The organism is Pseudomonas fluorescens, from assembly GCF_001902145.1.
Classification (GTDB): Bacteria; Pseudomonadota; Gammaproteobacteria; order Pseudomonadales; family Pseudomonadaceae; genus Aquipseudomonas; species Aquipseudomonas fluorescens_BV.
The window spans coordinates 1-114,010 of sequence record NZ_MRST01000023.1 but is presented as its reverse complement, the minus strand read 5'-3'; the positions used below and the strand labels follow the sequence as shown (position 1 = coordinate 114,010).

Annotated in this window: 109 protein-coding genes, 6 tRNA genes and 2 pseudogenes (1 of these 117 cut by a window edge); 57 read left to right on the top strand and 60 right to left on the bottom strand. The window is 60.2% G+C overall.

Features of this window, described 5'->3' with window-relative positions:
• On the top strand, positions 1-1,022 hold the 3' portion of the coding sequence (locus BUE92_RS12340; protein ID WP_014716868.1) for an NAD(P)/FAD-dependent oxidoreductase. Its footprint begins 277 nt before the window's first position; only the last 1,022 of its 1,299 coding nucleotides appear in the window; its start codon lies beyond the left edge, outside the window; its stop codon occupies positions 1,020-1,022.
• Positions 1,023-1,215: 193 nt separating this feature from the next.
• Here BUE92_RS12340 and BUE92_RS12335 read toward each other — a convergent pair.
• The 7 genes from BUE92_RS12335 to rluD all read right to left on the bottom strand — a co-directional run bounded on the left by BUE92_RS12335 (position 1,216) and on the right by rluD (position 6,309).
• A tRNA-Pro gene (locus BUE92_RS12335) sits at positions 1,216-1,292 on the bottom strand.
• A gap of 94 nt (positions 1,293-1,386) precedes the next feature.
• Positions 1,387-1,462, bottom strand: a tRNA-Lys gene (locus BUE92_RS12330).
• Between the two features lie 5 nt (positions 1,463-1,467).
• Positions 1,468-1,544: transfer RNA gene (locus BUE92_RS12325), tRNA-Pro, on the bottom strand.
• A 9-nt stretch (positions 1,545-1,553) separates the two neighbouring features.
• A tRNA-Asn gene (locus BUE92_RS12320) sits at positions 1,554-1,629 on the bottom strand.
• A gap of 295 nt (positions 1,630-1,924) precedes the next feature.
• Entirely contained in the window at positions 1,925-4,489 is a 2,565-nt protein-coding gene (gene clpB / locus BUE92_RS12315; RefSeq protein ID WP_073523947.1) for an ATP-dependent chaperone ClpB, read from the bottom strand.
• 135 nt (positions 4,490-4,624) lie between these two features.
• Positions 4,625-5,350 carry a peptidoglycan editing factor PgeF gene (gene pgeF / locus BUE92_RS12310; protein ID WP_073523944.1) on the bottom strand — a complete coding sequence of 242 codons (726 nt, stop codon included), beginning with the start codon at positions 5,348-5,350 and terminating at the stop codon, positions 4,625-4,627.
• Positions 5,347-6,309 (bottom strand): 23S rRNA pseudouridine(1911/1915/1917) synthase RluD, encoded by a 963-nt coding sequence (rluD, locus tag BUE92_RS12305; protein WP_003188422.1) that lies wholly within the window; start codon positions 6,307-6,309, stop codon positions 5,347-5,349. The genes pgeF and rluD overlap by 4 nt, the downstream gene beginning before the upstream one ends.
• A 149-nt stretch (positions 6,310-6,458) precedes the next feature.
• Between rluD and BUE92_RS12300 the strand changes: the two genes are divergently transcribed.
• Positions 6,459-7,484 carry an outer membrane protein assembly factor BamD gene (locus BUE92_RS12300; protein ID WP_034128050.1) on the top strand — a complete coding sequence of 342 codons (1,026 nt, stop codon included), beginning with the start codon at positions 6,459-6,461 and terminating at the stop codon, positions 7,482-7,484.
• 126 nt (positions 7,485-7,610) lie between these two features.
• Positions 7,611-7,844, top strand: a complete 234-nt coding sequence (locus BUE92_RS12295; protein ID WP_073523942.1) for a PP0621 family protein — start codon at positions 7,611-7,613, stop codon at positions 7,842-7,844.
• Here the strand turns inward: BUE92_RS12295 and thiO are convergent.
• The 5 genes from thiO to pilV are packed head-to-tail and all read right to left on the bottom strand — an operon-like array spanning position 7,831 to position 11,138.
• The gene (gene thiO / locus BUE92_RS12290) at positions 7,831-8,940 is read right to left on the bottom strand and encodes a glycine oxidase ThiO (RefSeq protein ID WP_073523939.1); all 1,110 of its coding nucleotides are present in this window, start codon (positions 8,938-8,940) and stop codon (positions 7,831-7,833) included. The two genes, BUE92_RS12295 and thiO, sit on opposite strands and share 14 nt — an antisense overlap.
• A 59-nt stretch (positions 8,941-8,999) precedes the next feature.
• Positions 9,000-9,404 carry a type IV pilin protein gene (locus BUE92_RS12285; protein WP_073523937.1) on the bottom strand — a complete coding sequence of 135 codons (405 nt, stop codon included), beginning with the start codon at positions 9,402-9,404 and terminating at the stop codon, positions 9,000-9,002.
• An 11-nt stretch (positions 9,405-9,415) separates the two neighbouring features.
• On the bottom strand, positions 9,416-9,946 hold the full coding sequence (locus tag BUE92_RS12280; protein WP_073523935.1) for a pilus assembly PilX family protein: 531 nt from the start codon (positions 9,944-9,946) through the stop codon (positions 9,416-9,418).
• Positions 9,947-9,951: 5 nt separating this feature from the next.
• Positions 9,952-10,659 (bottom strand): PilW family protein, encoded by a 708-nt coding sequence (locus BUE92_RS12275; RefSeq protein ID WP_073523934.1) that lies wholly within the window; start codon positions 10,657-10,659, stop codon positions 9,952-9,954.
• On the bottom strand, positions 10,659-11,138 hold the full coding sequence (gene pilV, locus BUE92_RS12270; RefSeq protein ID WP_073523933.1) for a type IV pilus modification protein PilV: 480 nt from the start codon (positions 11,136-11,138) through the stop codon (positions 10,659-10,661). The genes BUE92_RS12275 and pilV overlap by 1 nt, the downstream gene beginning before the upstream one ends.
• A gap of 197 nt (positions 11,139-11,335) precedes the next feature.
• On the opposite strand from pilV, the gene BUE92_RS12265 reads away from it, so the two are divergent.
• On the top strand, positions 11,336-11,917 hold the full coding sequence (locus tag BUE92_RS12265; RefSeq protein WP_073523932.1) for a GspH/FimT family pseudopilin: 582 nt from the start codon (positions 11,336-11,338) through the stop codon (positions 11,915-11,917).
• On the opposite strand, the gene ispH is transcribed toward BUE92_RS12265, so the two are convergent.
• From ispH to murJ, 6 genes are all read right to left on the bottom strand, one after another.
• Positions 11,871-12,818, bottom strand: a complete 948-nt coding sequence (gene ispH / locus BUE92_RS12260; protein ID WP_073523931.1) for a 4-hydroxy-3-methylbut-2-enyl diphosphate reductase — start codon at positions 12,816-12,818, stop codon at positions 11,871-11,873. The two genes, BUE92_RS12265 and ispH, sit on opposite strands and share 47 nt — an antisense overlap.
• Positions 12,819-12,997: 179 nt before the next feature.
• Positions 12,998-13,435 (bottom strand): FKBP-type peptidyl-prolyl cis-trans isomerase, encoded by a 438-nt coding sequence (locus tag BUE92_RS12255; protein ID WP_171905470.1) that lies wholly within the window; start codon positions 13,433-13,435, stop codon positions 12,998-13,000.
• 7 nt (positions 13,436-13,442) lie between these two features.
• Positions 13,443-13,955, bottom strand: coding sequence for a signal peptidase II (lspA, locus tag BUE92_RS12250; RefSeq protein WP_003188406.1), 513 nt, complete (start codon positions 13,953-13,955; stop codon positions 13,443-13,445).
• Complete coding sequence (gene ileS, locus BUE92_RS12245; protein WP_073523930.1) at positions 13,948-16,779, bottom strand: isoleucine--tRNA ligase; 2,832 nt, start codon at positions 16,777-16,779, stop codon at positions 13,948-13,950. The genes lspA and ileS overlap by 8 nt, the downstream gene beginning before the upstream one ends.
• A 14-nt stretch (positions 16,780-16,793) precedes the next feature.
• The gene (gene ribF / locus BUE92_RS12240; protein WP_003188404.1) at positions 16,794-17,732 is read right to left on the bottom strand and encodes a bifunctional riboflavin kinase/FAD synthetase; all 939 of its coding nucleotides are present in this window, start codon (positions 17,730-17,732) and stop codon (positions 16,794-16,796) included.
• A gap of 119 nt (positions 17,733-17,851) precedes the next feature.
• Positions 17,852-19,390: a murein biosynthesis integral membrane protein MurJ gene (gene murJ, locus BUE92_RS12235; protein ID WP_073523928.1), complete on the bottom strand. Its 1,539-nt coding sequence runs from the start codon at positions 19,388-19,390 to the stop codon at positions 17,852-17,854.
• 253 nt (positions 19,391-19,643) lie between these two features.
• Between murJ and rpsT the strand changes: the two genes are divergently transcribed.
• Positions 19,644-19,922, top strand: coding sequence for a 30S ribosomal protein S20 (gene rpsT, locus BUE92_RS12225; protein WP_003188401.1), 279 nt, complete (start codon positions 19,644-19,646; stop codon positions 19,920-19,922).
• A gap of 264 nt (positions 19,923-20,186) precedes the next feature.
• On the opposite strand, the gene BUE92_RS12215 is transcribed toward rpsT, so the two are convergent.
• Positions 20,187-20,672: an FKBP-type peptidyl-prolyl cis-trans isomerase gene (locus BUE92_RS12215; protein ID WP_073523924.1), complete on the bottom strand. Its 486-nt coding sequence runs from the start codon at positions 20,670-20,672 to the stop codon at positions 20,187-20,189.
• Between BUE92_RS12215 and BUE92_RS12210 the strand changes: the two genes are divergently transcribed.
• The 3 genes from BUE92_RS12210 (at position 20,671) to BUE92_RS12200 (ending at position 24,037) form a co-directional block, all read left to right on the top strand.
• Positions 20,671-20,958, top strand: a complete 288-nt coding sequence (locus BUE92_RS12210; protein WP_143169981.1) for a DUF3565 domain-containing protein — start codon at positions 20,671-20,673, stop codon at positions 20,956-20,958. The genes BUE92_RS12215 and BUE92_RS12210 overlap by 2 nt on opposite strands.
• A gap of 79 nt (positions 20,959-21,037) precedes the next feature.
• Positions 21,038-23,137: a phosphate acetyltransferase gene (pta, locus tag BUE92_RS12205; protein ID WP_003188396.1), complete on the top strand. Its 2,100-nt coding sequence runs from the start codon at positions 21,038-21,040 to the stop codon at positions 23,135-23,137.
• Complete coding sequence (locus BUE92_RS12200; protein ID WP_073523920.1) at positions 23,138-24,037, top strand: acyltransferase; 900 nt, start codon at positions 23,138-23,140, stop codon at positions 24,035-24,037.
• A 193-nt stretch (positions 24,038-24,230) separates the two neighbouring features.
• On the opposite strand, the gene cysN is transcribed toward BUE92_RS12200, so the two are convergent.
• The 3 genes from cysN to BUE92_RS12185 all read right to left on the bottom strand — a co-directional run bounded on the left by cysN (position 24,231) and on the right by BUE92_RS12185 (position 27,982).
• Positions 24,231-26,129 carry a sulfate adenylyltransferase subunit CysN gene (gene cysN, locus BUE92_RS12195; RefSeq protein WP_003188392.1) on the bottom strand — a complete coding sequence of 633 codons (1,899 nt, stop codon included), beginning with the start codon at positions 26,127-26,129 and terminating at the stop codon, positions 24,231-24,233.
• A gap of 9 nt (positions 26,130-26,138) precedes the next feature.
• Positions 26,139-27,056, bottom strand: coding sequence for a sulfate adenylyltransferase subunit CysD (cysD, locus tag BUE92_RS12190; RefSeq protein ID WP_016971196.1), 918 nt, complete (start codon positions 27,054-27,056; stop codon positions 26,139-26,141).
• A 167-nt stretch (positions 27,057-27,223) separates the two neighbouring features.
• Complete coding sequence (locus BUE92_RS12185; RefSeq protein WP_073523919.1) at positions 27,224-27,982, bottom strand: Nif3-like dinuclear metal center hexameric protein; 759 nt, start codon at positions 27,980-27,982, stop codon at positions 27,224-27,226.
• A 101-nt stretch (positions 27,983-28,083) separates the two neighbouring features.
• On the opposite strand from BUE92_RS12185, the gene algW reads away from it, so the two are divergent.
• Together algW and BUE92_RS12175 are read left to right on the top strand one after the other, a co-directional pair.
• Positions 28,084-29,244, top strand: a complete 1,161-nt coding sequence (gene algW, locus BUE92_RS12180; RefSeq protein ID WP_003188388.1) for a Do family serine endopeptidase AlgW — start codon at positions 28,084-28,086, stop codon at positions 29,242-29,244.
• A gap of 112 nt (positions 29,245-29,356) precedes the next feature.
• Positions 29,357-31,450, top strand: coding sequence for a TonB-dependent siderophore receptor (locus BUE92_RS12175; protein ID WP_073523918.1), 2,094 nt, complete (start codon positions 29,357-29,359; stop codon positions 31,448-31,450).
• 295 nt (positions 31,451-31,745) lie between these two features.
• Here the strand turns inward: BUE92_RS12175 and hemH are convergent, their stop codons facing one another.
• Positions 31,746-32,771 (bottom strand): ferrochelatase, encoded by a 1,026-nt coding sequence (gene hemH / locus BUE92_RS12170; RefSeq protein WP_073523917.1) that lies wholly within the window; start codon positions 32,769-32,771, stop codon positions 31,746-31,748.
• Positions 32,772-32,785: 14 nt separating this feature from the next.
• Positions 32,786-33,685, bottom strand: a complete 900-nt coding sequence (locus BUE92_RS12165; protein WP_073523916.1) for a TIGR01777 family oxidoreductase — start codon at positions 33,683-33,685, stop codon at positions 32,786-32,788.
• Positions 33,686-33,897: 212 nt separating this feature from the next.
• Between BUE92_RS12165 and BUE92_RS12160 the strand changes: the two genes are divergently transcribed.
• The 11 genes from BUE92_RS12160 to BUE92_RS12110 all read left to right on the top strand — a co-directional run bounded on the left by BUE92_RS12160 (position 33,898) and on the right by BUE92_RS12110 (position 43,435).
• The gene (locus BUE92_RS12160; protein WP_073523915.1) at positions 33,898-34,884 is read left to right on the top strand and encodes an NAD(P)/FAD-dependent oxidoreductase; all 987 of its coding nucleotides are present in this window, start codon (positions 33,898-33,900) and stop codon (positions 34,882-34,884) included.
• The gene (locus BUE92_RS12155; RefSeq protein WP_073523913.1) at positions 34,881-35,093 is read left to right on the top strand and encodes a TIGR02450 family Trp-rich protein; all 213 of its coding nucleotides are present in this window, start codon (positions 34,881-34,883) and stop codon (positions 35,091-35,093) included. The genes BUE92_RS12160 and BUE92_RS12155 overlap by 4 nt, the downstream gene beginning before the upstream one ends.
• A gap of 115 nt (positions 35,094-35,208) precedes the next feature.
• Positions 35,209-36,168: a YbgA family protein gene (locus tag BUE92_RS12150; RefSeq protein WP_073523911.1), complete on the top strand. Its 960-nt coding sequence runs from the start codon at positions 35,209-35,211 to the stop codon at positions 36,166-36,168.
• Between the two features lie 3 nt (positions 36,169-36,171).
• The gene (locus BUE92_RS12145; RefSeq protein ID WP_073523909.1) at positions 36,172-37,101 is read left to right on the top strand and encodes a MerR family transcriptional regulator; all 930 of its coding nucleotides are present in this window, start codon (positions 36,172-36,174) and stop codon (positions 37,099-37,101) included.
• Positions 37,102-38,544: a deoxyribodipyrimidine photo-lyase gene (phrB, locus tag BUE92_RS12140; RefSeq protein WP_073523907.1), complete on the top strand. Its 1,443-nt coding sequence runs from the start codon at positions 37,102-37,104 to the stop codon at positions 38,542-38,544.
• Positions 38,537-38,959: a nuclear transport factor 2 family protein gene (locus tag BUE92_RS12135; RefSeq protein ID WP_073523906.1), complete on the top strand. Its 423-nt coding sequence runs from the start codon at positions 38,537-38,539 to the stop codon at positions 38,957-38,959. Before phrB ends, BUE92_RS12135 begins: the two co-directional genes overlap by 8 nt.
• Positions 38,956-39,738, top strand: a complete 783-nt coding sequence (locus tag BUE92_RS12130; protein WP_073523905.1) for an SDR family NAD(P)-dependent oxidoreductase — start codon at positions 38,956-38,958, stop codon at positions 39,736-39,738. The genes BUE92_RS12135 and BUE92_RS12130 overlap by 4 nt, the downstream gene beginning before the upstream one ends.
• The gene (locus tag BUE92_RS12125; protein WP_073523904.1) at positions 39,735-40,982 is read left to right on the top strand and encodes an NAD(P)/FAD-dependent oxidoreductase; all 1,248 of its coding nucleotides are present in this window, start codon (positions 39,735-39,737) and stop codon (positions 40,980-40,982) included. The genes BUE92_RS12130 and BUE92_RS12125 overlap by 4 nt, the downstream gene beginning before the upstream one ends.
• Positions 40,979-41,788 carry a DUF1365 domain-containing protein gene (locus tag BUE92_RS12120; protein WP_073523903.1) on the top strand — a complete coding sequence of 270 codons (810 nt, stop codon included), beginning with the start codon at positions 40,979-40,981 and terminating at the stop codon, positions 41,786-41,788. The genes BUE92_RS12125 and BUE92_RS12120 overlap by 4 nt, the downstream gene beginning before the upstream one ends.
• Positions 41,775-43,046 carry an SAM-dependent methyltransferase gene (locus BUE92_RS12115; RefSeq protein ID WP_073523902.1) on the top strand — a complete coding sequence of 424 codons (1,272 nt, stop codon included), beginning with the start codon at positions 41,775-41,777 and terminating at the stop codon, positions 43,044-43,046. The genes BUE92_RS12120 and BUE92_RS12115 overlap by 14 nt, the downstream gene beginning before the upstream one ends.
• Positions 43,047-43,132: 86 nt before the next feature.
• Positions 43,133-43,435 carry a YkgJ family cysteine cluster protein gene (locus BUE92_RS12110; RefSeq protein WP_073523901.1) on the top strand — a complete coding sequence of 101 codons (303 nt, stop codon included), beginning with the start codon at positions 43,133-43,135 and terminating at the stop codon, positions 43,433-43,435.
• Positions 43,436-43,543: 108 nt separating this feature from the next.
• Here BUE92_RS12110 and BUE92_RS12105 read toward each other — a convergent pair whose 3' ends face one another.
• The 6 genes from BUE92_RS12105 to hemA form a co-directional block, all read right to left on the bottom strand.
• Positions 43,544-44,062, bottom strand: coding sequence for an acyloxyacyl hydrolase (locus BUE92_RS12105; protein WP_014716838.1), 519 nt, complete (start codon positions 44,060-44,062; stop codon positions 43,544-43,546).
• Between the two features lie 111 nt (positions 44,063-44,173).
• Positions 44,174-44,968, bottom strand: coding sequence for a glutamate racemase (gene murI / locus BUE92_RS12100; RefSeq protein ID WP_073523899.1), 795 nt, complete (start codon positions 44,966-44,968; stop codon positions 44,174-44,176).
• Complete coding sequence (locus BUE92_RS12095) at positions 44,961-45,716, bottom strand: molybdopterin-synthase adenylyltransferase MoeB (RefSeq protein WP_073523897.1); 756 nt, start codon at positions 45,714-45,716, stop codon at positions 44,961-44,963. Before BUE92_RS12095 ends, murI begins: the two co-directional genes overlap by 8 nt.
• Positions 45,710-46,540: a peptide chain release factor N(5)-glutamine methyltransferase gene (gene prmC, locus BUE92_RS12090; RefSeq protein WP_073523895.1), complete on the bottom strand. Its 831-nt coding sequence runs from the start codon at positions 46,538-46,540 to the stop codon at positions 45,710-45,712. The genes BUE92_RS12095 and prmC overlap by 7 nt, the downstream gene beginning before the upstream one ends.
• Complete coding sequence (prfA, locus tag BUE92_RS12085) at positions 46,541-47,623, bottom strand: peptide chain release factor 1 (protein ID WP_073523894.1); 1,083 nt, start codon at positions 47,621-47,623, stop codon at positions 46,541-46,543.
• The gene (gene hemA, locus BUE92_RS12080; protein WP_003188356.1) at positions 47,620-48,909 is read right to left on the bottom strand and encodes a glutamyl-tRNA reductase; all 1,290 of its coding nucleotides are present in this window, start codon (positions 48,907-48,909) and stop codon (positions 47,620-47,622) included. The genes prfA and hemA overlap by 4 nt, the downstream gene beginning before the upstream one ends.
• A gap of 320 nt (positions 48,910-49,229) precedes the next feature.
• Between hemA and BUE92_RS12075 the strand changes: the two genes are divergently transcribed.
• From BUE92_RS12075 to BUE92_RS11985, 19 genes are all read left to right on the top strand, one after another.
• Entirely contained in the window at positions 49,230-50,954 is a 1,725-nt protein-coding gene (locus BUE92_RS12075; RefSeq protein WP_073523893.1) for a tetratricopeptide repeat protein, read from the top strand.
• Positions 50,955-50,958: 4 nt separating this feature from the next.
• Positions 50,959-51,576 carry a lipoprotein insertase outer membrane protein LolB gene (gene lolB / locus BUE92_RS12070; protein WP_032893661.1) on the top strand — a complete coding sequence of 206 codons (618 nt, stop codon included), beginning with the start codon at positions 50,959-50,961 and terminating at the stop codon, positions 51,574-51,576.
• Positions 51,577-51,625: 49 nt separating this feature from the next.
• Entirely contained in the window at positions 51,626-52,429 is an 804-nt protein-coding gene (gene ispE / locus BUE92_RS12065) for a 4-(cytidine 5'-diphospho)-2-C-methyl-D-erythritol kinase (protein ID WP_256673960.1), read from the top strand.
• 37 nt (positions 52,430-52,466) lie between these two features.
• Positions 52,467-52,541, top strand: a tRNA-Gln gene (locus BUE92_RS12060).
• 46 nt (positions 52,542-52,587) lie between these two features.
• Positions 52,588-53,529 carry a ribose-phosphate pyrophosphokinase gene (locus BUE92_RS12055; RefSeq protein WP_003171603.1) on the top strand — a complete coding sequence of 314 codons (942 nt, stop codon included), beginning with the start codon at positions 52,588-52,590 and terminating at the stop codon, positions 53,527-53,529.
• Between the two features lie 137 nt (positions 53,530-53,666).
• Positions 53,667-54,266: a 50S ribosomal protein L25/general stress protein Ctc gene (locus tag BUE92_RS12050; RefSeq protein ID WP_003188351.1), complete on the top strand. Its 600-nt coding sequence runs from the start codon at positions 53,667-53,669 to the stop codon at positions 54,264-54,266.
• 167 nt (positions 54,267-54,433) lie between these two features.
• Entirely contained in the window at positions 54,434-55,018 is a 585-nt protein-coding gene (pth, locus tag BUE92_RS12045; protein WP_073523891.1) for an aminoacyl-tRNA hydrolase, read from the top strand.
• A gap of 22 nt (positions 55,019-55,040) precedes the next feature.
• Positions 55,041-56,141: a redox-regulated ATPase YchF gene (gene ychF, locus BUE92_RS12040; protein ID WP_073523890.1), complete on the top strand. Its 1,101-nt coding sequence runs from the start codon at positions 55,041-55,043 to the stop codon at positions 56,139-56,141.
• A 367-nt stretch (positions 56,142-56,508) separates the two neighbouring features.
• On the top strand, positions 56,509-57,426 hold the full coding sequence (locus BUE92_RS12035; RefSeq protein ID WP_073523888.1) for a sigma 54-interacting transcriptional regulator: 918 nt from the start codon (positions 56,509-56,511) through the stop codon (positions 57,424-57,426).
• A gap of 185 nt (positions 57,427-57,611) precedes the next feature.
• On the top strand, positions 57,612-57,779 hold the full coding sequence (locus tag BUE92_RS12030) for a type III secretion effector protein (RefSeq protein WP_073523887.1): 168 nt from the start codon (positions 57,612-57,614) through the stop codon (positions 57,777-57,779).
• Between the two features lie 53 nt (positions 57,780-57,832).
• Positions 57,833-58,195, top strand: coding sequence for a hypothetical protein (locus BUE92_RS28495; RefSeq protein WP_073523886.1), 363 nt, complete (start codon positions 57,833-57,835; stop codon positions 58,193-58,195).
• A 7-nt stretch (positions 58,196-58,202) separates the two neighbouring features.
• Positions 58,203-58,991 carry a type III secretion system inner membrane ring lipoprotein SctJ gene (sctJ, locus tag BUE92_RS12020; protein ID WP_073523885.1) on the top strand — a complete coding sequence of 263 codons (789 nt, stop codon included), beginning with the start codon at positions 58,203-58,205 and terminating at the stop codon, positions 58,989-58,991.
• Positions 58,984-59,526 (top strand): hypothetical protein, encoded by a 543-nt coding sequence (locus BUE92_RS12015; RefSeq protein ID WP_073523884.1) that lies wholly within the window; start codon positions 58,984-58,986, stop codon positions 59,524-59,526. Before sctJ ends, BUE92_RS12015 begins: the two co-directional genes overlap by 8 nt.
• A gap of 24 nt (positions 59,527-59,550) precedes the next feature.
• Positions 59,551-60,123 (top strand): type III secretion system stator protein SctL, encoded by a 573-nt coding sequence (gene sctL, locus BUE92_RS12010; RefSeq protein WP_073523882.1) that lies wholly within the window; start codon positions 59,551-59,553, stop codon positions 60,121-60,123.
• 105 nt (positions 60,124-60,228) lie between these two features.
• A complete protein-coding gene (locus BUE92_RS12005) occupies positions 60,229-60,447 on the top strand; it encodes a hypothetical protein (protein ID WP_073523878.1) in 219 nt (72 codons plus the stop codon).
• A 1-nt stretch (position 60,448) separates the two neighbouring features.
• Positions 60,449-60,838, top strand: coding sequence for a type III secretion system chaperone (locus tag BUE92_RS12000; RefSeq protein WP_073523874.1), 390 nt, complete (start codon positions 60,449-60,451; stop codon positions 60,836-60,838).
• A 14-nt stretch (positions 60,839-60,852) separates the two neighbouring features.
• Positions 60,853-62,991: a type III secretion system outer membrane ring subunit SctC gene (gene sctC, locus BUE92_RS11995; protein WP_073523873.1), complete on the top strand. Its 2,139-nt coding sequence runs from the start codon at positions 60,853-60,855 to the stop codon at positions 62,989-62,991.
• A complete protein-coding gene (gene hrpT, locus BUE92_RS11990) occupies positions 62,988-63,191 on the top strand; it encodes an HrpT family type III secretion system protein (RefSeq protein WP_054897139.1) in 204 nt (67 codons plus the stop codon). Before sctC ends, hrpT begins: the two co-directional genes overlap by 4 nt.
• The gene (locus tag BUE92_RS11985) at positions 63,188-63,553 is read left to right on the top strand and encodes a transcriptional regulator (RefSeq protein WP_073523872.1); all 366 of its coding nucleotides are present in this window, start codon (positions 63,188-63,190) and stop codon (positions 63,551-63,553) included. The genes hrpT and BUE92_RS11985 overlap by 4 nt, the downstream gene beginning before the upstream one ends.
• Here the strand turns inward: BUE92_RS11985 and sctU are convergent, their stop codons facing one another.
• Genes sctU through BUE92_RS11930 form a run of 11 tightly spaced genes read right to left on the bottom strand, consistent with a single transcriptional unit; the run spans position 63,554 to position 73,696 of the window.
• Complete coding sequence (gene sctU, locus BUE92_RS11980; protein ID WP_073523871.1) at positions 63,554-64,651, bottom strand: type III secretion system export apparatus subunit SctU; 1,098 nt, start codon at positions 64,649-64,651, stop codon at positions 63,554-63,556.
• The gene (sctT, locus tag BUE92_RS11975; protein ID WP_073523870.1) at positions 64,648-65,436 is read right to left on the bottom strand and encodes a type III secretion system export apparatus subunit SctT; all 789 of its coding nucleotides are present in this window, start codon (positions 65,434-65,436) and stop codon (positions 64,648-64,650) included. The genes sctU and sctT overlap by 4 nt, the downstream gene beginning before the upstream one ends.
• A 9-nt stretch (positions 65,437-65,445) precedes the next feature.
• Positions 65,446-65,709 (bottom strand): type III secretion system export apparatus subunit SctS, encoded by a 264-nt coding sequence (gene sctS / locus BUE92_RS11970; RefSeq protein ID WP_034128097.1) that lies wholly within the window; start codon positions 65,707-65,709, stop codon positions 65,446-65,448.
• Positions 65,710-65,716: 7 nt separating this feature from the next.
• Positions 65,717-66,373 (bottom strand): type III secretion system export apparatus subunit SctR, encoded by a 657-nt coding sequence (gene sctR, locus BUE92_RS11965; protein WP_034128098.1) that lies wholly within the window; start codon positions 66,371-66,373, stop codon positions 65,717-65,719.
• Positions 66,370-67,383: a FliM/FliN family flagellar motor switch protein gene (locus BUE92_RS11960; protein ID WP_073523868.1), complete on the bottom strand. Its 1,014-nt coding sequence runs from the start codon at positions 67,381-67,383 to the stop codon at positions 66,370-66,372. Before BUE92_RS11960 ends, sctR begins: the two co-directional genes overlap by 4 nt.
• Before the next feature lie 2 nt (positions 67,384-67,385).
• Positions 67,386-67,841, bottom strand: coding sequence for a type III secretion system HrpP C-terminal domain-containing protein (locus BUE92_RS11955; RefSeq protein ID WP_073523867.1), 456 nt, complete (start codon positions 67,839-67,841; stop codon positions 67,386-67,388).
• Positions 67,838-68,266 (bottom strand): type III secretion system stalk subunit SctO, encoded by a 429-nt coding sequence (gene sctO, locus BUE92_RS11950; RefSeq protein ID WP_073523866.1) that lies wholly within the window; start codon positions 68,264-68,266, stop codon positions 67,838-67,840. The genes BUE92_RS11955 and sctO overlap by 4 nt, the downstream gene beginning before the upstream one ends.
• Positions 68,253-69,611 (bottom strand): FliI/YscN family ATPase, encoded by a 1,359-nt coding sequence (locus BUE92_RS11945; RefSeq protein WP_073523865.1) that lies wholly within the window; start codon positions 69,609-69,611, stop codon positions 68,253-68,255. The genes sctO and BUE92_RS11945 overlap by 14 nt, the downstream gene beginning before the upstream one ends.
• Positions 69,608-70,513, bottom strand: a complete 906-nt coding sequence (locus tag BUE92_RS11940) for an FHA domain-containing protein (RefSeq protein WP_073523864.1) — start codon at positions 70,511-70,513, stop codon at positions 69,608-69,610. Before BUE92_RS11940 ends, BUE92_RS11945 begins: the two co-directional genes overlap by 4 nt.
• A gap of 37 nt (positions 70,514-70,550) precedes the next feature.
• On the bottom strand, positions 70,551-72,644 hold the full coding sequence (gene sctV / locus BUE92_RS11935) for a type III secretion system export apparatus subunit SctV (RefSeq protein ID WP_073523863.1): 2,094 nt from the start codon (positions 72,642-72,644) through the stop codon (positions 70,551-70,553).
• Entirely contained in the window at positions 72,641-73,696 is a 1,056-nt protein-coding gene (locus BUE92_RS11930) for a TyeA family type III secretion system gatekeeper subunit (RefSeq protein ID WP_073523861.1), read from the bottom strand. The genes sctV and BUE92_RS11930 overlap by 4 nt, the downstream gene beginning before the upstream one ends.
• Before the next feature lie 263 nt (positions 73,697-73,959).
• Between BUE92_RS11930 and BUE92_RS11925 the strand changes: the two genes are divergently transcribed.
• The 4 genes from BUE92_RS11925 to ggt all read left to right on the top strand — a co-directional run bounded on the left by BUE92_RS11925 (position 73,960) and on the right by ggt (position 77,599).
• Complete coding sequence (locus BUE92_RS11925; RefSeq protein ID WP_034128106.1) at positions 73,960-74,511, top strand: RNA polymerase sigma factor; 552 nt, start codon at positions 73,960-73,962, stop codon at positions 74,509-74,511.
• A 236-nt stretch (positions 74,512-74,747) separates the two neighbouring features.
• Positions 74,748-74,824: transfer RNA gene (locus tag BUE92_RS11920), tRNA-Met, on the top strand.
• A 129-nt stretch (positions 74,825-74,953) separates the two neighbouring features.
• Positions 74,954-75,733 (top strand): PhzF family phenazine biosynthesis protein, encoded by a 780-nt coding sequence (locus tag BUE92_RS11915; RefSeq protein WP_073523858.1) that lies wholly within the window; start codon positions 74,954-74,956, stop codon positions 75,731-75,733.
• A 54-nt stretch (positions 75,734-75,787) separates the two neighbouring features.
• Positions 75,788-77,599: a gamma-glutamyltransferase gene (gene ggt, locus BUE92_RS11910; RefSeq protein WP_073523856.1), complete on the top strand. Its 1,812-nt coding sequence runs from the start codon at positions 75,788-75,790 to the stop codon at positions 77,597-77,599.
• 93 nt (positions 77,600-77,692) lie between these two features.
• On the opposite strand, the gene ddlA is transcribed toward ggt, so the two are convergent.
• Positions 77,693-78,787 carry a D-alanine--D-alanine ligase gene (ddlA, locus tag BUE92_RS11905; protein ID WP_073523854.1) on the bottom strand — a complete coding sequence of 365 codons (1,095 nt, stop codon included), beginning with the start codon at positions 78,785-78,787 and terminating at the stop codon, positions 77,693-77,695.
• Positions 78,788-78,831: 44 nt separating this feature from the next.
• A complete protein-coding gene (locus BUE92_RS11900) occupies positions 78,832-79,470 on the bottom strand; it encodes a LysE family transporter (RefSeq protein ID WP_073523851.1) in 639 nt (212 codons plus the stop codon).
• 136 nt (positions 79,471-79,606) lie between these two features.
• Here BUE92_RS11900 and BUE92_RS11895 point away from each other — a divergent pair, with 136 nt between their 5' ends.
• A complete protein-coding gene (locus BUE92_RS11895) occupies positions 79,607-80,416 on the top strand; it encodes an AraC family transcriptional regulator (RefSeq protein WP_073523849.1) in 810 nt (269 codons plus the stop codon).
• Positions 80,417-80,555: 139 nt separating this feature from the next.
• Here BUE92_RS11895 and BUE92_RS11890 read toward each other — a convergent pair whose 3' ends face one another.
• The 4 genes and pseudogenes from BUE92_RS11890 to BUE92_RS11880 all read right to left on the bottom strand — a co-directional run bounded on the left by BUE92_RS11890 (position 80,556) and on the right by BUE92_RS11880 (position 82,937).
• Positions 80,556-81,131 (bottom strand): flavin reductase family protein, encoded by a 576-nt coding sequence (locus tag BUE92_RS11890; RefSeq protein WP_073523846.1) that lies wholly within the window; start codon positions 81,129-81,131, stop codon positions 80,556-80,558.
• 60 nt (positions 81,132-81,191) lie between these two features.
• Positions 81,192-81,623, bottom strand: a pseudogene (locus BUE92_RS29280) (methyl-accepting chemotaxis protein); the annotation flags it as partial.
• Between the two features lie 108 nt (positions 81,624-81,731).
• Positions 81,732-82,418 (bottom strand): annotated as a pseudogene (locus BUE92_RS29275) (PAS domain-containing protein); the annotation flags it as partial.
• Positions 82,419-82,604: 186 nt separating this feature from the next.
• A complete protein-coding gene (locus tag BUE92_RS11880) occupies positions 82,605-82,937 on the bottom strand; it encodes a DUF2790 domain-containing protein (protein WP_073523842.1) in 333 nt (110 codons plus the stop codon).
• Positions 82,938-83,162: 225 nt separating this feature from the next.
• Between BUE92_RS11880 and BUE92_RS11875 the strand changes: the two genes are divergently transcribed.
• The 3 genes from BUE92_RS11875 to BUE92_RS11865 all read left to right on the top strand — a co-directional run bounded on the left by BUE92_RS11875 (position 83,163) and on the right by BUE92_RS11865 (position 86,952).
• Positions 83,163-84,482 carry an OprD family porin gene (locus tag BUE92_RS11875; RefSeq protein WP_073523840.1) on the top strand — a complete coding sequence of 440 codons (1,320 nt, stop codon included), beginning with the start codon at positions 83,163-83,165 and terminating at the stop codon, positions 84,480-84,482.
• Between the two features lie 338 nt (positions 84,483-84,820).
• Complete coding sequence (locus BUE92_RS11870; protein WP_032893695.1) at positions 84,821-85,495, top strand: heavy metal response regulator transcription factor; 675 nt, start codon at positions 84,821-84,823, stop codon at positions 85,493-85,495.
• Positions 85,492-86,952, top strand: coding sequence for a heavy metal sensor histidine kinase (locus tag BUE92_RS11865; protein ID WP_073523839.1), 1,461 nt, complete (start codon positions 85,492-85,494; stop codon positions 86,950-86,952). The genes BUE92_RS11870 and BUE92_RS11865 overlap by 4 nt, the downstream gene beginning before the upstream one ends.
• A gap of 59 nt (positions 86,953-87,011) precedes the next feature.
• Here BUE92_RS11865 and BUE92_RS11860 read toward each other — a convergent pair whose 3' ends face one another.
• The 4 genes from BUE92_RS11860 to BUE92_RS11845 form a co-directional block, all read right to left on the bottom strand.
• On the bottom strand, positions 87,012-90,155 hold the full coding sequence (locus tag BUE92_RS11860; protein ID WP_073523838.1) for a CusA/CzcA family heavy metal efflux RND transporter: 3,144 nt from the start codon (positions 90,153-90,155) through the stop codon (positions 87,012-87,014).
• Between the two features lie 18 nt (positions 90,156-90,173).
• Entirely contained in the window at positions 90,174-91,280 is a 1,107-nt protein-coding gene (locus tag BUE92_RS11855) for an efflux RND transporter periplasmic adaptor subunit (protein WP_073523837.1), read from the bottom strand.
• 19 nt (positions 91,281-91,299) lie between these two features.
• A complete protein-coding gene (locus BUE92_RS11850; RefSeq protein WP_073523836.1) occupies positions 91,300-92,526 on the bottom strand; it encodes a TolC family protein in 1,227 nt (408 codons plus the stop codon).
• 109 nt (positions 92,527-92,635) lie between these two features.
• Complete coding sequence (locus BUE92_RS11845) at positions 92,636-93,541, bottom strand: cation diffusion facilitator family transporter (protein ID WP_073523835.1); 906 nt, start codon at positions 93,539-93,541, stop codon at positions 92,636-92,638.
• A 217-nt stretch (positions 93,542-93,758) separates the two neighbouring features.
• Here BUE92_RS11845 and BUE92_RS11840 point away from each other — a divergent pair, with 217 nt between their 5' ends.
• Positions 93,759-95,129 (top strand): GntT/GntP/DsdX family permease, encoded by a 1,371-nt coding sequence (locus tag BUE92_RS11840; RefSeq protein WP_073523834.1) that lies wholly within the window; start codon positions 93,759-93,761, stop codon positions 95,127-95,129.
• 3 nt (positions 95,130-95,132) lie between these two features.
• Here the strand turns inward: BUE92_RS11840 and BUE92_RS11835 are convergent, their stop codons facing one another.
• Positions 95,133-96,422, bottom strand: coding sequence for an MFS transporter (locus tag BUE92_RS11835; RefSeq protein ID WP_073523832.1), 1,290 nt, complete (start codon positions 96,420-96,422; stop codon positions 95,133-95,135).
• Positions 96,423-96,608: 186 nt separating this feature from the next.
• On the opposite strand from BUE92_RS11835, the gene BUE92_RS11830 reads away from it, so the two are divergent.
• Positions 96,609-98,027: a short-chain fatty acid transporter gene (locus BUE92_RS11830; protein WP_073523830.1), complete on the top strand. Its 1,419-nt coding sequence runs from the start codon at positions 96,609-96,611 to the stop codon at positions 98,025-98,027.
• Positions 98,028-98,065: 38 nt separating this feature from the next.
• Here BUE92_RS11830 and BUE92_RS11825 read toward each other — a convergent pair whose 3' ends face one another.
• Together BUE92_RS11825 and BUE92_RS11820 are read right to left on the bottom strand one after the other, a co-directional pair.
• Positions 98,066-98,407: a HepT-like ribonuclease domain-containing protein gene (locus BUE92_RS11825; RefSeq protein ID WP_073523829.1), complete on the bottom strand. Its 342-nt coding sequence runs from the start codon at positions 98,405-98,407 to the stop codon at positions 98,066-98,068.
• Entirely contained in the window at positions 98,404-98,694 is a 291-nt protein-coding gene (locus BUE92_RS11820; RefSeq protein WP_073523828.1) for a nucleotidyltransferase family protein, read from the bottom strand. Before BUE92_RS11820 ends, BUE92_RS11825 begins: the two co-directional genes overlap by 4 nt.
• A gap of 155 nt (positions 98,695-98,849) precedes the next feature.
• Here BUE92_RS11820 and acpA point away from each other — a divergent pair, with 155 nt between their 5' ends.
• From acpA to BUE92_RS11805, 3 genes are all read left to right on the top strand, one after another.
• Positions 98,850-100,550: an acid phosphatase gene (gene acpA / locus BUE92_RS11815; RefSeq protein ID WP_073523827.1), complete on the top strand. Its 1,701-nt coding sequence runs from the start codon at positions 98,850-98,852 to the stop codon at positions 100,548-100,550.
• A 119-nt stretch (positions 100,551-100,669) separates the two neighbouring features.
• Entirely contained in the window at positions 100,670-101,839 is a 1,170-nt protein-coding gene (locus tag BUE92_RS11810; RefSeq protein WP_073523826.1) for a hypothetical protein, read from the top strand.
• A 135-nt stretch (positions 101,840-101,974) separates the two neighbouring features.
• Entirely contained in the window at positions 101,975-102,499 is a 525-nt protein-coding gene (locus BUE92_RS11805) for an SET domain-containing protein-lysine N-methyltransferase (protein ID WP_073523825.1), read from the top strand.
• Here the strand turns inward: BUE92_RS11805 and can are convergent.
• The gene (gene can / locus BUE92_RS11800; protein WP_003188288.1) at positions 102,496-103,140 is read right to left on the bottom strand and encodes a carbonate dehydratase; all 645 of its coding nucleotides are present in this window, start codon (positions 103,138-103,140) and stop codon (positions 102,496-102,498) included. The two genes, BUE92_RS11805 and can, sit on opposite strands and share 4 nt — an antisense overlap.
• A gap of 138 nt (positions 103,141-103,278) precedes the next feature.
• Here can and BUE92_RS11795 point away from each other — a divergent pair, with 138 nt between their 5' ends.
• On the top strand, positions 103,279-103,683 hold the full coding sequence (locus BUE92_RS11795; RefSeq protein ID WP_073523823.1) for a serine kinase/phosphatase: 405 nt from the start codon (positions 103,279-103,281) through the stop codon (positions 103,681-103,683).
• A 127-nt stretch (positions 103,684-103,810) separates the two neighbouring features.
• Here BUE92_RS11795 and rimI read toward each other — a convergent pair whose 3' ends face one another.
• Together rimI and BUE92_RS11785 are read right to left on the bottom strand one after the other, a co-directional pair.
• Positions 103,811-104,263, bottom strand: coding sequence for a ribosomal protein S18-alanine N-acetyltransferase (rimI, locus tag BUE92_RS11790; RefSeq protein WP_003188286.1), 453 nt, complete (start codon positions 104,261-104,263; stop codon positions 103,811-103,813).
• A complete protein-coding gene (locus BUE92_RS11785) occupies positions 104,256-105,002 on the bottom strand; it encodes an energy transducer TonB (protein WP_073523820.1) in 747 nt (248 codons plus the stop codon). Before BUE92_RS11785 ends, rimI begins: the two co-directional genes overlap by 8 nt.
• 187 nt (positions 105,003-105,189) lie before the next feature.
• Here BUE92_RS11785 and mksB point away from each other — a divergent pair, with 187 nt between their 5' ends.
• Genes mksB through mksF form a run of 3 tightly spaced genes read left to right on the top strand, consistent with a single transcriptional unit; the run spans position 105,190 to position 110,001 of the window.
• A complete protein-coding gene (mksB, locus tag BUE92_RS11780) occupies positions 105,190-106,467 on the top strand; it encodes an Mks condensin complex protein MksB (protein WP_003188283.1) in 1,278 nt (425 codons plus the stop codon).
• Positions 106,457-107,164, top strand: coding sequence for an Mks condensin complex protein MksE (gene mksE, locus BUE92_RS11775; RefSeq protein WP_073523819.1), 708 nt, complete (start codon positions 106,457-106,459; stop codon positions 107,162-107,164). The genes mksB and mksE overlap by 11 nt, the downstream gene beginning before the upstream one ends.
• A complete protein-coding gene (gene mksF / locus BUE92_RS11770) occupies positions 107,161-110,001 on the top strand; it encodes an Mks condensin complex protein MksF (RefSeq protein ID WP_073523818.1) in 2,841 nt (946 codons plus the stop codon). The genes mksE and mksF overlap by 4 nt, the downstream gene beginning before the upstream one ends.
• A 184-nt stretch (positions 110,002-110,185) precedes the next feature.
• Here mksF and BUE92_RS11765 read toward each other — a convergent pair whose 3' ends face one another.
• From BUE92_RS11765 to BUE92_RS11755, 3 genes are read right to left on the bottom strand one after another with little or no spacing between them, the layout of a single operon-like run.
• Positions 110,186-112,489, bottom strand: a complete 2,304-nt coding sequence (locus tag BUE92_RS11765; protein WP_073523817.1) for a PqiB family protein — start codon at positions 112,487-112,489, stop codon at positions 110,186-110,188.
• Positions 112,482-113,105: a paraquat-inducible protein A gene (locus BUE92_RS11760; RefSeq protein ID WP_073523816.1), complete on the bottom strand. Its 624-nt coding sequence runs from the start codon at positions 113,103-113,105 to the stop codon at positions 112,482-112,484. Before BUE92_RS11760 ends, BUE92_RS11765 begins: the two co-directional genes overlap by 8 nt.
• Positions 113,092-113,751: a paraquat-inducible protein A gene (locus tag BUE92_RS11755; RefSeq protein WP_073523815.1), complete on the bottom strand. Its 660-nt coding sequence runs from the start codon at positions 113,749-113,751 to the stop codon at positions 113,092-113,094. Before BUE92_RS11755 ends, BUE92_RS11760 begins: the two co-directional genes overlap by 14 nt.
• Between the last annotated feature and the right edge of the window lie 259 nt (positions 113,752-114,010).

The window sequence follows — 114,010 nt, the reverse complement described above, 5'->3', positions numbered from 1 at the left end:
TGGCCGCCACCCTCGACGAAGAAGGCCGCGAACTGGTGCCTGCCCGCGTGCTGGGCTATGACAGCCTGGTGATTGCGGTAGGCAGCACTACCAACGACTTCGGCACTGAGGGCGCAGCGCAACATTGCCTATTCCTCGATACCCGCAAGCAGGCCGAGCGCTTCCACCAGCAACTGCTCAACCACTACCTGCGCGCCCATGCCGGGCAGACCGACGCCGTTGAACAGATCAGCGTCGCCATCGTGGGCGCCGGTGCCACCGGGGTCGAGTTGGCCGCCGAACTGCATAACGCCGCCCATGAGCTGGCCGCGTATGGCCTGGACCGCATCAAGCCAGAAAACATGCACATCACCCTGATTGAAGCCGGCCCGCGGGTATTGCCTGCACTGCCGGAGCGGATCGGTGGGCCGGTGCACAAGACCCTGGAAAAACTAGGGGTGACGGTACTGACCAACTCGGCGGTCAGTGAAGTAACTGCCGACGCCTTGATCACCAGCAGCGGCCAGGTGATTCCGGCCAGCCTCAAGGTCTGGGCGGCCGGTATCCGCGCACCCGGTTTCCTCAAGGACATCGACGGCCTGGAAACCAACCGCATCAACCAGTTGCAAGTCCTGCAAACACTGCAAACCACCCGCGACGAAAATATCTTCGCCTTTGGTGATTGCGCCGCCTGCCCGCAACCGGGCACCGACCGCAATGTGCCGCCACGGGCCCAAGCGGCTCACCAACAGGCGTCGTTGCTGGCCAAATCGCTCAAGCTGCGAATTGAAGGCAAGGAGCTGCCGACCTACAAGTACACCGACTACGGCTCGCTGATCTCGCTGTCGCGTTTTTCCGCGGTGGGTAACCTGATGGGCAATTTGACGGGCAGTGTGATGCTGGAAGGCTGGCTGGCGCGGATGTTCTACGTGTCGCTGTACCGCATGCACCAGATGGCGCTGTATGGGTTCTTCCGCACGGCGATGCTGATGCTGGGCAGCAAGATCGGCCGCGGCACCGAGCCACGCCTTAAACTCCACTAACAACGCATAACACCTGTGAGGGGCAAGTTAAGCGAATTTTGCCCCTTGTAGGAGCGAGCTTGCTCGCGAAAAACTCACAGGCGGCGCGTTCACTTAGAAAGCCCGCGTTATCGTTGACGTTTTTCGCGAGCAAGCTCGCTCCTACAACAGGCAAAAAAAATCCCCGTATCTTTCGATACGAGGATTTTTAATATGGTCGGGGTAGGGGGATTCGAACTCCCGACATCCTGCTCCCAAAGCAGGCGCGCTACCGGACTGCGCTATACCCCGGTAATAAAAAGGCGACCTTTCAGTCGCCTTCTTCGATCAGCGCTTTTGGCCTCTGATCTTAAGATTCGATTCCAGCGCTAACTGGTCTCAAAAATGGTGGGTCGTGTGGGATTCGAACCTACGACCAATTGGTTAAAAGCCAACTGCTCTACCAACTGAGCTAACGACCCAAATATGGTCGGGGTAGGGGGATTCGAACTCCCGACATCCTGCTCCCAAAGCAGGCGCGCTACCGGACTGCGCTATACCCCGGTTTGAAATTGGCTCCGTGACCAGGACTCGAACCTGGGACCCAATGATTAACAGTCATTTGCTCTACCGACTGAGCTATCACGGAACTACATATTTCAAAGTTACTGCTGTGTTGCTTCCTCTTCGACCCTGTCCGTATCGCTACGTTAGCGTCTCTGAGGCGCGCTATTCTACAATCTTAAAAACCCCTGTCAACCCTTTAAATTGCTTTTAAGACAATGATTTGCGCTTCTTTCTGATTTCTTCTTGGGGAGAAGAAACCCGTGGGCTGACGTTGCTGCGGGGCGCACTTTACAAGCCTTTGCCTTACAGTTCAACGCCCTATCGAAAAAAAAGGCCCCGCAATGCGGGGCCTTCTCTGGTTGCGCCAAGCGCAGGGCTTAATGGAAGACGATGTCGTCGTCTTTCACCGTCGCCGTGACACGGGTGCCAGGCATAAAGCTGCCCGACAGAATCAGCTGCGCCAGTGGGTTTTCGATCCAGCGCTGGATCGCACGCTTGAGTGGCCGTGCGCCATACACCGGGTCGTAACCGACCGCGATCAGCTTGTCCAACGCTTCGCCGCTCAGCTCAAGGTCCAGCTCGCGCTCAGCCAGGCGGCCACGCAGGCGGCCCAACTGAATCTCGGTGATGCCCGCGATCTGATCCCGCGCCAGAGGCTCGAAGATCACCACTTCATCGACCCGGTTGATGAATTCCGGACGGAAGTGCGTGGTCAACGCGTCCATCACCGCCGCACGCTGGGCTTCACGATCACCCACCAATTCCTGGATCTGTGCCGACCCCAGGTTGGAGGTCATCACGATCACCGTATTGCGGAAATCCACCGTACGCCCGTGGCTGTCCGTCAAGCGACCATCCTCCAGCACCTGCAGCAAGATGTTGAACACATCCGGGTGCGCCTTCTCGACCTCATCCAGCAGGATCACCGAGTAAGGCTTGCGCCGTACGGCTTCGGTCAGATAACCGCCCTCTTCATAGCCTACATAGCCTGGTGGTGCACCGATAAGGCGAGCCACCGAGTGTTTCTCCATGAATTCGGACATATCGATCCGCACCATGGCCTCTTCAGTATCAAAGAGGAACTCGGCCAGGGCCTTGCACAACTCGGTCTTACCCACACCGGTCGGGCCGAGGAACATGAACGAGCCGCTTGGACGGTTCGGGTCGGACAAACCGGCCCGCGAACGCCGTACCGCGTTGGACACCGCCACCACCGCCTCTTCCTGGCCGATAACGCGCTGGTGCAACAGGCTTTCCATCTTCAGCAGTTTGTCGCGCTCGCCTTCGAGCATCTTCGACACGGGAATACCGGTCCACTTGGAGACCACTTCGGCAATTTCTTCCTCGGTCACCTTGCTGCGCAGCAACTGGTTTTCAGGCTTGCCGTGCTGGTCGACCATCTGCAGGCTGCGTTCCAGGTCCGGGATCACCCCGTACTGCAACTCGGCCATGCGGTTCAGGTCGCCTTTACGGCGCGCCGCTTCCAGTTCCTGGCGGGACTGCTCGATCTTTTGCTGGATCTGCGCCGAACCCTGTACTTCGGCTTTTTCCGAGGTCCAGATTTCTTCGAGGTCCGAATACTCGCGTTCCAGGCGAGCAATTTCTTCCTGGAGTTTTTCCAGGCGCTTCTTGGCCGCTTCGTCTTCTTCTTTCTTCAACGCCTGGGATTCGACTTTCAGTTGAATCAGGCGCCGATCCAGGCGATCCAGCACTTCCGGCTTGGAGTCGATCTCCATACGGATGCGGCTGGCCGCTTCGTCGATCAGGTCGATAGCCTTGTCCGGCAACTGACGATCAGTGATATAGCGATGGCTCAATTTGGCCGCCGCAATGATCGCACCGTCAGTGATCGCCACCTTATGGTGGACCTCATAGCGCTCTTTCAGCCCACGCAGGATCGCGATGGTGTCTTCTTCGCTCGGCTCTTCCACCAGTACTTTCTGGAAGCGACGCTCAAGGGCTGCGTCCTTCTCGATGTACTGACGGTATTCGTTGAGCGTGGTCGCACCGACGCAGTGCAACTCACCCCGCGCCAAGGCGGGCTTGAGCATGTTGCCGGCGTCCATGGAGCCTTCGCCCTTACCGGCGCCGACCATGGTGTGCAATTCATCGATAAACAGAATGATCTGCCCTTCCTGCTTCGACAACTCGTTAAGCAAGGATTTCAGGCGTTCTTCGAACTCACCCCGGAATTTGGCTCCGGCAATCAGCGAGCCCATGTCCAGAGACAGCAGGCGCTTGCCTTTGAGGCCGTCTGGCACCTCACCATTAATGATGCGCTGGGCCAGGCCCTCGGCAATCGCGGTTTTACCCACGCCAGGCTCACCGATCAACACCGGGTTGTTCTTGGTGCGACGTTGCAACACCTGGATGGTGCGACGAATCTCGTCGTCACGGCCAATCACCGGGTCCAGCTTGCCTTCTTCGGCACGCTTGGTCAGGTCGACGGTGTATTTGTCCAGGGCCTGGCGCGACTCCTCATGGTTAGGGTCGTTCACCGCCTCGCCGCCACGCAGGTTGTTGATGGCGTTTTCCAGGGCTTTCTTGCTCACGCCCTGGCCCAGCAACAATTTGCCGAGCTTGCTGTTGTCGTCCATGGCGGCGAGCAGCACCAGTTCGCTGGAGATGAACTGGTCACCTTTCTGCTGGGCCAAGCGGTCGGCCTGGTTGAGCAGGCGCGCCAGATCCTGGGACATATTCACGTCGCCGGTGGGATTCTGGATTTTCGGCAGTTGGTCAAGCTCTTTGCTCAACTCCTTGCGCAGGCTGTTGACGTCAAAGCCCACCTGCATCAGCAAGGGTTTGATAGAACCACCTTGCTGTTCCAGGAGTGCCTGCATCAAGTGCGCAGGCTCAATGGCCGGGTGGTCGAGGCCCACCGCCAAGGATTGAGAGTCGGACAAGGCCAACTGTAATTTGCTGGTTAAACGATCAATACGCATTAGTCACCTTCCTTTTGAGCAGGCCGGAGCTATGAACAAACACATCCTGAATGAAGAAACCTGCCAGATACCCTTATAGATGGGGTGGATTCTGGGCGTTTCAAGCGGCGGATGGTTGATACAGGTCAGGACAGTCTAGCGTTCAAGCCAGATAAGGGAGGCGAATCGGCCCGTACGCGGGCTGCGGCGATAAGAAAAGAAACGCGGGTCGTTCACAGTGCACAAACCGCCACCATACACAGCGCAAACACCGCGCGCTGCCAGACGCAGGCGCGCCAGCTGGTAGATGTCGGCCATGAACTTGCCAGCGTTGTGGCTGGGAACAAAGGCTTCAGCAGTGGCCGGCAGTTGCTGCATGAACACTTCACGCACTTCCGGGCCGACCTCGAAGGCTTGCGGGCCAATGGCAGGGCCGAGCCAGACCAGAACGTCTGCGGGAGCACTATCCAGGCTTTCGAACGCGGCCTCCAGCACCCCAGCCGCCAAGCCACGCCAACCCGCATGGGCTGCGGCAACCCGAGTGCCCGCCCGATTACAGAACAGCGCCGGCAGGCAATCGGCGGTCATGGACGTGCAGGCGATACCAGCGGTGCTGGTCCAACTGCCATCTGCCTCGACAGTACGGCCCGGATCGGCCTCAACCACCTGAGTACCGTGGACTTGGCGCAACCAGGCCGGCTGGATATCGAAGGCGTCACTCAGGCGACGGCGATTTTCAAGGACAGCCTCAAGACTGTCCTCGACATGATCGCCCAGGTTGAGGCTGTCGAACGGCGCCAGGCTGACGCCGCCCGCACGGGTGGTGACGCAGGCTTTTACCCGAGCCGGCGCGGGCCAGTCAGGTATCAGCCAGTCATTCATCCGACAAACGCCTCGCGATCCTGCTTGAGCAGCGACAGCAGCCAGACCAGATCGTCCGGCAGTGGCGATTCCCAGCTCATGCGCTTACCGCTCGTCGGATGATCCAGTTCCAGGAAGCGTGCATGCAGTGCCTGGCGCGGGAACGTCTTGAGCGACTCAACCATGGTCTGGCTGGCCGCCGGCGGAATACGGAAGCGGCCACCGTAGGCCGGGTCGCCGACCAACGGGAAGTTGATGTGCGCCATGTGCACGCGAATCTGGTGGGTACGCCCGGTTTCCAGCTTGACCCGCACATGGGTGTGGGAGCGGAAACGCTCCAGCACACGGTAATGGCTGACGGCCTGCTTGCCGCCCTCCATTACCGCCATACGCTGGCGCTGCTGGCCGTGACGACCAATGGGTGCGTTGATCTTGCCACCGGCCACAACGACGCCGATCACAATGCACTCGTAGATACGGCTGACGCTACGGCTCTGCAATTGCGTAACCAGTTGCGTCTGCGCCTGAATGGTCTTGGCCACCACCATAAGGCCGGTGGTGTCCTTGTCCAGACGGTGCACGATGCCGCAGCGCGGCACATTGATGATGTCCGGCACGTGGTGCAACAGGGCATTGAGCAAAGTGCCATCAGCGTGCCCGGCGGCCGGGTGAACCACCAGGCCAGCGGGTTTGTTGATGACCAGGATGTCGTCGTCTTCATAGACGATATCCAGCTCGATGTCCTGGGCGACCCATTCTCCCTGGGCTTCCTGCTCGGCAGTCAGCTCAAGAATCGCACCGCCATGGACTATGTCTCGCGGGCGGATAACCGCTCCATCCACAGTCAGGCGGCCGTCTTTGATCCAGGCGGAAAGGCGCGAGCGCGAGTGCTCAGCGAATAATTGTGCGGCGACTTGATCGAGGCGTTGGCCGCCCAATTCGGACGGCACCTCTGCGCGAAGTTCAATTTTATCGGACATGCTCAGACTAGGCGTGGCGTAGCCTTTGGTTTCGGCTGCGCGCTTGTGGTTAAATACGGCGTCTTTTGCCCCGAGGCTTTCAACGGGGCGCTCATCATAACAGGACGGCCCCGCCCAAGACAGCGGCCGTCATAGGGACGCAAGCCGCCATGCAAGTGAAACACCTGCTGCTGATCGCCATCCTCGCCATGACTGCTGCTTGCTCGTCAACAAAGGACGTCGTCGACGAAAACCTGAGCGAAGTCGAGCTGTACCAGCAAGCTCAGACAGACTTGGACAATAATAGCTTCACCAGCGCCACAGCGAAGCTGAAGGCCTTGGAGTCGCGTTACCCGTTCGGCCGCTATGCCGACCAGGCCCAGTTGGAGCTGATCTACGCCAACTACAAGAACGCCGAGCCGGAAGCTGCCAAGTCCGCTGCCGAGCGTTTCATCCGCCTGCACCCGCAGCACCCGAACGTGGACTACGCCTACTACATGAAGGGCCTGACCTCGTTCGACCAGGATGTTGGCCTGCTGGCGCGCTTCCTGCCGCTGGACATGACCAAGCGCGACCCGGGTGCTGCCCGCGACTCCTATAACGAGTTCGCCCAGCTGACCAGCCGCTACCCCAATAGCCGCTATGCGCCGGACGCCAAGCAGCGCATGATCTACCTGCGCAACCTGCTGGCTTCGTACGAGATCCACGTGGCCCACTACTACCTGACCCGTCAGGCTTATGTGGCCGCTGCCAACCGCGGCCGCTACGTGGTGGAAAACTTCCAGGAAACCCCGTCCGTGGGTGACGGCCTGGCCGTGATGACCGAGGCTTACCAGCGTCTGCACCTGGACACCCTGGCGACTACCAGCCTGGAAACCCTGAAGCTCAACTACCCTGACCACCCTAGCCTGAAAGACGGCCAGTTCGTGCCTCAGGTTGACGAAGCGGACAACCGTTCGTGGCTGAGCAAGTACACCCTGGGCCTGATCGAGTCCCGTCCACCGCTGCCGCCGGGTGAAACTCGCGCCAACCAGGACGTGATCAAGCAGTACCAGGACGCCAAGGACGCCATTCCTTCGGAGCTCAAGCCGCACGACGAGAACGGCGATGTGATCGAAGAAGAAGAGCCGCAAGCCCTGGGTGACAACCAGGACCGTTCGTGGTTCAGCTACATGACCTTCGGTGTGTTCGACTGATTGTTCGACGCAACGCAAAAGGGAGCTCTCATGAGCTCCCTTTTTTATGAGCGAGTATTTATTGCCCTGTGCGCCCGTGACCACCTTGGCTAAACTGGCGCATTCCTTGTCGAGAAACTGCCCATCATGCTTCGTCTACTGTTCTGGATTGCCGTCATTGCTGCCGCGGTATGGTTCTGGCGCAAATTCAAAAACCCTGCCTCCCGTCAGCAACGGCCTGCCGAGCCGGATGCAGCCCTGATGGTTCGTTGCGCTCACTGTGGCGTGCACCTGCCGCAGGACCGCGCACTGAGTTCACGCCAGGACTGGTACTGCACCCAGGCGCACCTGGAACAAGGGCCAAAGGCTATCCAGCGTTGAGGCGACCTGCGGGGGCGTAAGGCGCTGGATCAATGATCGGAGCGCGCGCCAGCAACAAGTCGGCGAACAACTGGCAAGATGCTGGTGCGAGTACCAGACCATTGCGGTAATGCCCGCAATTGAGCCACAGCCCCTTGAAGCCAGGGACCTCACCGATAAACGGTATACCTTCGGGTGAGCCAGGCCGCAAACCGGCCCAATGCCCGACCACCTCGGCGTCCGCCAAGGCGGGAATCAGTTCCACGGCAGACGTTTTAAGGCTTTCCAGCGCGGTTTCGGTCGGCGTCTTGTCGAATCCTTCATGCTCCAACGTGCTGCCGATCAGAATGTGCCCATCACGCCGCGGGATCGCATAGCGCCCCTTGGCCAGGACCATGCTGGATAAAAAATCGGACGCGCATTTGTACAGGATCATTTGGCCTTTGACCGGCTCCACGGGTAGCCCCAAGCCCAGCGTACCCAGCAATTGCCCGCTCCAGGCGCCGGCCGCGAGCACGACCTGCCCCCCCAGAACCTGGCCCATAGCGGTATTCACACCCACCACCCTGCCGCCGCCGAGCACAAAGCCCGACACATCGCATTGCTCGCGAATCGTCACGTTCGGCAACGCCAGCAGCGCCGCCTTCAATGATTTGACCAGGCGAGGGTTGCGAACATTGGCCACGTTGGCCATGTAGATCGCCTGGGAGTAGCCGCCCCCCAGCACCGGCACCGCGTCATGGGCCGCCGACACATCCACCTTGCTCAACGGCCGCCCTTCACGGGCAGCCCAGGCCAGTGCTTGCGTCTCGTCATCCAGGTCGAGCCAATACAAACCCGTGGTATGTACCTCTGGATCGATGCCGGTAGCAGCAAATAGCCGTTGCGCCAGTTGCGGGTAAAAATCCTGGGACCAATGGGCCAAGGCAGTGACCGCCTGGCTATAGCGCCACGGGTACAACGGCGAGACAATCCCACCGCCCGCCCAGGAAGACTCTTGCCCAAGCCCACCGCGCTCCAGCAGCGTGACCGCCTGGCCCTCACTGGCGAGGTTGTACGCCGTCAACAGCCCGATTACTCCGCCGCCGACAATCACCACTTGCTGTTGCTTAGCCATCATTTGATCCAGCCGATAAACAGGGAAAGGCGCGCCCGGCGCCCACGCTTCAAGTACGCTCATCCTTGCCCCCAGCAGACCTTGGGCGACATTTCAGGCCCCGCTCCCGGGTTGCCGCGCATACCGGTGCTGGTCAAGCTGAATGCTGCACACGCGTCGTTCGCCATGACCGAGTCCGCAGCGGGTGTGGCGAGCAGGTCAAAATCCTGAGGGTTGAGGACGGCACTGATTCTATAATGATCATTGCCCGCGCTGACGTCGCCTGCATCAATAAAAGTGCCATTCCTCGTATAGGAACGCTCCAGGTGCTGGGCCTGTTCGCTCAACAACGCGACGATCTGCGCCCGATACACCGTCTTCACCTGGCTGAGGTACCCGGGATACGCAATCCCGGCCAGCAACGCGATGATCGCCACGACGCTTAGTAACTCAATCAGGGTAAAACCCTGGCTCTCCTTGCCCATCCGATTGCTCCTTATTGAAGTTGCCGCCATAAGACCCGTCGAAACTTGACGCGGCCGCCCTCCTCTACACGGGCATAGACCGTCTCCAGCACCGTGCGCGATTGCCCCGCGAGACCGACCGAAGTGACTCGAAAAAGCGTGGCCAGGGAATGGGGCGGCAAATGAGCCAGCCCTTCACCCTCCCCGAGGGATTGAATGCCATAAAACCCATTCTTCAAGGCAAGCCAGGTGACCGCCGAGACAGGGTTCGTCCCGGCCGCCGTCAAGGAAAAAGCTTCAGCAGGCGGCGCACAGCGGGTGATCGAATGGCAGACAGGCATCGCCTGGCCAACCCTTTGCACGGTCGACTCCCCCAACCTCAGGCCGCTTTCGGCAGATTGAAACGACTGATTGCGATGCCACAGACTGCTCGCGACTTTTTGCTGGGAGACCGCAGCCTGTATCGAGGACAGCCCCACCTGCGACAGCACCAACAGGAACACCAGACTGATCAGCAGCACCGTCCCGGCCTGCCGCATTTGAATACCGCCCTGCATGGTCATTGCCCCTACCCCAGCCGATTTCGCAGTGCCGCCACGACACTGTAGGTTTGGTCCTTCACCCGCCCAGCGGGGTCTTGAAGGGTCATGAGGATGCGCACGCTGCGTATCAGCGACTCATCGGCCGGATGGCTGTCATAGCGCACCACAACCGTTGATACCGACGTGGCCGCCATGCCGAAGCTGACGTCGAATGCCCGTACGTTATCCATCAATACTGCCCTGGCCGGTGCTGCCGGAGTACTGATCTTCAACTGGCCCGATTCGTAGGTGTAGGTAAGTTGACGTATGCCAAAGCGAAGCTGGCCGGGCTCGACAACGGGTGGTGTGCCGGCATAAGCCCGGGCAGCCTCCTTGCAGTCGGAGAGCACCGTCCAGTCAGGCTTGCCGACGCCATCGCCGACATTCGCGGTCACCAGCGTCAGTGACTTCGCACTCCCCGCCGCTTCCCAGCTTATCGGCCGATCAAAGGCAGCCGGAGCATTGTCGATAGCGGCCACGGCCAGACACCCCAGCATGCCTGCCTGGCGAATATCCTGGGTGATCTTGCTCAGCACAAATCGCGCATCATCCTGCAGCAGCATGGCGGCCTGCTGGCTGGCATGGGTCAACCGCGAACTGATCAGTATCTGGCTCGCCCCCAGTATCAAGACCAACCCGATAGCAAGCGCCAGCAATACTTCCAACAGACTGAAACCTCGCGCAAGACGCTTCATTACCTCTCTCCCTGTTCAGTGCCGATGCGGCTGGTCAGCGTGAAGGTCTCCCGCGCACCTGGACGGTTTGCTGCCCGGGCATCTGCCCAACTGATGCTGATGGTGACCTCTTGCCCGCTCACCACCACTGAACCTTTGGCATCCTCGCCGGCAAAACCCGTGATATTGGCCTCGAAATCGTGTAGGTCGAGGTCACGCACGCTTGCGGTGGCAGTGTAGGGCGGCGCCAGCTCCGCCCTGCCCCATGTGTAATCGGCGCCAGTATTGGTGCGAATGCGGTCGAGCATGTCATAGGCAATAAAACTGGCTTGGCTGGTCATCCTGGCGCTGTTGGTGTACTTGAGCGCGTTGAGTTGCAGCACCGCAGCGCCCATCAGGCCGATCGCCAAAATCAACAGCGCTACCAGCACCTCGACCAGCGTCATGCCGGATTGGCGCGAGTGCGCAACGCGCAGGAATCGGTTCTGGCAGGCTGGCATTTCCGTCGTCATCCATGTCGAAGGCCGGTGAAAAAAGCAGGCAAAGACCTACTGTGCGACCCAAGACTAGCGTCGGTTTTCGAGCGGCGCTGCTCCCGGAACAAAGGGAAATACTTTGGACATAAAGGCCATCATCCAGCGCCACGGACCAAGCGCTATACCTAGAAAACCCACTCGTGCCCAAGGAGGGAGCGCACATGAAACAACAAGGATTCACCCTGATTGAGATGTTGCTGGGGCTGATCGTCACCAGTTTTCTCGCGCAACTGGCCGTACCCGGTTTCAAGGGTTTGCTTGAATCGCAGCAACGACAAAGCGCGGCCCAAGCACTCGCCTCCGGGCTGCGCTACGCACGCACCGAGGCCATCGCGCGCAACCGGGCGGTGGTCATTCATGCAAAGGACGAGGACTGGAGCCTGGGATGGCGCGTGATACTGGATGTGAGTGGGCGCGGCCACCTTGATGATGACAATCCGGTATTGCTGGAGCGCGAGAGCTATGGGCGCGTGCCGCTCGCCGGTAATGGCCCGGTTAAGAGCCAGGTGCGCTTCAGCGGCCTGGGGGAGCCAGTGTTCGCCGGCGGGGGATTTCGTGCCGGCACCGTGCATGTGTGTGACAAGGAGCAGGCACAGAGCCTGTATCAGGTGGTGCTGGCCCCCAGCGGGCGCGTGAGCCTGCGCAGTGATAAGACCGAACAGGCATTATGCCGAGGCTATTCCAGCAGCTTGGCCGTCAGAGCAGCGAGCGAACCCGCAGTTCCTTGGGCATGGAGAACGTAATGTTTTCCTCACGACCCGCCAGCTCATCGGCGCCGGTGGCGCCCCAGGCCTGCAACTGTTGGATCACGCCGCGCACCAGGACTTCCGGAGCGGAGGCACCCGCCGTGATGCCGATACGCTCGACACCATCGAACCAGCTGCGCTGCATGTCTTCGGCACCGTCGATCAGGTACGCCGGTGTGGCCATGCGTTCGGCCAGCTCACGCAAGCGGTTGGAGTTGGAACTGTTAGGGCTGCCGACCACCAGCACTACATCGCACTCATTCGCCAGTTGCTTGACCGCATCCTGGCGGTTTTGCGTGGCGTAGCAGATGTCATCCTTGCGTGGGCCGCCAATGGCCGGGAATCGCGTGCGCAGGGCGTCGATGACGCGACTGGTATCGTCCATGGACAAGGTGGTCTGGGTAACGAAAGCCAGGCGGTCGGGATTGTGCACCTGCAAGCTGGCAACGTCTTTTTCGTCTTCCACCAGGTAGATGGCGCCGCCGTTGCTGGCGTCGTACTGGCCCATGGTGCCTTCGACCTCCGGGTGACCGGCATGGCCGATCAGGATGCATTCGCGACCGTCGCGGCTATAGCGCGCCACTTCGATGTGCACCTTGGTCACCAGCGGACAGGTGGCATCGAACACTTTAAGGCCACGGCCAGCCGCTTCGGTACGCACGGCCTGGGACACGCCATGGGCACTGAAGATGACGATAACGTCGTCGGGGACCTGGTCGAGTTCTTCGACAAAGATCGCACCGCGTGCGCGCAGGTCTTCGACCACGAACTTGTTATGCACGACTTCGTGGCGCACATAAATCGGCGGCCCGAAGACTTCCAGGGCGCGGTTGACGATTTCGATCGCCCGGTCCACGCCAGCGCAGAAGCCACGGGGGTTGGCGAGTTTGATTTGCATGCTGTGCCTCGTGCCTTGCAGCCACTTGGGTCAGGTTTGACGCTGACCGTATGAGCAATGGGATCAAAGGTGGGAGCGGGCTTGCTCGCGAATGCGGTGGGTCAGCCTGATAACTCGGAGACGGACACTGCTCATTCGCGAGCAAGCCCGCTCCCACATTTTAGACCGTGTACGGTCAGTTACAGCGCTTTGACGCCGATAATCTCGACGTCAAAGGTCAGCGTCTTGCCGGCCAACGGATGGTTGAAGTCGATGGTCACTTGCGCATCATCGAAGGCTTTAACCACACCAGGCAATTCGGTATTCGCCGCATCATTGAAGATCACCAGCAAACCTTCCGACAGGTCCATGCCTTCAAACTGCGAACGCGGGATGATCTGCACGTTTTGCGGGTTGGGTTGGCCGAAGGCGTTTTCCGGCAGGATCTGCAGGTTGCGCTTGTCGCCCGCCTTGAACCCGAACAACGCCGCTTCAAAACCGGGCAGCAGGTTACCGTCACCAACCTTGAAGGTCGCCGGGGCTTTGTCGAAGGTGCTGTCGACCGTGTCGCCATTTTCCAGGCGCAATGCAAAATGCAAAGTGACTTCCGTGTTCTGGCCGATGCGTTGCTCAGCCAATACCTGATCAGTCATTGACGGTTTCTCCGGTTTTCTTGCTCTTGAACATATCCAGCGCCAGCATGATTGCACCGACGGTGATGGCGCTGTCGGCAAAGTTGAACGCAGGGAAGTAGTGACGGTTCTGCCAATGCACCAGGATGAAGTCGATCACATGGCCCAGGGCGATGCGGTCATACAGGTTGCCCAGCGCACCTCCCAACACCAGGGCCAGCGCGATGGCCAGCCAGGTGTCGTCGCGACCCAGGCGCTTGAGCCACACCACCAGCACGGCACTGACCACCACGGCGATCACAGCGAACAGCCAGCGCTGCCAGCCACCGCCATCAGCGAGGAAGCTGAAGGCAGCGCCCGTGTTGTAGGCCAGGGTCCAGCTGAAGTAATCCGGGATCACCACGATTTGCTGGAACATTTCCAGGGAGCCCTCGAAGTGAGCCTTGCTGACCTGGTCAATGACCAGCACCAGCAGGCTCAGTACGAGCCAGCCCAGACGTCCGAAACGACTGGCTGCATTAGGCATAGTGGCGAACCTCGCCTTCACCGCTGATGTTATCGACACAGCGACCACAGATTTCCGGATGCTCGGGGTTCACACCGACATCTTCACGGCAGTGCCAGCAACGGGCGCATTTAGGGAAGGCCGACTTCACCACCTTGAGCTTCAGGCCCGGCACCTCGGTGATCACGGCATCAGCCGGGGCCTGGGCAAAAGGTGCCAGGCTCGCGGTGGAGGTGATCAGCACGAAGCGCAGTTCGTTGCTCAGCTTGGCCAGGTCGGCGGTCAGGCCGTCCTCGGCAAACAGGGTGACTTCGGCTTGCAGGTTGCCACCCACGGCCTTGGCCGCACGCTGGACTTCCAGTTCCTTGTTCACCGCAACCTTGACGGCCATGACGCCTTCCCAGTACTCGCGGCCCAGTTCGAAGTCGGCCGGCAGTTCGGTCAGGCCTTCGTACCAGGTGTTGAGCATGACGGACTCGTTACGCTCGCCCGGCAGGTATTCCCACAGCTCGTCGGCGGTGAACGCCAGGATCGGTGCGATCCAGCGCACCAGCGCTTCGCTGATGTGGTACAGCGCGGTCTGCGCCGAACGGCGCGCCTTGCTGTTGGCGCCGGTGGTGTACTGGCGGTCCTTGATGATGTCGAGGTAGAAACCGCCCAGCTCCTGCACGCAGAAGTTGTGGATCTTGGAGTAGACATTCCAGAAGCGGTATTCGCCGTAGTGTTCCTGCAACTCACGCTGCAACAACAAGGTACGGTCCACGGCCCAACGGTCCAGGGCGAGCATGTCTTCAGCCGGCAGCAGGTCGGTAGCCGGGTTGAAGCCGGTCAGGTTCGACAGCATGAAGCGCGCGGTATTACGGATACGACGGTAGGCGTCGGCGCTGCGGGCCAGGATCTGGTCCGACACGGCGATTTCACCCGAGTAATCGGTGGAAGCCACCCACAGACGCATGATGTCGGCGCCCAAGGTGTCGTTGATCTTTTTCGGCTCGATCACGTTCTTCAGCGATTTGGACATCTTGCGGCCCGTCTCGTCGACGGTGAAGCCGTGGGTCAGCAGCTCGCGGTACGGCGCGTGGTTGTCGATGGCGCAACCGGTCAGCAACGACGAGTGGAACCAGCCACGGTGTTGGTCCGAGCCTTCCAGGTACAGGTCGGCACGCGGGCCGGTCTCGTGACCCATCGGGTGCGAGCCGCGCAGCACGTGCCAATGAGTGGTGCCCGAATCGAACCACACGTCGAGGGTGTCGCTGATCTTGTCGTACAGCGGCGCTTCGTCGCCCAGCAGCTCGACGGCATCCAGCTTGAACCAGGCTTCGATGCCTTCCTGTTCAACGCGCTGGGCCACGACTTCCATCAACTCAACGGTGCGCGGGTGCAGCTCACCGCTTTCCTTGTTCAGGAAGAACGGAATCGGCACGCCCCAGTTACGCTGGCGAGAGATGCACCAGTCCGGACGGTTGGCGATCATCGAGTGCAGGCGCGCCTGGCCCCACGCCGGGACGAAAGTGGTGTCTTCGATGGCTTTGAGCGAACGTACACGCAGGGTGTCGCCGCTGGTCGGCTCTTTGTCCATGCCGATAAACCACTGCGCTGTAGCGCGGTAGATCAGCGGGGTCTTGTGACGCCAGCAATGCATGTAGCTGTGCTGGATGGTGGCGGTTTGCATCAACGCACCGACTTCACGCAGCTTGTCGATGATCGGTTGATCGGCCTTGAAGATGAACTGGCCACCAAAGAATTCGAGCGAAGGCACGTATACGCCGTTGCTCTGCACGGGGTTGATGATGTCATCATTGACCATGCCGTACTTCTTGCAGATCACGAAGTCGTCCACACCATAGGCAGGCGAGCAGTGAACAATGCCAGTACCCGAACCCAGCTCGACGTAGTCAGCCAGGTACACCGGCGACAGACGGTCATAGAACGGGTGACGGAAGTTGATCAGCTCCAGCGCGGAACCGGTGGTGGTGGCGATTACCGAACCTTGCAGCGCGTAACGCGCCAGGCACGGCTCGACCATTTCTTCGGCCAGCACCAGCAGGCGATCACCGACGTCCACCAGGGCGTAGGTGAATTCCGGGTGCACGTTCAGCGCCTGGTTGGCCGGGATGGTCCACGGGGTGGTGGTCCAGATCACGATGGCAGCCGGCTTGGCCAGGCTTGCCAGGCCGAAAGCCTCGGCCAGCTTGGCGTCGTCGGCGATCGGGAAGGCCACGTCGATGGTCGAGGACTTCTTGTCTTCGTACTCCACTTCCGCTTCGGCCAGGGCCGAACCGCAGTCGAAGCACCAGTTCACGGGCTTGAGGCCCTTGAACACGAAACCGCCCTTGACGATTTCGGCCAAGGCGCGGATTTCACCGGCCTCGTTCTTGAAATTCATGGTCTTGTAGGGGTTGTCCCACTCTCCCAGCACACCCAGGCGAATGAATTCGGACTTCTGCCCTTCGATCTGTTCGGCGGCGTAGGCACGGCACAGTTCGCGGGTTTTATCCGCGCCCAGGTTCTTGCCGTAGGTCACTTCGACTTTGTGCTCGATCGGCAGGCCGTGGCAGTCCCAACCCGGGACATACGGCGCGTCGAAGCCCGACAGGGTCTTGGAGCGCAGGATCATGTCCTTGAGAATCTTGTTCAGCGCATGACCGATATGAATCGTGCCGTTGGCATAAGGAGGGCCGTCGTGCAGGACGAATTTCGGACGATCCTTGCCAATTTCGCGCAACTTTCCGTACAGGCCAATACTGTCCCAGCGCTGCAGGATCTGCGGTTCGCGCTGTGGCAGGCCGGCCTTCATTGGGAAGGCGGTGTCCGGAAGGTTTAGCGTGGCTTTATAGTCGGTCATTTAAGGCTCTTCGGTTAGCGATGGGCGCTAGGTGCGGCTAGTGCACGGGCGGCGGCGACATCCGCATTGATCGCCGTTTTCAACGCCTCCAGGGAGGCGAAACGCTGCTCTTCACGCAGCTTCTGGTGGAAAACCACCGTCAAACGCCGGTCGTATAAATCACCGGCAAAATCCAAAAGGTGAACTTCCAGGTGGGCCTTGCCATCACCTGCAACCGTGGGTCTGACGCCTATATTGGCGACTCCCGGCCACGATTGGCCATCGATGTCGACGCTTACCAGGTAAACCCCGGTCAGCGGCACACGACGGCGCTTGAGTTGCACGTTGGCGGTTGGCGTGCCCAATTGGCGCGCCAGCTTCTGGCCGTGCAATACCCGCCCGGCAATGCGGAACGGGCGACCGAGCAAACGCTCGGCCAGGTCGAAGTCGGCGGCGGCCAGGGCGTTACGCACCTGGGTGCTGCTCACGCGCAGGCCGTCCAGTTCGACGGTTTGCGCGGCTTCGACAGTGAAACCCTGATTGACACCGGCATGTTGCAGGAAATCGAAATCCCCGACCCGGTCACAACCGAAATGGAAGTCGTCGCCGACCTCCAGGTGCTGCACGCCCAGGCCATCGACCAGGATGCGGTCAACGAACTCGGCGGCGCTGAGGCTGCGCAAACGCTGGTTGAAAGCCAGGCAGAGGACACGGTCCACGCCCTCCTCCGCCAGCAGCTGCAACTTGTCCCGCAAGCGCGCCAAGCGGGCCGGCGCCGTTTCTGGGGTAAAGAACTCCCGCGGTTGTGGCTCAAAAATCACCACGCAGCTGGGCACGCCCAACTCGACCGCACGCTCGCGCAGCCGAGCCAGGATAGCCTGGTGGCCACGGTGAACACCGTCAAAGTTGCCAATAGTGGCGACGCAGCCCCGGTGCTCGGGGCGCAGGTTGTGGAGACCTCGAACCAGCTGCATAACGCGCTTCTTGCTCATAAAGTGGTCGATTATAACCACACCCAGCCCCGGACGACAGGCAACAGCACAGGCCAAATGGGTCGAATCGATAAAACACCTGTTTTATCGCGGCAAACTCGCTATCCCAGCGACTTGCGATTGAAATCGCGCAGGCGAAAACCCTGCAACAGCAACATCCCGAAGTACGCCACCACGCCCGCCACTACCAATACGCCCAGGCGCATGAAGCGCTCCAGCATATTGCCTTGATCCCAGGCTGGCATGATGTGCATCAGGCCAAACAGCACGACCGACATCGCGGCTACCGCCACCAGTAACTTGAACGCAAACACGCCCCAGCCTGGCTGTGGCTGGTACATCTGTTGTTTGCGCAATTGGTAAAACAGCAGGCCTGCGTTGATGCACGCACCCGCGCTGATCGCCAAGGCCAGGCCGGCGTGGGCCAGCGGGCCGATAAACACCAAGTTGAGCAGTTGCGTGACAACCAGGGTGAAAATCGCGATTTTCACCGGGGTGCGGATGTTTTGCTGGGCGTAGAAACCGGGCGCCAGCACCTTGATCACGATAATGCCGAGCAGGCCGACGGAGTAGGCGACCAACGCATGCTGGGTCATCAAGGCGTCATGGGCGTCGAACTGCCCGTATTGAAACAGCGAGACCGTCAACGGCTCGGCGAGGATGCCCAGGGCCAGGGCGCACGGCAACACCAGCAGAAAGCACAGGCGCAGGCCCCAATCGAGGATGCGTGAGTATTCCTGGCGATCCTTGCTGGCGTAGGTACGCGCCAGGGTCGGCAGCAGGATCGTGCCCAATGCCACGCCCAGCACACCGGACGGCAATTCCATCAGGCGGTCGGCGTAGTACATCCACGACACCGAGCCGGAGACCAGCAACGAGGCGAACGCGGTGTTGATGATCAGGGAAATCTGACTGACCGACACCCCGAGTATCGCCGGCAGCATATTGCGCATGACGCGCCAGACGCCGGTGTCCTTGAGGTTCAGGCGCGGCAGTACGAGCATGCCGATTTTTTTCAGGTGGGGCAGTTGATACAGCAACTGCGCCAGGCCGCCGGCCAGCACCGCCCAGCCCAGGGCCATGACGGGCGGGTCAAAGTACGGCGTGAGAAACAGCGCAAAAATAATCATGCTGACGTTCAGCAAGGTCGGCACAAAGGCCGGCACCGAAAAACGGTTCCAGGTATTGAGGATCGCCCCGGCCAGGGACGACAGGGAGATCAGCAATATATAAGGAAAGGTCACGCGCAGCAGATCAGTGGTCAGCGCGAACTTTTCCGGCGTATTGGCAAAACCGGGCGCCGTGGCCCAGATCACCCAGGGCGCGGCGAGCATCCCGACGATGGTTACCAGCATCAGCACCAGCGTCAGCAAACCCGAGACGTAGGCAATGAACGTACGAGTCGCCTCCTCGCCATGCTGGGTCTTGTATTCGGCCAGGATCGGCACGAACGCCTGGGAAAACGCGCCTTCGGCAAAGATCCGCCGCAACAGGTTGGGCAGTTTAAAGGCAATAAAGAACGCATCCGTGGCCATGCTGGCGCCAAAGATGCGGGCCAGCAGGGTGTCACGCACGAACCCCAATACCCGGGAAATCATCGTGATAGAGCTGACGGCAGCCAACGATTTGAGCAGATTCATTGAAAGAGTTTGCGCCTATAGATAAAGAGCAGGCGAACTAAGCGCCCACTTATGCGATACTGCGCGCCTGCAACAGCACAGAGCCAAAGCTCGCGAGTTTACAGGTCAAGCGCCGGAAATAAATCACCCGCCTCTTCAGATCGACCACTCAGCAGTTCGCATCAGCCGCCCTTGACAACCCGTCAAGTCATCGGCATGATTCGCGGCCTATTTTGTTTGCTATTTCCTAAAAAGTCTTTCGAGGAGCTCGACGGTGGCCAACACACCTTCCGCCAAAAAACGTGCAAAACAGGCTGAGAAGCGTCGCAGCCACAACGCCAGCCTGCGTTCCATGGTTCGCACCTACATCAAGAATGTAGTCAAAGCCATCGACACCAAAGACGCTGAAAAAGCTCAAGCAGCTTACGTTCTGGCTGTGCCTGTTATCGACCGTATGGCCGATAAAGGCATCATCCACAAGAACAAGGCCGCTCGCCATAAGAGCCGCCTGAATGGCCACATCAAGGCTCTGAGCGTTCCTGCTGCAGCCTAAGTGGTAACAACTGCAACGCAGCTCAGGCTGTGTAACAGTTAAGAAATGCCCCGTACCGAAAGGTCCGGGGCATTTTTGTTTGTGCCTGAAAACTGTAGGAGCGAGCTTGCTCGCGAAGATCGTTAACGATGACGCGGGAAGCCTGGCGCCCAGCGGGGTTCTCAGGTTTTTTGCGAGCAAGCTCGCTCCTACAGTGAGTCCAGAGCAAAAAAAACGCCCCGAACCAGTCGGGGCGTTTTTGCTACCACTTGATCAAAACATCAATCAATGGTGATGACCGCCTTCACCGTGGACGTGGCCGTGAGCCACTTCTTCCTGGGAAGCGTCGCGGATGGCCACGATCTTCACTTGGAAGTTCAGGCGCTGGCCAGCCAGAGGGTGGTTACCGTCAACGGTAACGTCGTCGCCGTCCAGGTCGCGGATGGTGACGATCTGCATTTGGCCGTCCGGTGCGGAAGCGTGGAACTGCATGCCCACTTCCAGCTCGTCAACGCCTTCGAACATGCTGCGGCTCAAGGTGCTGACCAGTTCGGCGGAGTATTCGCCGTAGGCATCTTCAGGTTCTACGGCGACAGTCAGTTCGTCACCGACGTTCTTGCCTTCCAGAGCCTTTTCCAGGCCCGGGATGATGTTGCCTGCGCCTTGCAGGTAAACCAGCGGCGCGCCGCCGGCGGAGCTGTCGATGACCTCACCAGCGTCGTTGGTCAGGGTATAGTCGATGGAGACAGCCTTGTTAGCGGCGATCATCATGGGGCGAGACCTTTTGCATAAGAATGAAGAACGGACAAGTCTAAACAAGGATTTGCCCGAAAGCGAACAGAACCCGGACGGACGGGGCCGATCAACGGTCACGATCCAGGGGTTTCATCAGGACGACGAGGGGCACTGGGTGGCCGAGCTGTCCTGCGGCCACACCCAGCACCTGCGCCACCAGCCGCCATGGCAGTCGCGCGTCTGGGTGCTTGACCCCGCGCAACGCCTTGAAAAAATAGGCCAGGCCTTTGCGTGCGGCTGGTGTGCGCAAGGGCACGAATAACGATAACCTTGGCGCCTGATTCGCGGTAGGCACTCACCCATAGAGCGCCACCCAAGCCATGCACCTCCAGAGAATTCGCATGCAGACTTTTTTTATCGCGCCCACCGATTTCGGTGTGGGCCTGACCTCCATCAGCCTTGGGCTGGTGCGCACCCTGGAACGGGCCGGCCTGAAAGTCGGTTTTTTCAAACCCATAGCCCAGCCACACCCAGGCGATACCGGGCCGGAACGCTCCACCGAGCTGGTGGCACGCACCCACGGCCTGAAACCGCCGCAGCCCCTGGGCCTGGCCCATGTAGAGCGCATGCTCGGCGACGGCCAGCTCGATGAGTTGCTCGAAGAGATCATCACCCTTTACCAACAGGCAGCCGTAGGCAAAGACGTGCTGATCGTCGAAGGGATGGTGCCGACCCGCAGCGCCAGCTACGCGGCACGGGTCAACCTGCACCTGGCCAAGAGCCTGGACGCGGAAGTGATCCTGGTCTCGGCGCCGGAAAATGAAGTGCTCACCGAGCTTTCAGGCCGTGTGGAATTGCAGGCCCAACTGTTTGGCGGCCCCAAAGACCCGAAAGTGCTGGGCGTAATCCTCAACAAGGTACGCACCGACGAAAGCATGGAAGCCTTCTCGGCGCGCCTCAAAGAGCATTCGCCCCTGTTGCGCAGCGGTGATTTCCGGCTGCTCGGCTGCATCCCCTACCAACCCGAGCTGAATGCCCCGCGCACCCGCGACGTGGCCGACCTGATGGGCGCGCAGATCCTCAACGCCGGTGACTACGAAAGCCGGCGCATGACCAAGATCATCATTTGCGCGCGCACCATGCGTAACACCGTCGAGCTGCTCAAGCCCGGTGTGTTGGTAGTGACCCCGGGAGATCGCGACGACATCATCCTCGCCGTCAGCCTGGCCGCCATCAATGGCGTGCCGCTGGCCGGGCTGCTGCTGACCAGCGATACCCTGCCCGACCCGCGCATCATGGATCTGTGCCGAGGCGCCTTCCAGGCCGGGTTGCCGGTGTTGTCGGTGAGCACCGGCTCCTATGACACCGCCAACCAGCTCAATAGCCTCAACAAGGAAATCCCTATCGATGACCGCGAGCGTGCGGAAATCATCACCGACTTCGTCGCCAGCCACCTCGATGCACGCTGGCTACACCAGCGTTGTGGCACGCCAAGGGAGATGCGCCTGTCGCCGGCGGTGTTCCGTTACCAGTTGATCCAACGCGCCCAGGCGGCCAACAAACGTATCGTGCTGCCCGAGGGCAGCGAGCCGCTGACCGTACAGGCCGCCGCGATCTGCCAGGCCCGTGGCATTGCCCGTTGCGTGTTGCTGGCCAAGCCTGCGGATGTGGAGGCCGTTGCCCGCGCCCAAGGTATTGACCTGCCCGAAGGCCTGGAGATTCTCGACCCGGACCTGATTCGCCAACGCTACGTGGAGCCAATGGTCGCCTTGCGCAAGAGCAAAAGCCTCAACGCGCCCATGGCCGAGCAACAACTGGAAGACACCGTGGTGATCGCCACCATGATGCTCGCCCTCGACGAAGTGGATGGCCTGGTCTCCGGCGTGATCCACTCTACTGCCAACACCATTCGCCCCGCGTTACAGTTGATCAAGACCGCGCCGGGCTGCACCCTGGTGTCGTCGGTGTTCTTCATGCTGTTCCCCGAGCAGGTGCTGGTGTACGGCGACTGCGTGATGAACCCGCACCCAAGCGCTGCGGAACTGGCTGAAATCGCCCTGCAAAGCGCCGACTCGGCAGCCGCGTTCGGCATCACGCCACGGGTGGCGATGATCAGCTATTCCAGCGGTGACTCGGCCAGCGGCGAGGAGGTGGAAAAAGTCCGCGAAGCCACCCTGCTCGCCCACGAACAACAAAGCTCGCTGCTGATCGACGGCCCGTTGCAATACGACGCCGCCGCCAACGAAAACGTCGCCCGACAACTGGCGCCCAACAGCCAGGTGGCAGGCAAGGCCACCGTCTTTGTGTTCCCTGACCTGAACACCGGCAACACTACCCACAAAGCCGTACAACGCAGCGCCGATTGCGTGAGCCTGGGGCCGATGCTCCAGGGCCTGCGCAAACCGGTCAATGACCTGCCACGTGGCGCCCAGGTGGACGACATCGTGTACACCATCGCCCTGACGGCGATCCAAGCCGCCAACCGACCCATGGATATCTAAATGCTGGATTTTCTACCTGCCGCCGTGCGCGGGGTGATCGCTTCGCTGTTGCTGGCGCTGAACACGATCCTGCTGTGTTCGTTCCTGTTTATCGTCGCGCTGTTCAAGGCGCTGCCGTTCGCCAAGCGCCTGAGCGAATGGCTGATGAACCACACCCACGAAGCCTGGGTCACCAACAACAAGGGCTGGATGAACCTGGTGCGGCGCACACGCTGGCACCTGACTGGCCTTGAGGGCCTGGACTACCAGCACTCGTACCTGGTGACCAGCAACCATCAGAGCTGGGTCGACATCATGGTGTTGCAGTATGTGCTCAATCGGCGCATTCGCCCGCTGAAGTTCTTCCTCAAGCAAGAGCTGATCTGGGTACCTGTGATTGGCCTGGCGTGGTGGGCGCTGGGCTTTCCCTTCATGAAGCGCTACAGCAAGGCTTATTTGGAGAAGCACCCGGAGAAGAAAGGCAAAGACCTGGAAACCACGCGCAAGACCTGTGCGAAGTTTCGCGACAACCCCGTGGGGATTTTCAACTTTGCTGAAGGCACGCGCTTTACGCCGGGCAAGCATGCGCAGCAGCAGTCACCGTTTCGCTACCTGCTTAAACCCAAGGCGGGCGGTATTGCGTTTGTGCTGGATGCCATGGGCGAGCAGCTCAAATCACTGGTCAATGTGACCATCCACTACCCCGGCGGGCGCCCAGGTTATTGGGATTTGCTGTGCGGCAACGTGAAGGACGTGGTGGTGCACTTTGAAGAGGTGCAGATCCCGGCTGAGTTCATCGGCAAGAATTATGAGCAGGATGGGGACTATCGGTTGGCGTTCCAGGGCTGGATCAACCAGTTGTGGCAAGACAAGGATGCATTTCTGGAGCAGCTTCACAAAGACTTTCCGGCCAGCCGCTGATCAACATGTGGATGCAATTTAATGTGGGAGCTGGCTTGCCTGCGATAGCGGTGCATCAGCTAAGGATAAATAAACTGACAGTCCGCCATCGCAGGCAAGCCAGCTCCCACATTGACCGAGTCCACATTTGAGAATATGTAAAAAGCCCGCCACCGATCACTCGGTGGCGGGCTTTTTTGTGCGGCAATAAAGCTTAGATCGCGCCGCGCTGACGCAACAGTTCCAGCACTTGCTTGACGCTGTCTTCCAGCGACAACGCCTGGGTGTCGATCACAAGGTCGGCATTCAACGGCACGTCATACGGGAAGGATTCGCCAGGGATGTTATCCCCACCGGCCGCGTACAAACCTTGCGGGTCACGCTCGGCGCACACCAACGGCGATGCCTGCACGTAGACGGTCAGCAGGCGGTCGGCGCCAATCAGCGCCTTGGCCTGTTCACGGCCTTCGGCATCCGGAGCAACGAAGGCCGCCAGGGTCAGCAGGCCGGCTTCGTTGAACTGACGCGCCACATGAGCGGCACGACGCCAGTTCTCAGTACGCCCGGCACGGTCCTGCGGCAACCCTTTGTTCAGGTCGTGACGCAGGTTCTGGCCGTCCAGTACGAACACCGCACGGCCCATGTCGAACAGCTTGCGCTCGACCGCATAGGCCAGGGTGCTCTTGCCAGCGCCCGACAAGCCGCTGAACAACACCGTGGCCGGCTGCTGGCCGAAACGCAAGGCGCGCTCTTCGGTGGCGACATGCGCCAGGCTGCCGTGCTGCGCAGCGCCGCCATGACCCACCGGTGGCGCGATGATCATGCCCGCGGCGACCGTACCGTTGGTCAAGCGGTCGATCACGATAAACGCACCGGTGGTGCGGTTGCTGTCGTAACCGTCCAGGGCGATGGCGGCATCCAGGCTGACCTTGACCCGGCCAATCTCGTTGAGCTGCAGCGAACTCGCCGGGCCTTCGGCCAGGGTGTTTACGTCCACGCGGTGCACGATGCTGGTGATGGAACCCGGCACGTAGCTGGTGGCGCGCTTGATGTCGTATTTCTTGCCCGGCAGCATCGGTTCTTCGGCCATCCACACCAGCATGGCGTCGAAGGCGTCGGTCACTTGCGGCACGTTGTCGGCATGCACCAACAGGTCGCCACGGGAGATGTCGATCTCGTCTTCCATGGTCAAGGTTACGGCCTGGCCTGGGCCTGCGTGCTCCAGTTCACCTTCAAAGGTGACGATGGATTTGACGCGGCTGCTCTTGCCCGACGGCAATACCACGACTTCGTCGCCCTTGTGCACGATGCCACTCGCCAGGGTGCCGGCAAACCCACGGAAGTTCAGGTTCGGGCGGTTGACGTACTGCACCGGGAAACGCAGGTCGGTGTAGTTGCGATCGTTGGCGATCTCGACAGTCTCCAAGATCTCCATCAGCGACTGGCCGGTGTACCAGGGCGAACGCTCGCTCTTGTTCACCACGTTGTCGCCCTTGAGCGCCGACATCGGTACGAAGGCCAGGGTGCTCGGCTTGAACGCGATGCCTTCGGCGAACTTCAGGTAATCGGCCTTGATCGACTCGAATACGCTTTGGTCAAAGCCGTTGATGTCCATCTTGTTGATGGCCACCACGATGTGTTTGATGCCCAGCAACGAGGCGATGTAGCTGTGGCGACGAGTCTGGGTCTGCACGCCGTAGCGGGCGTCAATCAGGATGATCGCCAGGTCACAGGTGGATGCACCGGTGGCCATGTTGCGGGTGTACTGCTCATGGCCGGGGGTGTCGGCGATGATGAATTTGCGCTTGGCGGTGGAGAAGTAGCGGTAGGCGACATCGATGGTGATGCCTTGTTCACGCTCGGCCTGCAGGCCATCGACCAGCAATGCCAGGTCGATATCGTCACCGGTGGTGCCGGACTTTTTCGAGTCGCGGGTGATGGCTTCCAGGTGATCTTCGTAGATCATCTTGGAGTCGTGCAGCAGGCGCCCGATCAGGGTGCTCTTGCCGTCATCGACGTTGCCGCAGGTCAGGAAGCGCAACATCTCTTTGCGCTCGTGCTGGCCCAGGTAGGCGAGGATGTCCTCGCTGATCAAATCAGATTGATGCGACATGACAGCCCCTTAGAAATAGCCTTGACGTTTTTTATCTTCCATCGAGCCTGCACCATCGTGGTCGATGACACGGCCCTGGCGCTCGGAAGTTCGCGTCAGGAGCATTTCCTGAATGATGTCCGTCAGCGTCTCGGCCTCGGACTCCACCGCGCCCGTCAACGGGTAGCAGCCAAGGGTGCGGAAACGTACTTTCTTTTTGACGATGCGGGCTTTGTCTTCGTCGGACAGGTGCTCGAGGATGCGGTCGTCGTCGATCATGATCAACGTGCCGTTCTTCTCGATCACCTCGCGCTCGGCGGCGAAATACAGCGGCACAATCGGGATGCCTTCCAGGTAGATGTACTGCCAGATGTCCAGCTCGGTCCAGTTGGACAGCGGGAACACGCGGATCGACTCCCCTTTGTTGACGTTGCCGTTGTAGACATTCCACAGCTCGGGGCGCTGGTTCTTCGGGTCCCAGCGGTGTTTGCTGTCGCGGAACGAGTACACGCGCTCTTTGGCACGGGATTTCTCTTCATCGCGACGGGCGCCGCCGAAGGCTGCGTCGAAACCATGCTTGTCCAGCGCCTGCTTGAGGCCCTCGGTCTTCATGATATCGGTGTGCTTGGCGCTGCCGTGGGTGAACGGGTTGATGTTCTGCGCCACACCATCGGGGTTGATGTGTGTGATCAGGTCCAGGCCCAGTTCCTCGACCATCTTGTCGCGGAACTTGTACATCTCCTGGAATTTCCAGCGAGTGTCGACGTGCATCACCGGAAATGGCAGTTTGCCCGGGAAGAAGGCCTTGCGTGCCAGGTGCAGCATCACGGCGGAGTCTTTACCGATCGAGTAGAGCATCACCGGGTTATCGAACTCGGCGGCGACCTCGCGGATGATGTGGATGCTTTCCGCCTCCAGCTGTTTCAGATGCGTCAGTTTGTCGACCATGGTTACTCACGGAAAAACGATCTTATGGACGGCCAGCGGGCCGTGTTCGAGCGAGGCATGCTAGCACAGCAACTTCTTCTATTTAGGGCGCCAGCTAGACCGAAACGATATATGAATATGCCGCCGAGTTTGGCGCTCAACTCGGTCAATGTGGGAGCTGCTGTGCTTTAGATCGGGTTGGGACAGTCGATAAACAGGTGCTCCAGGGCAAAGCGCCGCGCCAGGTAATCGCCCAACGCCTGCACACCATAACGTTCGGTAGCGTGATGGCCGGCGGCGATGAAGCTGATGTCGTTTTCCCGGGCACTGTGGAAGGTCTGTTCGGACGCTTCACCGCTCAGGTACAAATCGACACCGGCGGCAATCGCCTGGTCGATATAGCCCTGGCCGCCACCGGTACACCAGCCGACGCGGCGAATCATCTCGCTCCCTTCGATCAGCAGCGGTTCGCGGCCCATCACTTCCTGCACGCGGCGGGCGAAGTCACGAGGTGACAAGGGTTCGGCCAGGGAGCCGACCAGGCCGACGACTTTGGGGTTACTGGGGTCCAGCGGGCCTTCGACGGTGATGTCCAGGTGGCGAGCCAGTTGCACGTTGTTGCCGACATCGGCGTGCAGGTCCAGGGGCAAGTGGTAAGCCAGCAGGCTGATGTCATGCTTGAGCAGAGTTTTGAGGCGGCGCTGCTTCATGCCGGTGATGCAGGGGTTTTCGCCCTTCCAGAAGTAACCGTGGTGCACCAGCACCAGGTCGGCCTTGGCTTCGACGGCGGCGTCCAGCAGGGCTTGGCTGGCGGTCACGCCGCTGACGATGCGCATCACTTGGGGCCGCCCCTCGACCTGCAGGCCATTGGGGCAGTAATCGGCAATTTTGGCGCTGCCGAGGTAGCGGTCGGCTTCCTCGACAAGGGTAGTAAGGGGGACGGCCATAAAAGACTCCTAAATATCCCGTTCGCAGGCGTCACAGCCTCGTATAATGCGCGACATTATGGGCGCTCTCCCGCCCCCTGCAACCTGTCAGGACTTACTTGATGCTCAAGGCACTGCGTTTTTTTGGATGGCCATTGTTGGCTGGCGTGCTGATCGCGATGCTGATTATCCAGCGTTATCCCCAGTGGGTGGGCCTGCCCACGCTGGATGTGAACCTGCAACAGGCCCCGCAGACCAATACCGTGGTCCAAGGCCCGGTGACCTATGCCGACGCCGTGGTCATTGCCGCTCCGGCGGTGGTCAACCTGTACACCACCAAGGTCATCAACAAGCCAGCGCATCCGTTGTTTGAAGACCCGCAATTTCGCCGCTATTTCGGTGACAACGGCCCCAAGCAGCGCCGCATGGAATCCAGCCTCGGCTCCGGCGTGATCATGAGCCCCGAAGGCTACATCCTCACCAACAACCACGTGACCACCGGCGCCGACCAGATCGTGGTGGCCCTGCGTGACGGCCGCGAGACCCTGGCCCGCGTGGTGGGCAGCGACCCGGAAACCGATCTTGCGGTACTCAAGATTGATCTGAAGAACCTGCCGGCCATCACCCTCGGCCGCTCAGACGGTTTGCGCGTGGGCGATGTGGCGCTGGCCATCGGCAACCCGTTCGGGGTGGGGCAAACGGTGACCATGGGCATCATCAGCGCCACCGGGCGTAACCAGTTGGGCCTTAACAGCTACGAAGATTTCATCCAGACCGACGCGGCGATCAACCCCGGCAACTCGGGCGGTGCGCTGGTGGACGCCAATGGCAACCTGACCGGCATCAACACCGCGATTTTTTCCAAGTCCGGCGGTTCACAGGGCATTGGTTTTGCCATCCCGGTAAAGCTGGCGATGGAAGTGATGAAGTCGATCATCGAGCACGGCCAGGTGATTCGCGGCTGGCTGGGCATTGAAGTACAGCCCTTGACCAAGGAACTGGCCGAGTCATTTGGCCTGACCGGGCGTCCAGGCATCGTGGTGGCGGGGATCTTCCGCGACGGCCCGGCGCAGAAAGCCGGCCTGCAGCTGGGCGATGTGATCCTCAGCATCGACGGCGCGCCGGCGGGTGATGGGCGCAAGTCGATGAACCAGGTGGCGCGGATCAAGCCGACCGACAAGGTGGCGATCCTGGTGATGCGCAACGGCAAGGAGATCAAACTGTCGGCAGAAATCGGCCTGCGCCCACCACCGGCCACCGCGCCAGTGAAAGAAGAGCAATAACCGTCGCGACCCAAGCGCCCGTTCGCGGGCGCTTGCAAGGCTACATTTCTTAGAGATTCATTCTCATTAGGCATGTTATATTGTTTCAATATCGCTATTGGAACGCTCTATCATGCCGTCTCGAAAGTTTGTGCCCTTGGCCGGCTTGGCCCTGGGTTTACTGCTCGACCCTGCCTACGCCGAAGAAAACACTCTGGAACTGGACACCATCAGCGTCACCTCCGACGCCTATGAATCCGCCACCGGCCCGGTCGACGGCTACCGTGCCACCCGCTCTGCCAGTGCGACCAAGACCGACACGGCTTTGCGCGACATTCCGCAATCGATCAGCGTGATTCCGGCCACGGTACTCAAAGACCTGGGCAGTACCAGCGTGGAGCGCGCCCTGGAATTCGCCGGCGGCGTATCCAAGCAAAACAACTTCGGCGGCCTGACTCTCTACGAATACAGCGTGCGCGGCTTCACCACGTCCGAGTTCTACCAGGATGGTTTCAGCGCCAACCGTGGTTACCCCAGTACCCCGGACGCGGCGAATATCGAGCGCATTGAAGTGCTCAAGGGCCCCGCCGCCAGCCTGTATGGGCGTGGCGATCCCGGCGGCACGGTGAATATCGTCACCAAGAAACCCCAGCCCGAGGCCTTCACCACGCTGCAGACCAGCGCCGGTAGTTGGGACCGCTACCGCACCGCGCTGGATGTGAATACGCCGCTGGACAGCGAGGGGCGCGTGCTGACGCGAGTGAACCTGGCCGTTGAAGACAACCACAGTTTTCGCGATCACGTCGACGCCAAGCGCGTGTTCGTCGCGCCCTCCTTCAGTTGGCAACTGGACCCGGACACCACCCTGCTGGTGGAAAGTGAGTTCGTGCGCCACAGCTCCACCTTCGACCGGGGCATCGTCGCCAATACCGGCATGTCCCATTCCACCTTCCTCGGCGAGCCCAACGACGGCAATATCCGCAACCACAACAACCGCATTCAGGCGGCGTTGGAACACCACCTCAACGACGCCTGGAAACTGCGCCTGGCCAGTCATTACAAGCAAGGCAGCCTCTGGGGCGATGCCTCGGAAAGCCGTGCGCTGAACGCGGACGGCCACAGCGTCAACCGCCGTTATCGTGAACGCTCCATGGGCTGGCATGACAGCATCACCCAGCTTGAACTCAGGGGCTTGTTCGATATTGGCAGCTGGCAACATGAACTACTGATCGGCACCGAATACGAGGACTACCGCAAGAAGGAGCGCGTGACGGCGATCGGGGGCGATTATCCCATCGACATCTACAAGCCGGTGTACGGCCAACCCAAACCCAATGGCATACGCTCCGGCACCGATTTCTTCGAACAGACCAAAAGCCACGCACTGAACCTGCAAGACCAGATCATCTTCACCGACCGCCTGCGCGGCATGATCGGTGCGCGCTTCGAACATTTCGAACAAAGCACCGACGACTTCACCCGCAACCACGCCAAGAACCGCCAGACCCACGACGCCTTCACTCAGCGCGCCGGCCTGCTCTACCAGCTCACGCCCGAAGTCGGCGTGTTTGCCAACGCCTCCACGTCGTTCAAGCCCAATAGCGGCCTGGATGCCGGTGGCAAGTCCTTCAAGCCGGAGGAGGGCGTGGGCTATGAGGTGGGAATCAAGAGCGAGCTGTTTGACGACCGTCTCAGCGCCACGCTTGCGGCCTTTCATATTGAAAAGGAAAACGTGCTGACCCTGGACCCGGCCACTAACCTCAACCGCGCCATGGGCAAGGCCCGCAGCCAGGGGTTCGACCTGCAGGTTACCGGGCAAGTGACCGACGCGGTACGCGTGATCGGCGCCCTGGCCTACATCGACGCCGAAGTGACCAAGGGCGACAAAGCCATTCCCACGGGCAGCCGCATTCTCGGCGTGGCCAAGCGCAGTGGCAGTGTGTTGGGCGTGTATGAATTCCAGGACGGCGCGTTGCGTGGTTCAGACCTGGGCGCAGCGTTCACCTATGTGGGCGACCGCTCAGGTGAAGCCGGCACGGGTTTCGAACTGCCCGCCTACCACACCGTGGATTTGCTGGCCCATTACAAGGCTACGCAGAACGTGACGGTGGGGCTGAACCTCAACAACCTGTTCAATGAAAAGTACTACGAGCGGTCCTACAGCAACTATTGGGTCAACCCGGGTGAGCCGCGCAACTTCACGGTTAGCCTGACCCTCAACCTCTGACAAACATAGGACTAAATGTGGGAGGGGGCTTGCCCCAATGCCAGTCAGTTAAGGGCTTTTTGTAGGAGCGAGCTTGCTCGCGAAAAACTCACAGGCGCCGCGTTCGTTCAGCAAGCACGCGTTATCGTTGACGATTTTCGCGAGCAAGCTCGCTCCTACAGTAGGCGATGACCGCTTAACTGACTGGCATTGGGGCTTGCCCCCGATTGCAGTGTGTCAGTCAGTATATCTGTCACTGATCCACCGCTATCGGGGGCAAGCCCCCTCCCACATTTTGATCTTAATCCGGCCCGGGTTACAGCGTCGTCGGCGCTCGTTCGCACAGGGTATTAAGCGCTGCCGCCCACTGCGGCTCGTCATTCAGGCAAGGCACCAACACCAACTCCTCGCCCCCCGCTTCACGAAATTGCTCGCGACCGCGATCACCAATCTCCTCCAACGTCTCAATGCAATCGGCGACGAACGCCGGGCACATCACCAGCAGCTTCTTCACGCCTTGCTGGGCCAATGCCTCAAGGCGTGCCTCGGTGTAGGGTTCGATCCACTTGGCCCGGCCCAGGCGGGACTGGAACGCCACCGACCATTTACCCTCCGGCAAGCCCAGCCGCTCGGCTACGTCCCGTGCCACGCTGAAGCACTGCGCGCGGTAACAGGTGGCAAGCACTTCAGGGGATGCGTTCTTGCAGCAGTCGGCATCCTTGAAGCAGTGCTGGCCGGTAGGGTCGAGTTTGGTCAGGTGACGCTCAGGCAAGCCATGGAAACTGAGCAGCAAGTGATCGTAATCCTGCGCCACATAAGAGCGCACACTCGCCGCCAGCGCATCGAGATACTCAGGCTGATCGTAGAACGGTTGCAGGATCGCAAACTGCACATTCAGTTGCTTGTCGCGCACCACTCGCTTGGCTTCCTCTATCACCGTGGTGACGGTGCTGTCGGCAAACTGCGGGTACAACGGCGCCAGTGTGATTTTTTGAATACCCTGGGCGGCCAGGCGTGTCAGGACCGTTTCCAGGGACGGCTCGCCGTAACGCATCGCCAATTCCACCGGGCCCTGGGTCCACTGCGCGGTCATCTGCTGTTGCAGGCGGCGGCTGAGCACCACCAACGGCGAACCCTCGTCCCACCAGATCGACGCATAGGCATGGGCCGACTGCTCGGGGCGCTTGATCAGGATCAGCGATACCAGCAAGCGCCGCACCGGCCACGGCAAGTCGATCACATAAGGGTCCATCAGGAACTGATTGAGGTAGCTGCGCACATCGGCCACTGAAGTGGACTTTGGCGAACCCAGGTTGACCAGTAACAACGCGTGATCGGTCATGCAACATCCTATCTTTAGAGGCGGCTGGACAAGTCGTCCAGAGCCGCACGCAACTCAGTGAACTGGAAAGTGAAACCTGCGGCCTGCAGCCGTTCAGGCAAGGCCTTTTGCCCGCCCAGCAACAAGCCGGACAACTCACCCAGGCCAACCTTCAACGCAAACGCCGGCATCGGCATGAACGCCGGGCGGTGCAGCACCTGGCCCAGGGTCTTGGCAAATTCGCGGTTGCGCACCGGGTGTGGCGCGCAGGCATTATAAGGACCGTTGGCGTCTTGCTTGTGCAGAAGAAAATCAATCAGGGCGATTTGATCCTTGATATGCACCCAGGGCATCCACTGCCGTCCATTGCCAATCGGCCCGCCCAGCGCCAGTTTGAACGGCAGCAGCAGGCGCGACAAAAAGCCGCCCTCGGCAGACAGCACCAACCCCGTACGCACCAGCACCACGCGAATGCCCAAGGCTTCGGCACGCTGGGCGGTTTCCTCCCAGGCGATGCACAACTGGCTGGGGAAATCGTCCAGCACCGGGCCGCTGGCTTCGGTCAGTTCGCGCTCGCCGCCGTCGCCGTACCAACCCACCGCAGAGCCGGAGACCAGCACCGCCGGTTTTTGCTCCAGGCTTTCCATCCAGGCCAGCAAGGCTTCGGTGAGGTGAATGCGACTGTTCCACAGCAATGCCTTGCGCTTGTGGGTCCAAGGCCGGTCGGCGATAGGCGCGCCTGCCAGGTTGACCACCGCGTCCACCGTGCCAATCACCTCTTGTAGGCGAGCCACCCCGAGCACCTGCGCACCACACACCTGGGCGACCGTTTCCGGTTGCCGGCTCCACACCGTCAGGCGATGGCCTTGTGCGAGCCAGTGCTTGCAGAGTTGGCGACCAATCAATCCGGTACCGCCGGTCAGCAAAATATGCATGGGACTCTCCTCATGTAACGTTCGCCGCCGCTCACTGGTCTATTTTATAAGCAGGGATCAATTTGATAATTGAGCGTGACGGGGGTTTAAGCCTTAGCTTAACCATAGGTCACGCCACACAATCAGGCACGCCAAAACTTATACCAAAAAACAATATTGTACAGCTATTGGTGTCGGCGTAGTCTGTACCCAACGGTAAAACGAGGCCTCCCATGACTGTTCCCATCGCGATCATTGGTACCGGCATCGCCGGTCTCTCCGCCGCCCGAGCGTTACAAGACGCCGGGCACGCAGTACAACTCTTCGATAAAAGCCGCGGCAGTGGTGGCCGCATGTCCAGCAAGCGCAGCGACGCCGGCGCACTGGACATGGGCGCGCAGTACTTCACTGCCCGCGACCGGCGCTTCGTCAACGAAGTGCAGCGCTGGCAAAGCAACGGCTGGGCCGAGCAGTGGAAGCCCCAGCTGTATAACTTCAAGTCCGGCCAACTGACGCCCTCCCCCGATGAACAGATCCGCTGGGTGGGCACGCCGCGCATGAGCGCCATCACTCGCGCCCTGCTCGACGACTTGCCGGTGGAGTTCGGTTGCCGCATCACCGAAGTCTTCCAGGGCACGCAGCACTGGAACCTGCTCGACGCGGACGGCGGCAATCACGGCCCTTTCAGCCATGTGATCATTGCCACGCCAGCGCCCCAAGCCACCGCCCTGCTGGCCGCCGCGCCCAAGCTGGCGAGCGCCGCCGCCGGGGTGAAAATGGACCCGACCTGGGCCATCGCCCTGGCGTTCGACAAGCCCTTGGATACGCCGATGGAGGGCTGCTTCGTGCAAGACAGCCCCCTCGACTGGCTGGCGCGCAACCGCAGTAAGCCCGGGCGCGACACCACCCTCGACACCTGGGTGCTGCACGCCACCAGCGCCTGGAGCAAGGCCCACCTGGACCTGCCCAAAGAAGCGGTGATCGAACATCTGCACGGCGCCTTCGCCGAACTGCTGCACAGCGCCATGCCCCCGCCGTCGTTCAACCTGGCGCACCGCTGGCTCTACGCGCGCCCATCGAACAGCCATGAATTCGGCGTGCTGGCCGACGCCGACCTGGGCTTGTTCGTTTGTGGTGACTGGTGCCTCTCCGGCCGGGTGGAAGGTGCCTGGTTGAGTGGCCAGGAAGCGGCGCGACGCTTGATCGGGCACCTGCAATGAACCGCATCAATCCCGCCAAACTGCTGCTGTCAAAATGGACGGCAGCTCATCCTCGCCACAAGGAAAAACACTTCCTGGTCACCGAGTTGTTCCGTGACGACGAGGGCGCGGTGCTGGACATCGAACTGCAGGCCATCCTTACCCGGCGCGCCGAACGCCTGCCCTGGCAGACCCTGAAAAACGCTGAGGACTGGAAAATCGGCTGGTAATAACGCAACCGCACAAACCTGTACAAATTATTTGACTTGTACAACATCGAGCCTATGATGAGATTTAGTTGTACAAGATTTTTAGATTGTACAGGATTCTTGCAGAGGTTTGCTTATGTCCAACCATGTGAAACCGAAGATCGCCATCAGCGCCTGCCTTCTGGGTGAGAACGTGCGCTTCAATGGCGGACATAAACAGTCCCTGCTATGCAGCCAGACCCTCAGTGACTATTTCGATTTCGTCCCGTTGTGCCCTGAAGTTGCCATCGGCCTGGGCATTCCTCGGCAAGCGATCCGCCTGGTCGGTGACCCCAACCAACCGCAGGCCGTGGGCAGCGTAAACCCTGCGCTCAATGTCACTCAGCCACTGGACGATTACGGCCAGCAAATGGCCCGGGAACATACCGACCTGTGCGGCTACATCTTCATGCAAAAGTCACCGTCCTGCGGCCTGGAGCGGGTCAAGGTATACCGCGACAACGGCACGCCCGTCGACGGTGGCGGGCGCGGTATTTATGCCCAGGCGTTTTGTGCCCGTCACCCCAACCTGCCGGTGGAAGAAGACGGTCGCCTGAACGACCCGGTGCTGCGGGAAAACTTCCTCACCCGCGTATTCGTGTACGCCAGTTGGCAGCAACTGTTGGCCGACGGCCTTACCCGTCTGCGCTTGCTGACGTTTCACTCGCGCTACAAGTACCTGCTGATGGCCCACAGCCCGGCGCATTACAAAAGCCTGGGCCACTTGCTCGGCAGCATGGGCAAGGGCATTGACCTGCAAGCTTTGGCCGATGGCTATTTCAGCGAACTGATGGCGGGCCTGAAAAAATGCGCGACTCGCGGTACCCATACCAATGTGCTGCAACACATCAGTGGCTATCTCAAGCAAGCCATCAGCGCCGATGACAAACAGGAAATGCAGACCGTCATCGACCAATACCGCCACGGCATCGTGCCACTGGTGGTGCCGCTGACCCTGCTCAAGCACCACTTTCGCCAACACCCGGACCGCTACATCGCGCAGCAGGCCTATCTGCAACCGCACCCGGAAAACCTCAGCCTGCGTAATGCGATCTAACCCATGAAACCTGCCCTGCTCGACGAACCCGGCGTAGACATCGCCCTGGCCCTGGAAAACGGCTGGTTGCCAATCCGCGAGGTGGCGCGCCAGACCGGCGTGAATGCGGTGACGCTACGCGCGTGGGAGCGCCGCTATGGCCTCATCGTGCCCCAGCGCACACCCAAGGGGCATCGGTTGTTCAGCGCCGAACATGTGCAACGCATCCAGGCCATCCTCACCTGGCTCAATCGCGGCGTGCCGGTCAGCCAGGTCAAAGGGCTGATCGACTCAGCCCAAGGCAGCCCGGAGCCGATGGAAAACGAGTGGCAGAGCCTGCGCCAGCACTTGGTGAGTGCCATCAGTGAACTGGCCGAACGTCGGGTCGATGACGCGTTCAACCAGGCCATGGCGCTCTACCCGCCACGCACCTTGTGCGAGCAGTTGATGCTGCCGCTGCTCAACGAGCTGGAACAACGCTGGCAGGGCCAGTTCGGCGCGCAGATGGAACGGGTGTTCTTCCTGTCCTGGTTGCGCAGCAAGTTCGGCGCGCGGATCTATCACAACAACCGTCAACTCCACGGCGCGCCGCTGTTGCTGGTCAATCATTCCGACCTGCCCCTGGAACCGCACCTGTGGCTCAGCGCCTGGCTGGCCAGCAGTGCCGATTGCCCGGTGGAAGTGTTCGATTGGCCACTGCCGGTCGGCGAACTGGCCCTGGCTGTGGAACACCTGCAACCACGTGCGGTGCTGCTGTATTCGAGCAAGGCGTTGCAGGTGCCGGCACTCAGCAAACTGCTGGGCGGCATCCGTTGCCCAACGGTGATTGCCGGACCAACGGTGTGCATCCACCACACCGAGTTGGGCGTATTAACCCAGGACATCCCCGAGTTGTCCGTGGCCGAGGACCTGTTGTCGGCCCATCAATTATTGATCCAGCGTGGAATTGTCTAAATGCATCTGATCTGGCTGCGCACCGACTTGCGCCTGCACGACAACACTGCCCTGGCGGCCGCGAGCCAGCGCGGCCCCGTCGCGGCTGTTTACCTGATCACGCCCGAGCAATGGCAGGCGCATGATGACGCGCCGTGCAAAGTCGATTTCTGGCTGCGCAACTTGCAGCACCTGAGCCAGACACTGGGCAACCTCAACATCCCGCTGTTAATCCGTCACGCCGCGACCTGGGGCCAGGCGCCGACGGTGCTGAGCCAACTGTGCCGCGAGCTGTCGGTGGAGTCGGTACACGTCAACGAGGAATACGGCATTCACGAGAGCCGCCGCGACAGCGCCGTGGCCCGGGCCCTGGAAGCTGACGGCGTGACCTTCCACAGCTACCTGGACCAACTGTTTTTCCAGCCGGGTAGTGTGCTGACCAAGACCGGTACCTACTTCCAGGTGTTCAGCCAGTTCCGCAAGGTCTGCTACAGCCGCCTGCACAGCGCCCTGCCCCGCGTGGTGCCGACGCCAAAGGCCCAGGCCGAGCCTGGCGTGAAGAGCGACCCTGTGCCGACGGCAGTCGAAGGGTTCCAGACACCCAGCGAAACCTTGCGTGCCCTCTGGCCCGCTGGCGAAGACGAAGCGCGCCGTCGCCTCGATGCCTTCGCCGATCAGCAGATCAGCTATTACAAGGACGAACGCGACTTCCCGGCCAAGCCCGGCACCAGTCAGCTTTCTGCCTACCTGGCCGCCGGTGTGGTTTCGCCGCGCCAGTGCTTGCACGCCGCGCTGCAAACCAACCAGGGCGAGTTCGAAAGCGGCGACATCGGCGCCATCACCTGGATCAACGAGCTGCTGTGGCGCGAGTTCTACAAGCACATCCTGGTCGGCTACCCACGGGTTTCCCGCCACCGCGCGTTTCGCCCGGAAACCGAAGCGCTGGCCTGGCGCAAGGCGCCCGAAGACCTGGCCGCCTGGCAACAGGCGCGTACCGGCTTGCCGATCATCGACGCGGCCATGCGCCAACTGCTGGAAACCGGCTGGATGCACAACCGCCTGCGCATGGTGGTGGCGATGTTCCTGACCAAAAACCTGCTGATCGACTGGCGCGAAGGCGAGCGCTTCTTTATGCGCCACCTGATCGACGGTGATCTGGCGGCCAACAACGGCGGCTGGCAGTGGAGTTCGTCCACCGGCACCGACTCGGCGCCGTATTTCCGGATATTCAGCCCGCTGAGCCAATCGGAAAAATTCGACGGCGACGGCGTGTTCATCAAACGCTGGCTCCCGGAACTGGCCGCGCTGAATAAAAAACAAGTGCACAACCCTGAAGCGGTGGGCGGCCTGTTCGGCGTGGCGGATTACCCGCGCGCCATCGTCGATTTGAAACAGTCTCGCGAGCGCGCCTTGGCCGCATTTCGCCGGCTGCCTTCGCGCCAGGAGATGGCCGAACATGAGTGACTTCCTGCGCCAGTTCGCCCACACCTTCGCCACGCTGGACAAGCACAACCTGCACCTGCTCGGCAGCTTGTACAGCGAGGACATCGCCTTTGCCGACCCCCTGCATGAAGTCCAAAGCCTGCCAGCGTTGCGGCGTTACTTTGCCGACTTGTACAGCAACGTCAGCGAGCTGCATTTTGACTTCCACGGCTTCGATACCGTGGCCGAAGGCGAGGGCTACCTGCGCTGGACCATGGGTTTTCGTCACCCACGCCTGGCCGGCGGCCAGGTGATCGAGGTGCCAGGCTGTTCCCATTTGATGTGGCACGACAAGGTTTACCGCCATCGCGACTATTTCGATGCCGGCGCCCTGCTCTATGAACATGTCCCCCTACTGGGTCGCGTTATTCGTTGGCTGAAACGGAGAATGGGATGAGCCTCACACTGCCCCGTCGTTATTGGCTGACCGGCGCCAGCAGTGGTATCGGTGCGGCGCTGGCCGTGGAATTGCTCGCCAGCGGCGCCCACGTGGCCCTCAGTTCCCGCACCCAAGGCCCGCTGGATGCTCTCGCCCTTCGTTATCCAGGCCAGGTTCTGGTGGTGGCCGGCGACCTGACCAACAGCCAGACCGTGCGCGAGATCGGTGAGCGTATCAGCGAGGCCTGGGGTTCGCTGGACACGGTGATCCTCAACGCTGGCACCTGTGAATATGTGGACGCCCGGCAATTTGACGCCTCGATCATCGAGCACGTGGTGCGTACCAACCTGCTGGCCAGCAGTTATTGCATCGAGGCCGCGCTGCCACTGTTGCGCGCAGGGCGCACCCCGCATCTGGTGGGCGTGGCCAGTGCCGTGACCTACCTGCCCATGCCTCGCGCCGAAGCCTACGGCGCGTCCAAGGCCGGCCTGCGTTACTTGTTCGAATCCCTGCGTATCGGCCTGTCGCCGGAAAACATCGATGTCACTGTGATCAGCCCAGGCTTCGTCGACACGCCGCTGACCGAGCGCAATGATTTCCCGATGCCCCTGAGCTGGCCGGCGGACAAAGCCGCGAAACACATCTTCGCCAAGCTGGAAAAACGCCCGCTGGAAATCGCCTTTCCGGCCCTGTTCATTGCCACCTTGTGGCCGCTGTCGAAGCTGCCCAACCGCGCGCAACTGATCATCGGCAAACGCATGCTGCGCAGCCCGCCACCGAAGAAGGACGACCTGTGAAGATCGCCATTATCGGCAGCGGCATCGCCGGCCTGACCAGCGCCTACCTGCTCAGCCGTCGCCACGACATTACGCTGTTTGAAGCCAGTGACTGCATTGGCGGGCATACCCATACGGCCCACGTGACGGTCGACGGCGAAAGCTATGCGGTGGACACGGGCTTCATTGTGTTCAACGACTGGACCTACCCGAACTTCATCCGTCTGCTGGGGCAAATCGGGGTCAGGTTCAAACCCACCGAGATGAGTTTTTCGGTGTGCGACCAAAGCACAGGCTTCGAGTACAACGGCAACAACCTCAACAGCCTGTTTGCCCAGCGCCGCAATATTCTGTCGCCGGGGTTCTGGGGCATGTTGCGCGATATCCTGCGCTTCAATCGCCAGGCGCCCCTGGACTTGCAAGAGCAGCGCATCAGCGCCGACATGACCCTGGGCGATTACCTCACCGCTGGCGGCTATGGCCCCAGGTTTATCCGGCATTACATCGTGCCGATGGGCGCAGCCATCTGGTCGATGTCCCTGGCCGATATGCTCAAGTTTCCGCTGCAGTTTTTTGTGCGCTTCTTCAAGAATCACGGCTTGCTCTCGGTGAGCACCCGCCCGCAATGGTGTGTGATCGAAGGCGGCTCCAGCTGTTATATCGAGCCGCTGACCCGCAGCTTTCGCGAACAGATACGGCTCAACTGCCCTGTGCAAAAGGTGCAACGCAGCGACGAGGGTGTGGTTATCCACAGCCCGGCCGGCAGCGAAACCTTCGACCGCGTGGTGTTCGCCTGCCACAGCGATCAGGCCCTGGCCTTGCTCGATGACCCCAGCCAGGCCGAACAGCAGATCCTCGGCGCCCTGCCCTACGCCGACAACGACGTGGTGCTGCACACCGACACGCGCCTGCTGCCCGACCGCAAACTGGCCTGGGCCAGCTGGAACTATCGGCTGACGGGCAACGTGCAACAACAGGCCGCCGTCACCTATGACATGAACATCCTGCAAGGCATCGACAGCGCCACTACCTTTTGCGTCAGCCTCAACCAGACGCCGATGATCAACCCGCTGAAGATCCTGGCGCGCTACACCTACGCCCATCCGCAATACAGCCTGGCCGCAGTCGCCGCACAGGCACGCTGGGAAGAATTGAACGGCGTGCGCAATACCTTTTACTGCGGGGCCTACTGGGCCAATGGCTTTCACGAAGATGGCGTGGTCAGCGCCCTGCGCGTGGCCCAGGCGTTTGGGGAAACCCTGTGAACAGCGCCCTGTACAGCGGCTGGATCGCCCATCGGCGGTTTACGCCCAAGGCCCACGCCTTTCGCTACCGCATCGGCCTGTTGTACCTGGACCTCAGCGAAGAGGATGAAGTACTGGGGCTCTCGCCGCTGGCCGGCACGGGTCGCCTGGCGCCGTTCGGTTTCCGCCAGCAGGATTACCTGCGTGAATTCACGCGCCACGGCATGAGCTTGAGCGATGCCGTGCGCCACGAAGTCGGCAAGGCCCTGGGGCATACACCCCAGGGCGCTATCTGCCTGCTGACCCAGGCCCGCAGTTGGGGCCTGGCTTTTAACCCGGTGAGTTTCTTCTACTGCTTCGAGGCTGACGGGCAACTGGCCGCGATCCTGTGTGAAGTGACCAACACCCCATGGCGCGAGCGCTATCACTACGTGCTGCCCGCCCAGGCACTGGGCGCCGATGAGCACCAGCATTTCGCCGTAGCCAAGGCCTTCCATGTGTCGCCGTTTTTGCCTCGCGACCTGGAATACCGCATGAGTTTCAGCCCGCCCGCCGCCAGGCTCGGCGTGCACATGGCTGATTGGCAGGGCACGCAAAAAGTCTTCGACGCCACCTTGAGCCTGGAAAAACAGGCACTGAGCCGCGCCAGCCTGCATCGCTATTTGCGGCGCTTTCCCTGGATGACCGCCAAGACCGGCCTTGCGATCTACTGGCAAGCCTTGCGCCTGCTGCTCAAACGCATACCGATTTTTTCCCACCAGGGCGCCGATGGCGCCTCTCGCACCGCAGTCGGGTATACCAAGGATCGCCACCATGAAATCCCCTAGCTTATCGGTCAAGGCTAACCGCCTGAACGTCAACGGCATGACCGCTGCGCTGTTGCGCAAAGGCGTGTTGCGCCAGCTCAGCCAATTGCGCCACGGCCAGTTGGTGATCATCGAAGATGGCGAGCGGCAAGTCTTCGGCGCACGGGAAGCGCACCTGCTAGGCGAGATCCAGATTCTCGACGCGGCGGTTTGGGGCCTGGTGGCCGCCAATGGTTCGATCGGCGCCGGCGAAGCGTTTATCCATGGTTACTGGACCAGCCCCGACCTCACCGCCGTGGTGCGGGTGATGGTCAGCAACCTGGAGGTGCTCGACGCCATGGAGGGCGGATTGGCTCGCCTGGCCCGGCCATTCACCCAAGGCCTGCACTGGCTCAACCGCAACACACGCAAAGGCTCGCAAAAAAACATCGCCGCCCATTACGACCTGGGCAACGACCTGTTCGAAGAGTTTCTCGACCCCAGCATGATGTACTCGGCGGCGCAGTTCCTGACCCCCGATGACACCCTGGAGCAAGCCCAGCTGAACAAATTGGCGCGCATTTGCCAGAAACTGGCGCTCAAGCCCAGCGACCATCTGCTGGAAATCGGCACCGGCTGGGGCGGCATGGCGTTGTATGCGGCACAGCATTACAGTTGCCGGGTCACCACCACGACCTTGTCCAAGGAACAGTTCGCCTACACCACGCAGCGTATCCAGGCGGCGGGCCTGCAAGATCATGTGACCGTGCTGCTGAGCGATTACCGCGACCTCACTGGTGAGTACGACAAACTGGTGTCGATCGAAATGATTGAAGCGGTGGGCCATCGTTTCCTGCCCACTTATTTCAAACAGTGTGCACAACTGCTCAAGCCCGACGGCCTGATGCTGCTGCAAGCCATCACCATTCGCGAACAACGCTTTGAGCAGGCCAAGCGCAGCGTCGACTTTATCCAGCGCTACATCTTCCCCGGCGGCGCGCTGCCCTGTGTACAAAACATGCTGCAGATCGTCAGCCGCGACACCGACATGAACCTACTGCACATGGAAGACTTCGGCCTGCACTACGCCCGCACCCTGCGCCTGTGGCATGAAAACTTTCGCCGCGCCCATGGCCGTCTTGCGCAGCTGGGTTATGACGAATATTTCCTGCGCCTGTGGGAGTTTTACCTGTGCTACTGCGAAGGCGGCTTCATGGAGCGCACCATCGGCACCGCGCAGTTGCTGCTGGCCAAACCGGCGGCAATCAATCCGCCGCTGCTCGGGCGTTTCAGTGCTTAAGAACAGCTGCAAGCTATAAGCGCCAAACGACAAGTGGCTGTGCTTTTTCTTGCAGCTTGCCGCTTAAAGCTTGAAGCTGGCGCCCCATGACCCACATCCCTCACATTCAAATCACCGAACCCGTCACTTGCTCGACGTGCGCGGCTTGTTGCTGCCAGCTGGAAGTCATGCTGATCACCGACACCGGCGTGCCACAACGCTTTATCGATACCGACGATTGGGGGGGTGAGGTGATGCTGCGCCTGGACGACGGCTGGTGCGCAGCGCTGGACCGCGACACGATGATGTGCACGATCTATGAGCTTCGGCCGTTGATTTGCCGGGAGTTCGAGATGGGGGCGCCGGAATGCCTTGAAGAGCGTGAAGGCATTACCACGGCCTACCGCTGATTCTGTAGGAGCGAGCTTGCTCGCGAAAAACCCGAAAGCGCCGCGCTAAACCCGATTCGCTGCGTTATCGTTGAGGTTCTTCGCGAGCAAGCTCGCTCCTACAGTGCATTACAACGGCATGGTGTAGTGCAGCGAGTAGCTCTCTACCCCATCGTTATTGCTGCTGATGCCGGCGTTGGAATAGTGCGTGGCACGAATGCCCACTTCATGCCCGCCGTTGAACCGCAGGCCGAAACCCAGGCGGTCTTCGAACTGGAAGGACTGGCCGATGTTGTTGTCTTCCAGCCGAGTGCGAGAGAACAACGCCACGCCGATACCGGCTTCGATGTAGGGCTTGACCGACTCGCCGGCAAACTCATACACAAATACCGGCGAGAACGACAGGCTGCTGGCGCCTGCACGGTCGTCCCCTTCCCAATAGGTATAGGCGCCGCTCCAGTAGCCGGTCAGTCGGCCGACATTGCTCTGCATCCAGCTTTTGTCCCAATCGGAGGTCAGGCCCAGGCGGTAGGTCAGCGTCGAATCGCTGGTGCTCCCCAAGCCGAACTCCAGGCCGGCGGCCTGGGCTGAAACAGAGTGTCCCAACATAGCGGCCGCAATCGCAGCCAAACAGAACAAGCGCTTCATGTGAAACATCCTTTGCAAACGAGATAATTTGGTTGTGTACAGGCTAACGGGCTATAGAAGCCGGCTCATAGCCAGAAGTTCAGCTTTTTTCAGGCTGATTTCACGAAATTTTCACAAGCCAAAGCTTCGCACAACTCCAGGATGTTTCCAAAGTGTCGGTAGGATATTTCTTAGGTGGCACAGATCGCCGCTGGTCCAGAACTGTGCAGGTGCAGGTTCGCCATCGGCCAGCAGGTCGCGCTCACCCAGCAAGCGCTTGAGCTGGCGCGCCACGGCGGCGCCGGTATCAATGAGGATGATGCTGGGGGGCAGCATCTGCGCCAGGAGTGGCTTGAGGAAGGGATAATGAGTGCAACCCAGGATGATGGTGTCGCAACCGGCGCTAAGCAGCGGCTCGATATAGCCTTGCAGCAGGGTGTGCAGGGCGGGGCTGTTGAGGTCGCCGGCTTCAATCAGCTCCACCAGGCCCGGGCACGGCTGGGTAATCACCCGCACATCGGTGGCAAAACGGTCGAGCAAGGCGGCGAACTTGGCGCTTTGCAGTGTGCCGGTGGTGGCGAGCACACCCACCACGCCACTGCGCGTGGCCGCGGCAGCAGGTTTGACCGCAGGCTCCATGCCTACCAGCGGCCAGTCGGGGTAGTCCTGGCGCAAATCGGCCACCGCGGCGACCGTCGCCGTGTTGCAGGCAATCACAAAGGCCTTGGCGCCCCGTTCGCGGAAAAACTCAGCAACGGACCTGGAACGCTCAAGAATGAACGCCGGCGTTTTCTCGCCATAAGGGATATGCCCGCAGTCCGCCACATACAGCAGTGACTCGTGGGGTAATAATTGCTGGATTTCTTCCAGCACGGTCAGGCCGCCGATGCCGGAATCGAACACACCAATAGGCGCGCCCTTAACCATGCTGTGTCCCGCAGACGCTGCAGCCTGGGTCGCGCTTGACGCGCAACTCGCGAAAACGCGTGGTCAGCGCATCGATCAACAACAGGCGCCCTACCAACGGCTCACCAAAACCGGCCAGCAGCTTCAAGGCTTCCAGCGCTTGCAGGCTGCCAACGACCCCCACCAACGGCCCGACTACGCCGGCTTCGCTGCAGGTCAGCTCAGTGTCGCTGCCGTGTCCATACAAACAGTGGTAACACGGGCTGTCGGCGCGACGGGGGTCGAATACCGACAACTGCCCCTCAAGGCGAATGGCCGCGCCACTGACCAGCGGTTTGCCGGCGGCGACGCAGGCCGCGTTAACCGCCTCGCGGGTAGAGAAGTTGTCGCTGCAATCGAGCACCAGGTCTACTGCGTTGACCGCAGCGGCCAGCGAGTCGGCATCCAGCGCAGCACGATGGGCGACCAGGGTGACTTCAGGGTTGATCGCCCTCAGGCGCCCCATGGCCGAATCGACCTTGGCCTGCCCCACGCTGTCGGTGTCATGGATGATCTGGCGTTGCAGGTTGGTCAAATCGACCGTATCGAAATCCGCCAGGTGCAACTCACCCACACCGGCCGCGGCCAGGTAAAGCGCCACCGGAGCGCCCAGGCCACCCAGGCCGACGATCAACGCGCGGCTCTGTTTAAGGCGTAACTGGCCGTCGATGTCGACATGCTGCAACAGAATCTGCCGGCTGTAACGCAACAGCTCCTGGTCGGTCAGCACGGGCGGCGCCCCAAGGTGATGCGTTCGTGACCGCCGAGGTCGATGCGGCTGTGTACGCTGTCAAAGCCTTGGTTGAGTAACAAATCGCGCACGGCCTGGGCCTGGTCGTAACCGTGTTCAAGCAACAGCCAGCCCCCGTCGTTCAGGTGGGCAGGAGACTCTTGGGTAATCAGGCGCAAATCATCCAGGCCATCGTGCCCCGCCACCAGCGCACTGGCCGGTTCGAAGCGCACATCGCCGGCCACCAGATGCGGGTCATTGTCGGCAATATAGGGCGGGTTGCTGATGATCAGGTCGAAACGGTGGCCTTGCAGGGCGCTGAACCAATGGCTGTTGAGCACCGTGGCGTTATTGAGGTGCAGGCGTTGACGATTGCGCTCGGCCAGGGCCACGGCCTCCAGCACACGGTCGACCGCCGTGACCTGCCAGGCCGGGCGTTCGCTGGCCAAGGCCAAGGCAATGGCGCCGCTGCCGGTGCCCAGGTCCAGGACCTGGGCGGGCGTAGCGGGCAGCAATTCCAGGGCAGCTTCCACCAGCAATTCGGTTTCCGGGCGCGGGATCAGGGTGTGCGGTGCTACTTCCAGGTCGAGTTTCCAGAAGCCTTGCTGGCCGAGGATATAGGCCACCGGCTCGCCGCTGCGGCGGCGCTGCAGGTAGCCGGAAAAGGTCAGGGCGTCTTCGCTGCTGACGATCTTTTCCGGCCAGGTATGCAGGTAGCTGCGCGATTTGCCCAGGGCAGCGGCCAGCAGCAACTCCACGTCCAGGCGCGCCGTCGGCGAGTCGGGCAGGTCAGCGGCGCGCAGCAGGCTGGCAATGATGGTCATTTAGTCACCTATCGCGGCCAGTTGATCGGCCTGGTATTCGGCGAGCAACGGCTCGATCACCGCATCCACGCCACCGGCGAGAATTTCGTCGAGGGAGTACAGGGTGAGGTTGACCCGATGGTCGGTAACCCGGCCCTGGGCAAAGTTGTAGGTGCGGATACGCTCGGAGCGGTCGCCGGAGCCCACCAGCAGCTTGCGTTCGCTGGCAATTGCGTTGGCCGCGGCGCTGGTCTGCTGGTCGTTCAACTTGGCCGACAACCAGGACATGGCCCGCGCACGGTTCTTGTGCTGGGAACGTTCTTCCTGGCACTCCACCACAATGCCCGACGGCAAGTGAGTGATACGGATCGCCGAGTCGGTCTTGTTAACGTGCTGGCCCCCCGCGCCGGATGAGCGGTAAGTGTCGACGCGCAAGTCCGCCGGGTTGATCTCGATGGCTTCCTGTTCGTCCGGCTCAGGCAACACCGCGACGGTACACGCCGAGGTGTGGATGCGGCCCTGGGATTCCGTCGCCGGCACTCGCTGCACACGATGAGCACCAGACTCGAACTTCAGCTTGCCGTAGACGTTGTCGCCTTCAACCCGGGCGATGACTTCTTTATAGCCGCCATGCTCGCCCTCGTTCTCGGAGAGGATCTCCACGCGCCAGCCGCGACGCTCGGCATAGCGCGAATACATGCGAAACAGGTCGCCGGAGAAAATCGCCGCCTCGTCGCCACCGGTGCCGGCGCGGATTTCGAGGAAGACGTTGCGCCCGTCGTTAGGGTCCTTGGGCAGCAACATGCGCTGCAGGTCACCCTCAAGCTCTGCGAGCTTTTCCTTGGCTTCGCGGACTTCTTCCACGGCCATTTCGCGCATGTCCGGGTCGCTGTCCTTGAGCAGGGCCTGGGCACCTTCGAGATCGGCCTGGACTTTAAGCAGGTGTTTATAAGTGGTCACAATCGGCTCAACTTCGGCGTATTCCTTGGAATAGGCACGGAATTTGGTCTGATCGGAAATGACCTCGCCATCGCCGAGCAAGGCGGTCAGTTCTTCGAAACGGTCCTGGAGCACGTCCAGTTTATTGAGCAGTGACGCTTTCATTGCGGTTTTTTATCCGAAGAGCTGTCTGACGCGCCCTCACCGAGGGCAAAGAGTTCCTGGGCCATGGCCAGCGCATCGAGGCGGCCTTCGGCGGTAAGCTTTTTCAACTGGACGCTGGGAGCGTGGAGCAGTTTGTTGGTCAGGCCACGGGCCAATTGCATCAGCACCTCTTCGGCGCCGCTGCCGTTGGCCAGCATTCGCTGGGCCTTGAGCAACTCTTCATCACGCAGGCGTTCACCCTGCTGACGATACGCCTTGAGCACATCCACTGCCGCCAGTTCACGCAGGCGCACCATGAAATCTTCGGCGCCGGTGCTGACCATTTCCTCGGCGGCCTGGGCGGCACCCTGACGGCTCTTGAGGTTTTCAGCGACGACTTCGTGCAGATCATCGACGCTATAGAGGTAAACGTCGTCCAACTCGCCGACTTCGGGTTCGATATCCCGCGGAACGGCGATATCTACCATGAAGATCGGTTTGTGCTTGCGCAGCTTCAACGCGCTCTCGACCGCGCCCTTGCCGAGAATCGGCAATTGGCTGGCGGTAGAACTGATGACGATATCACTGCGCACCAGTTCAGCGGGAATGTCCGACAGCAGCACCGCATGGGCGCCGAACTGCTCGGCTAGAATGCTGGCGCGCTCCAGGGTGCGGTTGGCGACCACGATACGCTTCACGCCCAGGTCGTGCAGGTGACGGGCCACCAGGGTGATGGTTTCGCCGGCACCGATCAGCAGGGCCTGGCTGCGCTGCAAGTCGCTGAAAATCTGCTTCGCCAGGCTCACGGCAGCGAAGGCCACGGACACTGGGTTCTCGCCGATAGCCGTGTCGGTGCGTACTTGCTTGGCGGAATTGAAGGTGGCCTGGAACAGGCGGCCCAGCAAAGGGCCGACGGTGCCGGCCTCACGGGCGACGGCGTAGGCGGACTTCATCTGGCCGAGAATCTGCGGTTCACCCAACACCAGCGAGTCGAGACCGGCCGCCACGCGCATCATGTGACGAACTGCCGCATCCTCTTCATGCACATAAGCGCTGGCGCGCAGGTCATCGAGGCTCAAATGGTGATAATCAGCCAGCCAGCGCAGCACCACATCCGCCGAGAGATGTTCCTGCTCTATATAGAGCTCGCTGCGATTGCAGGTCGAAAGGATCGCAGCTTCGCGGCTGTCGGTAAGCCGGCAGAGCTGCTGCAGGGCCTCAACCAACTGCTCTGGCGTAAACGCCACGCGCTCGCGCACGTCTACGGAGGCAGTCTTGTGGTTAATACCGAGTGCGAGGAAGGCCATTCAATATCGCTGATGATGTCGGGAAGCCGACAATTGTCCTACTTCGAAAGATCCAGAACAACCACCGTCGTCTATTGTCCCTATACCTTATGCCTATCAATGCACTTTTGTAGGAGCGAGCTTGCTCGCGAAAATCGTCAACGATAACGCGGTAAGCCTGGCGCCCAGCGGCGCTCTCAGGTTTTTTCGCGAGCAAGCTCGCTCCCATTACAAAGGAAAGGCAAAAGGCAGCGATAGTCGTATTCCGAGTGCCCCGGTTATGTTTGGCCGAAGGCTTGTGTCATGATGATCCGACCGCAGGTTAGTCGTCCTCTTCCTATATGAATAGATCTTCCGCGTTGCTCCTCGCTTTTGTCTTCCTCAGCGGCTGCCAGGCCATGGCACCCGTGTCGCCGGACGCTACGTCGCCGGTGGAAGACAGCACTCCCGCCCCTGAAAAACCCAAGGTTTATTCCTCGTTCAGTGAAGAAACGATCTACAGCCTGCTGACCGCTGAACTGGCCGGCCAGCGCAATCGGTTCGATATTGCGCTGGATAACTACGTGACCCAGGCCATCAATACCCAGGACCCGGGGATTTCCGAGCGAGCGTTTCGCATCGCCGAATACCTGGGCGCCGACCAGGCTGCGCTGGACACCTCGCTGATCTGGGCAAAAAACGCTCCGGATGATCTGGAAGCCCAACGCGCCGCGGCCGTGCAACTGGCGCGTGCCGGGCGCTATGACGACTCCATGGTCTATATGGAGAAGGTTCTGCAGGGCAAGGGTGACACACATTTTGACTTTCTTGCGCTATCGGCCGCCGACACCGACCAGGACACGCGCAATGGCCTGATGAAGAGTTTCGATCGCCTGCTGCAAAAGCACCCGAAGAACAGCCAGTTGATTTTCGGCAAGGCCCTGCTGCTGCAACAGGACGATGAAGCCGACGCGGCGCTCAAGCTGCTGGAGCAGAACCCGCCGGAAGAAGGTGAAATCGCGCCGATCCTGTTGCGTGCACGCCTGCTGCAAAGCCTTAACCGCGGCAACGAAGCGATTCCGCTGCTGGAAAAAAGCATCAAGAAATACCCAGGCGACAAGCGCCTGCTCCTGACCTATGCACGCATGCTGGTTGAGCAGGACCGTATGGAAGACGCCAAAGTACAGTTCGCCAACCTGGTCCAGCAATACCCGGACGACGACGAACTGCGTTATTCCCTGGCACTGGTGTGCCTGGAAGCCAAGGCCTGGGACGAGGCCAAGGGCTACCTGCAAGAGCTGATCGAACGTGACAGCCACGTGGACTCGGCGCACCTGAACCTGGGCCGCATCGCTGAAGAGCGCAACGACCCGCAGGCGGCCCTGCTTGAATATGCCCAGGTCGGCCCCGGCAATGATTATCTGCCAGCGCAGTTGCGCCAGGCCGACATCCTGATGAGCAACGGCCGCACCGACGAAGCGGAAAAACGCCTGGCCGCGGCCCGCGATGCCGAACCGGACTACGCCATCCAGCTGTACCTGATCCAGGCCGAGACCTTATCGGCCAACAAACAGGGCGAACGCGCCTGGAAACTACTGCAACAGGCGTTGCTGCAATACCCAGACGATTTGAACCTGCTGTACACCCGCGCCATGCAGGCGGAAAAACGCAATGACCTGGCGCAGCTGGAAAAAGACCTGCGCCTGATCATCAAGCGTGACCCGGACAACGCCATGGCCCTTAACGCCCTGGGCTACACCTTGTCGGACCGCACCACGCGCTACGCCGAAGCCAAGGCGCTGATCGAACAAGCCCACCAGCTCAATCCGCAAGACCCGGCCGTGCTCGACAGCCTGGGCTGGGTGAATTACCGCCTGGGCAACCTAGACGAGGCCGAGCGCTTGCTGCGCCAGGCACTGGAGCGTTTCCCGGACCAGGAAGTTGCCGCACACCTGGGCGAAGTGCTCTGGGCCAATGGCAAGCAGCGCGAAGCCCGACAAATCTGGGAAAAATTCCTCAAGGAACAACCCGACAGCCCCATCCTGCGCAGCACCATCAAGCGCCTGACCGGATCCGAGACCCTTTAAGCTTATGTTCTTGCGCCACGTTATCGTTTTCAGTTTCATCGCCCTGCTCGCCGGTTGCGCGGGCATCGGCAGCCGTGAATCCGTTGAAGGCCAGGGCAACCCGGCACAATGGAAACAACACAAGGACCAGCTCAGCAGCATTGATGGCTGGCAGATCGAGGGCAAGGTCGGGGTGCGTGCGCCGAAAGACTCTGGCAGCGGCACCCTGTTCTGGCTGCAGCGCCAGGACTATTACGACATTCGCCTCTCGGGCCCCCTGGGCCGTGGCGCGGCCCGACTGACTGGCCGGCCAGGGCAAGTGAGCCTGGAAGTGGCCAACCAGGGCCGCTACGAGGCAACCTCCCCGGAAGAACTGCTGGAGCAGCAGATTGGCTGGAAGTTGCCCGTCTCGCATCTGGTCTGGTGGGTGCGCGGCCTGCCGGCACCTGACAGCAAGAGCCGTCTGAGCCTCAATGGCGACAGCCGCCTCGCCACCCTGGAGCAGGATGGCTGGCAGGTCGAATATTTGAGCTACGTGGAACAAAGCGGCTACTGGCTCCCAGAACGTATCAAGCTGCATGGCACCGACCTTGACGTCACACTGGTGATCAAGGACTGGCAACCGCGCAAGCTGGGGCAATAACGTGTCCGCACAAAAATTGACCCTGCCCTCCCCGGCCAAGCTCAACCTGATGCTGCACATCCTCGGTCGCCGTGAAGATGGCTACCACGAGTTGCAGACGCTGTTTCAGTTTCTCGACTACGGCGATGAGCTGACCTTTGCCGTGCGTGACGATGGCGTGATCCAGTTGCACACCGAATTCGACAATGTGCCCCACGACAGCAATCTGATTGTGCGGGCGGCCAAAAAACTTCAGGAGCAATCCGGCTGCACACTTGGCATTGATATCTGGATCGACAAAATCCTGCCCATGGGCGGCGGCATCGGTGGCGGCAGCTCAAATGCCGCCACCACCTTGTTGGGCCTCAATCACTTATGGCAACTGGGCTGGGACCACGATCGCCTTGCTGCGCTGGGCCTCACGCTGGGCGCCGACGTCCCGGTTTTCGTGCGTGGGCACGCCGCATTTGCTGAAGGCGTCGGGGAGAAACTCACCCCTGTAGAGCCCGAAGAGCCTTGGTATGTCGTGCTGGTGCCGCAAGTATCTGTAAGTACAGCAGAAATTTTTTCAGATCCGTTGTTGACACGTAACTCTTCTCCCATTAAAGTGCGCCCCGTTCCCAAGGGAAACAGTCGAAATGACTGCTTACCGGTTGTAGCAAGGCGTTATCCAGAGGTACGTAAGGCTTTGAATTTGTTAGGTAAATTTACCGAAGCAAAATTAACCGGAACTGGAAGTTGTGTGTTTGGGGGCTTCCCAAGCAAAGCTGAAGCTGATAAAGTCTCGGCCCTTCTTACAGAGACCCTTACAGGGTTTGTAGCAAAAGGAAGCAACGTTTCGATGTTGCATCGCAAGCTGCAAAGTCTGCTCTAAAAGGAACCGAGTGTTAGGCACTCGTTGCAACAGATACAGGGGCGTCGCCAAGCGGTAAGGCAGCAGGTTTTGATCCTGCCATGCGTTGGTTCGAATCCAGCCGCCCCTGCCATTTTCTAATACTCATCCAGGTTACCCTCAGCCTCTAGGTACTGCGCGTGTCCAAGATGATGGTCTTTACGGGGAATGCCAACCCCGATCTGGCTCGACGTGTCGTACGTCAGCTGCATATCCCTCTCGGTGACATCTCTGTCGGTAAATTCTCCGACGGCGAAATTACAGCCGAGATCAATGAAAATGTCCGCGGTAAAGACGTCTTCATTATTCAGCCGACCTGCGCTCCGACCAACGATAACCTGATGGAACTCGTCGTGATGGCTGATGCCTTCCGCCGCTCCTCAGCGACTCGAATCACAGCTGTAATCCCTTACTTTGGTTATGCCCGTCAGGATCGCCGTCCGCGCTCCGCACGTGTAGCTATCAGCGCGAAAGTCGTTGCTGACATGCTGACCGTGGTAGGTATCGACCGTGTGCTCACGGTTGACCTGCACGCTGACCAAATCCAGGGGTTCTTCGATATTCCAGTAGATAACATCTACGGCTCCCCCGTCCTGGTGGATGACATCGAAGACCAGCGCTTTGAAAACCTGATGATCGTGTCCCCGGACATTGGTGGCGTCGTGCGTGCACGGGCTGTTGCCAAATCCCTGGGCGTGGACCTCGGGATCATCGACAAACGCCGTGAGAAAGCCAATCACTCTGAAGTGATGCATATCATCGGTGATGTCGAAGGGCGCACCTGTATTCTGGTTGATGACATGGTCGACACCGCCGGCACCCTGTGCCACGCGGCAAAAGCCTTGAAAGAGCACGGTGCAGCAAAAGTCTTCGCCTACTGCACACACCCTGTGCTGTCGGGCCGAGCGATCGAGAACATCGAGAACTCTGTGCTGGACGAACTGGTGGTGACCAACACCATCCCGTTGTCCGCCGCAGCTCAAGCCTGTGCACGTATCCGCCAACTGGATATTGCACCGGTCGTTGCCGAAGCGGTTCGCCGCATCAGCAATGAAGAATCGATCAGCGCGATGTTCCGTTAAGGGTCAAACCAACGGATCACCTCACTGACGAAAAGCGCCCCGCCCCAGCATTCCGCTGGGGCGGGGCTTTTTTGCCCATATCGAGTTCGGCGCTGGTCGCAAACGCCCCTCGATGATGGCTATTTTGGAGATACAACATGAACGAATTTACTCTGAACGCCCAAGCGCGTACTGACCTGGGGAAAGGTGCGAGCCGCCGCCTGCGTCACGCCGCCAACATCCCAGCCGTTGTCTACGGTGGTAACAAGCCTGCTGAATCCGTGACCATCCTGGCCAAGGAAATCGCCAAGCTGTTCGAAAACGAAGCTGCCTACAGCCACGTTATCGAGCTGAACGTCGACGGCGCCAAGCAGAACGTCATCGTTAAAGCGATGCAGCGTCACCCTTCCAAGCAGTTCATCATGCACGCTGACTTCGTTCGCGTTGTAGCTGGCCAGAAACTGACCGCCATTGTGCCTGTGCACTTTGTGGGTGAAGAAGCTCCGGTCAAGAAAGGCGGCGAGATCTCTCACGTCCTGAACGAAATCGAAGTGACCTGCCTGCCGAAAGACCTGCCTGAGTTCATCGAAGTCGACCTGTCGGCTCTGGAAATCGGCGCCATCGTTCACCTGTCCGACCTCAAGGCCCCTAAAGGCGTTGAGTTTGTTGCACTGGCTCACGGTGATGACAAAGCTGTTGCCAACGTTCACGCTCCACGCGTTGCTCCAGAAGAAGCTGAAGAAGGCGCTGCAGAGTAATTCACTCTGTATTGCCGGAGCTTGAGGAAACATCGCGGACCGAAACGTAGCGAGAAAGCGGGCGATAACGCGGCGTTTACTCTTGAGTAAATGATGTAGTGTCGTCCACTTTCGCCGCACCTGGGTATGGCGATGTTATCCACAACTCCAAAGGAAGGGCCCCTGTCGTGACTGCCATTAAACTGATCGTTGGCCTGGGAAATCCAGGCGCCGAATACGAACAGACCCGGCATAACGCGGGGGCCCTTTTTGTTGAGCGTATCGCCCACGCCCTAGGCATCAATCTGGTGGCCGATCGCAAATATTTTGGCCTGACCGGGCGCTTCTCGCATCAGGGTCAGGATGTTCGTCTGTTGATTCCCACCACCTACATGAACCGCAGCGGCCAGGCTGTCGCGGCGCTTGCGGGCTTCTTCCGGATCAAACCCGAAGAAATCCTGGTGGCCCATGACGAACTGGACCTGCCACCCGGCGTAGCCAAGCTCAAGCTCGGCGGCGGGCATGGTGGGCACAATGGCCTGCGTGACATCATCGCGCAGTTGGGCAATCAGAATAATTTTTACCGTCTGCGGCTCGGCATTGGCCACCCAGGCGTTGCCAGTATGGTTTCAAATTTCGTCCTGGGTCGTGCGCCACGCGCCGAACAGGAAAAACTCGATGCCAGCATCGATTTTGCCCTCGGCGTGCTGCCGGATATCTTCGCCGGTGAATGGAACCGTGCGATGAAAAACCTGCACAGCCAGAAGGCTTGACTCTTATCCGAGGGGAAACACCATGGGATTCAATTGCGGCATCGTCGGCCTGCCCAACGTCGGCAAGTCCACCCTGTTCAACGCCCTGACCAAGTCCGGTATTGCGGCGGAGAACTTCCCCTTCTGCACCATCGAACCCAACAGCGGCATCGTGCCGATGCCGGACCCGCGTCTTGACGCGCTGGCGGCCATCGTCAATCCCAAGCGCATCCTGCCGACCACCATGGAGTTCGTCGACATCGCGGGCCTCGTCGCCGGCGCCTCGAAAGGTGAAGGCCTGGGCAACAAGTTCCTGGCCAACATCCGCGAAACCGATGCCATCGCCCACGTGGTCCGCTGCTTTGAAGACGAGAACGTGATTCACGTCTCCAACAGCGTCGACCCCAAGCGCGACATCGAGATCATCGACCTGGAACTGATCTTCGCCGACCTCGACAGCTGCGAGAAGCAACTGCAGAAAGTCGCGCGTAACGCCAAGGGCGGCGACAAGGATGCAGTGGTCCAGAAGGGCCTGCTGGAGCAATTGATCGCGCACTTCACCGAAGGCAAGCCGGCGCGCAGCCTGATGAAGAACATGGGCGCAGACGAGAAGGCCGTGATCAAGGGCTTCCACCTGCTGACCACCAAGCCTGTGATGTACATCGCCAACGTTGCCGAAGACGGCTTCGAGAACAACCCGCTGCTCGACGTGGTCAAGGCCATTGCCGACGAAGAAGGTGCCATCGTTGTTCCAGTGTGCAACAAAATCGAAGCGGAGATCGCCGAGCTCGATGACGGCGAAGAAAAGGACATGTTCCTCGAGGCCCTGGGCCTGGAAGAGCCTGGCCTGAACCGCGTGATCCGCGCCGGCTACGAAATGCTCAACCTGCAGACCTACTTCACCGCCGGTGTCGAAGAAGTCCGCGCCTGGACCGTCAAGGTCGGCGCTACCGCGCCACAGGCTGCTGGCGTGATCCACACCGACTTTGAAAAAGGCTTTATCCGCGCCGAAGTGATCGCCTACAACGACTTCATCCAGTACAAGGGTGAAGCCGGTACCAAGGAAGCCGGTAAATGGCGCCTGGAAGGCAAGGATTACATTGTCAAAGATGGCGATGTGATGCACTTCCGTTTCAACGTGTAAGCGTTAGCTGAACCTCTGCCCGATACAAAAAACCGACGCATTGCGTCGGTTTTTTATTGCCTCCTGTTTCTACCTGCCACGCAACTAAAAGCCCCACACATAGAAAACTTAATCATTCATAACCTATGATCGATTTAAACGATGAATCTTTCAACCCTTAAGTCTTCTCCTACACTAAATATCCAACAACCAACAAGAATGCGCTTGAACAACACAGCGCCCTGACAGTTAATATTTGACACGCTCTCGCGCAGTATTCTCATACTAACAAGCACGATGACATCTTTGATTATTTGCGCTCTACTGGCCGTACGCCAACAGCGTTCTATCAACAGTGAAGTGATAGCGATAGTGGAGCACCCTGACTATGTCAGCCTCTTACAAGACAACAAATGAGACATTCTTCCCCTCTGTTGAAACCTTGGATATCGAGCGCACGCTCAAGAGTACTGCAGCGCTCGATATCGATATTTTGTTATTGGGAGAGACGGGTACTGGCAAGGATACCCTGGCCCAACGGATCCATCGTTTGTCGGGGCGACGAGGTCATTTTGTCGCAGTGAACTGCGCCGCCATCCCGGAAAGCCTCGCAGAGAGCCAACTGTTCGGCGTCAACAGCGGCGCCTATACAGGAGCAGTGCAATCACGTGCAGGTTTTATCGAAACCGCACACCTGGGCACCTTGTATCTGGATGAAATCGACAGCATGCCGCTTTCCATGCAGGCCAAACTGCTACGTGTGCTGGAATCACGGGGCGTCGAACGCCTGGGCTCAACCCGGTTTATCCCGGTAGACATGCGAGTCATCGCCTCTGCGCAGCAATCGCTGCATGAGATGGTCGAGCAGGGAAAGTTCAGGCGCGACCTGTATTTTCGACTGAACGTCGTAAATATCAATCTGCCTGCGCTGCGCAACCGCCTTGACCGAATCGTCCCGTTGTTCCTGAACATGATTCAAGAGGAAGCCGAGCACTATAAGTGTCTCGCCCCAAACCCTTGCAGCGAGCTAGTCCAACAGTTGCTGTGCCATCCTTGGCTGGGGAATGTGCGTGAGCTGCGCTCAACTGCCAAACGTTTCGTGCTGGGGCTGGCGCCATTATCAAGCTCACCCTCGAACGTTACAAACAAACCAACCAACCTGAAAGAACGCCTGCAACAAATCGAGAAAGCGCTGATTGAAGAGTCGTTGCGTCGTCATACCTACTGTGTGGACGAGGTGGCTGTAGAGTTGGGCATGGCGAAGAGAACGCTTTACTACCGAATGAAACAACTAGATATACAGTAGCCCGCTGCTCAGCCGACAGGCACCGAAGACATTTCCAGACACACCCTTTAAGTAAAAGCTGGAACCATATTCGAGCCTGAACCACACAAGGATGAGCCTGATATATTTAGTGCCTTTCGGAAGCAACAATATTGCAACTACAAATCAAGGCTCAAACGTCATTTCTTAGATAGCGGAGTATCACTATGAGTATTTCTGGCATTAACCAGCAAACCTATCGTCCCCCGGTCAGCGCCGGCGAAAACGCAGACCTCAAGGCAGAAAGGAAACAAATTCTTCGCGATTCCATGAAAGAAAGCAATGAGGCGTTCAAGATCAGTGAGCAGAAAAAGAACAACGACCAGCTGCGTTAAATAGCTTTACCGCCCTTTGTCATCAAAGGGCGGGTTTCTCCCAAGAGGTCTATATGCAAATAGAAGAAGTCGACGTATTACGCGAATATCAAAACGGCCTTACAGCCCACCGGCCCCCTACCCAACCTACGCACCACGGCGAAGATGTGAGCTTTTTCAGCTCGTTATTGGCCCCCTCGATGCAACGGGTTACCGCCACGCCATCCTCGAACGCACTGACCGACGCTTTGCAGTATTTGGACAAGGCTAAAAGTGGTATGAGTCGAGGCCTCAAGGACTTCAACAATGAGTTCAAAGAAAAAAATCGGCTCAACTACACCCCCAATCTTTCAGACTCCATTCTACTGACCCAAACCCTGGTGAAGTGCGTCGGCAAGGGCGCGCAATGCCTAGAAAAAGTCAGCAACCTGCAGTAGGAAAAAAATGATCCGTTTTCTATCCTTCGGATTAGTTTTCTCGCTGACGCTGATACTGGGCGGCTGCGGCGAAAGTGTCGAACTGCATCGCCAGCTCTCCGAGCAGGATGCCAATGAGGTCATCGCGGAACTGGCTGACAAACACATACGCGCACAAAAAGTGCCTGCCAAGGACGGCGTCGTGGTGCGTGTCAATGCAGCCGATATCAGCCGCGCCGTTCGCACACTGGAAGCGGTCGGATTGCCCAAGGTCGCCCGTGCCACGATGGGGGACACCTTCCGCAAGGAGGGCGTCATCTCTACGCCACTGGAAGAGCGTGCCCGGTATATCTATGCCCTGTCCCAGGAGTTGGAGGCGACGCTGTCAAAAATCGATGGCGTCATCGTCGCTCGTGTGCACGTAGTGCTGCCCGAACGCGTGGCTCCCGGTGAGCCCGTGCAACCCGCCTCCGCCTCGGTGTTCATCAAGCATGACCCGCGACTGGAGCCCGACAGCATCCGGGCGCGCGTACGCAGGATGGTATCCAGTAGTATTCCCGGCATGACCACTGCACTGGATAACGCACAGAAGCTCACGGTGGTTTTTGTGCCGGCAGCGGCTTACCAAGAGCAACAACGCCTGAGCTATTTCGGTCCTTTCCTGGTCCCCGAGGAAGACATAGGTTTTTGGCGTACCACTATCAGCTTGTTGGTTATCGGCGCGATACTGACACTCGTCGCTGCGCTGTTCTGGCGCATACGAGGCCAACGATCGAGGCAGGAACCTGTCGCCCCTGCGCCTCTACCGAATGAGTGATCATCTGGCCTGGGCCCAATGGTGGGCCAGCCCGTGGCAGTTTTCGCACCCGGACGCGACCAGCGCTCACGCCTATCACGCATTACCCGCCTTGTGCCGCAGCCAACCCGCGCTGGCGTGTGCCGCGTTGGGCATCGAGCCGTGCCTGCCTCCCCCTCCCTGTGCAACGGTGCTTGGTCTGGCCCTGGCTTCACGGGAGCAGTTCGATCTGGCGATAGCACTACTGGAGCTTACGTGCCATCCCAACCTCGACAGCCCCTTGTACGATGAACACCGCAAATGGTGTGAGCGCCTTGCCAAGGCGCTGCACCCTGACGCCCTGTTGCAGCCAGAGGATGATTCACTGCACTTGCTGAGGGCCTGGGTCGAGCCTGCTGTCTGGCAACGTCTTCGGCTGCGCTTGCCCCCTGGCCGGGTGCAGGCACTTGAAACCACACACCTGCCACTCGACGACGCCCATGGCCGGCTCAATACGCTGTGGCAGGCGATTGTCTGGCGTATCGACGCAACGGGCAGCGAAACAACTCGTCGTTAACTGCAACAAGCCAGAGCATTGTCTATGTTGACCCTACGCAAAATCGAATTGCACAACGGTGTTTCCGGGCAGCCAAACGTATTGATTTCCCGGGAAATGCTCGCCGATTGCTTTCAGTCCGCGCAGTTGCTAGATAGCGCACGGGCCCAAGCTGAAGAGCTGCTGCGCCAGGCGGCTGAGCATCGTGAAGAAATGCTTGAGCAGGCCCGTCTCGACTTCTGGTCACGCGCCCACGCGCAACTCAGCGCGTGGGAGCGCCAACGCAAGGCGATGTGTGACAACCTCGAACACTACGCAACATCCATCGCCAACCGAGCCTTCCACTGCCTGTTGGAAGAAGTGCCTCCCCCAAAGCGCCTTTCGGCATTGGTCAAACAGTTGGTAGCAACGCAAATTCCACCGATGAAGGCAACCTTGGTTTGCCACCCGCTCGAGCATGAGCAGATAGCCCAAGCCTTGGCCCGGCTGGGCTCTACACCTTGGAAGCTTCGCCCCGATGACCAGGTCAAACCTCAATCGCTGCTACTGGAAACAGATGAAGGCGATTTTCGTATCGACTGGGCCTCGATGCGAAAAATTTTGTTTACAAGCGAATAGGGACATAGCGATAGAGACAGGCGATATCTTTGAAAAAACTCTCTGTCGATGGAACTGATGGCAAACAACCCGCCACACAGTTCAGACACATCTGGAGTAAAAATCATGGACTTTTACGGAAACCTGAAAAACCATCTATTGAAGCAAGTTCAGACTGATATCAAGCGAGTGAATACTGCCTATAAAGATCCGGAAGCGCTCGATGCAGATATCGATTACTTCAGCAACCTCATGAAACAACAGAAGCTCTCTGTCATCGCGTTCAACGAACACACGCGCTCCAGGCATACACTGCTCAAAACAGCGCTGGATGGCGTGCAATAAGTTGCAAGCACTCCTTGCCGGTTGGCTGAATGGCCACGAAGAGCAGCTCACCTTGTTTGAGAGCGACGACGAAATCATCTTTCAACGCGTTTCGAACAGACTGCTGGTAAAGGTCCAGTTGACCCAGGCGGGCGAAGACAAAGCCCAACTGCGTACCTGGATGCGCCTGGGAGGCCCCAGCCTGAGCTATTTTCACGGTGCAGTTGCATTGGCGCCGACCACCGGTGCGCTTTGGCTTATTCAATGCGTGGAGAGGGGGCACGGCGAAGAGCTGGCGAAGTGTCTCGAGTCCCTCCTCAACCAACGCGACACCTGGCGCGCCATGGTCGCGCGCCAGGCGCGGCCTGTACGCACATTCATACCCACGTCGCTGCGCTCGACACCGCACTAACCAGAGACTTTCCCATGCCTGATAAAAACGACAAGCACAAACGCTTGCGCCCTCACGTACCTGCTTTTACTCACCGCGCCGCCTGGTGTTGGCTCATTATGCTGCCTGGGTGGCTGCTACCACTGGATAGCGCGCTGGCCGCAATCCCTCCTGAGTGGAAGAACACGGCCTACGCTTATGAAGCCCAGCACAAGCCAGTGCGCGAAGTGCTGGAGGACTTTGCCCAGACATTTGGTACTCAGCTCCAGGTCGAGGGCCTGCTCGAAGGTAACGTCAACGGCAAGATACGCGCAAATACGCCGCAATCATTGCTCGACCGGTTGGGGGTCGAACACCGTTTCCAATGGTATATGTATAACAACACCCTCTATATCAGCACTCTGGACCAGCAAGAATCCGCGCGCCTGGAAGTCTCCTCCGAGACCATCGCGGACCTCAAACAAGCGCTGACCGATATAGGCTTGCTCGACAGTCGTTTCGGCTGGGGCGAGTTGCCGGAAGACGGTGTTGTGCTGGTCTCCGGCCCGAAGGTTTATATCGAACAGATCAAGCGCTTCAGCAGCCAGCGCCGTGCTACGGATGAAAAACAGAGCGTGTTGAGCTATCCACTGAAATTCGCCAGCGCGGCGGATCGCCAAATGGAATACCGCAACGAAAAAATCATCATCCCCGGTGTAGCCACCATGCTACGAGGGCTCCTGGAACCGCGCTCACCCTCAACGTCTTCGGCGCAGTCTCAACGCTCCATCACCCAGCCCCCGTTCATCACTCCGGTGGTTCCACGCTTGAGCAACCCGTTGCTGGGGCAAATGCTCGGCTCCACGGCGACAACCGGATTGAACGACTCGACCGATACGGGCATGTCAATCACCCGGCGTGCCCCCCTCAGCCCTGCCCGTATCCGCGTCGAAGCCGACTTGCGCAATAACGCCATCCTGATTTATGACGTGCCGGAACGGCAGGCAATGTACCGCGAACTGATCACCCAGCTCGACGTGGCACGCAAACTGGTGGAAATCGATGCCATCATCCTCGACATCGAGCGCACGCAGCTGCGCGAATTCGGGGTGAGATGGGGCTTTCAGAACAGTCGCTTCAGTGGCGCAGCCAACATGATTTCCGGCAACGCTCAACTGACCATTGAAAACCGCGGTCGTTTCGACGCGGAGATACGCGCGCTGGAAGCCAAGGGCCTGGCAACCATGGTGTCCAATCCGTCAGTCCTGACACTGGAAAACCAGCCAGCGGTAATTGATTTCAACCGGACCCAATACCTGACTCGCGGTCGGCAGAACGCTACGATTTTACCGATCACCGTGGGTACCAGCTTCCAGGTCGTGCCCCGCGTCATCACGAGCCGTGGTGGCCATCAGATCCAGCTGTTGGTAGATATCGAGGACGGTAACTTCGAAGAGGCCAACCCTACTCCCGGCAGCTTCGATGTACGCCGAGGCAAAGTCAGCACCCAAGCCATCATGGCCGAAAAACGCTCGCTCGTGGTCGGTGGTTTCCACGTCACCGAAAGCACCGACAAGCACAGCAAGGTACCCCTGCTGGGGGATATTCCGCTATTGGGCAAGGCGTTGTTTTCCTCGACTGAACGACAGAACAATCGGCGCGAACGTCTATTCATCCTCACGCCACGCGTTATCGGCGACCAGACCGACCCGTCACGCTACCTGCCCCAGGCAGACCAGGTCGAATTGCAAGCCGCTCTCACCCCCCTGGCAAGGCGCTATGACCCTCACCAGCCAGTGATCAAGCGCAGCGACATTATCAGTACCCTGGCGCACCTGGTCACCGGGCAAGTGCCCAAAGCCTTCAAGGTAGCGCCGATGCCCATGGGGCTGAACACCTTGTGCAGTACCCGCAACTTGCTGGCGCTGAACACCGAGCGCAGCCAGTGGTACGCCGGCCCGCAGTACAACGTAGCCGTGGTGGTGTTGCGCAACCAGTTCAATCGCAATGTGCGTATCGACGAAAAGGAATGCAGTACTTCGCAAACCCTGGCCGTGAGTGTCTGGCCCCGCGCCTGGCTCAAGCCGGGCGAGGAAGCAGAGGTGTTTATCGCCATGCGCCCGGTGGTCAAGGATGAACACATCAGCGTGCCCCGTCCCTCCCTGATCACGCCAACCCAAAAGGCCAAGCCATGAAACATCGCTCGCTGTACGTCACCCTGATCGGCGCGGCGCTGCTCGTCGCCGGTTGTACACCCACCTGCAAGGGCGACTCCTGCTCACGTCCGCAATCGTCCAAGGACAAGCTGGTGATTTGGTGGCCTTCACAAACGCGCGTCGAACCCGGCCCTGCCGGAGAACGTCCGGACTATCAGACGGTGTCGCTGGAACGATGAGCACCCAAGGAACCCCGGCCGATGAACGCCAGGTCTTCCTCGACAGCCTGGTGGGCGGCTCTGCCGCCCACCTGACGCTTGGCCCGGGGGTAACAGCCAGCAGCATGCAAGCCGGAACCCGTCAGGGTCTGGCCCTGCACGTGGCTCGCGAGGCGCTGCAAGCTTCACAATTGCAGAACGCGCTGGAGCGGCGTTTCGAGCAAGCCGTGGCATTCGATGGCTGCTTTATCTACATTGACACACAGGACGCGCTGGTGATCTGGCATGCACTGCCCCCACAGCCCAACCTGCTCGACAGGCTCCTCAGCCGAATGTTGTCGTTGGCCAACCTTGAAACCCTGGATGCGCGTACCCGGCGCTGATCAACGCAGATCAAGCTCCGGCAATTCCAGGGTTTCACGCTTGGCCTCATCATCAAGCTCGCGCAGGGTGCGGTAGATCAATGCCACGGCCTGCAGGGTTTCACGAGGAATTGTCGCCCCCAGCTTATTCGTATACAGCGTACGGGCCAGCCACACGCACTGGATCACCGGTACATCAGCCGCTTTGGCGCGAGCGATCAAGGCACGGGCGTCATCATCAGTCCCTTTGCTCACCAGCAGGGGCAGCGGCGTTTTGCCGGAGCGGTAATACAAGGCCACGGCAAAGTGCGTCGGGTTGACCACCAGCATATCGGACTCCTCCAGCTTGGGCAGCTTGACCTTCGGCTCCTCCTGGGCCAATTGCTGCGCCAGGGCGCGGCGCTGCCCCTTCACGTGGGGATCGCCCTCCATGTCCTTGTACTCTTTCACGACCTCGACCTGGGTCATGCGCATGCGCTTGGCAAAGAAGTATTTCTGCATCGCCAGGTCGATAAGCGTCAGCACGAGCAATAACCCAAGACAGGCATGCAGCAGATAGCGGAACAGGGCGATCAATCCCAGGATGTAGCTTTGCAGATCGCTGGTGGCCATATTGATCAACGCCCCCAGGGAAGGCCAGATCACCACGTACAGGATCAGGCCCAGCAGTGTTGCCTTGACGATGCTCATCAACAGGTTCATTACCGACTGGGCAGAAAACATTTGCTTGAGTTGGCTGAGCGGGTTGAGACGATTGAAGTCGAGCTTCAAGGCGTCCGGTGCGAACAGAATCCCGAACTGCATCCAACTGCTGACCAGCTTCGTGATAATCGCCACCGCGGCCATCAACAGGGCGAAGGAGAAAAACAACATCAAACCTTCGACCATCACTTCTTCCAGCGCCTGCGGAAAAGGCAAGGACAGACGCGTGATCGGCAGCAGCATCAACTGCTGGAAACGTTGCAGGCTGCTCTCGGCGGTGAACAAGGCGATTTCGCTGATGGCTGTCAGCACCAGTAGCTTACCCACATCCTGGCTTTGGGCGACTTGGCCTTTCTTACGCTGATCACGCAGCTTCTTGGCTGATGCGGGGTGCTTCTTTTCCCCCGAATCACTCATGACAGCGAGACCTTGAAAAACACACCCAGGGAGTGCTTGAGGTCTTTAAGCAAGCCCATGCGCCCGACGATCAGGTCCTGCAGCAACGCAAAATACAACAACAGCACACCGATACCCGCCAAGCTCTTGAGGGGCGGCGCCAGCGTACTCACTTGCAATTGCTGACTGTAGACCCCCAGCAGCGCGATGCCGAACTCCAGCAACAGCAGCACTGCAATAAAGGGGGCAGCGTAGAGCATCATGTGCGTGAAGGTATCGCCAAGCAGGCCGACAAATACATCGAACCCATCGGCAGCGGGCAGTGGAAACCACACCGTCGGTGGCCAGAGCAGATAGCTGTCCCAGATCACCTGCGTCAACGCCCCAAGGCCCATACTGGCCATCAGCAAAAAAATCGCCAATTGCTTGAACAGATGCCCGGCCGGTGTCGCGTCTGGCCCAAGCGAGGGGTTGAGCTGACCACCGGCCAAAGCGCCCCGCTGGTTATCCAGCAACGCCCCGACCGACTCGAACAGCCAGAACGGCATCGACAGCAACACGCCCAGCAATAACCCCAGGGCCAACTCTTTGAGGACCAGCCCTGCGAGCATCAGCGCCGAGTGTTCCTGGCCCTCCAGCATGACATGAATGGCAGGTGCAGGCAGCAGCGCCATGACCACCACAATGGTGTGCCGCAGCATGCCGCGTATATGTTGAAAACAGAATGCCGCCACGAGGAAAGCGCAGGGGTAGATACGCGCCATGGCGACGAGCAGGGTGGGCAAATACTCAAGATATAACAGCACAGGCAGACCTCAGTGCAGGGCCGATCGACCGATCATGTCAAAGGTCAAGTTCATCAACTGGATCAACTCCACACCGATCCAGCGACCGGTCATGATCAGGGTGATCCCCACTGCCACCAGCTTGATACCGAAGGGCAACGTCTGGTCCTGTACCTGCATCAGCGCCTGCACCAGGGAGGTCATGACCCCCACCACCACCGCCACGATCAGCGGCGGCGCCGTCAGCATGACTACCAGCAACATGCCCTGTTTGAACAGTACGATGGGTTCCATAGGTCACTCAGAGATAGGAAAAGAACAGGCTGTCGAGCAACCGCGACCAACCGGAGACCATCACGAACAAGAGCAATTTGAGCGGCAGGGAAATGGTCATGGGCGAGACCATTTGCATACCCAGCGCCAAGAGGAGATTGGAAACAATCAAGTCAATCACGATGAAAGGGATATAGATCAGGAAGCCGATTTCGAACCCCGCCTGCAACTGTGACAGCACAAAGGCCGGCGCCAGCAGGATCAGGTCCTCACGTTGGACCTCCTGCGCCATCTGAGCTGGCCACATGCGCATGGCATTTTCCAACAGGTGGGTAAGAATATCCGGGTCACTGTTGCGCAGCATGAAGGTGCGCAATGGTTTGATCGCCTCCATTCCCGTCTGTTGGAGTGCGCCTACGCTGGTCAGGTCCAGGGGCGACACCTTGACGATCTCGGCCATCTCATAGCCTACAGGCGCCATGATGAACAGGGTTGCCGCCAGGGCAATACCATTGATGGCCATGCCCGGAGGCACCTGCTGCACACCGATGGCATTGCGGGTGATCATCAGCACAATCACAATCTTCAGGAACGCCGTGCAGACGACCAACAGCATGGGCATCAACGACAATGCCCCAAGAAATATTGCCAGGACTACCGGATCTATTCCCTGGAAACTATTCATCGAGAAAAGATCACGCGAGACATCTGCAGCCCCAGCCGCCCGTCCACTTCAACCAACTGGCCCAGGCCGAGGGGGCGGTCGCCGTAGTAGAGGCCGGCAGTGCCGGGGGCATAGCCGGCGACCCCCAACACCGCGCCGGGCGCAAGGTTGCGTAACTCGCCGAGGGTCAGGTTCAGCGTACCGCACCGTACATTGAGCGCCATGCTCAGCTCGTCGAATGGTTCATGCCCGAACACATCCATCACCGCTGTTTCATCCTCATGCTCTGAGTAGGGCTGTGTTGCAAAATCCTCATCCACAAACATATCCTCGATAGAAGTAAGGGTCAGGCGCATCGGCCCGGATCCAGCGTCGATCCAGCCCACCAGGCGCTGTTTGCCAACCTGCACGTGGCCGGTTCCCGACGCACTGAAAAAGGCTTGTTCAAGTACCAGCACGTCACCAGGCCGCAAGCCGCGCAGCTGGTGCATGGACAACCGCAGGCGCCCAAGCGTTACGTCAACCGCCAGCCGAAACTGCGCCGGCATTGGCTCAGCCCTGGGCCGCCACGGCCCCGCCTTGCATAGCGCCAGAAAGCTCTCGACAGACAGCCACAGATAGCCCGCGACGCGAGAGGCGCCAAGCGTCACGCAGAGTCGACAACCAAAGTTCAAAGGACGAGTGCCTGGCAGCAAACGCAGGAAACCAAACAACGCCTGCACCTGAGGGCTCAGATGATGCTGGAACAACTCCCAGAACCAGGCGTCCGGATCGTTGCCGGCCTGCGCGAACGTCACCGGGCATTCACCCATCAAGCTGAACTGTGGTCCTGGCTCACTGAAGGCCAATACTCCACAGGCGGTTTCGAAGCAGAGCGGCTGGATGCCCACAGGGGCAGTACCAGGCTCCATTCTCAACTCGCCACTCGACCCAGCGACCTCGAACGGCATACACAACCCTTGCCCCAACCGCTGCCGGGCAACCGCAATATCGGTTTTGAATGTGGGAAATATCAGAGGTGGCAGCATCATGCCTACGTCGATTTTGTCAGATACAAACTGACGGGCTGGCGCAGGCTCTGCGCCAACCGTTGCTCACATTGTTGGCGTACACCACTGAGCCAGTGCACCGTATTGTCTTGCTCTGCGTGCAGTTCGACATTCCAGATCCCCTGCTCCCGGCGGATACTGGCGTTGATCCGCCCCAGGCGGCCCAGGTGAAAAACAGCCATCAACGGCCATTGCGAACCGACGAGCATTCGCGGCGCCAACTGCTCGGTCAGTGCCTCTATCATGGCGACATCGCCCGAGGCTTTGATTCCGTTCAGAGACGCTCCATATCCCCCGCTGTCCTGGCCCCCATCGTCAAACAACCGGGCGAACAATCGCCCTTGCTCCCAAGGCACCAGGGTACCGAATTCAGGTGCACGATCATCGCGAGACTCGCGCGGACGCTGACGTTCAGGCGGACTAACTGAAACCTGTTTCATATCGGCTCCTGCCTCAGTAACTCAGATAATTCGTGTATTTTTTCTACCTGGCGCAAGCACAAGGTGACGTGTTTCTGCGCCTGGCCGACCTGTGCAGCCCTCTCTTGCTGCTGCTCTTGGAGTTGCAACAATTGGCCTTCTTCACGCCGGGTACCCGCCGATAATTGCCGCTCCTTGGCACTCCAGTTTTTCAGCGCCTTGAACGTCACCACCTGCCCCTGGTGCTGACTCAACAGCTGCGCGCATTGCCGGGCCTCTTCCAGGCGGGTTTGCTCGAGGATTTCCTGCGCCTCCCGGATATGCGCGACCAGCGCTTGCTGCGCCCGTTTTGCCTCACGCAGTGCACGCTCGGCGCGGTCAGCACGGTGTCGGCGCAAACGTCGCAGGGTATCGATTTCACCCGGTAACACTTCAGAATGGGACATGGGCGGTCAGCTCAGCCAATTGATCCATGGTGGCGGCAAGCGGCGAAGGTTCGCGCAAATCCTGGCGCAGAAAGCCATCTACCGCCTGCCGACTGTCTACTGCCAGGTCGGTGAGTGCATCGTTGCCGGGCTGATATTCCCCCAACTTGAGCATCAGCTCGATCTGCTGGTAAGCCGACAGCAAGCGTCGTAGCGCCGTGCCGGCACGGATATGCGCGGGCTCGGCAACATTGCTTAGAATCCGCGAAAGGCTGGCCAGGACATCGACCGCCGGGTAATGGCCACGCTCGGCCAGCTTGCGCGACAGGACGATATGACCGTCGAGCAGAGAGCGCACCTCATCCGCTACCGGATCGTTCATGGAGTCCTGTTCGATCAGCACTGTATAGATGGCCGTGATCACGCCTTCACGGGTCAAGCCGGCACGCTCCACCAGACGTGGCAGCAAACTGTAGACCGACGGCGGCAGACCACCGCGCCCCAAGGGTTCACCGGCAGCCAGGCCGATTTCACGCTGGGCCCTGGCAAAACGGGTCAGAGAGTCGATCAGCAACAGCACCCGCTGGCCCTTACGCCGGAAACCTTCGGCCAGCGCAGTTGCCGTGAACGCGGCACGCGCGCGCTCCATGCTTGAGCGGTCGGAGGTTGCACACACCAACACGGCCTTGGCACGCAACTGCTCATCCAGTTCATGATCGAGAAACTCGCGCAGTTCCCGGCCCCGCTCCCCGATGAGACCGAATACGATCACATCGCACTCCACGTTACGGGCGATTTCGGCCAACAAGGTGGTCTTGCCACAACCGGCTCCGGCAAACAGCCCGACACGCTGGCCCTCCCCCAGGGTCATCAGGCCATCAATCGAGCGCACCCCCGTAGCCAGTGCGCGGTTGATCCGCGGCCGTTCGGTAGGAAGAGGCGCCTCGCATAACACTGTGGTCGCCCCAGGGGTGTCCGCTTCCACGAACGCGCTCACCCCATCGCCCGCAATCGGGCGGCCAAAACCATCCAGCACCTGTCCCAACAACTCATCACCGACCCGAACCTGATGCGGAACCCCCAACCGCTCGACGCTGGCGCCTACACGCACACCTTCAAGATTGCCCAGGGCACTGAGCACCGCATCGCGCTGATCGAACCCGATGATCTCGGCGAGCATGTAGTCGCCCGGCGCTTTTTCGACTTGGCATAGGTCACCAATACGGGCCTGCGGCAATCGGCATTGCAACAGCATGCCGTTCACGCGCTGAATACGACCGAGCATTGTCACCGGTGCGAAGCTGTTCAACGCCTGTGACTGGTTCAGTTGCCAGGCGTCCAGACGCTCCTGCAGCGACCCCGTCACCAGCCCACCTCATAACGTTGCTCACCGTCAAAAACCACTTTGCTGTTATCGATCAAAACCAGGCGCAGGCCATCCACTTCGTCACCGACGAATAAGCGGGTTCCTTCTTCCAGCACCACGTGGCCATTCGGACCGCCCACTATCTGCAAGATCTTGAACGGTAACCTGCCTTCGCGTACCCGTACGCGACTGATCACCGGCACCACAGTGTCGAATTGCTCGGCAAAACGGTCGAGCATGCGCGCAATCAGTTCCACTTCATCCTGGGAAACAACACCATTGAGGGCAATCTGACCATTGACGATCTGTAAGCTGACACGCTGGAGCAATTCGCGCTCGTTGAGCATCTTCATGAGTTGCTGGCGCACCTCAGCGGGTGAGTCCAACCCAGGTTTCTGAATGACCGCCGGCATCAGCGATGCCTGGGCCTCACGCTCACCGCTGAAGATAATGCCGACCGCAGCGATGATCACGGCGCATAGCAGAACCAGGCTGACCAAGCGTTTTTGCTGCAACAAGGGAATAGAAGACAGCGTCAGCGGCAATGGCGCCTGGGGCAAGGGCTCCGTTGCCGGCCGGGGCGGCTTGAGCACCGATGCCTGCCGCCAAGGATGATCGGCAGGACAGACACACAAGCTGACGGAGCCAATCATAAACGGCGTGTTGAGTGCCAGATCACCGATCTGCGCCAACATTTGCCCATCGCCGTTTTTCAGCAGCCCCGCTTCAGCCTGCACCGACCAGCGCCCTTCGAGCAATAGCAGGCGCGCGTGGTGCTCGGCGATACCTGGATCATCCAGCAGGAGATCAGCGTCCGCGTTGGCGCCAAGGCTCCACTGCTCACCAAACAGAGGCAGCGCGGCCCCTTGATGCAAACCATCCAACACTCGGAGTTCGAACATCAGTACGTCCCCCCGTACTCTGCAAGTAGCGCTGTGTTCATGCCAATGTCCCGTGCATCAACTCATCCTGGCCAAGGTCAAAACGCCCCAGCACCTTGACCTTGGAATTGCTCCCCAGCTCGGCGAAAGACAACACCGGCACATGGTTGAACTCCTCAAGCAACAAGGTTCGCAAGGGGCTGCGCAAATCTTGCGCCACCAACAACACACTTTTTATTTTTGCCCGTGCGCTGAAGGCCTGGTTGAGCAGGTTGACCAGCGCAGCGCTATTGTCGCCGTCGAGTGCAAAGAACACCCCGGTCTGGGTCTGGCGCAGCGCCTCGCGCAGGACGTTTTCGGTATGCGGTGACAACAGCCAGGCATGCAGCCCATCGGCCTCGCTGTACTGGTGGTAGATCTGCGACTTGAGGGCAATGCGCGCATAGTCAGCCAGTGCTTCCGGCTCACGTTCGTGCTGGCCGTATTCGATCAGCGATTCGACAATCAACCTCACGGCGCGCAGCGGGACCCCTTCGCTGGCCAGGCGTTGCAGCACCGCCGAAAAGCGCGAGATTGGCATGATGCGTTGCAGTTCCTGCACCAGTTCGGGTTGATTGTTCTCAAGCCAACTGAGGATCGACTTGCTCTCCTGAATCCCCAGGAACTGCGGCCCGCTGAGCATCATCGCTTTCTTCATGCGCTCGACGATCAGGCTCGTCGCCGTGAAGCGCTCCAACTGCGCGTCATTGAGCAGTGGGTCGTCAGGCGGCAGCCAGAGCCAATCCTGTTCATTGCGCTCGGCCAATCCCGGTATGCCATGCTCAGGCTCAACCGTCAGGGCGCTGCGCTCCACGGCAACGCGCCGGACCACTGAAGCCTTGACCATCGGTACTTCATGGACGCAGAAGCGCATTTCATCATCGTCCAGCGAGTCATCGATCTCGACCTCAAACGGCGGCAATGTCAGGCCGATATTGGCAACCAGGGAATTTCGAACCTGACGGATTCCGTGAATAAGATCGGTCACCTCAGGCGTGCCGCGCAAAGCCGAGGGAAACTGCAACAGATAAGGCCGGGACGGATCAAACCCGCGCAGATCCTCTTTGCCATTTTCTTCAGGCCGCACGGCTTCGACGGCTTCGGCTTCTGGCTGCGCTTCACGTCGGCGCCGACGGTCGAGGTAATAACCCAAGGCGCCGGTCATCATCGCCAGCAGAATAAACACCAGGGTCGGCATGCCAGGCACGATTGCAAACACCAGCATGGCCACCGAGGCGATCATCCAGCTCTTGGGCTCACTGGTCATCTGGCGTGCGATCTCGGCGCCCATGTTCGTGATGCCCTTGCGCCCTTCCGGTGCCACGCGGGTAATGATCATGCCGGCGGTGAGAGAGATCAACAGCGCCGGAATCTGCGCAATCAGACCATCGCCAATCGTCAGCACCGAATACAGCGCCATTGAATCGGCGGCGCTCAAGCCGTGCTGGAACATACCAGTGGAGAAGCCGCCCAACAGGTTGACCACAACGATGATCAACCCCGCGATGGCATCCCCCTTGACGAATTTCATGGCGCCATCCATGGCCCCGAACAACTGACTCTCGCGGGACAACTGTTCACGCTTGTCCCGCGCTTGTACGCCGTCAATCAAGCCGGCACGCAAGTCACTGTCGATGGACATCTGCTTGCCCGGCATTGCGTCCAGGCTGAAGCGCGCCGCCACTTCGGCAACCCGTTCAGAGCCTTTGGTGATCACCAGAAAGTTGACCAGGGTCAGGATCAGAAAGATCACCATCCCAACAGCCAGGTTGCCGCCCACTACGAAATTGCCGAAGGCCTCAACGATATCGCCGGCGTCCTGTTCGAGCAGGATCAAGCGCGTCGTTGCGATCGACAACGCCAGGCGAAACATGGTGGTCAGCAACAAAATCGATGGGAAGGAAGAGAACGCCAAAGGCCCGGGCAAGTAAAGCGCCAGCATGATCAACAGGCAGGCAATACAGATATTCAGCGCAATCAGAATGTCCACCAGCCAGGTAGGCAGCGGCACGATGAAAATGAACACAATGGCCATGACCACCACGGCGCCCAAGACCTCGGCACGCTGCGCCACCTTGAGCAGTACACCGTTGAGGGTGGACAGCACGCTCACGCCAGGATAGTCGGATTAGGAAAACCAGGGCGTATGCCTTCGAGGCGGGCAAGCTCGTCCATCACCAGCAGAAAATTGTGCAGCGCCTCTTGGCGTGATTTGCTATCCGGCCACAAGGCCTCGGGCAACTTTTGAAACAGCTTATAAAGCGCATTGAGAGACACGAGTTTTGATGTGCAGGTCCCCATATCTTCGGCCAGACGCATGATTTCATTTGTCACGATGCCGGTGTTTGCATAACCCAGCAGGCGTTGCAGCAGGCTTACCGCATGCAGTTCGATTGCAAGGTTCTGAACCAGCTCACGACAGCTGCACAACACCCCGCTCAGTGCACCGCAGCTGCGCAGGCCAACCAGCAAGGTGCGCAACATTGCCGTAGGAACGGAGGACACATGGGCGGCGATGTCGGCCGTCAGGGCGCTGGACATTGTGTTCAACCCATGTGCAAAACGGTCGTCACCGTAGATGCCCAGCAGCGCGTGCATCATTGTCGCCAGGGATTGCCGTGTCACCACACTGGCGTAGTAGAGCGTGCGCAGCGCCTGGCGCTCTTCTGGATCGCCACCCGCCTTATGCAAGGCCATGGCAATATTCAGGCCCGCCTGGATCTGCCCTTTGAAGCGGATCTCCAGCTTGGCAATCGCATCCCGCGCCAGGTCGGCTTCGGAGTTGCGCACGTCGGACTCAGCCTGCTCGCACACCGCTTTGAGTACCACGAAGGTACGCGCCGGATCACCGCCAGTGGCCTCCACCAATTGATCGATGCTGGGTTGCATGAGCAATTGCAGCCTGATTCGACGTGCGGCCGCGGCGAAGCTTTCCTGGGCCGGATGCCCCAACTGCTCATAGAGCTGCGAGAACGCCTGAACGGGAGGCACACGCACGCCAATTTTGCGCTTATCCAACGTACGGCTGCTGGATTCCACCTCCCGACCAAAGTGCAGGTAAAGATCATCGATACCTTGGCCTGGCTCAGGTTTGGCGGCCAGGCTAGCGGTGGGGAGTTCCACCCGCGGGGTCATTGGCACTTCGTTGGTAGATTCGACTTTCATGGGCAGGCCAGTACAGGAAGAGAGTGTCCATATGTGGTCAGGCCCACCCAGATGGTTCCATCGAAACTCGCTCTTCCAACAAGATGAAAAAACCCGCACAGGTCCCTGGTGCCTTTTGCAAATTACTGCACAAAAACACTGCAACCATAAAGTATTTATTTATACAAATCAGTTGCTTACATGATGATTCTCCTTTGGCACAGGCAGTGCAAAAGAGGTAACCGCCGAAACTATTTCGACTGCGTCTACCTTAAGGAAAAATCATGAATATCCCTATTGAAGCCCTAGTTCACCTTGGTGGCAGTTCGCCTCAATTCATGCTCCATCTGACAGACGATCAACAGAAAAAACTTCGCCGTTTCATTCACAAACGGGTCCTGAACCCAGAAGACGCGGATGATCTTTTGCAATTGACTTACCTGGAGGCCTGGCGCAATCGCGAGCGTTTCAGTGGTACCGCGACACTCAGTACCTGGATGTGCGGCATCGCGCAGAACCTGATCCGCAATCACTTCCGGCGCCTGTATGCCAAGCCTGCGCATTGCGAATTCGACGAGTCGCTGTGGCATGGCCATGAAGAAAACCACAGCCTGGACTGGGAGTTCGAAGTCAACCGGCGCTTGGAAAATACCCTGAGTGCGATTGACCACTTGCCGACCGAGATGCGCAGAACGCTGTACGCCTCGCTGGAAACCGACGGCAGTTACCAGGACACCGCCGACGTACTGGACATTCCTATCGGCACTGTGCGCTCGCGCCTGTCACGGGCACGCGAACAGCTCAAGCGCGTCACCCACACCCCACTGCATCGGTAAGTTGAGTTAGCCAGTCAAGTGTTGGGCGACAGGGATATCTGCCCAACACTGTCTGACATGGCCTGCGAGTAAACCTTCGAAGACGCCAAGCGCTTCCACTCCCCCTCATCCACTGCGCATTCGTCACCGCCCGTCGCCAAAACCAGCGCTTTGGCTTAAACAGTTGAAAGCGTAGAAAAAAATTCAACAAAAACGCTTGACGCATTGCCGTTCCAAGCGAATAATGCGCGCCACTTGGCTACATAGCTCAGTTGGTTAGAGCATAGCATTCATAATGCTGGGGTCCGGGGTTCAAGTCCCTGTGTAGCCACCAAGTACTAAAAACGGCTTACCGAAAGGTAGGCCGTTTTTTTATGCGCGCAAAAAAACTCCCTAACTGTATTTTGACGCCCCCCTACCCCACTGTTAGTGTCCAGCCTCCCCTGAACACGGAGTGCCCCCGATGCAACTGGACATCTACCAAGTCGACGCTTTCAGCCACCATCCCTTCGGCGGCAACCCGGCAGCAGTGTGCCCGCTCACCGAGTGGCTGCCCGACGAGCAACTGCAGCAGATTGCGGCCGAGAATAATCTTTCGGAAACCGCATTCTTTGTACCCCGTGGCGAGTTCTATGAGTTGCGCTGGCTCACGCCGGAAGTTGAGGTGGACCTGTGCGGCCATGCCACGTTGGCAGCCGCGTGGATATTGATCCACAAGTTGGCGGACGCCCCGCAGGTTCTGCGCTTTGCCACCCGTAGCGGCGAGTTGCGGGTAACGCGCAACGGCGATGAGCTGGCGATGGATTTTCCGGCAAAGAAACCCGAACGCTGCGAGCCGCCCTACGGCATGTTGAGTGCCCTGGGGCTTGAAACCGCCGAGGTGTTTGGCACCGACGACTATATTGTGCTGGTGGAGGATGAAGCACAGGTAGCGGCTCTGGCACCGGACTTTGCGCGACTCAAGGGCCTGCCTAAACGCGGCATTGCGGTGACCGCCAAAAGCACGCGGTTTGATTTTGTCTCGCGCTGGTTCGGCCCGAATGTGGGCATCAATGAAGACCCGGTTACCGGCTCGGCGCACACCTCACTGGCACCGTTCTGGGCCGAGCGCCTGGGCAAGTCGCAATTGAGCGCCGAACAAGGCGGCCAACGTAAGGGCCAGTTGCGCTGTGAGCTCCAGGGTGACCGGGTAATTATTTCCGGCAAGGCCGTGCTGTACATGCAAGGCACGATTTACCTGTAAAACGCAGTAACCCAAGGACAACAGCACCTTCTCAACAGGAACGGAGTTCAGCGCGTGTTTTTGATTTCCCGCCGCAGCCTGACAGTCATCGCCGCAACCCTGGCCCTCGCAGCCTGCCACACGCCCGTCAACGAACAGCCTCCGGCGCCAGAGCTGGGCTCGGGCTATCGCACCGACCTGAGCACCCGCCACGCCGAGCGCCATATGGCGGCCGCCGCCAACCCACTGGCGGCAGAAGCCGGGCGTGAGATGTTGCGTCAAGGCGGTTCAGCCATTGATGCGGCGATTGCCATGCAAGCGGTATTGACCCTGGTGGAACCGCAGTCGTCCGGCATCGGCGGCGGTGCGTTCATCATGCTGTGGGATGGGCAAAACGTGCAGGCTTACGACGGCCGCGAAACCGCACCGGCCGGGGCGACGGAGCGTCTGTTCCTGAAGGCCGACGGTACGCCGATGGCGTTCACGGATGCGCAGATTGGCGGGCGCTCGGTGGGCACGCCAGGGGTATTGCGCGCCCTGGAAATGGCGCACAAAAAGAGCGGTCACTTGCCATGGGCCAAGCTGTTTGAACCGGCGATTCGCCTGTCGGAGCAAGGCTTCGCCATTTCCCCGCGCTTGCACAGCTTGATCGCGGCGGATCGCTTTATCGCGCAATCCCCCGACATGGCGGCGTACTTCCTGAATGCCGATGGCTCGCCAAAAACCACCGGTACACTATTGAAAAACCCGGCACTGGCCGCGGTGTTCAAGCGCATCGCCAAGGAAGGACCGGATGCGCTATACCAAGGCCCGATTGCCGATGAGATCGCACGCAAGGTACAGGGCCATCGCAATGCCGGCAGCCTGTCCCAGGCCGACCTCAAGGGCTACACCGCCAAACAACGCGCACCACTGTGTACCGACTACAAACAATGGAAGGTCTGCGGCATGCCACCGCCGTCCTCGGGCGGGATTGCCGTGGCGCAGATCCTGGGGACACTGCAGGCGCTGGAAACCCGCAACCCGCGCCTGGCCATCGCCCCCATGACACCGGTCAAGAGTGCGTCTCCTGCCGGGTTTGAACCGACACCCGAGGCCGTGCACCTGATCGCCGAAGCCGGGCGCCTGGCCTTTGCCGACCGCGCGCTGTATGTGGCCGATGCTGACTTCACCCCAGTGCCGGTCGACGGCCTCGTCGCACCGAGTTACCTGGCGCAGCGCGCCACGCTGATCGGCGAGCGCAGCATGGGCATCGCCAAGCCGGGGCAACCTGCCGGCATTCAGGTGGCGTATGCGCCAGACCGATCGCCGCTGCGCATCTCCACCTCACAGGTGGTGGCGGTGGACGACCAGGGCGGCGCCGTGTCGATGACCACCACGGTTGAAGCGGCATTCGGCTCGCATGTGATGGTCCAGGGCTTTTTGCTCAACAACCAGATGACCGACTTCTCGTTCATCCCCGCAGAAAACGGCCAGCCTGTGGCCAACCGCGTACAACCGGGTAAACGCCCACGCTCGGCCATGGCGCCGACCTTGGTGTTCGACCGCAAGACGGGCGAACTGCTGGCCACCGTCGGCTCCCCTGGCGGCTCGCAAATCATCGAGTACGTGAGTAAATCCCTGGTCGCCATGCTCGACTGGAAGCTCGACCCACAAGCGGCCATCAGCCTGCCCAACTTCGGCAGTCGCAATGGTGCTACCGAGTTGGAAGCAGGGCTGTTCAGCTCGGCGCTGAAACAGGCGCTCAGAGACAAGGGCCACGCCCTGAGCGAGATCGAGATGACCAGCGGCGTGCAGGCCATCGTGCGCACGCGGGATGCCCAAGGCAAGGTGACGCTCAGTGGCGGTGCTGACCCTCGGCGTGAAGGTGAGGCGTTGGGTGACTGAAGTGGTTGGGACTAGGGACGCTTCGCGCCCCAACGGGAGCAAGCTCCCTCGCCACAGTGGGTGACCGGCCTTTGAGCCGAGTCCCACCAACAATCAGCGATGGCTCTTCAACCCCTTGCGCCCCGCATGCCGCTCCAGCGCCAGCTCGATCAACCGGCTCACCAGCTCGCTATAGCTCATGCCCGCCGCTTGCCACAACTTGGGGTACATGCTGATGCGGGTAAAACCGGGCAGTGAGTTGATCTCGTTGATCAGCACTTCGCCGTCCTGCGTCAGGAACACATCCACCCGCGCCAACCCGGCGCATCCCAACACTTCAAACGCCTCAATGGCCAGGCTGCGAACCCGTTCGCTGGCGTCGTGACTGATAGCCGCCGGTACCACCACCTGGGCGGCCTGGCCATCGATGTATTTGCTGTCGTAGGAATAGAAACCGCTGCTCACCACAATCTCGCCACAACCGCTGGCGATGGGCTGGTCATTACCCAGCACCGCGCATTCGATTTCGCGGCCCTGGACGGCGGACTCCACCAGCACTTTTTCATCAAACTCCAACGCCAGTTCAACCGCAGCGCGGTATTCGGCTTCGCTGCCAACTTTGCTCACCCCCACCGACGAACCCTGGTTGGCGGGTTTGACGAACATCGGCACACCGAGCTTGCCAGCAGCCGTTTCGAACGAGGTGCGCGCCGCATTACCTCGCGTGAGGGTAATGAACGGCGTGACCGCAATACCCGCGTCACGCAGCAGACGCTTGCTGATGTCTTTGTCCATACACACCGCCGAGCCGAGCACGTCGGAACCGACGAAGGGCAGATCAGCCATGCGCAGCAAGCCTTGCAGGCAACCGTCTTCACCGAGGGTGCCGTGGACAATCGGGAAGATCACGTCAATGTGTTCCAGCACGCCCTGGCCGGAGGTTTCCACCACTTGCTGGCTGGCCTTGCCGGGCACTACTGCCAATTCACGGTTGGAGTGGTTGAGGGCGATGAGCGCCGGGTTTTCCTGGTTGAGCAGGAAATTGGAGGTGTCATTGAGGTGCCAGTGACCAGCCTTGTCGATACCGATCAAGATAGGCTCGAAGCGTGAACGATCAAGGGCATCGACAATGTTGCGCGCCGATTGCAGCGAGACCTCATGCTCAGCCGACCGCCCACCAAAAATAATACCTACCCGCATCTTGCTCATGACCCGGCCTCGCTGTTGAAAGTAAGGCTTCTTACCATGGGCGATCAGCGATTCGCTACCAGATGTGCACCGAACAACAGGTAGCAGCTCCCGGCAAAGCGGTCGAGCCACTTGCGCGAACGGCTGTAGAGGTTGGCCATGTGCTCGCTGGAGAACACCAGGGCTACGCTGGTATACCAACTGAACGATAAGGTGGCCATGGTGATGACTGCCAGACTCAGCAGCGCCGGTGACGGTGACGGTGGCATGGTCGAAGCGAAGGCCGTAGCGACGAACAGCGCGGCCTTGGGATTGGACAAGTTGCCGAGCAAACCGAAGCGCCACGCAGAAAACAATGAACGTCGCGGCTCATCGGGCAGCACCGCCTGCCCCGCTGTTGGCGCCGAACGTCTGAACAGCTTCAAACCAAGATAGATCAGGTAGCCGCCACCAATGATCTTGAACGCCAGGTACAACATGGGCGCGGCGGTAAACAGCGACTTGATCCCCAGGCCACCCGCCAGCCCCCAGATAATCGTGCCAGTGGCCACGCCTGCCGAGGCCATTACACCGTGACGCCGAGAACAGCTGGCGGCCAACTGCGCCGTATTGAAGAAGTTGGGGCCAGGCGTCACCACGGCGACTGTCCACAGCAATGCGAGCGAGACCAGCGGCGCCACATAGGCGGGGTTGAAAAAATCCATGAGGAGCACCACCAGCGCAGTATACGAACAGGGATCATAGGCCTCGCCCCACACCTGCACAATCGTACAAGACCCCAGCAGACAACCGGTGCAGACTCAGTTAACGTGTTTCCACCTCCTTTTGTGACAAGTCACCATGGGCAACCCCACGCACACCCTCGACTGGCTGCACCGCGCGCCCCACGCCAGCGGCCTGGACCGTATCGAGGCGTATTTTGCCGGCTTCGCCTTCGACCCCCATCGCCATGACACCTACGCCATCGGGCGCACGTTGTTCGGCGTGCAGAGTTTTCATTATCGCGGCGGTACGACCCACAGCCTGCCCGGCACCACCATGGTGATCCACCCGGATGAAACCCATGACGGCCGCGCTGGCAGCGACGAAGGTTTCAAGTACCGGATGATTTATGTGGAGCCGGCGCTGATCCAGCAGATCCTCGGTGGGCAGCCGTTGCCGTTTATCCCCGGCGGCTTGTCCACCGACCCACGGCTGCACCGCGCCAGCGAAGTGTTGCTGCAGAGCCTGGATTGCCCGATAGACCCGATGCAAGAGCAAGACGCCATGTTCGATCTGGCCCATGCCCTGAGCGAAGCGTCCGGTGCCATCATCCGCCGTAAATCCTTCGACTATGTCGCGGCCGAACGCGCCCGTGAATTCATCCACAGCGCCCTGGGCCGCAGCATCACCCTGGATGAAATAGCCGACCACGCCGGCCGTGACCGCTGGGCGTTATCGCGGGATTTTCGCTTGTTGTTCGGCACCAGCCCCTACCGCTACCTGACCATGCGCCGGCTGGACCTGGTGCGCCACTTATTGGCCCAGGGCCAATCGTTGGTGGATGCGGCCATGACCGCAGGCTTCACCGACCAAAGCCACATGACCCGCCAGTTTCGCAGCACCTACGGCATGCCGCCATCGCGCTGGGTGAAAATGCTCGGACGCTGAGTGCTGGGTCGGAATACATTCAAACTGTGGGAGCTGGCTTGCCTGCGATGCAGACACCTCGGTGTATCAGGCACACCCTATTGATGCCATCGCAGGCAAGCCAGCTCCCACATTTGATCTTCGTGGCTTTGCGCCTCTGTCAGAGCTGACGCCCGACAATCGGTTGGCCAATGACCAGGAAATTCCCGCCCGCCACATGGTGCAACGTGCGCAGTTCATCATGCCCTTCAAAATGCCAGCGGCCCTCGCTGAACACCCGCTCATCAGCATAGGCCGCGACCACTTCGCCCAGGAACAGGTCATAGCTCTGCTGATTATGCGGCTCAGGCAGCAGGCGGCACTCCAACCAGGCCACGCAGCCTTCCAGCATCGGCGCCTCGGTGTGTTCACCGCTGAAGCTGCGCAGGCCGTAGGCTGCGAATTTGTCGGTTTCAACGCCGCGGGTATTGCCCACCGTCTGCACCAGATCAGCCTGTGCGGCACAAGGCACTTGCAGCACGAAGGTGCCGGCGCCTTCCAGTAGCTGGCGGGTCCAGGTGGCCTTGTCGAGCACCACCGCGACTTTCGGTGGTTCGAAATCCAGCGGCATGGCCCAGGCAGCGGCCATGATATTGCGCTGGCCGTTGTGGGCTGCGCTCACCAACACGGTCGGCCCGTGGTTGAGCAAACGGTAAGCCTTGGACAGTGGTACGGGGCGACGGAACGTAGGGTTCATGGTCGATCAGCTCTGCAAGCGAGAAAAGACCTACGATACCTCAAGCACAAGCCCGACAGGTCAGCTCGACAGCTGATTGGCAAACTGCCCGACCGCACTCACCACCTTCTGCGCACCGTCTTGAATCTCGACGATCACGGTACCCGCCTCGGCCGCCAGGGCCAGGCCCTGCTCGGCTTGCAGGCGACCGTCGGCCATCAAGGCCACCGCGTCTCGGGCCATGTCCTGGTTCTGACGCACCACACCAACAATTTCCTCGGTGGCTTTGCTGGTGCGTGACGCCAGTTGCCGCACTTCATCGGCCACGACCGCAAAGCCACGCCCTTGTTCACCGGCACGCGCCGCTTCGATGGCCGCGTTGAGCGCCAGCAGGTTGGTCTGCTCGGCAATCCCGCTGATGGTCTTGACGATGCTGCCGATCACTTGGGATTGGGCATTCAACGCCTCAATGCCTTCACCGGCCTGTTGCATGTGCTGGGCCAGGTCGCGCATCACGTCTACAGCCTGGGTAACCACGGTGGTGCCGCGTTGGGCGCTGTCGTCGGTTTGCAAAGAGGTGCTGTAGGCAATATTGGCGGCCTCGGCTACGGCCTGCTCGCGGTTGACCTGGTCGGTAATGACCGTGGCGAACTTGACCACTTTGTACAGCCGCTCATTGGCGTCCACTACCGGGTTGTAGGTGGCCTCCAACCACACCAGGCGGCCATGGCTGTCCACACGCTTGAAGCGCGCGGCGACGAACTCACCGGCGTTCAGGCGCTTCCAGAACTGTTGGTATTCGACACTGTTGTATTCCTGTGGCTCACAGAACATACGGTGATGCTTGCCTTTGATCTGCGCCAGGCTGTATCCCATGGCGCCGAGGAAGCGGTCATTGGCGGTGAGTACATGCCCCTCCAGGTCGAACTCGATCAACGCGGTGGAACGCATCAGCGCGGTGATCAGGTTTTCATGTTCACGCGAGCTCTCGATGGTGCGGGTAAGGTCGCTGGAGAACATCGAAAACTGCTTGATGCGCCCCTCCGAACTGCGCACCGGCTGCACGATTGAGCGCAACCAGGCTTCCTTGCCATTGCCGCGCATCAGGCGCACGGCGCCGGCAAAGTGTTCGCCGCGGGCCAGCGCGTGCTTGAAACGCAGTTGGAACGCGTCCTGGCGCACGTGGGCCGGCACCAGGTCTTCGATCGCGCGTCCGACTATCTCACCCAGCGAGTAAGCCAGTTCCTGCAGGAAGTTGGCATTGGCCCACTCCACACGGCCTTCAGGGTCCAGTGTCAGGCAGAGCATTTCGTTTTCCAGGCTTTCTTTCACCTGGAGCAAGCTCGACAATTCTTCGCGCAGAGTGGTCAGCTCTTGCTTCAGGCGGGTATTGAACATGGGGCACCGTTAGGCAAGTGAAGTGGGTGTACTAACCTGCATCGGCGCTGCCGGGGTTTTCTGAAGAGCGCTTGGGCCCTGGGCCGAACTATATTTTCAACCGCCATTGTTACGGCATATACCCATGACCTGATATTCAAGGGTATTGAGCTTGCCGCTGGAGTCTTCGTAGGTCATGCGCGACGGCACGGCGTTGCACGAGCGGATCGGCGGCGTCACGTTGACGACCTTGGCAATGTCCAGGTCCATGCCATAGCGGTAAGCCTGGACCTCGGGCACCGGCTTGCCTTTTTTGATGGCGTAGGCGGCCATGGCTTTCTCATTGCGCTCCATCATCAGGGCAAAGGTGCGATCCCCGCCCCCTTCGGCCAGTGCGCCAAATGACAACACAGCCGTTAATACAGCCAAACCTGCTTTATAAAAGTTCATTGCGGTTTCCTCGACTGAAAAGTTCAGTGTCGAGATTAACCAGGCAACCCTGACGTCAGGTTCACCAGAACATTACTTATTTGTTAGATGGCCGTTAGTTTCCAGAATTGTAATCTTCGCGCCATGCAGCTGTTACCCACCGTTTGCAACTATCAGCCAGGGCCATATCAATAAGAACGCCTGCCTCTATAAGAGCCGATAACTGCCATCACCGAGGAGCGCATCATGAGCATTCGTCATTACACCCTTCCCTTTTCATTGATGGCCGCGTTGCCCCTGGCCGCCGTGGCGGTGGAAGACAAGCCCGAGGGTTTTATCGAGGGCAGCCGCATCAACGTGCTGGCACGCAATTTCTACTTCAACCGCGATGACCGCAAAGGCCAGTCCAGCCCCACTGGTAATGGTTACTCAGAAGCCTGGGCCCAGGGCTTTATTGGCAAATTCGAATCCGGTTTTACCCAGGGCACCGTGGGCTTTGGCATGGACGCGTTCGCCATGTACGGCCTTACGCTTGACTCGGGCAGCGGCCGCAGCGGCGGCAAAGGCTCGTTCAGCGTGCTGCCGGTGAACAGCGACAACCAGCCGGAAAACAGCTACAGCAAAATCGGCGGCGCGGCGAAACTGCGCGTGCTGGACACGGTGATCAAGGCCGGCGACGTGTTCCCGATCACCCCCGTGGTGGCGTACGGCGACTCTCGCCTGTTGCCTGAGAGCTTTCGCGGCGTCACCCTGCAAAACACCAGCCTGGAAGGCTTGAGCCTGCAAGGCGGGCGCCTGAGCGGCATGAGCCAGCCCAGTGAAAGCGGCATGAACAAAGGCTTTGCCACCTTCTATGCAGGTAAGGTCGACTCGCCCTGGATCGCCTACTTCGGCGGTGACTATCAGCTCAACAGCCATCTGGGCTTTAGCCTGTACAGCAGCCGCTTGAAGGACGCCTGGGACCAGTATTACTTCGGCAGCAACGCCAATTACGCGCTGACCGACGACGTGTCGCTGTTCGGCGACTTCAACTACTACAAGGCTGTGGACGAAGGCCAGAAACGGCTCGGCGAGCTCGACAATAACATCTGGAGCGCCAGGCTCGGGGTCAAGGTCGGCGCCCACAGCCTGGCCGTGTCGCACCAGCGCAACAACGGCGACAATGACTTCGATTACCTGCGCCAGTCAGATTCGATCTTCCTCAATAACTCGATCCAGTACAGCGACTTCAACGCCCCCAAGGAGCGCTCATGGATGGTGCGCTACGACCTGGACATGCAGGCGTTCGGCATTCCAGGCCTGTCGTTCATGACCCGCTACGGCAAAGGCACCGGCGCCGACTATAGCAACGCCAATGCCGTGTATATGCGTCGCGATGCAGCGGGTAACCCCTTGACCGATCAACGCCGCTGGGAACGGGATATCGAGGCCAAGTACGTGGTGCAAAGTGGGCGCTTGAAGGATTTGTCCCTGCGCTTGCGCCAAGCCACCGTGCGCTCCAGTGCGTTCGAGTCAGACCTGGAAGAAGTTCGCTTTATTGCTGAATACCCATTGGCTGTGTTGTAGCCCTTACATTCGTTCGCGATTAACTAACATCTGTTCACAAATAGCCGGTTATCAAAATTGTAATATTGGCTTCAGCTTCCCGTTAAGTTGAGCTTTCTATACTCGCTTGAACTTATTCACCCGAGCACATTCATCTCTGAAGCTTTTGTGTAGCTCCTTTGGAAAGAGATGAATTTTTAACGCCCCGCTTGGGGCGTTTTTTTTGCCCGCGGCGCCATGCGACCGATGGTCGCAGTTGACCCTAAAGCTACTTCACCCTTCAGACTTTTCCCACTTTCGACAACCGCCGCCATAAGGAAATGGGCGCCTTCTCTCCCCTAATTCAAGAGGTAACCCCCATGCGTATTCTTGTGGTTGAAGACGAGCAGAAAACCGCCGACTACCTGCAGCAAGGCCTGAACGAAAGTGGCTACGTGGTCGACTGCGCCGCCAATGGCATCGACGGCCTGCACCTGGCCGGGCAACACGCCTATGAACTGGTGATTCTGGACGTCAACCTGCCGGGCAAGGATGGCTGGCAAGTACTGGAAGAATTGCGCCGCAACGGCACTCAGCGCGTGATGATGCTCACCGCCCGTGGCCGGCTGGCTGACAAGATCAAGGGTTTGGACATGGGCGCCGACGATTACCTGGTCAAGCCGTTCGAGTTTCCCGAACTGCTGGCCCGCGTGCGCACCCTGATGCGTCGCAGCGAGCACATTCCACAGCCGGAAGTGTTCCGCGTATCGGACCTGGAACTGGACCCGCGCCGCCACCGCGCTTACCGCGGCACCCGGCGCATCGACCTGACCACCAAGGAGTTCGCCCTGTTGCAGGTGCTGATGCGCCAGGCCGGCGAAGTGCTGACCCGCACGCAGATTATCTCCCTGGTGTGGGACATGAATTTCGACTGCGACACCAACGTGGTCGAAGTCTCCATCAGCCGCCTGCGTGCCAAGGTGGATGACCAGAGCGAGGTCAAGCTGATCCACACCATTCGCGGCGTGGGCTACGTGCTGGAAGCGCGCCCATGAAGACCGGCAGCCTGTCGATGCGCCTGGGGCTGACGGTCAGCCTGATGGGCGCAGGCCTGGTGCTGCTGCTGGCGACCCTGGCCTACCTGGCGCTCACCCATGAGTTGGAAAAACTCGCGCGCAAGAACCTGGAAAGCAAGATGGAACAGATCCAGCACAGCCTGGCCCTGGGCCTGGACGCCCAGGCCATTCGCGCCCGCCCCCACTCACTGATGGACCTGGTGATCGGCCACGACAATTTCCACCTGACCATCGTCGGTACAGCGCCCGATAACAGCGTGCTGCTGAACGTCGGCAGCAAACCCCAGGAACCGCTGCTCACCGACTTCAAGTCACGGGAAACCCTGGGCTACCTCAATTGGGTCGACAGCTACGGCAACCAGGTACTCAGCGCCACCCGCCTGATGCGCCTGGCCAGCGGCGAGCGCGTGCGGGTGCTGCTGTCCCTGGACCGCATGGACGACCAGGCATTGCTCACTGCCTACCTGCGCGCCACGCTGATTGCGCTGCCGCTGCTGTTGATACTGATTGGCATGGGCGCCTGGTGGCTGGTGCAACGTGGCCTGGCGCCGTTGAAGCAGTTCAGCCAGGTGGCGGCGAAGGTCACGACCCAGGACCTCACCCATCGTTTGTCTGTGGATAACCTGCCCCACGAACTGGGTGAGCTCGCCCACGGCATCAACGTGATGCTCGACCGCCTGGATGCCGGGGTGCAGCAACTCTCGCAATTTTCCGATGACCTGGCCCACGAACTGCGCGCGCCCTTGACCAACCTCATGGGCAAGGCCCAGTTGACCCTATCGCGCCAGCGCCCGCCCCAGGAATACAAGGCGGTGCTGGAATCCAACACCGAAGAGCTCGAACGCCTGGCGCGGATTGTCAGCGACATGCTGTTTCTGGCGCAGGTCAGCCACCCGGCGGCGCGGGCCTCATTCACCGAGGTGTCCCTGGCGCAGGAAGCCCAGCGCGTGATGGAGTTGTTTGCCCTGAGTGCCGAAGACAAACACGTCACCCTGAGCCTGCGCGGCGATGCCTGGGTGACCGGCGACCGCCTGATGATCCAGCGGGCGATTTCCAATTTGTTGTCCAATGCCATTCGCCACACACCCGGGGCCTCTACCGTGTTGCTGTTGGTGGAGACCTACGAGCAGAGCGTATCGCTGTCGGTTGGCAACCCGGGGCGCGGCATTGAAGCGCACCACCTGCCGCACCTGTTCGAACGCTTCTACCGCGCCGACAGCAGCCGTACCCGTGCCGAGGGCGGCACCGGGCTGGGGCTGGCCATTGTGAAATCGATCATGCATTTGCATCAGGGCCATGCTCATGTAACCAGCCAGCCTGGGCGTTTCACGCGGTTCAGCCTGGTCTTCCCCCTGACTCAGGAAGCACCGCTGGCCCCCTGTGGGAGCGGGCTTGCTCGCGAAGGCGGTGTATCAGTCAGTACAGGTATCGACTGACCCGGCGCATTCGCGAGCAAGCCCGCTCCCACAGGAGGGGTGCGGCGTTTTCATGGTTGTCAGGCGGTCTCTTCATCGCGGCGATGAGCCCACTGATACAACGCCGGCAGCACCAGCAAGGTCAGCAAGGTCGAAGAAATAATCCCGCCAATCACCACTGTCGCCAATGGGCGCTGTACTTCGGCGCCGGTGCCCGTGGCGATGGCCATGGGGATAAACCCGAGGGACGCCACCAGCGCGGTCATCAGCACCGGGCGCAGGCGGGTCAACGCGCCTTCGTGAATCGCCACCGATAACGAGCGGCCTTCCTCGCGCAGGTTTCGGATGAAGGCGATCATCACCAGACCGTTGAGCACCGCCACGCCCGACAAGGCGATAAAGCCCACCCCCGCTGAAATCGACAACGGAATATCGCGCAGCCACAGGGCCATGATCCCGCCGGTGAGCGCGAATGGAATGCCGGTAAACACCAGCAGGCCGTCCTTGAGGTTGTTGAACATCATGAACAGCAACCCGAACACCAACAGCAAGGCCACCGGCACCACGATGCGCAAGCGTTCAGAAGCCTCCTTCAACTGTTCAAACTGGCCGCCCCAGGTGGTCCAATAACCGGCAGGGACTTTCACCTGGGTGGTGATGGCGGCTTCGGCTTCCTCGACAAACGAGCCGATGTCGCGCCCACGTACGTTGGCGCTGACGATCACCAGGCGCTTGCCGTTCTCGCGGCTGATCTGGTTAGGGCCCAGTACCAGGTCGAGGCTGGCAACCTGGGACAAGGCGATAAAGCCCAACTGCCCCGAGGTACTACTCGCCAGCGCCGGCACCGGGATCAACAGCCGTGACAAGCCGTCGATATCGGTGCGCAACGTGTCGGACAAGCGCACCACCATGTCAAAACGCCGATCGCCCTCGTACAACGTACCGGCCTGGCGCCCACCGACAGCGACGGCGATGGTGTCCTGCACATCGCCCACATTCAGGCCAAAGCGAGCGGCCTTGTCGCGGTCGATATTGATGGTCAGTACCGGCAGGCCGGAGGTCTGTTCCACCTTCACTTCCGAGGCGCCGTTGAGCGTCTGCAAGGTCTCGGCGATTTCAGCGGCGGTCTGGTTGAGCACCGCCATATCGTCGCCAAACACCTTCACCGCCACATCGCTGCGCACCCCGGAAATCAGCTCGTTGAAGCGCAACTGGATCGGCTGCGACAGCTCATACACGCTGCCCGGCACAATCGCGCTGGCCCGTTGGATATCAGCAATGATCGCCTCGCGGGACTTTTTCGGGTCCGGCCATTGGTCCTTGGGTTTGAGCATCACGTAGCTGTCGGAGATATTCGGCGGCATCGGGTCGGAGGCGATTTCTGCCGTACCGGTGCGCGCAAACACCCGCTCGATTTCCGGCACTTGGGCGAGCAAGGTTTTTTCCAGTTGCTGCTGCATCTGCACCGATTGCGTCAGGCTGGTGCCGGGCACACGCAGCGCCTGTTGGGCAAAGTCGCCTTCGCTGAGGCTGGGGATAAATTCGCTGCCCATGCGGCTGGCAACCAGGCCCGACACGACGATGGTCAAAGCGGCCAGGCCGAATACCAGCGTGCGGCGCGTCATCACCCAGTTGAGCACCGGGTCATACGCTCGACGTGCGCTACGCATGACGAAGTTTTCTTCTTCCTTGACCTTGCCGGTGACGAACAACGCAATCGCCGCCGGTACGAAGGTCACCGACAGAATCATCGCACCGAGCAAGGCAATCACCACGGTGAACGCCATCGGGTGGAACATCTTCCCCGCCACCCCGGTGAGCGCAAAGATCGGCAGGTACACCACCATGATGATCAACTGCCCGAAGATCAGCGCCCGTCGCGCCTCCTTGGCCGCGGCGAACACCTCGTGCAGGCGCTCACTGCGGGTCAGCAACCGGCCGTGGCGGTGTTGCGCGTGGGCCAGGCGGCGGATGGCGTTCTCGACGATCACCACCGCACCGTCAACAATAATGCCGAAGTCCAGTGCACCGAGGCTCATCAGGTTGGCGCTGACTTTGTTGGTGAACATACCGGTGAAGGTGAACAGCATCGCCAGCGGAATTACCATCGCCGTGATCAGTGCCGCACGAATGTTGCCCAGGAACAGGAACAACACCGCCACCACCAGCAACGCACCTTCGAAGAGGTTTTTCTTCACGGTGGCGATGGCTTTTTCCACCAGGTTGGTGCGGTCGTAAACAGTGACCGCCACCACGCCTTCGGGCAGCGAACGGTTGATCTCCTCAAGCTTTTTCGCCACCGCCTGGGACACGCTGCGGCTGTTCTCGCCGATCAACATGAACACCGTGCCCAGCACCACTTCACGGCCATTTTCGGTGGCCGCGCCAGTGCGCAGCTCACGACCAATGTCGACCTGGGCCACATTGCGCACGCGGATCGGCGTGCCGTCCGAGGTGGTGATGACAATGTTGGCGATGTCGTCGATAGACGCCACCTGGCCCGGCGCGCGGATCAACAACTGTTCGCCGCTGCGCTCGATATAGCCGGCGCCGACGTTGGCGTTGTTGCGCTCCAGCGCCGTGACCAGATCGTTGAGGGTCAGGTTGTAAGCGGCCAGGCGCTTGGGGTCTGGCGCAATCTGGTATTCCTTGGCGAAGCCGCCGATGGTATTGATCTCGGCCACGCCTGGCACGTTGCGCAATTGCGGCTTGATGATCCAATCCTGGATCACCCGCAGGTCGGTGGGGGTGTAAGGCGTACCGTCCTCTTTGCGCGCACCGTCCTCGGCTTCGACGGTCCACAGGAAAATTTCCCCAAGGCCGGTGGAAATCGGTCCCATCGCGGTTTCGATGCCGTCGGGCAATTGCTCACGGGCCACTTGCAGGCGCTCGTTGACCAGTTGGCGAGCAAAGAACAGGTCGGTACCGTCCTTGAAAATCACCGTGACCTGGGACAAGCCGGAACGCGACAACGAACGCGTCTGCTGCAGGCCCGGCAGGCCGGCCATGGCGGTTTCGATGGGAAAGGTGACGCGCTGCTCGGTTTCCAGCGGCGAAAAACCGGCCGCCGCCGAGTTGATCTGCACCTGCACGTTGGTGATGTCAGGCACCGCGTCGATGGGCAGTTTCTGATAGCTGGCGATGCCGACACCGGCCATCAACAGCACCGCCAGCAACACGATGATGCGCTGCTCGATGGCGAATTGGATAAGGCGCTCAAACATGGGGAATCACTCGCAGGATCAATGGGCGTGTTCGGCCGAGCCTTTGCCCAGTTCGGACTTGAGGATGAAGCTGCCAGCCGTCGCCACCTGCGCGCCGGCCTCCAGGCCTTTACGCACTTCGACGTAGCCGTTTTCACTGACGCCCAGTTCAAGATGGCGGGTGATAAAGCCGTCCGCGGTGCGCACAAACACCGAGGGTTTGTCCTCGACGGTCTGGATAGCGGTTTGCGGCACGGTCACCTTGGCCTGGTAGGTGTCGGTGGCCACTTGCACGGCGACGAACAAGCCCGGGCGCCAGGCGTCGTCGGGGTTGGGGACCGTCACGCGCACGGTGGCGGTGCGCGTCTGCTCACCGAGCAAGTTGCCCACATAGGCCACGGTGCCCAGCACTTCGGTGCCCATTTCCGTCGAGCTGACTTTCACCGGTTTACCCACGCGAACCTTGTTCAAGTCCTTGGGAAACACGCCGAAGGTGACCCATACCTGGGACAGATCCGAGAGGGTGAAGGCATTGCTGGTTTCACTGACCACCTCGCCCACCCCCAAGTGTTTTTCCACCACCACACCGGCGAAGGGCGCACGCAGTTCATAACGATTGCCGCCGGCCAGTACGGCGCTGCCGCTGAGGGCAGTCATTTTTTGCTGGGCATTGTTCAGGGCAATTTCGGCTTCTTGCAGGGTTTGCCGCGCCAGCAGGTAATCCTGTTCGGCAGAGATTTTGTCCTGCCACAACTGACGCTCGCGCTGGAAGGTGGTGCGCGCCAGTTCGACCCGGCGCTCGCTGGCGGCCAATTCGCTGCGCTGGTCGGAAATCTGCTGGCTGGCGATCACCGCCAACAGGTCGCCTTTCTTCACCGACTGGCCCAGGTTGACCTTCACCGCCTCCACTACACCCGCCGCACGGGGAACGATGTGGGAGGTGCGATCTTCATCAAAACGCACCTCGCCCGGCAGCGTCAGCACGGTGCTGATGGCACGCGGTTGCGCCTGGACCAACTGGATGCCGGCGGCTTGAATCTGCTGCTCGGTGAGTTCGAGCTTGCCTTCTTCTTCCTCGGCGTGGGCGAAGCCCGACAGCATCAGGCTCAGGGCGACGGCGAGCGCCATGCCATGTTTTTTGTTCATCAGGAGACTCCAGGAAAAATCAAAAGCGGGCGAGGTCGCCGTAAATGCGTTCGATGCGTACCCAGGCCTCGGTGGCCTGGGCAGTGGCAGCAAGGTATTGGGTGCGGGCCGCGATCAAGGTGCGCTGGGCGTCGAGCACGTCGAGGAAGTTGAACTTGCCCATCTCGAAGCCACGGGTGGCGCTGTCTACCGCACTTTGTGCGGCGGGCAGGATCTGTTGATTGAACGCACGCACTTCGGTGTTCGCCGTTTGCCACAGGTCCAGGGCCTGACGGGTTTCGGTGCGCAGGCGCAGCTCGGCGGCGTTGCGCAGGTCGCGGGCCTGGTCGGCGCGTCGAGTGGCCGCGAGGATGTTGCCCTGGTTGCGGTTGAACAGCGGGATCGGCATCGACACGCCCACCAGGTTCACCCGCTCGCGCACGCTGGCGTCGTATTGGCTGCCGATAGACACATCCAGGTCCGGAATGCGCTGGGCTTTTTCCAAGCCCACGCTGGCTTCGTTCTGCACAATGTTGAGTTCGGCCAGGCGCAATTCGGCGGTCTGCTCAAGGCGTGCCAGCAATGGCGCAGCGGCGGGTAACGCCGGTACCGAGGTGCTTGGCGTGGCGACGGCCTGGAAGTCGGTGGCGGCGCTGCCGGTGCTGGTGGCCAGGCGACGGTAGGCGTCAGTGAGGCCTATCTGGGCGCGGTTCAATTCCAGGCGGATTTGCGACACCTGCACCTGGGCGCGAGTGGCTTCCACTGGTGACGACTTGCCAGCGGTGACGCGCCCGTTGGCGACCACCAGGCCGCGCTCGGCAAGCGTCATGGAGCGTTGCGCCAGGTCGAGGCGTTCCTGGGCGCGCAGGGCGCCGTAATAGCTGTCGATGACCTCGGCGCGCAACTGGTTGCGACGCTGCTCCAGGGTCAGCGCGGCGGCATCCTGGGCGCGGGTGGCCACCTCGATGCGTGCACCGCGCTTGCCGCCCAGTTCCAGGGTCTGGCTGAGTTTGATGCTGGTGGTGCGGCTGTTGCGGCGGGTGTCTTCGGCGTCCCAGGAGGCCACCGGGTTGGGGATCAAGCCGGCCTGTTGGCGGCCGCCTTGGGCGATGTCGATTTCCCATTGCGCGGCCGCCAGGTCCGGGTTGTTGGCGAAGGCGGTTTGCAGGGCTGCATCGAGGGTGAGGGGTTGTGCCTGGGCGGCGTTTGCGGATATCCACAATACCAATGCCGCCGCCCCCAACAGTGTTCTAACAAAAATTGCCATAACGAGAGTTCCACGCCCATGAAGTCGCTGAGGTTTCCCAGCGGGGGCAATGTAGCTTTCGGTACTTATCAGGGCCGTGGGCGAAAGATTACAAATCCGTTAGCCAGGCTCAGGCATGCACTTCGTCATGCTCGTCGTGCTCAAATCCTTCGCCCTCCACCTGGATCGTGGCGTGGGAAATATCGAATTGTTCGTGCAGTAACTCCGTCACTCGACTGAGGATCTGTTGCTCGCTGCCTTGGGACGCATCCGCGACCAGATGCGTACTCAGCACGTTCTTGCCACTGGTGAGGGCCCAGATATGCAGGTCGTGCACGTCCTTGACCCCAGGCACGCCGCGAATGCCCTGCTCCACCTGCTCGATGTCCACACCCTCCGGCACTCCTTGCAACAGGATATTCATGCTCGCCTTGAGCAACGTCCAGGTGCGCGGTAACACCCAAAAACCGATGGCGGCCGCGACCACGGAATCGACCCACCCCCAGCCGGTGAACATGATCACCAGCGCGGCAATGATCACGCCGACGGAGCCAAGCATGTCGCTCCAGACTTCCAGGTAGGCACCCTTGACGTTGAGGCTCTCGCCGCTGGCCGCGCTGAGCAGACGCATGGAGATCAGGTTGACCACCAGCCCCAGCAGCGCAATCACCAGCATGCCGGTGGACTGGATTTCGGCGGGCGCCTGCAGCCGTTGGTAAGCCTCATACAAGATGTAGAACGCCACGGCAAACAGCAGCAATGCATTGAAGGCGGCCGCCAGGATCTCGAACCGCGCATAACCGAAGGTGCGCTTGCGATCCGCCGGGCGCTTGGCGACCTGGATCGCCACCAGGGAAATCGCCAGGGCCAGCGCATCGGTCATCATGTGCGCCGCATCGGACAACAGCGCCAGGCTGCCAGTGACAAAGGCGCCGATGACTTCGGCCAGCATGAAACTGCCGGTCAGCCCCAGGGCGATCCATAACTTGCGTTCGTGGCCGGCACGTACTTGGGCGTGGCTGTGTCCTGCGCTCATGAAATGTCCTCGTGGGTTGGGATGGGGCGGATCATAGAGCTATAGGCCAGATCCACTGGCATGGTTTGCAAAATTGTCATCTGCACGCCAGAGCGTCGTTAACTTCGAGCGCACCAAAATCGCCCATGGACGCGCTGGGGGAGTTCTATCAGGTATGCTTTTCAGGCTGAAACAAAAAGAAACATATTAGCCAACCTGCTCGATAAGGAGTCCCGTCTTGGAGTTATCGACTGCCGCGTGGATGGTTCACGACACCCGCCTCATGCTCTGCGTGCTGTTGGCGATCGCCAGCATCATTGTGCTGATCAGCACGACCAAACTGCCGCCCTTCCTGTCGATTCTGATCGGCACCTTTATCGCAGGGGTCGGCGCCGGCCTGCCGCCGGAAGAAGTGGCAAAGGCGTTCAGTAAAGGCGCCGGGGCGATTCTCGGGGAAGCCGGGATCATCATTGCCCTGGGTGCGATGCTCGGCGCGCTGATGGCCGAATCCGGCGCGGCCGACCGTATTGCCACCACGTTGCTCGGGCTGGGCAAAGGCAAGTCATTGCCCTGGGTGATGGCGTTGGTCGCCATGGTGATCGGCCTGCCGCTGTTCTTCGAAGTGGGCCTGGTGATGATGGTGCCGATCATCTTTGTGATGGCCAAGCGTTCGAACCAGCCGTTGCTGAAGATCGCCATCCCGGCACTGGCGGGCATGACCACCTTGCATGCCTTGATGCCACCTCACCCTGGGCCGCTGATTGCCGTGGGCGCATTGCACGCCGACCTGGGCCTGACCATGTTGCTGGGCTTTTGCCTGGCGGTGCCGGCCGTGATCCTGGCCGGGCCGCTGTATGGCAACTGGCTGTCCAAGCGCCTGCACGTGGATGAACCGGCCGATATCGGCGCCTTGTTCAGCGCACCGCCCAAGGCCCCTCGCCAGCCGAGCTTCGGTGTGTCATTGCTGATCATTTTGTTGCCGGTGATTCTGATGCTCGGCAGCACCTTGGCTAAAGTCGCGTTGGCGCCGGAAAGCACCCTCGCCCTGGCCTTGAAATTCCTCGGTGAACCGCTGGTCGCCCTCGGCCTGGCCGTAATCGCCGCGGTCATCTGCCTGGGTTGGGCGGCGGGCATGCCACGCGCCGAAGTCGGCAACACCCTGCGCAAAGCCCTGGCGCCTATCGCCGTACTATTGCTGACCATCGGCGCCGGCGGCGGCCTCAAGCAAACCCTGCTGGACGCCGGCGTCAGCCAGACCATCAGCAAAGTCGCCGAAGGCGCGCACATGCCCTACCTGCTGCTGGCCTGGCTGGTCGCCGTGGCCCTGCGCCAGGCCACCGGCTCGGCCACCGTCGCCACCACCACGACCGCCGGCATCCTCGCGCCGATGATGGCCGGGTTGGCGGCGACGCAAAGCTCATTGGTCGCCCTTGCGATTGGCGCCGGCTCGGTGTTCTTCTGCCACGTCAACGACGCCGGGTTCTGGATGGTGCGTGAGTACTTTGGCTTGCAGTTGAAACAGACGATCTGGGTGTGGTCCGTGTTGCAGACGATTGTTTCAGTGGTCGGGTTGGTGGGCACCTTGTTGCTCTGGCACTTCCTGACCTGATCCTCAGGCGGCCAGGGTGTGGCGCTTGCCAAACAGCGCCACACTCGCCACCCCCACCGCCCCCATCACCACGCAATACCCCACGCAGATCCACGGGCTGGTCGGCATCAGCGCGATCAACAACAACGGTGTAGTACTTGCCCAGAGTGCGTAGGCAATGTTGTAGGTGAAGGAAATGCCCGACACCCGCACCTGCGCCGGAAACAGCCCGACCATCACCGACGGCACCGCGCCCACCACGCCGCAACTCAGGCCCGCCACGGCATACGCCGCGCCAAGCCACACGCCGCCGGCGATTAGGCTGGCGTACAGCAGCGCAATGCCCACCGGCAGCAACAGGCTGTAGACCAATACCGCGCGCCACGCGCCGATGCGGTCCACCAGCAGGCCGGCGAGGACGCAGCCGATATTCAGGAAGACGATGCCCAACGCGCTCAGGGCAAAGGTGTGGCGGGGGCTCATGCCGAAGGTTTTCTGCATCATGGTCGGGGTGATGACCACCAGCACCACCACGGCAGACGTCAGCACGCAGGTGAGGATCATCGCCGGCAGCAGCACGGCGCGATGGTCGCGCAGCACGGTGCGCAAGGGCATTTCGGCGGCGGCCTGGCGACGCGCCTGCATCTCCAGGAACACCGGGGTCTCGCTGAGCCAGCGGCGCAGCCATACGCCGATCACGCCGAATACGCCGCCCAGCAGGAAAGGGAAGCGCCAGGCGTAGTCGAGGATTTCGGCGGGGGTGAAGACCTGTGCGAGCAAGGTGGCGGTCAGCGCCCCCAGCAGGTAACCGAAGGTCAGGCCGGCCTGCAAAAAGCCCAAGGCATAGCCACGATGGTGACGCGGTGCGTGCTCGGCGACAAAAGTCCAGGCGCTGGGCACTTCGCCGCCCACCGCTGCGCCTTGCAGCACGCGCAGCGCCAGCAGGATCAGCGGGGCGAAATAGCCGATTTGCGCGTAGGTCGGCATGACGCCGATCAGCAGGCAGGGCAAGGCCATCATGAGGATGCTCAGGCTGAAGACGCGCTTGCGTCCCAGGTGGTCGGCAAAGTGCGCCATCAGGATGCCGCCCAGTGGACGCGCGAGGTAACCGGTGACGAAGATGCCAAAGCTTTGCAGCAGGCGCAGCCATTCGGGCATTTCCGGTGGGAAGAATAGTTGGCTGAGGGTCAGCGCAAAGAACACGAAGATAATGAAGTCGTAGATTTCCAGGGCGCCGCCGAGGGCGGCCAGGCCCAGGGTTTTGTAGTCGGAGCGGGAAAAACGCTGCGCCCGTGGGGAAAAGGTGGCAGTCATGTGCAGGCTCGGCAGACAAACAAAATGGCGTGCAGGTTATGAGCTGAACCCATTGATGGCAATCGCGACGGATATATTTGTTTTACTCATTGATCGTTGAAGATAACTACATTCCCAAATCAATGGCCGTAGAGGAACATGCCGTAAAACTGCCAAACCCCATAATAACTACAAGAGGAAAGACTCGTGGCCGATGCTATCGAAGACAGCCGCTATGCCCGATTTGCCCTGCGTTGCTCCAACTTCGCCGAGCGCTGGTTTCCTGACTCCTGGGTGTTTGCCGCCCTCGCCGTGATCATCGTCGCCGTGGCGACCCTGGGCATGGGCGCCGCACCGGCCGCAGCGGCCAAGGCGTTTGGCGACGGATTCTGGAGCCTGATCCCGTTCACCATGCAGATGGCCTTTGTGGTGATCGGCGGTTATGTCGTCGCCAGCTCACCGCCCGCGGTGAAGTTGATCGACCGCCTGGCGCGCATTCCCAAGAACGGCCGTTCGGCGGTGGCCTGGGTAGCGTTGATTTCCATGGTGGCTTCATTGCTCAACTGGGGCTTGTCCCTGGTGTTCGGCGGTTTGCTGGTAAGGGCATTGGCCCGGCGCACGGATTTGCGCATGGACTACCGCGCCGCTGGCGCTGCTGCGTACCTGGGCCTGGGGGCCGTATGGGCACTGGGGCTGTCGTCGTCGGCCGCGCAGTTGCAGGCCAACCCGGCCAGCTTGCCGCCGTCGATCCTGTCGATCACCGGCATGATCCCGTTCACCGAGACCATTTTCCTGTGGCAATCCGGCGTGCTGTTGCTGGCGCTGATCGTGGTGTCGCTGATCATCGCCTACGCCACCGCGCCTGGCCCCAACAGCGCCCGGGACGCCAAGGCCTGTGGCATTGACCCGGCCTTCAACCTGCCCAAGCCACAGGCGCCGACCCGCCCCGGTGAATGGCTGGAACACAGCCCGTTGCTGACGATTCTGCTGGCGTTGCTGGCGGCCGGTTGGCTGTTCCATGAGTTCTCGACCAAGCCGGCGATCAGCGCCATCTCGGGGCTCAATACCTATAACTTCCTGTTCATCATGGTTGGCGCGCTGCTTCACTGGCGCCCGCGCAGCTTCCTCGATGCCGTGGCCCGAGCGGTGCCGACCACCACCGGCGTGCTGATCCAGTTCCCGCTGTACGGTTCGATCGCCGCACTGATGACGGTGGTCAAGGGCGGCGACGGCCAGACCCTGGCGCACCATATCTCGACGTTCTTCACCTCCATCGCCTCCCACGACACCTACGCCCTGCTGATGGGTGTGTACTCGGCGGTGCTGGGTTTCTTCATCCCCTCGGGTGGCGGCAAGTGGATCATCGAAGCACCGTATGTCATGCAAGTGGCCAATGACCTGCAATACCACCTGGGCTGGGCGGTGCAGATCTACAACGCCGCCGAGGCGCTGCCAAACTTGATCAACCCCTTTTATATGTTGCCGTTGCTGGGTGTGCTGGGGCTGAAGGCGCGGGACCTGATCGGGTTTTCGTTTGTGCAGTTGCTGGTGCATACGCCGCTGGTGTTGTTTTTGCTGTGGGCGTTGGGGACGACGTTGAAGTATTTGCCGCCAGCCATGCCTTGAATAACGGGTGACCGCAACTGTTGGTAGAACAGGTGTGGTCACCGATTTACAGGAAGACGCGCCAAGAGATCAGGTAATGCACTCTGTATCGTGTCCCAAACAACATCCAAGTTGATATCGAAGTAACCGTGAGCGATGCGGTTGCGCATCGCCCGCATATTGCGCCAAGGAATATGTGAATGGCCTGCCGCGAAGTCCGGATGCTGATCCATGATTTTCGTCGACGCTTCACCAATGATGATCAGGCTCATAACTACCGCTTGTTGTGTTCGCCGGTCCTCCAAAAACTCTTCTTTGCTCAAGCCCTCTACAAAAGTGATAGCGTCAGTGGCAGCCTGCCTTATGTGCTCCAGATAATCCCCTAGCCGATTTTCCGTCATACTGGCCGGGCCTCAGCTAGCACTTTATCGCGAAATTTCAAAGGCAAGTCGCCAGGCGTAAGCAGGTCGACATTGACCCCGAGCAAGTCCTCAAGCTCGACCTGCAACCCACCGAGATCAAAAAGTGTTGTGCCCGGCGGCGCGTCTACCAGCAAATCAAGATCACTGCCTTCTTGGTCGGTCCCCATTAGTACCGACCCAAATACTCTGGGATTGGAAATACGGAAACGTCCTACCACCTCTCGTACAGCAGCTCGTTGCAGATCAAGTGCAGTTGAAGGTCTCACGATTCACCTCGGTGATGTGCATTAGAAGGGCAGTCTAGCAGCGCTTGCGCCTTGTAGACACGCCCCACCCATCGCACGCCTGTCTTCGTTCCGTCACATTCCATTGCTACCGTCCTGCGAAATATCTTGCAACATCTCGCCAAGGACTCCCAGCAATGAGTGATGAGCACGAAGACCTTCCCTCCTCCGATTCCGCCATCCAACCGACGGTAGACACCAGCCGTCGGCGCTTCCTCGGCGGTGCGGCGCTGTTGGGGGTGGGTGCGACCTTGAGTGCCTGCGGCAATACCAGCGAAGCACCGAGCCCACCCGTGACGCGGCCGCTCACGCCCCAGGAACTGGACAAGGCGCTGCGCGAGCAGGTGAAAACCGTGGTGGTGATCTACGCCGAGAACCGCAGCTTCAACAACCTGTTCGCAGATTTCCCAGGGGTGGAGAAACCGCTGTCAGCGTTAACCGCCAAAGACTTCCAGCAACGCGACCGCGATGACAGCGTATTGCCTGCCCTGCCACCGAGCTGGGGCGGTGTGTTGCAGGTCGGCCCTCAAACGGTGGACGGAGTGACTTACCCAAGCGAAGTACAATTCCAGCAAAACCTGCCCAACGCGCCGTTCGCCCTCAAAGGCCCGCAGGGCGAAGACCTGCCATTGAGCCTGGTGACTCGCGACCTGTGGCACGTCTTCTACCAGAACCAGATGCAGATCAACGGCGGCAAGAATGATGGTTTTGTCGCCTGGGGCGATTCCGGTGGGCTGGTGATGGGCCATTACGCCCAAAGCCGTTATGCCCTGCGCCTGTGGGACGTGGCCAAGGAGTTTGTGCTGTGCGATAACTTCTTCCAGGGCGCGTTTGGTGGCTCGTTCCTTAACCACCAGTATCTTATCAGCGCCACCGCGCCGTTTTATCCCAATGCCGCGCAGTCGGTGGCCAAGGCGCAGATCGCCACGCTGCAAAGCGATGACCCCAGCGGCACGCGCCTAAAGCCCTTGGACACGTCACCGGCCAGCGCCATGACCGGCCCGCCGCAATTCGGCCCCAGCGCACTGACACCCGATGGTTACGGCGTAAACACCCTGGCCCCACCCTACTGGCCCACCTGGATCCGCGACCCGCAAAACCCGGACTATTCCAAGCCCGACCTGCCCAATGTGCTGGTGCCGCAAACCCACGAGCATATTGGCGACAAGCTGTCGAAGAAGAACATCGACTGGGCCTGGTACGCCGGTGCGTGGCAAGCCACCCTGGAGCAGTTCAAGGACTCCGGCGGCATCCCCAAGATTCCGAATTTCCAGTACCACCACCAGCCGTTCAATTACTTCAAGCAGCAAGGGCCGCAAAACCCGGCAGAACGTGCCAAGCGCTTGCGCGACGGCGGTTTGGGCGATGAGTCGAGCACCAACCGGTTCTTCGCCGACGCCCAGGCCGGCAAGCTGCCTGCCGTGAGTTTCTACAAACCCCAGGGCAACCTGAACATGCATGCAGGGTATGCCGATGTGGCCTCGGGCGACCGCCATATCGCCCGCGCCTTGAAGGTGCTGCAAGAAAGCCCGCAGTGGAAAAACATGGTGGTGGTGGTGACCGTGGATGAAAACGGCGGCTGGTGGGACCACGTGGCGCCGCCCCAGGGTGACCGCTGGGGCCCGGGCTCGCGGGTTCCGGCGCTGGTGGTGTCGCCGTTTGCACGCAAAGGCACGGTGGACCATACGGTGTACGACACGGCATCGATCCTGCGTTTGATCACTCGGGTGTTCCAATTGGAAACCCTGGACGGCCTCAAGCAGCGCGATGATGCGATGATCGCGCGCGGCCAGAAACCCATGGGCGATCTGAGCAATGCCCTGCAGTTCAGCCTGTAGGCGCTTATCCAATAACGACATGCCGGGCGATTTAGCACGCGATTTTTCCGGTCAGCCGCTACTGTGTGCAGGTGGGCTTCCATCCCGCGCAGACGGGCTTCGCTGACAAGGAATCGACTATGTTTAAACCGACCAGGCTGTCCTTCACCCTCGCCGCACTACTGGCGAGTGCGGTCGTAAAGGCCGACATCGAGGTGCCACTGGGCAGCACGCAGCGCGTCACCCAGTTGTTCGCGTACCCCAACAACTGCAATGTGATCTGCTTTCGGCCATGGTCACTGGAGCAGACCGCCGAACACTATTTGAACCAGAGCCTGCAACGTGACGGTTACAGCCGGGCCAAGGTCAGTGTGAAGACTCACGACGGTCAGGTCACGGCGACCTTCAGCGGAGTGCCAGACAGTTACGGCCAACCGCTGACCACACTGCTCAATACCGCCGACCTGGCTTACCAAGGCGCCAGCCAGCTCAACAGCGATGGCAAATGGGCCTACAACTGGTACCTGTTCCTGCCGTTGGGCATGGCCCTGGAAAACCGCAAAAGTATCGAGCTGTTGCACTTCCCTCCGGATTACTCGCTGACCCAGGCCCAGGATTATCTCGAATCGGCCACCACCGACCGCTGGGCCACCTTGTTGAGCGAAAATGGCGTACCGGCCACGGAAACGCCGGCGTACCAGACCATCATCGATATCGCGCCCATCGCTGCGCCGTCCAATGCCGGCAAAGACCTGGAAACCGTCTACGGGTATTTCACCGACTACCAGACCCGCATGGTCAAGGAGCTGAGCCTGCGCCCTGGCGGCGCGTTGCCGATGGTGGCCTTCGGCGCGCCGGTGCGCAGCTGGATCAAGCAACAATACGGGCAAACCGTAGGCGTGCTGAGCCTGGCGCAGATCAGCCCGGAGCCTGGCAAAACCGTCGCAGTATTGGGCGCCAACCACCCAAGCTACATTTGGTATGCAGCCAGCCCCGACAGCTATGACGGTGACGAACAAAAGGCCGATGACGCCGGTTTGAAAGTGATGGGCCAGGACTTGAGCGCCGCCTGCTGGCAAGCCGGCATGGGCCAGAAACCCGCCAGCGATGCAAATGTATTGCTCAAGGCCTGCCTGAACACGTGGCAGGTCACGCGCAAGGAGCAGACGTGTGAACTGTTCTACACCTCGGTGCGCCACCTGACGCCCGAGCAGGCCAACGCCAAGTGCGCCACAGCGCCTATCAAAGCGCAGTTGAAACTGTTGAGAAATGCCGCTCCCACGCCCACCGTCACAGCCCCCGCGCTTTAAGGCGAAGAAACCGTTTCTACTGTCAACTTTGACAGTAGAAACCGGATCCCACTTCGGCGAATCTAGGGCCGCGCCCATTTGCTGCAAGACTGGCCGTCAGACCCGCAGGCCAATGCAGCCCCGCTCAGGAGAGTGATGAAAACTCGAGCCATGGATAAGGCTAAAACGGCTATGGATGATTGCCTCTACCCCTTCAAGACGCTGCTCGTTGAGCAGGGTTACCCCTCAACCGAGCACTTTGAGGTCAAGCAAGAGGCTGAAGGGATTGCGGCCAGGGTCACGGCGCGCGTGGCCTTTGAGAGTCGCATGCGCATTGCCCAGGTTTCCGGTTATGCCGTGAGCGAACGTCGCCCGCACACGCTGCAACTGTCACCTCGCATCCACTTGTACGATTGTTGGTTCTGCGGCCTGTTACAGCACTCCTGCAACCCGAACGTGTTTCTAGACACGACGTACCTGGAGCTATGGACGGTGCAACCCATTGGCGCCGGCAGCTTGCTGACGCTGGATTACGCCACCACCGAAGACACACTGGCCCGGCAGTTCGCTTGCCATTGCGGCGAGCTGAACTGCCGAGGCTGGATCACCGGCAGCAAGGAGCCGCTGAACGCCGAAGGCCAGGCCTTCATGGCCTGGTGGCGCGAGCGCAAGCGACCTTAGGCTTCGCCCAACGGACGCAGGCGGTACTGCGGCGGCAGTTGCTCGAAGCCACTGATGGTGGTGTTCAAACTCTTCCAGCGACCGTCCTTGATGCCATAGATACAGCCATGGATCGACAGGCTCTGCCCACGGTGCCAGGCATTTTGCACAATGCTGGTGTGGCCGACGTTGGCCACCTGCTGGATCACGTTGAGCTCGCACATGCGGTCCACACGCTCTTCTTCGGTCGGCAACTGGGCCAGCACATCGCGGTTTTCGTAGTAAAGGTCGCGAATGGTGCGTAGCCAGCCGTCAATCAGGCCGAACTGGCGGTCCTGCATCGACGCACGCACGCCGCCACAGCCGTAGTGGCCGGTGACGAGGATGTGTTTGACCTTGAGCACATCCACCGCGTACTGGATCACCGACAGGCAGTTGAGGTCAGTGTGCAGCACCACGTTGGCCACGTTGCGGTGTACGAACAGGTCACCGGGCAACATGCCGACGATCTCGTTGGCCGGTACACGGGCATCGGAGCAGCCGATCCACAGGTATTCCGGGGTCTGCTGGCGGGCGAGCTTGGCGAAGAATTCGGGATCTTCCTGTTTGATCGCGTCCGCCCAGCGTTCATTGTTATCAAGCAGGTCTTGTAGTTCGTTCATCAGGGAAGCCTCAGGAATGATGCGCAGTTTTGTGACTGACAAGCCCTCGTCCGGGTCACGCCAGGTGCTAATTAGCTTGAATTTTTTGGCTGCCATGCCTGTCCACACACTATAAGCCCCACAGTATGAGGATTGGCCATGACTGAATCACGACGTCCCTACGGCGCAACGCAGCCGGAACCGATCGATGACAACGAAGACCGCATGGGTGAGATGCGCGAACTGGATTTTGACGAGCAGGACCAGACAGCGGAAATCGGCGATGAAATCCCGCGAGGCGAGCGCGAGCAGCTGATGCCCGACGAACGGGTGCGCGAGGCCGGGCTGACCGGAGCTTCGACGGATGATCATGAAGCTACCGATGATGATATGAGCCCGGAAACGCTGATCCGTGAGGATGGCGCGCGAGATGCGCAGGAAGAAGGCGAAGACAATGCCGCCGACTATGACTTGAGCGTCGTGGGAGAAAATGACATTGGCGGCGGGAGTGGGCTGGATGAGGCGGAACTGGCTGATCTGGACCCACTGAACCGCAAGCGCTGACCGAACATCACCCTATGTAGGAGCGAGCTTGCTCGCGAAAAACCCACAGGCGCCGCGTTCATTCATGAAGCACGCGTTATCGTTGACGTTCTTCGCGAGCAAGCTCGCTCCTACAGCTCACGATTGTTCAGTCGACGAGTGTGCAGGCCATCACGACTGCATCTTCGCGGCCACCCACCGCCGGGTAATAATCCCTGCGACGGCCGATCTCGTTGAAACCATAACGCTCGTACAACCGAAACGCGCCGGTATTGCTGTCACGCACTTCCAGGAAGCACTCCCGGGCATTGGCCGCATAAGCACGAGACATAAGGTGTTCCAGCAAAGCCAGGCCTAGGCCACGACCCTGGTTTTCCGGCTTCACGGTAATGTTCAGCAAGTGCGCTTCATCGAGGATGATCTGCACCACCCCATGCCCCACTTGCTGCTCGCCTTCGAACATCAGCCAGATCTGGTACTTGCCCAGCCCGTCGAGAAAAATTCCACGGGTCCAGGGGTGGCTGAACGCCGCGTATTCGATTTTCAGCACGGCGTCGAGGTCGGCCTCGGTCATCGGGCGAAAGGATAAAGCCTCACTCATCAATTGTTTTCCAGCGCGCCATCAGCCGGCGCATGGCTTGCCAGACATCAGCCTTACGCTGTGGCTCTTCCATTAATAATTCCAGGCCCGGCAGGGCCCACACCGAACCCAGGCCTTCAACCTGCAGCTCGCGGTACCAGGCCTCGGCATTAGCCTCTCCAGCAAACCGCACGGCGGGCAGGCCGATCAGCCACAGGCACACGCAAGGCTCGTCTTCCAGGCGTGCCGAGACAAACCCCTGGACGAAATCCCGTGCGGCCTCGGGGCCCTGGTCCATGGTGCCGCGCACCAGCAGCGGCCAGCGCACCGGCTCACCGACGATTTGCGGGCTGTCGGGCAGGCCGGCGGCGCGCAGCATGTCCTTGAGCAACAGGTAGGCCGGGTCACGGGACTGGAAACGCTCGCCGGTCGGCAGTTCCACCAGCAACAGGCACCGCCCGGCCCGCAGCAATTGCAGGGCAAAGCGTGGCGGCGGCACGACCGGCGCCTTGGCCACCGGCGCAGACTCTTCGACCACCTTGGCAGCCTTGGTCACCGGCGAAGGGCGCGGCACCTCGATCTTTGCCCGTTCGACCGCCGGACGCGTTTCGACAGGGGGTTTGACCACCGCCACGGGCGCTGCCGCCTCTTCTCCCGACGGCTCGAACGCCTCATAGGGCTCAAGTGCCTGCAACAACTCGGGCCGCGACGGCGCGGCAAACGGCAGTTCGGTGCGGGGCAGCCAGTTGACCACCTGCATGGCGGTCAAGTAAGCGCGACGTCGGGACTCGATAAGCACAGCTCGGCCACTTGTGGATAAGTAAAGAGCGGGGATTCTACCGCTGTTCGGCCACAATCGCCCACTGCGCACTGACCGGCTGTGGATAAATCCCGCGCGTGATGCAGTACAATCGCGACTTTTAATCGCCAACCAGCCGGCCATTCCCATGATCGAACCCAAGCGCGTCCTGCGCGCCCTCGCCGAACACTGGGCCTTACTTGAGCCTCTGTGCGAACACTTCGACCAAGGCACCCTGAGCCTGGCCGAGCTGCGCGCACAGTTGGCCGCCCAACAACTGGACAGCACGCCCCAGGACATCACCAGCCTGCTGGACGTGTGGATTCGCCTGGATATCCTGGTGCCTGTCGCCAAGAGCCCGAACCGTTTCGAGCTCAACGCGCAGATCCACGACTTCCTCGCCTATCTTCGCAAGGAGCACCGGCTTGGCCTGTGCCTGGAAATCGAAGCCTACTTGCGCCACCTGGAGCGCCTGGCCGGTTATATCCAGGATGCCTTCGATATCCGTGACGGCCACGACCTGGCCCGGCAACTGCGCCTTTTGGATATGCGCGTGCGCGATGTGCTCAAAAAACTCGCCAACGACGAACAAGCCCTCGCCGCCGTGGCCGACCGCGCCAAGACCAGCGACCGGCAGATCCCGTTGCGCCAGCGTTACGCCGAGGTATTGGCGACCTGGGACGAATACGTCGAGCCGATGATCCAATTGGTGAACGCCGACGGCGCCTTCGAGCAAGGCGTACGCAAGGTAGAAAACGTGCTGCTGCGCATGCTCACCGAGCAACAGCGTCTTGGCCACCTGGTGGATGACGACATGCTGCTGCGCACCCACGCGCGCATCCTCGAAATGCAAACCAGCGCCCAACTGACCTTGCGCCATGCACGTGAGCTGCTGTTGCCGTTGCGTGAAGAAGCACGCCGGCATAACGCCGTGACTCGCGGTGCGGCGCTGGCCCTGTCGGCGATTCGCCGCAAAGGCCTGGACGCGGTGCCGCAAGCGGCGATGCCGATGTTCACCCGGCCGCAAAGTACCTTCCTGGGCAGTGCCAGCCAGGTCGAGGCCTATGTGTATGCCCTGGCCAATTTCGAGCCCAAACCAGCGCGTTTCCCCAAGGCGCACAAGTCCCACAAAGGCGAAGCCCCGCGCGCACCGCGTACGGTCAAGGAAATGCTCGAACGCTGCGAAGACGCGCTGCCGATGCCCGACCTGATGACCTGGCTGCTGGAGCAGGAACCGGACGGCGCCACCGATGAATTGCTGTACTGGTTCTCGCGCCTGTCCCGGGAAAAACGCTTCAAGCGCGAGCGCCTGGAACGTCGCGATTACCACACCCACGAGCACCAGGTCAGCCTGCGCTCCTTCGCCCTGCTCCCGGCCGGCGTCGATGCCACCGAGAATTCTGCGAGCACGCCTTATGCATCTTGATCTATCCGAACTGTCCCAACTGGCGCCGATCTTTCGCGAGCTGTTCAAGGGTTACCACGTCAGCCGCCGCGACCCAGAGCTGTACGCGCAACTGTCGAACTTCCAGGACCAGTACCGCACGCTGTTCAAGGCCCTGGGCTTTGAGCTGGTGTGCGATACCCGCGGCTTCTATTACTTCGTGCCGGACACTGCCGTGGCTGCCGCGCAGGTAAACAAAACCGCCCAGCGCCTGGCCCTGTTCACCTTCATCATCGTCGAACACCTGGCCGACCAGGGTCGCGACCCGATGGCCGTGCTCGACGGCGGCAGCCTGGGCCGCGATGAATTGCCTTCGTTGCTGGAGAAATACCGTGACCTGTTTATCCAGGCCGAGGTGCAGACCCAGGAAGAGCTCGAAGAAAAAATCATGCGTCGCATGACCCAACTGGGTTTTGCCAGCGAAGACAACGGTATCTACCGCTTCCTGCCGCCGATGCACCGCTTCCTGGATGTGTGCCTGTCGGTGCAGCAAGACCGCGACCTTGCCGCCAGCGTACACAGCGTACTGCCGCTGCCGGCACCGGTGATTATCGATGAAGACAGCGATGAAAAACTGCTGAAGACCGATGACCCGCTGGATCTGAGCGCCTTCACCGAAGAAAGCGAAGAAGATGCCCTGGCCCGTGCCATTGCCGAAGAACAGGAGACCGACGCATGAGTAAGGAACGCTACGGCATCCGCCGCTTCGCCCTATTGAACACCGCCGGTTACAGCCTGGGTCTGTTCCCGCTGGAAGAGCCGCTGTCAGTGTACGGCGCCAACAACCTGGGTAAATCCGCCTCGATCAACGCCTTGCAGTTCCCGATCCTGGCACGCATGTCGGACATGAGCTTCGGCAAGTACACCCTGGAACAATCGCGGCGCTTCTACTTTGCCACCGACACCAGCTACATCCTGGTAGAAGTCTCCCTGCCCCACGGCCCGCACGTCATCGGCGTGGTCGGCCGCGGCCCGGGCGGCGGCTTTGGTCACCAGTTCTTTGCCTACGCCGGCAAGCTGGACCTGGCCCACTACCAGAAAAACGACACCTGCCTGCGCCAGAAAGAGCTGTTCACCAACCTTGAGCGCGAGGGCCTCAAAGCCTACGAACTCAAGCCCGATGAGCTGCGGCGCTTGCTGGTGGGCGGGCATACGTCGATCCCCCTGGACCTGACCCTGATTCCGCTGCGCTCCACCAGCGAGCAGAGCCTGAAGACGTTCCGCGCGCTGTTTATCAACCTGCTGCACATGCGCGAAATCACCGCGGCCAAGCTCAAGCAACTGTTCCTTGATGCCTTCGAACACAGCCTGCGTTCGGGCAGTGTCGACTACATCGCGGCCTGTGAAGAAGCCTTCCGCGATGTGCGACGCATGGAGCAGGACTACAACTCGCTGGTGGCTGCCGGCCCCTTGGTTGAAGCCTTGGCCAATGGCGTGAAACAGCGCGACGCCCTGCGCGGCAAATTGCATCGCCTGTCGCCGCTGCTGGATTCGTTGCTGGGCACCTGGTCGGACTACGCCAGTGCGCGCAAGGAAGAGCTGACCATCCAGGCCGAACACTACCGCAACGAACAAGACGCGCTGCAAAACGACCAGCGCGGCGGCACCCAGGAGCTGATGCGCCTGGAGCGAGAAATCAGTGGCATCCAGCGCTGGTTGGGCGAGTTGTCGGTGCTCAAGCACCGCTTTGCCCTGGTGGATGACGTCAAGATGCTGGAGCAACAACTGCTCGCCGCCAAGGACGCCCACGATGAACTGGCGGGCGCCCTGGCGCAGTCGCGACAGTTCAGCGCCGAAGACCTGGACGAGCGTCTGCGCGACCTGGAAAAACGCTTGAAGTCGGTCAAGCAGCAGCTCGATCACGCAGACAACAACAGCTACGCCAAGCTGCGTGAAGAGTTCTCGCAGCAGGATGTCGAGCGCCTGATGCGCCTGTTCAACAGCTCGTTGTTCAGCCTGCCGCTGGGCGAACATGGCATCACGCTGGACGAGGACGGCCAGTGGGTCAAATCCCTGGAGCAGATCCTCGATGGCTTCAAGGGCGAGCGCTTTGAAGTGCCGGGGCTGTCCATCGACATCTCGCACATCGAGCCGCCGGCCTTGCAAGCCCTGGCGGACCGCGCCGCGTTGCGTGACCAGAAAGAGCGCCTGGAAAAAGAGCTCAAGCAACTGAAAACCCAGCAGGCCGTGGCGTCCGACCGCGCCGCAAGCAAGACCCAGACCGAAGCGCTGTACCAGCAGGTACTGGATGCCCAGAAGGCCCTGGAAGACTTCCGCCGCACCCAGACCCTGAGCGTCGAAGAAGGCGAGAAACTGGAAAACCTGGCGCAGATGGAAGCCGCCCAGGACGAGTTGAAGCGTTCCAGCGATGCCTTTACCGAGCGTGTCCAGCAACTGTCGGCCAAGCTGCAATTGGTCGGCCGTCAGATCGGCGACATGGAAGCCAAGCAGCGCACGCTGGATGACGCGTTACGCCGTCGTCAGCTGTTGCCGGCGGACCTGCCGTTCGGGACACCGTTCATGGACCCGGTCGACGACTCCATGGACAACCTGCTGCCGCTGCTCAATGACTATCAGGACAGCTGGCAGGGCCTGCTGCGCGCCGATGGCCAGATCGAAGCGCTGTACGCCCAGGTGCGTCTCAAGGGCGTGGCCAAGTTCGACAGTGAGGATGATGTCGAGCGTCGTCTGCAACTGCTGATCAACGCCTATGCGCACCGTACCGACGAGGCGCTGACCCTCGGCAAGGCGCGCCGGGCAGCGGTCACCGACATCGCCCGTACCCTGCGCAATATCCGCAGCGACTACGACAGCCTGGAACACCAACTGGCGTTGTTCAACCGCGAGATCAACAAGCGCCAGGTTTCCAACCTGCAAAGCTTTCGCATCGTGCTGGCACCGAACAAGGAAGCGCTCAAGCATATCGACCAGATCATCCACAGCGCCGGTCAGTATGAAGAAGGCGAGACCCTGTCGGTGTTCGACCTCAGCCAGAGCGCCGAACAGGACAACAAGAACGAAGAAGCCAAGGAATACCTGGCTCGCCTGGTAGCCGCCAACCATAACCAGTTGGGCCTCAAGGACTTGTTCGAGTTGGCGTTCGAAATCACCAAGGTCCACGGCCAGCCGGTGATCCATACCGACATCGACGGCGCTGCGTCCAACGGCACTACCATGACCATCAAGGCGCTGACCAACATGTACTTGTTGCTGCACCTTATGGACCGCGACCAGGCCGGTCGCGTGCGGTTGCCGTACTACCTCGATGAAGCGGCAGACATCGATGAGAAGAACCAGGCAGCGCTGTTGGAAACCAGCCTGCAATTGGGCTTTGTGCCGATCCTGGCCAGTGTGAAGCCGCAGGTGTCCGCCCAGGTGGCGATCGACCTGGAAGGCGGCAGCGGGCCGAACGGGATCTACATTGATGAGGCGGACTGGAAGTACATCCGTCGCCATGATGTGGTGAAGGCGACGATGAATGTGCAGGCGGACGAGCCGGAGCTGGATGAAGTCTGACGGGTTGTACTGAAAGTAAAAAGGCCGCGATCTTTGGATCGCGGCCTTTTTTTCGGCTTGGGTTTTGTGGAGCTTTTGTGGGCCTCATCGGGGGCAAGCCCCCTCCCACAGTTGGAATGCATTCTTGCTGAAAATACATACCCCTGTGGGAGCCGGGCTTGCCCGCGATAGCCGCAACTCGGGTCTACTTGCCCAATGGAATCTTAGGCGCCCAGGTCAGCCACTCATCCTCAAACTTGTCGAACAACGGGAACGTCTGCTGCGGCCGTGCCGGGTTGCCCATGCGCTCGCCATCCGGCGTGGCAAAGGCGATCCCGCCGGCCACCAGCGTCTCCAGGGACTCGGTACGCACGGTCGCGCCCTTGAACAAGCCGAAGTCAAGGCCAAAGCCGCTAGTGTTCCAGAAGCGGCTGCCACTGCGTACCAGAGGCGCATACTTGGGCTCGATCAGGATGTGCACCAACACACGGTCAGCGGTCTGGCCGAGCTCATAGCCGGTGACTTTGCCGACCGTCACTTCACGGTAGGTCACCGGTACCCCTTCCTTCAACGAACCACGGCGGGCGGCGCTGAGTGTGAGGCTCAGGCCAGCTTCCTGATGCACGGTTTCAGGCGGCTGGGCCAGGGCGACAAAGCTCTTCTGCGGGCCGGCGTTTTTCGCGGCCGGTTGCACTTCGATGTATTGGCCGGTGACCAGGGTCTCCAGGTTAGCCGTCTTCATCAGCCCCAGTTCCGGCTTGACCACCCAGAACTGGCTGCCCGTACGCGCAATGCGGTCCGCGACCTGAGTGATACGCGCCTTGAGCAGCACCGACTGCATGTCGGCACTGAGGTCGACACTCTCGATCTTGCCCACATCCAGCCCCTTGAAGCGCACCGGTGTGCCGGCGCTCAGGCCGTCGGCTCGGTCGACTTTGATGGTCACCAGAGTGCCGTGCTGGTTGGCGGCATCACGGTCGGCATACAGGCGGAAGCGCGGGATGCGATGTTTCAATGGCACGTTCGGTTCCGGCGTTTCGAAGGCGATACCGCCTGCCATCAGGCTGGCCAGGGATTCGCTTTTGACCTGGATACCGCCGGTGAGGCCGCCCGTGAGGGTGACGCCGCTGGCATTCCAGAAGCGCGTCGAGCCGTTGACCAGGCTTTCGTATTCCTTCTCGATATGAACGCCGATCACCAGCTGTTTTTTCTTGCGTGAAAACTGGTAGCTCTGCACCGAACCGACTTTGACCTGTTTGTACAGAATCGGGCTGCCGACATCCAACGAGCCCAGGCTGTCGGTGAGCAACACCATGTGCAGGCCCGGGGAGCGCAGGTCCAAAGGCGGCGCCTTGGCGCGGGCTACGTATTCGCGTTGTGGCGGGGTGCCTTTGTCGCCTGGGCGAATCGCGATGTAGTTGCCCTTGACCAAGGCCTCCAGGCCGGTGATGCCCGCCAGGGAGATGGACGGTTTGACCACCCAGAACTGCGTGTCTTCGACCAGGTAGTCTTCAGCCAATGGATCGAGGGTCAACTCGGCGCTGGCGCTGGACAGGTCCGGGTCGATCTTCAGGGTTTTCAGGCTGCCGACCTGGATGCCTTTGTACATGACCGGCGTACGCCCGGCCTGCAGGCCTTCAAAGTCGGTGAGTTTGACCTTGACCTTGATCCCCGCTGCGGCGGCATCGAAATCTTCGTATAGGCGGAAAGGCAGGCTCGGGTCGGTGGGCGGGCTGTCTTTACGGTTTTCCGGCGTGGCGAAGGCGATACCACCGGCGACAATGCTGGAGAGGGATTCGCTGCGCACTTTCAAGCCGGAAAGGTTGGCGTCGATACTGATGCCACTGGCATTCCAGAAACGCGTGTGTTTGCGCACCAGGTTGGCATAGGTCGGCTCGATATAGACCTTGATCTCGACGGTGCTCTGGTCTTCAGACAGCAGATAGCTTTTGACCTGGCCAACCTGAATCTGCTTGTAGAACACCGGACTGCCACGGTTCAACGAGCCCAGGCGATCGGCCTTGAGAGTCAGGTGCAAGCCGGGCTTGGCGTCGGACAACGGCGGCTCTTCGGAGAGCGCCTTGAACTTGCGCGTGGGCTCGCCATCACCGGGGCTTGCGGCGATGTAGTTACCTGAAACCAGGGTTTCCAGGCCGGTGATACCGGCAAGGCTGACGCTGGGCTTGACCAACCAGAAGCGGGTGTTGGTCTTGAGGTACTGCTCAACGTCCTTGTTCATCTCGATGGTGGCGATCACCCCGCGATTGCTGCCCTCGTCATCCAGGGCCAGGGTTTTGACCTTGCCTACGGTCATGCCCTTGTAGACCACTTCGGTCTTGTTGACCTGAATGCCTTCGCCGCTCTCAAAGCGAACTTGAATCTCGATACCTTGTTGGGAATAGGCACGCCACCCCAGCCAGCCACCGATGATCAGGGCAATCAGGGGCAGCACCCAAATGGCCGACCAGTTAGAGGCTGGGCGGGTTTTAGCTTTAGGCAAATCACTCATGGTCGTCGTCCGACTCCGTGTTATCCCAAATCAGTCGGGGATCGAAAGTTACTGCGGCAAGCATCGTCAAGATCACCACACTGGCGAACGCCGCAGCGCCGAGGTTGGCCTCGACGCTGGCTAGTCGCCCAAAGTTAACGACCGCCACCAGGATGGCGATCACAAAGATATCCAGCATGGACCAACGTCCAATGAATTCGATAAAGCGATACATCACGATACGTTGTTGCGCGGACAGCGGTTGGTGGCGCTGCACCGAGAACAACAGCAAGCCAATGCCGACCAACTTGAATGTCGGTACCAGGATACTGGCGATGAACACCACGGCAGCGATGGGAAACATCCCATGCTGCACCAGCTGGATGACACCCGACATGATGGTGCTGGGGTCGCCTTGGCCGAGGGAGTTGACCGTCATGATGGGTAACAGGTTAGCGGGGATATACAGGATCGCTGCGGTGATCAACAGCGCCCAGGTGCGCGTGAGGCTATTGGGGCGACGGGCATGGATCAACGCACCGCAACGGGTGCAGAGTTGCTCCTCGCTATCCGCTTCCTGCTTGTTCAACTCATGGCATTCAGTACAAATCAGAATGCCTGCATCAATCGCCCGCATGGTCATCCTCTCCTGACAGCGCTTGCCAGACCTGATGGGGCGACATCACCACTTCAAGCAGAACTTGGACCATTAATAGACTGACGAAGCAGACCAGACCCAGGCCGATTGTGATGGAAGCCATGTCGGCGAGCTTTACGATCGCCACCAGCACACCCATCAAGTAGACCTCCAACATCCCCCAATCCTTCATGTGGTGGTAGATGCGGTATAGCAGCAGCCCGTAATTGCGACCGATGTTCCAGCGAATGCTGAGCAGCACCGCCAGTTGGCAGAGCAATTTGAGCAAGGGGATACCCATGCTGCACAGGAACACCACGGCGGCAACGCCTTGCATACCCGTATCGAACAGGCCAACGACGCCGCTCCACACGGTGTCCTCCGAAGACTGCCCAAGTAGATTGAGCTGCATGATGGGCAAAAAGTTCGCGGGGACGTACAGCAGCAGGGCTGCCAGTACCAAGGCGAGACTGCGCTCGACCACATTGTGACGGTGAGCGTATAGCTCGTAGCCGCAACGTGGGCATTGGGCTTTTTCGCCGAGGGCGAGCGTTGGTTTGCGCATCAGCAAGTCGCACTCATGGCATGCCACCAGATCGTCCAGCGGTAAATCCGATACCTCGTGGGCATCAACCGGATCGGGCATAGATAGGGCTCTGACTCTAAAAATGGTTAGGTGGCTATTCTAGTGGTGTCGCTCAGAAATAACTGTGCAAATTTGTCGGGGCAGTCAGGTCGGAGGTTGAGGCTGACAGGTGTACGGGGACAAGGCAGACACTTTTCGAGCGCCCAAAACAAAACCCCAACTGCTTTCGCAATTGGGGTTTCGGAATTTAATCTTGACGATGACCTACTCTCACATGGGGAAACCCCACACTACCATCGGCGATGCATCGTTTCACTGC

Bases quoted from the DNA above. Each gene is read 5' to 3' on its own strand.
- BUE92_RS12050 (WP_003188351.1), top strand. From the start codon at position 53,667: ATGAACGAATTTACTCTGAACGCCCAAGCGCGTACTGACCTGGGGAAA.
- BUE92_RS12150 (WP_073523911.1), top strand. From the start codon at position 35,209: ATGTCCAACCATGTGAAACCGAAGATCGCCATCAGCGCCTGCCTTCTG.
- BUE92_RS11890 (WP_073523846.1), bottom strand. From the start codon at position 81,131: ATGAACCCTACGTTCCGTCGCCCCGTACCACTGTCCAAGGCTTACCGT.
- prmC (WP_073523895.1), bottom strand. From the start codon at position 46,540: ATGACCATCATTGCCAGCCTGCTGCGCGCCGCTGACCTGCCCGACTCG.
- BUE92_RS12145 (WP_073523909.1), top strand. From the start codon at position 36,172: ATGAAACCTGCCCTGCTCGACGAACCCGGCGTAGACATCGCCCTGGCC.
- rimI (WP_003188286.1), bottom strand. From the start codon at position 104,263: ATGAGTGAGGCTTTATCCTTTCGCCCGATGACCGAGGCCGACCTCGAC.
- BUE92_RS11870 (WP_032893695.1), top strand. From the start codon at position 84,821: ATGCGTATTCTTGTGGTTGAAGACGAGCAGAAAACCGCCGACTACCTG.
- pilV (WP_073523933.1), bottom strand. From the start codon at position 11,138: ATGCCAGCCTGCCAGAACCGATTCCTGCGCGTTGCGCACTCGCGCCAA.
- BUE92_RS12295 (WP_073523942.1), top strand. From the start codon at position 7,611: ATGCTTCGTCTACTGTTCTGGATTGCCGTCATTGCTGCCGCGGTATGG.
- BUE92_RS11930 (WP_073523861.1), bottom strand. From the start codon at position 73,696: ATGAAAGTCGAATCTACCAACGAAGTGCCAATGACCCCGCGGGTGGAA.
- BUE92_RS12160 (WP_073523915.1), top strand. From the start codon at position 33,898: ATGACTGTTCCCATCGCGATCATTGGTACCGGCATCGCCGGTCTCTCC.
- BUE92_RS11940 (WP_073523864.1), bottom strand. From the start codon at position 70,513: ATGTTCGAACTCCGAGTGTTGGATGGTTTGCATCAAGGGGCCGCGCTG.
- BUE92_RS11755 (WP_073523815.1), bottom strand. From the start codon at position 113,751: ATGCCCGATCCGGTTGATGCCCACGAGGTATCGGATTTACCGCTGGAC.
- BUE92_RS12015 (WP_073523884.1), top strand. From the start codon at position 58,984: ATGAGTGATCATCTGGCCTGGGCCCAATGGTGGGCCAGCCCGTGGCAG.
- BUE92_RS11825 (WP_073523829.1), bottom strand. From the start codon at position 98,407: ATGACGGAAAATCGGCTAGGGGATTATCTGGAGCACATAAGGCAGGCT.
- ribF (WP_003188404.1), bottom strand. From the start codon at position 17,732: ATGCAGCTGGTTCGAGGTCTCCACAACCTGCGCCCCGAGCACCGGGGC.
- can (WP_003188288.1), bottom strand. From the start codon at position 103,140: ATGAACGAACTACAAGACCTGCTTGATAACAATGAACGCTGGGCGGAC.
- BUE92_RS12115 (WP_073523902.1), top strand. From the start codon at position 41,775: ATGAAATCCCCTAGCTTATCGGTCAAGGCTAACCGCCTGAACGTCAAC.
- BUE92_RS11875 (WP_073523840.1), top strand. From the start codon at position 83,163: ATGAGCATTCGTCATTACACCCTTCCCTTTTCATTGATGGCCGCGTTG.
- sctJ (WP_073523885.1), top strand. From the start codon at position 58,203: ATGATCCGTTTTCTATCCTTCGGATTAGTTTTCTCGCTGACGCTGATA.
- BUE92_RS12185 (WP_073523919.1), bottom strand. From the start codon at position 27,982: ATGGCCGTCCCCCTTACTACCCTTGTCGAGGAAGCCGACCGCTACCTC.
- BUE92_RS11915 (WP_073523858.1), top strand. From the start codon at position 74,954: ATGCAACTGGACATCTACCAAGTCGACGCTTTCAGCCACCATCCCTTC.
- hrpT (WP_054897139.1), top strand. From the start codon at position 62,988: ATGAAACATCGCTCGCTGTACGTCACCCTGATCGGCGCGGCGCTGCTC.
- BUE92_RS12035 (WP_073523888.1), top strand. From the start codon at position 56,509: ATGTCAGCCTCTTACAAGACAACAAATGAGACATTCTTCCCCTCTGTT.
- cysD (WP_016971196.1), bottom strand. From the start codon at position 27,056: ATGGTCGACAAACTGACGCATCTGAAACAGCTGGAGGCGGAAAGCATC.
- BUE92_RS11835 (WP_073523832.1), bottom strand. From the start codon at position 96,422: ATGACTGCCACCTTTTCCCCACGGGCGCAGCGTTTTTCCCGCTCCGAC.
- pgeF (WP_073523944.1), bottom strand. From the start codon at position 5,350: ATGAATGACTGGCTGATACCTGACTGGCCCGCGCCGGCTCGGGTAAAA.
- BUE92_RS11955 (WP_073523867.1), bottom strand. From the start codon at position 67,841: ATGAAACAGGTTTCAGTTAGTCCGCCTGAACGTCAGCGTCCGCGCGAG.
- BUE92_RS12130 (WP_073523905.1), top strand. From the start codon at position 38,956: ATGAGCCTCACACTGCCCCGTCGTTATTGGCTGACCGGCGCCAGCAGT.
- BUE92_RS11785 (WP_073523820.1), bottom strand. From the start codon at position 105,002: ATGCAGGTGGTCAACTGGCTGCCCCGCACCGAACTGCCGTTTGCCGCG.
- pta (WP_003188396.1), top strand. From the start codon at position 21,038: ATGCAGACTTTTTTTATCGCGCCCACCGATTTCGGTGTGGGCCTGACC.
- BUE92_RS11900 (WP_073523851.1), bottom strand. From the start codon at position 79,470: ATGGATTTTTTCAACCCCGCCTATGTGGCGCCGCTGGTCTCGCTCGCA.
- clpB (WP_073523947.1), bottom strand. From the start codon at position 4,489: ATGCGTATTGATCGTTTAACCAGCAAATTACAGTTGGCCTTGTCCGAC.
- BUE92_RS11860 (WP_073523838.1), bottom strand. From the start codon at position 90,155: ATGTTTGAGCGCCTTATCCAATTCGCCATCGAGCAGCGCATCATCGTG.
- lspA (WP_003188406.1), bottom strand. From the start codon at position 13,955: ATGCCTAATGCAGCCAGTCGTTTCGGACGTCTGGGCTGGCTCGTACTG.
- ychF (WP_073523890.1), top strand. From the start codon at position 55,041: ATGGGATTCAATTGCGGCATCGTCGGCCTGCCCAACGTCGGCAAGTCC.
- hemA (WP_003188356.1), bottom strand. From the start codon at position 48,909: ATGGCCTTCCTCGCACTCGGTATTAACCACAAGACTGCCTCCGTAGAC.
- BUE92_RS11960 (WP_073523868.1), bottom strand. From the start codon at position 67,383: ATGATGCTGCCACCTCTGATATTTCCCACATTCAAAACCGATATTGCG.
- BUE92_RS11795 (WP_073523823.1), top strand. From the start codon at position 103,279: ATGACTGAATCACGACGTCCCTACGGCGCAACGCAGCCGGAACCGATC.
- BUE92_RS11895 (WP_073523849.1), top strand. From the start codon at position 79,607: ATGGGCAACCCCACGCACACCCTCGACTGGCTGCACCGCGCGCCCCAC.
- BUE92_RS11760 (WP_073523816.1), bottom strand. From the start codon at position 113,105: ATGCGGGCGATTGATGCAGGCATTCTGATTTGTACTGAATGCCATGAG.
- sctL (WP_073523882.1), top strand. From the start codon at position 59,551: ATGTTGACCCTACGCAAAATCGAATTGCACAACGGTGTTTCCGGGCAG.
- BUE92_RS12135 (WP_073523906.1), top strand. From the start codon at position 38,537: ATGAGTGACTTCCTGCGCCAGTTCGCCCACACCTTCGCCACGCTGGAC.
- BUE92_RS12165 (WP_073523916.1), bottom strand. From the start codon at position 33,685: ATGCATATTTTGCTGACCGGCGGTACCGGATTGATTGGTCGCCAACTC.
- ileS (WP_073523930.1), bottom strand. From the start codon at position 16,779: ATGACCGACTATAAAGCCACGCTAAACCTTCCGGACACCGCCTTCCCA.
- BUE92_RS11880 (WP_073523842.1), bottom strand. From the start codon at position 82,937: ATGAACTTTTATAAAGCAGGTTTGGCTGTATTAACGGCTGTGTTGTCA.
- thiO (WP_073523939.1), bottom strand. From the start codon at position 8,940: ATGGCTAAGCAACAGCAAGTGGTGATTGTCGGCGGCGGAGTAATCGGG.
- prfA (WP_073523894.1), bottom strand. From the start codon at position 47,623: ATGAAAGCGTCACTGCTCAATAAACTGGACGTGCTCCAGGACCGTTTC.
- lolB (WP_032893661.1), top strand. From the start codon at position 50,959: ATGTTCTTGCGCCACGTTATCGTTTTCAGTTTCATCGCCCTGCTCGCC.
- sctS (WP_034128097.1), bottom strand. From the start codon at position 65,709: ATGGAACCCATCGTACTGTTCAAACAGGGCATGTTGCTGGTAGTCATG.
- BUE92_RS28495 (WP_073523886.1), top strand. From the start codon at position 57,833: ATGCAAATAGAAGAAGTCGACGTATTACGCGAATATCAAAACGGCCTT.
- hemH (WP_073523917.1), bottom strand. From the start codon at position 32,771: ATGACCGATCACGCGTTGTTACTGGTCAACCTGGGTTCGCCAAAGTCC.
- BUE92_RS11845 (WP_073523835.1), bottom strand. From the start codon at position 93,541: ATGAGCGCAGGACACAGCCACGCCCAAGTACGTGCCGGCCACGAACGC.
- cysN (WP_003188392.1), bottom strand. From the start codon at position 26,129: ATGTCGCATCAATCTGATTTGATCAGCGAGGACATCCTCGCCTACCTG.
- mksF (WP_073523818.1), top strand. From the start codon at position 107,161: ATGAGTAAGGAACGCTACGGCATCCGCCGCTTCGCCCTATTGAACACC.
- BUE92_RS12110 (WP_073523901.1), top strand. From the start codon at position 43,133: ATGACCCACATCCCTCACATTCAAATCACCGAACCCGTCACTTGCTCG.
- BUE92_RS12005 (WP_073523878.1), top strand. From the start codon at position 60,229: ATGGACTTTTACGGAAACCTGAAAAACCATCTATTGAAGCAAGTTCAG.
- BUE92_RS12285 (WP_073523937.1), bottom strand. From the start codon at position 9,404: ATGGGCAAGGAGAGCCAGGGTTTTACCCTGATTGAGTTACTAAGCGTC.
- rluD (WP_003188422.1), bottom strand. From the start codon at position 6,309: ATGTCCGATAAAATTGAACTTCGCGCAGAGGTGCCGTCCGAATTGGGC.
- mksE (WP_073523819.1), top strand. From the start codon at position 106,457: ATGCATCTTGATCTATCCGAACTGTCCCAACTGGCGCCGATCTTTCGC.
- BUE92_RS12210 (WP_143169981.1), top strand. From the start codon at position 20,671: ATGGGGCGAGACCTTTTGCATAAGAATGAAGAACGGACAAGTCTAAAC.
- sctR (WP_034128098.1), bottom strand. From the start codon at position 66,373: ATGAATAGTTTCCAGGGAATAGATCCGGTAGTCCTGGCAATATTTCTT.
- sctU (WP_073523871.1), bottom strand. From the start codon at position 64,651: ATGAGTGATTCGGGGGAAAAGAAGCACCCCGCATCAGCCAAGAAGCTG.
- BUE92_RS11805 (WP_073523825.1), top strand. From the start codon at position 101,975: ATGAAAACTCGAGCCATGGATAAGGCTAAAACGGCTATGGATGATTGC.
- ispE (WP_256673960.1), top strand. From the start codon at position 51,626: ATGCTGCACATCCTCGGTCGCCGTGAAGATGGCTACCACGAGTTGCAG.
- BUE92_RS11850 (WP_073523836.1), bottom strand. From the start codon at position 92,526: ATGGCAATTTTTGTTAGAACACTGTTGGGGGCGGCGGCATTGGTATTG.
- BUE92_RS12275 (WP_073523934.1), bottom strand. From the start codon at position 10,659: ATGAAGCGTCTTGCGCGAGGTTTCAGTCTGTTGGAAGTATTGCTGGCG.
- BUE92_RS12300 (WP_034128050.1), top strand. From the start codon at position 6,459: ATGCAAGTGAAACACCTGCTGCTGATCGCCATCCTCGCCATGACTGCT.
- mksB (WP_003188283.1), top strand. From the start codon at position 105,190: ATGATCGAACCCAAGCGCGTCCTGCGCGCCCTCGCCGAACACTGGGCC.
- BUE92_RS11765 (WP_073523817.1), bottom strand. From the start codon at position 112,489: ATGAGTGATTTGCCTAAAGCTAAAACCCGCCCAGCCTCTAACTGGTCG.
- BUE92_RS12265 (WP_073523932.1), top strand. From the start codon at position 11,336: ATGAAACAACAAGGATTCACCCTGATTGAGATGTTGCTGGGGCTGATC.
- BUE92_RS12075 (WP_073523893.1), top strand. From the start codon at position 49,230: ATGAATAGATCTTCCGCGTTGCTCCTCGCTTTTGTCTTCCTCAGCGGC.
- algW (WP_003188388.1), top strand. From the start codon at position 28,084: ATGCTCAAGGCACTGCGTTTTTTTGGATGGCCATTGTTGGCTGGCGTG.
- BUE92_RS11810 (WP_073523826.1), top strand. From the start codon at position 100,670: ATGTTTAAACCGACCAGGCTGTCCTTCACCCTCGCCGCACTACTGGCG.
- BUE92_RS12280 (WP_073523935.1), bottom strand. From the start codon at position 9,946: ATGACCATGCAGGGCGGTATTCAAATGCGGCAGGCCGGGACGGTGCTG.
- sctO (WP_073523866.1), bottom strand. From the start codon at position 68,266: ATGTCCCATTCTGAAGTGTTACCGGGTGAAATCGATACCCTGCGACGT.
- sctC (WP_073523873.1), top strand. From the start codon at position 60,853: ATGCCTGATAAAAACGACAAGCACAAACGCTTGCGCCCTCACGTACCT.
- murJ (WP_073523928.1), bottom strand. From the start codon at position 19,390: ATGAATCTGCTCAAATCGTTGGCTGCCGTCAGCTCTATCACGATGATT.
- acpA (WP_073523827.1), top strand. From the start codon at position 98,850: ATGAGTGATGAGCACGAAGACCTTCCCTCCTCCGATTCCGCCATCCAA.
- phrB (WP_073523907.1), top strand. From the start codon at position 37,102: ATGCATCTGATCTGGCTGCGCACCGACTTGCGCCTGCACGACAACACT.
- BUE92_RS12175 (WP_073523918.1), top strand. From the start codon at position 29,357: ATGCCGTCTCGAAAGTTTGTGCCCTTGGCCGGCTTGGCCCTGGGTTTA.
- BUE92_RS11925 (WP_034128106.1), top strand. From the start codon at position 73,960: ATGAATATCCCTATTGAAGCCCTAGTTCACCTTGGTGGCAGTTCGCCT.
- BUE92_RS12155 (WP_073523913.1), top strand. From the start codon at position 34,881: ATGAACCGCATCAATCCCGCCAAACTGCTGCTGTCAAAATGGACGGCA.
- BUE92_RS11855 (WP_073523837.1), bottom strand. From the start codon at position 91,280: ATGAACAAAAAACATGGCATGGCGCTCGCCGTCGCCCTGAGCCTGATG.
- BUE92_RS12105 (WP_014716838.1), bottom strand. From the start codon at position 44,062: ATGAAGCGCTTGTTCTGTTTGGCTGCGATTGCGGCCGCTATGTTGGGA.
- murI (WP_073523899.1), bottom strand. From the start codon at position 44,968: ATGGTTAAGGGCGCGCCTATTGGTGTGTTCGATTCCGGCATCGGCGGC.
- ispH (WP_073523931.1), bottom strand. From the start codon at position 12,818: ATGCAAATCAAACTCGCCAACCCCCGTGGCTTCTGCGCTGGCGTGGAC.
- BUE92_RS12030 (WP_073523887.1), top strand. From the start codon at position 57,612: ATGAGTATTTCTGGCATTAACCAGCAAACCTATCGTCCCCCGGTCAGC.
- BUE92_RS11865 (WP_073523839.1), top strand. From the start codon at position 85,492: ATGAAGACCGGCAGCCTGTCGATGCGCCTGGGGCTGACGGTCAGCCTG.
- BUE92_RS12215 (WP_073523924.1), bottom strand. From the start codon at position 20,672: ATGATGATCGCCGCTAACAAGGCTGTCTCCATCGACTATACCCTGACC.
- BUE92_RS12200 (WP_073523920.1), top strand. From the start codon at position 23,138: ATGCTGGATTTTCTACCTGCCGCCGTGCGCGGGGTGATCGCTTCGCTG.
- BUE92_RS11985 (WP_073523872.1), top strand. From the start codon at position 63,188: ATGAGCACCCAAGGAACCCCGGCCGATGAACGCCAGGTCTTCCTCGAC.
- ddlA (WP_073523854.1), bottom strand. From the start codon at position 78,787: ATGAGCAAGATGCGGGTAGGTATTATTTTTGGTGGGCGGTCGGCTGAG.